A 99681-nucleotide genomic window follows, 5' to 3' on the forward strand; every position below is an offset into this window, starting at 1 on the left:
GAATCTCTGTGTCGACCTTGTCGGTGGAGACCTCGAGGAGAGGCTCGTCGACCTCGACGGTGTCGCCGACGGACTTCAGCCAGCGGGTAACGGTGCCTTCGGTGACAGATTCACCGAGAGCGGGAAGTGTGACGTCCTGGCCTCCGGACGCTGCGGGTGCAGAAGCAGGTGCAGGGGCGGACTCCTGCGCTGGCGCCGATGCCTCAGCAGGGGCAGGCGCAGAAGCTGCGGCTGACTGCGGTGCTGGGGCTGATTCCTGTGCCGGGGTCGCGGGTGCGGATGCTGGCTCGGGAGCGGACTCCTGGGCGGGCTCTGCGCCTGCGTCGCCGATGCGGGCCAGAACTGCGCCGACCTCGACGGTGTCGTCTTCCTCAGCGAGGATCTCGGTGAGGGTTCCGGCGACTGGCGATGGAATCTCTGTGTCGACCTTGTCGGTGGAGACCTCGAGGAGAGGCTCGTCGGCCTCGACGGTGTCGCCGACGGACTTCAGCCAGCGGGTAACGGTGCCTTCGGTGACAGATTCACCGAGAGCGGGAAGTGTGACGTCGTTGCTCATAGTGGGCATTGTCTCCGAAATTAGTCGTGAGCGTGTAGTGGCTTACCGGCGAGGGCAAGATGCGCTTCGCCGATGGCCTCATTTTGAGTGGGGTGCGCGTGGATCAGGGGCGCAACATCTTCGGGGTGTGCATCCCAGTTCACGATGAGCTGTGCTTCACCGATCTGCTCGCCAACCCGTGCGCCGAGCATGTGCACGCCGACAACGGGGCCGTCCTTGACACGCACGAGCTTGACGAAGCCCTGAGTGCCGAGAATCTGACTCTTGCCGTTGCCTCCGAGGTTGTACTCGAGCGTCTCGACGGCATCGGCGCCATGCTTTTCCTTCGCGATGGCTTCGGTGAGACCGACGGAAGCGACTTCGGGCTCGCAATAGGTCACGCGTGGGATGTTGGCTTCCTCAATCGCCTGCGGGTTGAGACCAGCGATGGTTTCCGCCACGAAGATTCCCTGAGCGAATCCACGGTGAGCAAGCTGGAGACCGGGAACAATGTCTCCGGCCGCGTAGATGTTGGCAACGCCGGTGTGGAGCTTCTCGTCGGTGAGGACGAACCCGCGATCCATCCGGATGCCCTGTTCTTCATAGCCAAGGCCGGTGGTGCGAGGGCCACGGCCCACTGCGACCAGCAGAATCTCTGCTTCGAGCACGGTGCCGTCTTCGAGGGATACCTTGACGCCGGAGTCGGTCTGCTCGACGCCCTGGAACTTCACGCCGACCTTGAAGTTGATCTTGCGCTTACGGAATGCGCGCTCAAGGCCCTTGGACAGTGCCTCATCCTCATTAGGTGCGAGGTGGGGGAGGCCCTCAATCACCGTGACGTCAGAGCCAAACGACTTCCATACGGAAGCGAATTCCACGCCGATGACTCCGCCGCCAAGGACGATCGCGGACTGCGGAACAACATCGAGGCCGAGGGCCTGGTCCGAGGTCATGACGCGGCCGCCGATTTCAAGGCCGGGAAGCGAGCGGGCGTAGGAGCCGGTCGCGAGCAAGATGCTCTTGCCTGTGTAGCGCTCACCGCGAACTTCGACGGCGTCAGGGCCAACAAGTGTGCCGTGGCCTTCGATCACCACGACCTTGCGGGACTTAATGAGTCCCTGCAGTCCCTTGTAGAGCCGGTCGATCACGCCCTCCTTGTAGGAGTTCACGACGGACATGTCGATGCTCTCGAGGGTGGTGTTGATGCCGTACTTGGAGCCTTCGCGGGCGTTGTCGGCCAGTTCCGCTGCGTGCAGCAGCGCCTTTGTCGGGATGCAGCCGTTGTGAAGGCATGTGCCTCCAACCTTGGACTCTTCGACAAGTCCGACGGTCAATCCCAGTTGGGCGGCGCGCAACGCAGCGGCATAACCGCCGGAGCCTCCGCCAAGAATAAGTAGGTCAAACGAGCGTGGGGTGGACTCGGTCACTATGCAGAACTCCTTGTGAGGAAGTGGGTCACTAACCATCTTGCCACTGGTGAGCCTAGGCGTTCACCGCCACGCGTGACTACCCTGGGGCCATGAGTATTTTTTCCCGCTTGTTTGGGACCAAGAAAGAAGAGCCTCAGGCAGGTACCGGCTCCAAGCGTGCCCGGGATGAGACGGTTGCACACCTGAAGGAGTTTGTGCGCACGCGACCAGATTGTGAGGCGTTCATTGAGCCTCCCACCCGCGTGACGCAGACAACCATGGTGGTTGTCGCGGGAAGTGGCGAGTGGACACGTCGTCGCGTCCCCGACCAAGCGACCGCCAAAAAAGTGGCGTCGCAGCTTGGCATCGTTGCATTCGATGTGAATCTCTCGGGGTATCCGTCGCGGATGCGCGAATGGAATGAGAGCCAACGCAAACCCCGTTGATCGCTATTGGCGAACAGTATCGGGGGCATCAGTCGGCACCCAGGGGAGCCCGCCACGATGCCAGCGCATCACGAGGCGCGCATACACGAAGGGCCCGACACACCATGTGTGTCGGGCCCTTCGTTGTCGTGGCGTTTAGACGCCTGCGCGCGCTTCGAGGAAGCGCAGCATGGTGCGGACCGATGCGCCCGTCGCGCCCGACGGGTTGTGTCCCCATGCGCTGCCCTCGTTGAACGCAGGGCGAGCAATGTCGAGGTGGGCCCATGGCGTCTCACCCACGAACTCCTTGAGGAACAACCCTGCGGAGAGCATCCCGCCGGCTGGTTCCCCGATGTTCTTGAGATCAGCGACCTTGGAGTCGAGGCTTTCGCGCAAGTGCGCGGGAAGTGGCATGGGCCAGAACAGCTCGTCTGCCTGTCCGGCGGCGTCAACTACTTCGTTGCGGACCGACTCGCAACCCATGACTGCCGAGGTGCGGGTACCGAGTGCGACGCCCTGTGCTCCGGTCAAGGTCGCGATGTCCAAGACCACGTCAGGGTTGTCTTCGATAGCACGGGCCAAGCCGTCTGCCATGACCAACCGGCCCTCAGCGTCGGTGTTGAGCACCTCGACAGTGCGTCCGCCGTAGATGCGGATCACATCGGAAGGGCGCTGCGCGGTACCGGACGGCATGTTCTCAGCGAGGCATAGCCAACCTGTGACCTTGACCGGCAACTTTGCCTGCGCCGCTGCCATGATGATGTGCAACACAGCCGCGGCTCCCGACATGTCGGACTTCATCGTCTCCATGCCCTTCGGCGGCTTCAGCGAGATGCCGCCGGTGTCGAACGTGATGCCCTTGCCGACTAGCGCGACGTGTGCATTGGCGTCGTCAGGCGCCCACTCCAACTTCACCATGCGCGGCAGGCGTGACGAACCCATACCCACGGCGAGGATGCCGCCAAAGCCTTCGTCGGCAAGACGCTGGGGGTCGTACACCTCGACATCAACACCGAGCTGTTCGCCGTAGTTGACGGCAACGTCAGCAACGGCTGCGGGGAACATGTCGAGCGGGGGAGTGTTCACGAGGTCGCGGGTTCCTGCAACGGCGGCCGCAATGATGCGCGCGCGGTCGATGCTGGCCTCCGACGCTCCGGCAACCTGCCATGAAGCCCCTTCGTAGCCAGCGACGGCATCGTCCGACTTGTACTCGTTGAACGTGTACGAACCGAGGATCACGCCCTCACCCACCGCAGAGTGGGCCGCATCGTCAGAGGCGGGAAGCGCCACGACAACGGCCTCAGGCTGCTTGCCCACGGCACGAGCTGCTGCACCGGCGGCTTCGCGGAGGTCTCCTTCGGAGCCGTCTCCGATGCCGACGAGGACGATGCGAGTGGCGGCAACGTCCGTTCCCGGAAGAACCTTGACCGAGCCGACCTTGCCGCTCGGTTCGAGTGTGGCTGCCGCGGTGGCGATGGAAGTTCGGACGTCCTCCGGCAGGAGGTCGTGTGAGGTGACATCACCGTCGTACCCAAGGATCAGGGCATCGGCAGCGATCGTGGAAACAATGTCGCTTGTGGCGTTCAATGAGGTCATGTCTTGACCCTATCTCGCGATAGGTTGTCGGCGTGTATCGGGCCTTCTATGACCATGTTCTCAGCCGAGTCGACGCGGAACGCGCGCATCGATTTGGTGTGTTGTCGTTCCGTTATGGCGGGTGGGTGTTTCGCCTTGCAAGAAAGGCGCGCCGAGGCTCATCGCCCGCGCCTGCCGTTCAGGCTATGGGGATTGAGTTCCCTGGTGTCGTAGGCCTCGCGGCGGGAATGGACAAGAATGCGGAGGCCGTGGTCGGTCTGGCCGATGCCGGCTTCGGTTTCATCGAGATCGGGACGGTGACGGCACTTGGGCAACCGGGAAACGACAAGCCCAGGTCCTGGCGCGAGACAGATGTTCGCGGGTTGCGTAACCGTATGGGGTTCAACAATGACGGAGCCGACGACGTCGCTGCCCGCTTGGCTGAGACTCGTGCCACGCCGCGTGGGCGCGCCGTGGTGCTGGGTATCAACATCGGGAAGACGAAGGTGACACCGGCGGACGAGGCTGCTTCGGACTACGCCTACTCCGCCACCAAATTGGCACCCTACGCCGACTATCTTGTGGTGAACGTCTCGTCACCCAACACCCCTGGTTTGCGCGATCTGCAATCAGCGGAGTCATTGCGCCCAATCCTTACGGCAGTGCGTGAAGCCGCCAACGCCGCAGTCACTGATCGACAGGTGCCACTACTGGTGAAAATTGCGCCCGACTTGGCAGACGAGGACGTCGACGCAGTGGCGGATCTTGCCGTGGAACTCGGACTCGATGGCATTACCGCGACCAACACCACCATCAACCACGCTCGTGGGCCGGGAGGGCTTTCCGGACCGCCCGTCAAGGAACGTGCCGTCGAAGTAGTGTCACGCCTGCGCGAACGTGTCGGACCAGAAATGGTGATTATCGGCGTGGGTGGCATCGAGACCACAGCAGACGCTCAGAGACTTCTCGATGCTGGAGCCACGTTGCTGCAGACCTATACCGGATTTGTGTACAACGGTCCAGGCTGGGTCGCACGGATGAACGCCGAGCTCGCTGCCGACTGACGGGTGCACGTTGACGAGTCGCTGGGGCACTGAGTCAGTGCGTCAGTACTCCCGCTGAGGGATACGCCGGGACATGGGGGACGTCACTTGCGCGCTGTACTGCGCGACGACGGAGTAGCGCACGTGCCGTGCCCCAAGCAGCTACTGTCCAGCCAGCCAGAAGTAGTACGAAGAGGACTGCAGCGAGCCAGGCAAAGATGGCTGCGCCGGTCACTGCAGCAAGACCTGCCGCGCCCGTCACGCATGTGCCAACAGGGAACGTAAACGACCACCAGGTCATGGCATACGGCAGCTTTCCGCGGGCGATGCGTAACCCCACCGCGAGACTTGTCGCGAGCCAGAGCAACGCGAAGCCCATGACCGGGACCCCGTAGACGATGGCCGCCGCAGAAAGTGCGGCCGTGCTCATCCCTAGGGCTGTTGACGCGTGGATGGCGAGCATGGCTATAGCGGTGGTCGATTGGCCGAGTGGCCCCAGCACGATCCACAACGGGGCTATCTGAGCAGGATCGTTGAGCGGGTGGTGCGCCATCTTCCACCACAACGTTCCTGTCATCAGTAGTGCTGCCAGACCTGATGCGCCAAAGAGCGCCAACGACGTGAAGGCCATGGCCTGGGCCGCACCCGGACTATCAATCCTGTCGACCAGCATCGCACCTGTCGTGGCCGAGACCATGGGTGCGACGACCGGAAGGAGCCAGGCAGGACTTGCCGCATCGAGAGCAATTCGCTCGGACGTGAACTGCATGGCGGGAACCACGATCGCGGCGCCCACCGCAAGGATGGTGCCAATGACCCACAGCGCCTCATCCATGGTGACTGCGAGCTCATCGCCGAGGAAGCGAGGACCGACGGCAAGTGTGGCACCTCCGACAGCCAATGGGGCCATCGCGAGCGCCCCAAAGAACGGTGCAGCTTTGGGGTCGCGCAACTCGCGCATGAAGAGGCCACGGTCGCGCCAGTACTGACTCACCATGTACCCGGTCGCAAGAACGAGGAGGAGGACGGATGCAATCCAGAACATATCGCCAATGAGGTGAAGAAAGGGTGCATCGAAGGGGAGTGCGCCTGTAGCGGTGGCGATGATGGCCGTTCCCATGACGGCAGTGAACCACTGGGGAGTGTAGGCAAGGGACTTCATACTTCGATGATCGGTGTCAGAAGTCAGCGGCGGTAGAGTGACTTGACGAGGGATCCACAAGCGAATGTTGTGGGAGGTGTGATGCCGGAACCATCGATTGAAGAGCTACGGATGCTCCTTGCTGTGAAGTCGCGCGGGTCACTGACTGCTGCTGCCGAGGACTTGGGTGTCAGCCAGCAAGCCGTGTCTCAGCGCATGCGCACGCTCGAGCGCAAGCTTGGACTCTCCCTGTTCGCTCGCACCGCTCGTGGCACCACGCTCACGTCGAACGGTCTGCTGGTAGCCGACTGGGCCGCTACGGTTGCCGGGCGCATGGATGCTCTTGTCACTGCTGCGGAAGCGCTGAGGGTGGGATCCGCAGCGCAATTGCGAGTGTCTGCATCGATGACTATCGCTGAACACCTGGTCCCTGGATGGCTGGTTGCCTTGAACGCGACGGATCATGCTCCGCGCGTCGAGCTCACTGCCGCGAACTCAGCGGCCATCATTGAGCGCGTCGCCGCAGGGGAGGATGACCTTGGACTCATCGAGACCCCGGCCGTTCCGCAGCGCCTCAAACACCTACGGATCGCCACAGATGAGGTAGTGCTCGTTGTTGCGCCGGGGCACCCATGGGCACGTCATCGCAGCATCGACGTGCAGACTCTCGCGTCGACGGCATTGATCACGCGTGAGGCTGGCTCCGGCACACGGGTCACATTGGAGCGATCCTTGGCGAAGGAAGGTCTCTCGTTGACGCGCCCACTCGCCGAACTCTCGACGACCGCTTCAATCCGTGCTCTCGTGCTCGCCGGCGGTGGGGCAGCGGCCATGAGCGAGCTTTCTGTGCGCGACGACGTCGAGTCGGGCACACTTGTGCGCGTCGCGATCGACGCGGAGCCCCTGCTGAGACCGTTTACGGCGGTGTGGGACGCAAGCAAGCCGCTGGCGCCGGCGGCACGGGAGTTCCTTGACATTGCGCGCTCAACTGGGTGAACGCCGCCTCGTGGCGACGGTGCAGAGCATCGGGCACGACAAAGATGTGAAAGCCGGGAACGGTCTGAGGATGTGGGGCGTTTCCTAGATGCGACCCCGTGTGGGAAGCAATATTGTTTTCTCCTTTGATGCACGTTGGCCCGGGTCCATTAGGACCCGGGCCAACGTGTTTCTTACAGTAAAGGCGCGCCCTTAGCTGCCGTAGATCCGGCCCTGGGGGTTCGTCTCAAGAGTCTTGGCCGGGTCGCGCTCGACGACTCCTCCGAGCACCTCATCGATGCGTTCCAGGAGCGGTTGAGGGATCACGACACCGGAAGCTTGAACGTTCTCGCGTACCTGTTCGGGGCGGGAAGCACCGATGATTGCAGCAGAGACGTTGTCGTGGTGCAGCACCCACGCAAGAGCCAACTGAGCCATCGACAGGTCCAACTCGTCGGCAATGGGCTTGAGACGCTGCACCCGTTCCAAGACGTCGTCATTGAGGAAGCGCTTGATCATGTTGGCGCCGCCCTTCTCGTCGGTGGCGCGCGAGCCCTCGGGCAGTGGTGCGCCGGGCGCATACTTACCGGTGAGCACTCCCTGTGCGACAGGCGACCACACGATTTGGCTGACGCCTACTTCCTCTGAAGCCGGCATCACCTCGTCCTCGATGACGCGCCACAGCATTGAGTACTGAGGCTGGTTGGAGATCAGCTGGAAGCCGAGGTCCTTGGCCAGCGCGGCGCCCTGACGGATTTGGTCAGCTGACCACTCTGAGACACCGATGTAGTGAGCCTTGCCCTGGCGTACGACGTCCGCGAACGCCTGCATCGTCTCTTCAAGCGGCGTTTCGTAGTCAAAACGGTGAGCCTGGTAGAGGTCGACATAGTCTGTTTGGAGTCGCTTGAGAGATCCATTGATGGATTCCATGATGTGCTTGCGTGACAGACCTTCGTCATTGGCTCCACCGGGACCTGTGGGCCAGTAGACCTTTGTGAAGATTTCAAGCGACTCACGGCGCTCGCCAACAAGAATGTCGCCGAGCACCGTCTCCGCTGCCGTGTTGGCATACACATCGGCCGTATCGAACGACGTGATGCCGACATCCAGCGCTGCCTTCACGCATGCGGCAGCTTGGTCGTTCTCAACCTGGGAGCCGTGGGTCAACCAGTTTCCATAGGTGAGTTCTGAGACCTTGAGTCCAGAGTTTCCGAGATAGCGATGTTTGATCATCAGTTCAGACTAAGCGTCGCTCGGTCGCCACGGCTGGCAGACCCAGAGTGTTTCGCACCGAGCGGACATACCGCGGGACTAGATTCAGGCGACGCAGCAGCTCTCCAACGGTGTGCTCGAAGCGCGTTATACCGGGTATTCGCCGCGCTTGACCTTGGGCTTGGGCATCCGGAAGCGGCGCATATTGAGAGCGCGTGAGATGACATAAAAGGTCCAGCCGCGGGGGAGGTGTCCCTCGCCGAACTTCTTGATGAATTGCTTCTTGATGCGGCGTACCGAGATGAACGTCTCGACCGCAGCAATCAGCACAATGGCGTAAAAGACTAGGACGAGAAGGCCGCCTACTGGCCCCATCTGCGCTGTAAAGAGCGACGCGAACACGAACAACAACGCCAGGGGGAGGAGGAACTCGCCGATGCTGTAGCGCGCATCCACCCAGTCGCGGAGGAAACGACGTTCTGGCCCACGGTGTTCGAGTGGCATGTTGCTCTCGTCGCCTGCCTTCAGCGCGCGATACTCCGCGTCGCGTTGGGCGCGGGCCTTCTCCTTGCGAGCTTTGGCTTCTGCCTTGCCATCGTCCATCAACGTGCGCCGACGCGCAGCTTCCTGGTCTTTGCGCTTGGGGGTCGGACGGCCCTTCTTGTCGCTCGACACCTCGGTAGCGTCGCTCTCTGGCGTCTGCGCTTCCGTGGCGTCGGCGGGCTTATCGGCAGGGGACTTGTCAGTCATCAATTCCTCGGGTGGTGCTTACAGAACAAACAGCTATTTCGCGGTGGCACTGATGCCGGGCAGGGCCAGCATACGGTCAAGCGCAATCTTCGCTTCCGCCTGAGTTTGGGGGTCGACCACGATTTGATTGGGAACCTCGCCTGCGACAAGAGTTTCCAACGCCCACACCAGGTGTGGGAGGTCAATGCGGTTCATGGTTGAGCAGAAGCACACCGTGTCCTCAAGGAACATGATCTTTTTATCTTGGTGGGCGTTTGCTAACCGGCGCACGAGATTGAGTTCGGTGCCAATCACCCATGATGAGCCGGGTTCGGCCTCGTCGAGTTTCTTGATGATGTACTCCGTCGAGCCCACATAGTCAGCGGCCGAGACAACCTCGTGCGTGCACTCGGGGTGGACCAGCACATTGATATCCGGTACTTGCTCGCGCGCTGCATCGACATTCTCCTTGCGGAAACGTCCGTGCACGGAGCAGTGACCCTTCCACAGGATGATGCGAGCAGCCTGAAGTTCCTCGAGAGTGTTCCCCCCAAGCGGCTTGCGGGGATCGAAGACGACGCAGTCGTCGAGCGAGTAGCCGAGCTTCAGCACGGCCGTGTTGCGGCCGAGGTGTTGGTCGGGAAGGAACAGCACCTTTCCGTCTCCTTCGAGGCCACCTACCTGGTCGTAGGCCCAGCGGAGCGCCACCTCTGCATTCGATGACGTGCAGACGACACCGTTGTTGCGACCACAGAATGCCTTGATCGCGGCGGTGGAGTTCATGTAAGTGACGGGCACCGTCTGATCGGCGATGCCGGCCTCAGCAAGTTGCTCCCAGGCGTCAGAAACCTGATTGATGTTGGCCATGTCAGCCATCGAGCAACCTGCGGCCATATCGGGGAGAACGACCTGCTGGTCTTCACCGGTGAGGATGTCTGCGCTTTCCGCCATAAAGTGCACGCCACAGAAAACAATGAACTCCGCCTCTGGACGCGCGGCCGCGTCCTTGGCAAGTTTAAAGGAATCACCCGTGACATCAGCGAACTGAATAACCTCGTCCCGCTGGTAGTGGTGTCCTAAGACGAATACCCGGTCGCCCAGCGCATCCTTAGCGGCACGGGCGCGCTCAACGAGGTTGGGGTCGGAGGCATCGGGCAATCCACCCGGACAATCCACACCTCGCTCGGAAAGCGGATCACGCTTGCTTCCTAGGAGAAGCAGTGCTGGCGACTGGCCTGGCTCGGAGAACGTCGTGCTCATTCGGTCATTGTCTCACGTAAGGGAAGGCACACTAGAGACCATGCATGCACTGCTCCTCACAGACGGTTGGCCGCACGAACAAGGCCTTGCCGGTGCCGACGCAGTTGCAGCCGTAGCGAGCAGTTGCTGGAGCGCGACGCGGCCTCTCGACACCGTGGCGTCGATTGCCTTGGGCGATGGCGGGCCCCGAAGTGCCGATGTCTTGAGTGACCTGGAACAGATAGCGCCAGGCGTCGATGGAGCGAGGGTCGGCTCCACACTTGTGCTTGCACCGGCTGACTCCAGCTCGCGTTGGGATCCGCGCGCGCTCGGAGAGGCGCTCGTTGCGCTTGCGAGGCAAAGTACGCGCACCGAGACCAGCATCGTGATTCCAGTGGGGGACACCGACCCTGCAGGAGATGCAACACAACTCTGGGCGCAGACTTCAGCCGCCGAACTTCGCAACGCCTGCATGACGCTTCCCATCGAGGTACTCGTGACGAGCGACAAGCCGCTCCTCGGACTCAAGGGCATGAGTTCGGTTCTCAGAGATGGGAGGGAAGCCGATGCCGCGATTGCCTTGGCAGCACAGCATCAGGAACGGAGATGGAGCGACATCGCGCGTGAGGTCGACGCGCTAGCCCCCGCCAACCTTTTGGGCCCTGCCCGGTTGTCCGATGCCCCGGGAACTGGGTGTGCCACAGGCCTCGCTTACTGTTTGGCGGGCGTAGGTGCCAAGGTGAACCGCGCATCGGCCCGTCTTGCCGAGATCTCCGGCGCCAGCCACGAGGCAGCGGATTTTGTCCTGGCCATCACTCCAGAGGTGACACCCGCGCAGCTGGATCATGGCATCGCTGCTGCGGCAAGTTCACTTGCCGCCCGGCGAGGGGTGCCGTGCGCGATCTTGAGTCCTCAAGTCTGGGTTGGCCGGCGTGACCTCATGGCAGCGGGAGTGGTGGCCGCCCACGAAGGAACCCCCGGAATGGACCATCTTGCTGACCATGTGGTGCGCGTATGCCATACCTGGTCGCCCGCATCCAACGCGTAGTGGGAAAAACGTTCAAATCCGCGTACATTAGTTGCTGTACGTACTAGAGAAAGGAGGCGCCCGATGACGGATACCGCGACCGAGGTACCGACCCACGGAGTCGTGATTACCGATGCCGCCGCAGACAAGGTCAAGAGTCTGCTTGAGCAGGAAGGCCGTACGGACCTTCGGCTGCGCCTTGCAGTGCAGCCGGGCGGATGCTCCGGCCTCATCTATCAGCTCTACTTCGACGAGCGCTCGCTCGACGGAGACGCGTTGCGCGAATTTAACGGCGTAGGCGTCATTGTCGACAAGATGTCCGTGCCATACCTCGATGGAGCGACGATTGATTTCGCCGACACCATTGAGAAGCAGGGATTCACGATTGACAACCCCAACGCCGCGAGTTCGTGTGCATGCGGAGACTCCTTCTCCTAAGCACTCGGTCCTCGTTGCACATCAGGGTGGTGAAGTTCGCTTCACCACCCTGATGCATGTCTAGCCCGGTGCATGTCGAGAGACTCACGGTGGCGAGCGGACGGTGCTATTCGTCCGAAGCCATTGATCCTCGGACTCCTTCGATCACGCGCGGCATGGTCGCAATGAACCGCTCGACGTCGTCGTCGGACACACCAGGATGCAGGCCAATGCGCACGTTTCCATGGGTCAGAGCACCCATCGCTGCGAGTACTTGACTCGGCTGAAATTGAGATTTGCCGCAGGCGGAGCCTGACCCCACGGAGAACCCCTCTCTGTCGAGTCGGGAGACGAGGGGTTCGCCGTCGAGGTAGAGGAATGCGGCCGTCACGAGGTGGGGCAGCCGTTCCACGGCATCACCAACGATGTGAACCCCCTCCATCCGCGACATATCGTTGCGAATCCGAGACACCAGGTCGAACTGGCGCTGGCCTTCTGAGGTGAGCGATTCCATGCGTTCCTGGAGGGCAACGGCCGATGCGAGGGCTAGAGGAACGCTGACACCGCCTGGCGCCCACGGGTCATCGCCGTCTGGCCACGCTTCGAGCCATCGCGTCTGTGGACGTATCGCCACAACCGCGAGCCCGGCGGGTGCGCCCCAATCGGCCGGGTCAGCAACCAACGCATCCCAGTGGCTCGGTGGCTCGACGTGACCGAGGCTCGCAGTGGCGTCTACGACCAACGGCACACCGGCGGCGGACGTGATCGCGTGAACGTCATCGAGTCGCTGAATAGTGCCGATTTCGTGATTGGCATGCTGTACCGCGGCTATCGCGGTAGCAGGGTGGCCCACATAATCGGCTAGCGCCGCAAGGTCGATGTGGCCCTGGGGATCGACTTGCACTCGGTCGACCGCTCCATTCGCGATGAAATCTGCGACGTCGATCACTGCCTCACGCTCAATGGCGGACACCACGATGCGGTCGCGCCCACGCCGTGCCGCGTAGGTAGCGCGGAGAAGGCGTTCAAACGCCATGGGAACTGAGTGGGCGAAGTGCACGTTCTCAACAGAGACACCGAGGACATCGGCAATTGCACCTCGCGCGCCATCGAGGAGAGCGCGTGACTGCCGAGCTTCGGACGTTAATCGGGTGGGGTCAGCCCAGCCGTCCGCGATTCCGGCATTGAGGGCTTGGACTGTGCGGGCGCTGACGGGTGAGCGACCGCCGGCATCGAGAAACGTACGGCGCGCTGGCATAGTCACACGTTATCGCGCGCTAGACTGGCCGCGTGTCCTCAACTGATCGATTCCGCATGCCCCGAAAGGCCGCCATCGGAGCCGGTGCCGTAGGTGTCGCGCTCGCGCTAGCAGGCTGCTCCCAAGGCATTGAAAATGGTGCGCTCCCGTCGACGCCGGAGATTACTAATCAGACCGGCACCGTCATTGAACTTTGGAATGGCGCGTGGATTGCAGCGCTCGTCGTCGGCGTCATTACCTGGGGTCTCATCCTCTGGTGCGTCGCGGTGTATCGCAAGCGCAAGGGCGACAACAAGTTGCCGGTGCAGACGCGGGTCCACCTGCCACTCGAATTGATGTACACCTTGGTGCCGATCATGGCTATTGGTGTGCTCTTCAAGTACACGGCCGAGGACATTGCTGAGATCACTGCGATTCCTGAACAGTCTGATATTGAGATTCAGGTGGTCGGCAAGCAGTGGAGCTGGGACTTCAATTACCTCAGTGATGACGTGTTCGACCCGGGCGTCCAGGCGCAACTCACGGGAGAAGATGGCGTGGAGGCTACATTGCCTACTCTCTACCTTCCGGTCAATGAGAGTGTGCACTTCTACCTCGACTCACGCGACGTCATTCACTCCTTCTGGATTCCCGCCTTCCTCTACAAGGAAGACACCGTGCCAGGCCGGACCAACGAGTGGGCAGTGACGCCTACCCAGACCGGCACGTACCAGGGCAAGTGCGCAGAACTCTGCGGTGAGTTCCACGCCTCCATGCTGTTCAACGTCAAGGTTGTTGAACGTGACGAATACGACGCGTACATGCAGGAACTCCGCGACAAGGGTTACGAAGGCGCACTCGGACTCGAGTACAGCCGCGACCAGGTCGTCGAATTTGCTACTGAACACGGAGAGACCGAGTAATGGCCACCGTTGACCCCAGCTCCAACCACGACCTGGCGCCTCAAGTAGCACCAGCCTCATCTCACCGTTCAGGGTCGCTTGTGGTGAAGTGGATCACCTCCACCGACCACAAGACGATCGGGTACATGTACCTGATCACCTCCTTCTTCTTCTTCATCATCGGTGGTGTGCTTGCGCTACTGATCCGTGCTGAGCTCTTTGCGCCTGGTATCCAGGTCGTTCAGTCCGCGGAACAGTACAACCAGTTGTTCACCATGCACGGCACCATCATGCTGCTGCTGTTTGCTACCCCGTTGTTCGCCGGATTTGCGAACGTCATTGGACCGCTTCAGATTGGCGCACCAGACGTGGCGTTCCCTCGTCTGAACATGTTTGCCTACTGGCTCTACCTCTTTGGCGGCCTGATCGCTGTCGGTGGGTTCTTTACACCTCAGGGTGCAGCCTCGTTCGGTTGGTTCGCGTATGCGCCACTGTCGAACGCGGTCTACTCACCCGGCGTGGGTGGAAACCTCTGGGTGTTCGGCCTTGCACTGGGTGGCTTCGGAACGATCCTTGGTGCGGTGAACTTCATCACGACCATCGTGACGATGCGTGCCCCCGGTATGACCATGTTCCGCATGCCAATCTTCACCTGGAACGTCCTCGTGACGTCGATGCTGGTGCTTGTGGCGTTCCCGCCGCTCGCCTCGGCACTCTTCGCGCTCGGCTCTGACCGTGTCCTGGGGTCACAGGTCTTCAACCCGGACAATGGCGGTGCCATCTTGTGGCAACACCTGTTCTGGTTCTTTGGCCACCCCGAGGTGTACATCATTGCGTTGCCGTTCTTCGGTATCGTGTCCGAAATCTTCCCGGTGTTCTCTCGCAAGCCACTGTTCGGCTACCACGGCCTGGTCTACGCGACCATCGCTATTGCGGCGCTGTCAGTGACCGTGTGGGCTCACCACATGTATGTCACGGGTGCAGTGCTGCTGCCGTTCTTCGCGTTTATGACCATGCTGATCGCGGTGCCCACAGGCGTGAAGTTCTTCAACTGGATAGGCACGATGTGGCGAGGGAAGCTCACATTCGAGACTCCGATGCTGTGGTCCGTCGGGTTCCTCATCACCTTCCTCTTTGGTGGACTCACTGGTGTCATCCTGTCCGCGCCGCCGCTGGACTTCCCGATCTCCGACTCCTACTTCGTGGTAGCGCACTTCCACTACGTCGTGTTTGGAACCGTGGTGTTCGCCATGTTCGCTGGCTTCTACTTCTGGTGGCCCAAGTTCACTGGCAAGATGCTCGACGAGACGTGGGGCAAGATCCACTTCTGGTTGCTGTTCATCGGCTTCCACACCACGTTCCTTATCCAGCACTGGCTGGGCGCAGAGGGCATGGCTCGACGTTACGTTGACTACCTCGTTGAGGACGGCTTCACCTTCATGAATCAGGTGTCCACCGTCGGCGCCGTTATCTTGGCACTCTCGACGTTGCCGTTCTTCTGGAACGTTTACATCACGTCCAAGCGTGCCCCGCAGGTGACTGTCGACGACCCGTGGGGTTACGGCAACTCGCTCGAGTGGGCGACAAGCTGCCCGCCACCACGCCACAACTTCACGTCGATTCCGCGCATTCGTTCTGAGCGTCCCGCGTTCGACCTCCACCACCCAGAAGCAGCAGCACGTGACCACGCGAGCGCCCAGCACGCGACCGTGGACGCTGCACCCGTGAGCAAGGGGGAGTGACCCATGCGTCTTGAAGCGAACATCTTTACTCTGCCATCGATTTTCTTCATCGGTGCGGCACTCGTCTACGGCTTCTTGTCGGACTGGTCCGAATGGGTTGGCATCACGTGCATCATGCTGACCTTTGGCATGTTCATCATGGTGGGCATCTACTTCAAGATGCTTGAGAAGCGTCACGGAATTCGCCCTGAGGACCGTGAAGACGGCGAGATCGCTGAACTCTCCGGAGAACAGGGCTTCTACGCTCCGTGGAGCTGGTGGCCGCTGGTGCTCGCAGCTGGCGCGGCGCTGGCCTTCCTGGCCCTCGCTGTGGGCTGGTGGATTCTTGCCCCCGCCGTGATCGTCGGTGTTATCGGTCTGGCTGGGTGGGTCATGGAGTTCTCGCTGGGACGCCACGCTCACTAGAAGGACTAGATTTGTCAGTCCTTGAGACTGAACGACCTCAATGCCCGGACCGCTCAGTGGTCCGGGCATTGTTGTGTCATCATTGTGCGGTGATCAATCCCACCTCCGCCGCTTGTGACGTGGCTCCGCTGAGCGCGTCCGATGGCTCAATCATCGCGGAGTTTGTGGTGCTGTCCATGAACTGGCGGGGGACTGAGGGCTGGACAATTGAGTCTGTGGCGGCTGACGCGCACCTTCGCAAGTACAGCAATGCCTGGGGCCTGAGCTCCTACGACCGGGGCGTGGTGGCTCGAAGTCGTCAAGGTACTGCCCTCGGAGCCTGCTGGTCACGCTTGTTCCATCCCGATGACCCGGGTTATGGGTTCGTGGACAGCACTACGCCTGAACTCGGTCTTGCTGTAGTACGAGGCGCCCGGGCACGGGGGATTGGCGGCATGTTGCTTGACGCACATCTGTCGCAACTCGCGCAGCTAGCGTGTGCTCAGGTGAGCCTCAGTGTCGAGGATGGCAACGAGTCGGCACGCGCTTTATACACTAGCCGCGGCTTCGCCGTTGTCGGCCGTCATGGCAACTCGGACACGATGGTTCGTGCCCTCGGCAGTGATGACGCCGTGTGCCTTTAGGCATCTCGCTCAGGGCGGCGAGCAATGCCGACGAGGCGAGCGATCACGACCGCGACAAAGAGAGTGCCCATGACGGCTTCGAGCGAACCCAACGAACGCGCCCACGGCGCAACGGGGACCACGTCTCCATAACCCAAGGTCGAGAGCGTGACGTAGCTGTAGTAGAAGAGGCCATGCCACTCGATCACACCGTCGACGGCCTGGGTATCGAGGTAACTTCCAGGGCTCGTGTACTCGAGCAGGCTGGCAATGGAGCCAAAGACACCGCCGAGTAGTAGGTACGCCGACACCGCTACGAGGATGAGGTCGACGGAGCGGACCTTCGGTGGCGGCGAAAGCAGGACTGCGCCAAGCGCAATCAGGAGCGTCAGCTGGAGCAGCCCGATAGTCGCGATGAATGTTGCCTCAGCTGTCGAGTCTTCTTGCTGGATTGCGAACCACACGCCGGCCGCAGTCAGCAGCAGAGATGCGATCATCACGGCCCAATAGCGCCCAGGATCATCGGCGGAGATACGCACCCCGAAGTACAGGACTCCGGTATAGGTCAAGAGATACACAATGGTCCATATCGGACCTTCGAGTGTGATGGGGTAGCCAAACTGGAGGAGTACCAGTGAGGCCAGGAGGATTCCTAGCACCCAACGGTTTCTAATGGGAGCGTCACGATGCCGGCGTGGCATTGCCACGGAAAAACGGCGGTGGTGACGGTTTGACATCGTTTCTCCTCCAAGGCGAGTACGCCTCACAATGTACCGACAGTTGGGGCGCACGGGCAGAAGGCACGGCCACAATGCAACGAGGGCGGGACCCCTCGACGGGGTCCCGCCCTCGCGGAATCTAAATACCGGTGGTGTTAGGCGATGATGCCCTCGACCGATACGGCCTTGGCAAACCGTGACTGGACGTTGGCCCAATCAACGACGTTCCACCACGCCTTAACGTAGTCGCCCTTGACGTTGCGGTACTGAAGGTAGAAGGCGTGCTCCCACATGTCCAGCATCAGCAGCGGAATCAAACCGATAGGCACATTGCCCTGCTGGTCGTACAACTGCACGATGACCAACTTCTTGCCGAGGGTGTCCCATGCGAGGATCGACCATCCGGAGCCCAGAATCGTCATAGCGTTCTGAGTGAAGTGTGCTTGGAACTTCTCGAACGAGCCGAAGTTATCGTCAATGGCAGCGGCGAGTTCGCCAACGGGCTTGTCGCCACCATCGGGGGACATGTTGGTCCAGAAGATGGAGTGGTTAGTGTGACCACCCATGTGGAAGGCGAGCGCCTTCTCAAGGCCACCCACGGCCCCGAAATTGTCGGTGTCGCGTGCTTCTGCAAGCTTCTCGAGGGTGGTGTTCGCGCCTGCGACATAGGCCGCGTGGTGCTTGCTGTGGTGGAGTTCCATAATCTCACCAGCGATGTGGGGATCCAACGCGCCATAGTCGTACGAGAGATCCGGCAGTGCGTAGTCAGCCATACTTCCTCCTGCTTCATGCGTGGCCACGACAGATAGCCACATGTGGGTTTCCGGGTACGGGACGAGCCTATCGCCAAGCAGGGCGTTCGAGGCGCCTCTGCCTAGGTATGTCAACACCTTGGGTCGCCGGAGCATTCCGCAGGAAGACCCGCCTGTGCAGCACGGGGCACAGTACGCAATGAAAAGGCGGCCCCACCCATGAAGGGTGAAGCCGCCTTTCCTGTGAGACGAGCGTGGTCTACTTCTCCGAGGCCTGCTCGTCTTCTACCTTTTCCCACTCTTCGGTAAGCCGCGCATCGGCTTCGTCAGCCTCTGCGCCCTCGGCTTTTCCCTCAGCTGAGGGTCCGTGGTCGTGGTGGTGGAGTGCCTCTTGGTACTCTTCCCAGCTCACTGGCTCAACGCGCTCCTCGTAGAAGAAGCGAGACAGCTTCTGCTTGCGACGATCCCACTTGTAGCCGGGGCGACGCACACCAAGTTCATTGAACTCGGGTTCGATCTCCAATGGCTTGCGGTTGTCATAGTTGACGCGCAACCAGACTTCCTGCTCGTCGAGCGGAGTGTGAACCTCGATGTACTCACCGTTTTCGTGGCGGACGATCGTGCCGGATTCGTGCCCGTGGAGCACCAGTTCGCGGTCCTTGCGCTGGAGGCCGAGGCAGATACGTTTGGTAATCCAGAACGCGATGGGCGGCAAGATGAAGATGGCCCATTGGAAGAAGATCGTAAGGTCGTTGAGCGATAGATGGAACATGTTCGCGACGATGTCGTTGGAACCCTCGAGTACGAGGATCACGTAGAACACGATGGTCGCGACACCGATCCCGGTCCGTACGGGAACGTTTCGAGGACGGTCGAGTACGTGCTTCTCGCCCTTGTCGCCGGTGGCCCAGGCTTCGATCCACGGGTACAGCGCGATGAATCCAAAGAACAGCCCTGGAACGATAACTGCAGGGATCAAAATGTTCCACGACAGCGTGTAACCCCACAGCTCCCACTCCATTGGCAGGCCAAAGAGCCAGCCTGGCATCAAGCGCAAGGCGCCATCAACAAACAGGATGTACCAGTCAGGCTGCGTTCCCGCGGAGACAGGAGAGGGGTCGTATGGCCCGTAGTTCCACACTGGGTTGATGGTGAACACTGCCGCCATGAGGGCGACAATGCCGAAGACAACGAAGAAGAACCCGCCGGCCTTCGCGGTGTACACGGGGAACAAAGGCAGGCCGACAACGTTCTTGTGAGTCTTGCCGCCGCCTGGGTACTGAGTGTGCTTGTGCAAGAACACGAGGAACAGGTGCAAGCCCACGAGCGCAAGAATCAAGGCGGGAACCAAGAGCACGTGTGCTGTGAACACGCGTGGAATCAGCGCTGTTCCCGGGAACTCTCCACCGAACATCCAGTACGAGGTGTAAGAGCCGATCAGGGGAATCGACTTGATCACACCGTCAACGATGCGAAGACCGTTTCCGGAGAGCACGTCGTCGGGGAGCGAGTATCCGGTGAAGCCGGCTGCGAGTCCCAGGATCATGAGCGTGAAGCCCACGAGCCAGTTGAGTTCACGCGGCTTGCGGAACGCGCCGGTGAAGAACACGCGGCACATGTGGGTCATGATCGCAGCGAGGAAGAGCAACGCGGACCAGTGGTGAATCTGACGAATCAGCAGACCGCCAGGTACCTCAAACGACGTGTACAGCGTTGATTCAAATGCCTTGGTCATCTCAACGCCGTGCATCGTGGCGAAGGCGCCGTCATAGTGAACGGTCTCCATGGATGGCACGAAGAACGCCGTGAGGAAGACACCAGAGATCAACAGAATGATGAACGAGTACAGCGCGATCTCGCCCAACATGAAGGACCAGTGGTCGGGGAAGAGCTTGCGTGCGAAGAACTTGACGAAGCCACCAATAGAGGTGCGCTCGTCCACGTAGTTCGCGGTACCCGCTGCGGCGGAATTCACTTTGGTCCCCATTAGTGGCTCTCCTCCTCGGCCTCAGCACCGGAGCTATCGCCCTTGAGGCGCTCCCAGTACGACGGGCCTACAGGCTCATCAAAGTCGTTCTTCGCCACGATGTAGCCTTCGTCGTCAATCGCGATCGGCAACTGCGGCAACGGTCGCTTGGCAGGACCGAACACAACCTTGGCGCCGTCAGAGACATCGAATGTCGACTGGTGACAGGGGCACAGCAGGTGGTGTGTCTGCTGTTCGTAAAGGGCCACCGGGCAGCCCACGTGCGTGCAGATCTTGGAGTAAGCGACGATGCCGTCGAACGACCAGTCCTCGCGGCCTGGGACGATCTTGAGGTCGCTGGGGTCAAGGCGGACGAGGAGCACCACTGCCTTGGCCTTGGCGTCCATCTTGTGGTGGTGGTCGAGGTCGTTGAGTCCCTCGGGGATCACGTGATAGGCCGAACCGACTGTGACGTCCGCAGCCTTGATGAGAGCACCATCAGGGTCGCGTGCGAGGCGTACTCCCGGGCCCCACATGGTGTGGCGGAACTTGGAAACGTTCCAATCACCACCCATGTTGCCGATCTGGGGAACCAATATTGCCAGCGGCGCGATCGCCATTGCTGTGATGAGCGAGCCTTTGAGTACGCTGCGGCGCTTGGCACCTTCGCCTTCACCACCGGCGAGACCTGAGTCTTCTGCACCGTCTTTCAAGTTCTGAATTGCGGCAGCACGATTCTCGTCAGAGCTTCGCATTTCATGGCGCTCTTCAACCATCTCGTGGTCGCGCATGAGGGTCTTTGCCCAGTGGATGGCGCCAAAGCCGATGCCTGACATCGCGAGGAAGACGCCGATACCAATCCACATGTTGACCGACTGAATCGTCGCGACGTCTCCGCCGTCACCGGTGTCCTTGGTGAAGTAGGCCCAGAGGGCGATGACGGTTCCTACGGCGGACAAGCCGAAAAGGGCAGCGACCTGGCGCTCGGCACGCTTGTCGGCCTTGGGGTCTACATCCGCCCGGCGCGGGCGGTGATGTGCCAGACCTGGATCGACAAAGCCTTCCTGAGGCGCGTCGTCGGGGGTGTTTTCAGGGGTACTCATGAAGAACGTGCTCCTACCCAGACAGTGCTCGCAATGATCAGGCCGAGCAGGACCAGCCATGCCCACATGCCTTCAGAAACGGGGCCAATAGCGCCAAGGGACAGACCGCCGGGCGAACCGTCCTGCTGTGCAGCGAGGTAGGCGATGACGTCGCGCTTGTGCTCTGGCGTGATGTTGGCGTCGTTGAAGACTGGCATCGACTGCGGTCCGGTCAGCATGGCCTCGTAGATGTGGGTGGGGGTGGTGTCGAGCACCGACGGGGCGAACTTGCCCTGCGTCAGTGCGCCACCGCCACCGATCGAACCGTGGCACATCGCACAGTTAGTGCGGAAGACTTCCATACCGTTCGCGGCGTCACCCAGGCTGGGATCAACCTGTTCAGCAGTAGGGATCGCGGGGCCGGCACCGAGCGATGCTACCCATGCGGCGAGCTGGTTGATTTCTTCCTGCTCGAACTGGACTGGCTTTGCCGGAGCTTGTGGGCCGGAGGCTTGCATGGGCATACGGCCCGTTCCGACCTGGAAGTCGACGGCTGCAGCACCGACACCCACTAGCGAGGGAGCCACTCCGTCTTGGCCTTCAGCGTCGAGGCCGTGGCACGAAGCGCAGTTCGCGGCGAAAAGTCGTTCACCAGCGGCAACGTCATCAGCAGATGCCTCAGCGGTTGCGGTGGCTGAGGGAGCGGCGATTGCGGCTCCCATAGTAATGAGAGCGAGGAGCGCCAGGACAAGGAACAGCGGTGCTGCCTTGTGATGGCGCTTCTTGGCAAGAGCGTTCATCAAATTTTCCCTACTGAACCAGGTAGATCACGGCAAACAGCACGATCCACACCACATCGACAAAGTGCCAGTAGTACGACACCACGATGGTGGTAGTCGCCTCGTGGGTGCCGAACTTCTTCGCGGCAAAGGAACGGGCAAGTACGAACAGCATGGCGATCAATCCGCCGAGCACGTGTAAGCCGTGGAAGCCGGTGGTGAGATAGAACACCGATCCGTAGGGGCTCGACGAGATCGTGAGGCCGTGCTGGACGAGCTCTGCATATTCAAAGACCTGACCGGCGATGAACACGGAGCCCATGATGAACGTGAGGACGAACCACTCGTGCATTCCCCACTGTCGCAAGTTCCAGATGGAGCCTGTGCGGCGGCGCTGATAGCGCTCGGCGGCAAAGACTCCGAACTGCGCGGTGAAGGAGGACAACACTAGGACAGTGGTGTTGGCAAGAGCGAATGGCACATTCAGCAACTGAGTTTCCTCAGCCCAGACCTCGGGGACCTGAGCGCGGAGCGTGAAGTACATCGCGAAGAGGCCCGCGAAGAACATCAACTCAGAACTGAGCCAGACGATCGTGCCTACTGCTACCTGGTTGGGTCGCGTGGCATGGATAGGTGACGGCATAGTCGTCGCTTGGGACATAGGTCCCATTATTGCGTACGTAAAAGGTTCTGGGCGCCACGACGCGGCGGTCATCCTTAGACCGGTTCTGATGCCTTAACGATTTGGGTGGCGATAACGTGCCAGAATGGTTCGTATGAGTGACGTGGCCATCCCCGAAGAGCAATCACTAGCGGCTTCTCCCGCCCGAATTCTGCTGTACAGCGATGATCGCAACGTACGCGAGAAGGTGCGGTTCGCCGTAGGTTCCACCACACACGGCCGGCCGATCGAGTGGCTTGAGGTCGCTACTCACGACGCTGTGATCGATGCTGCAGACAGCCAGAAGTGGGATCTCTTGGTCCTGGACGGTGAGGCTGCAAAGTCTGGTGGCATGGGCGTGTGCCGCCAACTCAAACACGAACTATACGTTTGCCCTCCCATTCTCTTGCTCGTCGGTCGACCAGGAGATGCCTGGCTTGCGACGTGGTCCGAGGCCGATGCTGCTGTGGCACACCCGCTGGATCCCTTCGTGACTCGCGAGAGCGTCGATGCATTTTTCGCCCCAGCCGCAGCTACGACAACGACGCCGTCGGCCTGACTGACTGACGACACCCGTGGCGGCTCAGGAATGGGCCCACCGAACAGCGCACAGATCACAAACCCAGGGGAGCACCGTGGCTACTTTGCAAGAGTTGCTTGGCAAGCTGGTTGAACATCAGGACCTGACTGCGGAGGAAACTGCCTCCGTCATGGATGACGTGCTCACCGACGCGGCCTCGCCGGTTGCGATGGGCGCCTTCCTCGCGGCACTGCGCGTGAAGCGCGAGACCCCGGAAGAGGTCGCTGGCCTTGCCTCCGCAATGCTCGATCACGCTGTCCGGTTCGAAGTCCCTGGGCGCTCAGTGGACATTGTCGGAACCGGTGGAGACCGTTTTTCTACGGTGAACATTTCGACTATGGCTTCGCTCGTGATCGCCGGCACCGGAACCACGGTGGTGAAGCACGGCAATCGCGCGGCAACGTCTAAGTCCGGAAGTGCGGATGTGCTGGGTGCTTTGGGCGTCAACCTCGATCTTCCGCCAGAGCGAGTTGCCGAGCTCGCCAATGACGTAGGAATCACGTTCTGTTTCGCGCAGGTGTTTCATCCGGCTATGAAGTTTGCGATGCCGATCCGCAAGGAGATTGGCGTACCCACGACCTTGAACATCTTGGGTCCACTGACGAATCCCGCGCAGCCGCAGGCGAGTGCAATTGGTTCCTCAAGCATGCGAGTATCGCCAGTCCTTGCGGATGTCATCGCATCCCAGGGGCGGGAAGCTCTCGTCTTCCACGGGGACGACGGGCTTGACGAGCTGGCTGCCACCTCGCCGTCGACCGTGTGGGAAGTGCGTGGCCAGGAAGTAGTCCAGCATCGTCTCGATGCTGTGGCGGACTTGGGCCTCACACCGATCACGATCGACGACCTCCGAGGGGGCACTGCAACCGAGAACGCCGACGTGGCACGTCGGGTCTTGGACGGCGAGTCAGGGGCCGTGCGTGAGACCGTGATCTTGAATGCAGCTGCTGGCTTAGTGGCCGATGGGTCACTGGAAGGTACTGCGTCAGGCACGCTCGTCGAGCGGTTCTCTAGCGCCATCGCGCTATGTGAGGAGTCGATCGACTCGGGTTCTGCGGCCGGGGTATTGAACCGTTGGGTGGCTGCTACCCGCTCTTAGGGGCGGGGCGCTACTCGTTGTTCCACAACATCCGGTGCGTTCTGTCCTGGCGGCGAGCTTCTACCCACGCGAGGTGCTGACCGGCACCCGTCGCAGGGCTAGACCAAGTGCCGTCGACGTAGAGCAACCGAGTGCCGGGTTTCTCTAACCACGAGAGCACGATCTCCTGTTCCTCAATAAGTGCGGCATCGGCGTCTTCGGGATCAGTGTGCACCGCCTCGTCCCTTGCTTCGCGAAGGGCATCTGCAGCAGCCCATACGCCTGTCTTCACTCGCGCGGCGCCCGTGAGTCGGCCGTGCGCAACTGAGGCCAGTTCCCAGCCGTCTTCATCTGGCCGGACTGCGATGATGCTGCAGCTTTGCAGAGACAAAAGCCGGTCCGCACGGTGAGCCGCATCAACCACAATGCTGAGCTTGTCACGCGACTCGATTGCGCGCTCATAGTCCTCGGCCTGTGAATACCGCGCGACAGTTGATGCAATCGGCGCAACCACCCTGGCGATGTTCTGGTCGAGCGCAGCGCGGGTGAGACTTACGGCGCTGTCGTAACCAGTCTCATTGCCCGCAACACACGGCGCTGAACACGCGCCCATGTCTTTGAGTACACATGCACGCGCTTGTGGAGATGGTGTCAGCGGAAGTCGGGTAGTGCAGGTTCGCGTTCCTAGAGCCTCGTGCAGAGCCTCAATCGCAATGCGTGCCTCTGCGGTGCTACGAAAGGGACCTAGTGACCCTTGCCGGCGCGTCGTCCCGTAGTTGACGACGAGTCGCGGATGGGGTTCATCGGAAAGGCGAATCCATGGCGTCCGTTCACGGTGCTTCGAGCGCACGTTGAACTGCGGTTGCCACTGATGGATGAGGCGAACCTCATGGACGGCTGCCTCGAGGGCACTTTCGCACACGATGGTGTCGACCGTTGTTGCAAGTTCAACCATTGCCTTGACGCGTGTGCGTGTTTCAGCACGCGTGAAGTACTGCTTGACCCGTGACCTCAGATCTCTGGACGTGCCCACGTAAAGTGGATCGCCCTGCGGCCCGCGGAAGATATAGACGCCGGGTTGCGTCGGAACGGTGTCAGCGATCCTCGCTTTGCTTCTGATGCGCGCGGGCACTGTGGACTTGAGGGATGCCAGGTCCTCACGATGTGTGACCCCGAACGCAGCAAGCCGTTCGAGCATGCGGAACATGATCTCGCTCGTGGCTCGTGCGTCCGAAAGGGCTCGGTGGTCGGGCGTCACCGTAGTGCCGAAAATACGAGCCAAAGTGGAGAGTTTGCGATTGGGGGCTTCCTCTTTAGTTACCGTCCGTTGCGCGAGCAGCAACGTGTCAACGACTTCGTTGTGCGGCGCCGCGTACCCATGTTTGCTACATGCGGCACGGAGGAAGGACACATCGAAACGCGCGTTGTGTGCCACGAGCACGCTGTCACCAAGGAACTCGAGAAACGACGGGAGGACTTCACCGATCGAGGGCGCGTTGACGACCATTGCATCGGTAATCCCGGTGAGTCGCACCACGATGGGCGAAATCGCGGAGCCCGGATTCACGAGGGTTTGGAACTCACCAAGAACTTCTCCGCCCCGGACCTTCACGGCGCCGATTTCCGTGATTCCACACTCATGCGGGGAGGTGCCGGTCGTCTCCAGGTCAAACACCACGAACGTTGTTGCTGACAAGGGCTCACCGATCTCGATGAGGGACCGTTCCTGCGTGAAAGTCATGAGGCTGAGGATACGTCCGCTGTCTGACATGGTGGCTTGACGCGGAGCACGGGCCCACTGGCCCAGCCATGTCAGACCCCACTTTTACAGTCAGAACATGATTATTGAATGCAAGGAATGTGAGAAGCGTGGACGCGACTGCGGCGATTGCCTCGTAGGGTTTCTGACGTCGAGGCCTCAGCGACATCGGTTCGGGGACGCTCAGTCGCCCCCGGTCGATGAGTTGCCACAGATGGACGCTGACCAGCGACGGGCAGTGGGATACCTGATTGACGGAGGCTTGGTAGCGCCGTGGAGGCGAGAATCCCACGCTATACGTGCGAGCTGACCACAAACCTGGGACCTGTGCGAGCAATGAAGGCGGCGGGGCGCGATAGTCTCTCTAGGTACATTCCCCTTCACCTCGCAAGGAGCTCACTGGCATGTATGCAGTTGGCGTCGACATCGGTGGCACCAAGATCGCAGTAGGAGTTGTTGACGACGACGGTCGCATCCTGGAGCAGGTGCGTCGTCCGACGCAGCCGGAGGCGCCAGAGAGCATCGACGCGGCAATCGCCGATGCAGTGACAGAACTCGCCACTCGGTACGAGTTCGAAGCTGTGGGACTCGCCGCGGCCGGTTTTGTTTCATCGGATCGTGAGCGCGTGCTGTTTGCGCCGAATATTGCGTGGCGTGACTATCCGCTAGCTCAGCGCGTGGCATCGAAGCTTTATCGGACGGATCTCCACATCGTCGTGGAGAACGATGCGAATGCTGCGGGATGGGCTGAGTTTGCCTACGGTCCCGCGCGTGACGTATCCAGCATGATCATGCTGACAATCGGCACTGGCCTAGGTGGCGCCATCATCACGGACGGGCAACTTGTGCGTGGATCCGCTGGCTTTGCAGCTGAACTTGGCCACGTGCGCGTTGTCCCAGACGGGCACCCGTGTGGCTGTGGCCACCGTGGTTGCTGGGAGCAGTACGCGTCTGGCTCGGCGCTCGTGCGGGAAGCCAAACGTGCCGCGAGCGAGCGCTCGGTCCGAGCCGCAGATCTCCTTCGCCGGGCAGACGGTCATGCCTCAGCTATTAAGGGTCCTCACGTCACCGCCGCGGCCGACGCCGGGGATGAACTAGGCATTGAACTTCTCCACGAACTTGGCCACTGGATCGGGGCCGGCGCTGCGTCGATGTCGGCCGTCCTTGACCCCGAGATGTACGTCATCGGCGGGGGAGTGGTGGCAGCGGGAGACCTGTTGCTGAAGCCGGCACGTGAGTCATACAGCGCCGCGCTACCGGCTCTGGGACACCGACCCATCGCGGACATCGTCCCCGCATCGATGGGCAACGACGCCGGAATCGTGGGTGCGGCCGCGCTTGCCCGTGACTCCGCCGGAGTCAGCGGCAGTAGCCGCACGGGAGGCATTCTTTGACTATGTACTACCGCCTTTTCAAGAACGCGCTCATCGGCCCTCCCGCGAAGGCGTACTACCGCCCATGGCTCGAGGGCGGTGAGCACGTTCCCGAAGCAGGTGGTGCCATCTTGGCAAGCAACCACCTATCGTTCTCAGATTCAATCTTCTTGCCATTGGTACTCAAACGAAAAGTTGTCTTTCTTGGGAAGGCTGAGTACTTCACAGGTAAAGGACCAAAGGGGTGGGCTACTCGTGCGTTCATGGAGGGCGTAGGTGTGATCCCCGTACACCGCGGTGGCGGTCGAGCGTCCGAGGCGGCGCTACGTACGGGGCTTGAAGCCCTCCACGCTGGAGAGTTGCTGGGGATCTACCCCGAGGGCACCCGGAGCCCGGATGGTCGCCTGTACCGCGGAAAGACCGGCATGGCACGTATGGCCATTGAAGCTGGAGTGCCCATTCTTCCTGTCGCAATGATCGACACCCATATTGCGCAGCCGATCGGGCAAAAGGTCCCTTCGCGCCACCCGATTGGTGTCCGGATCGGCGAACCGATCAGGATTGATGCCTATGCAGGCTTACAGGAAGATCGGGAAGCGCTTCGCGAGCTCACCGACATCGTTATGCAAGACATCGCAGCGCTCTCTGGCCAGGAGTACGTCGATCGGGATTCGGCGCAGTACAAGCGCCAGTTGGAACGCGAAGAGCGCGATTCGGCCGAGACTCTCCCGGACGAGTAGCAGGCAGGCACACAAATCCCCCTAGAATGGCGGAGGAAAATAACCCTGCCACGAAAGGTCTGACATGTCGGTCCGCCGCGTCGCCCTGCTCACTGCGGGCGGTTTCGCCCCGTGCCTATCCTCCGCTGTCGGAGGTCTGATTGGTCGTTACACCGAAATCGACCCCGAGGTCGAGATCATCGCCTATCAGCACGGCTATTGGGGACTGTTGCGCGGCGAGTATGTGACTGTCACGCCCACCGTGCGCGAGAACGCAGGAATTCTTCACGAGTTCGGTGGTTCGCCGATCGGAAACTCCCGAGTCAAGCTCACCAACTACGACGACTGCTTCCGCCGCGGACTCGTCAAGGAAGGTCAGGACCCCCTCGCCGCTGCCGCTGAACAGCTGAAGGCCGATGGCGTCGATGTGCTGCACACCATCGGCGGCGACGACACGAACACGACTGCTGCTGATCTTGCTGCTTACCTGCACGAAAACGAGTACGAGCTCACCGTCGTGGGTCTGCCCAAGACCATCGATAACGACGTCGTGCCGATCAAGCAGTCACTGGGTGCCTGGTCCGCAGCCGAACAGGCTTCTGTCTTTGCGCAGAACGTGATCGGCGAGCATCGTTCAGGCCCGCGCATGCTTATCATCCATGAGGTGATGGGCCGTGCCTGTGGCTGGCTTACGGCCGCGGCGGGCATGAAGTACCGCGAGTGGCTTGATGCACAGCGCTGGGTGCCTGAGATTGGCCTCATGCGTGAACGCTGGGACATCCACGCCCTTTATGTGCCAGAAATGCCTATCGATCTGGACGCTGAAGCGGAGCGACTCAAGTCGGTCATGGATGAGAACGGCAACGTGAATATCTTCATCTCCGAAGGCGCTGGAGTGCCGGAAATTATCCGTGAAATTGAGGCCGCTGGTGGTGAGGTTGAGACCGACCCATTTGGTCACGTCAAGCTCGACACCATCAACCCCGGACAGTGGTTCGCGAAGCAGTTCGCTGACCGCCTCGGCGCAGAGAAGGTCATGGTGCAGAAGTCGGGATACTTCTCACGTTCGGCCCGTGCAAACGCGCAGGACCTCCGCCTGATCAAGTCGATGACGGACTACGCGGTTGAGGCTGCATTCCGCCGCGAACCCGGCGTTGTGGGTCACGACGAAGAGGACGGCGGGCGTCTCAAGGCAATCGAGTTCTCGCGCATCGCGGGTCACAAGCCTTTCGACACCAACACTCCTTGGTACCGCGACATGCTCGCGGACATCGGTCAGGGGTAATGCATGAGTGAGGCAGCTCTTGAGGCCGCCGGAGTTGATTCGTACCTGAAGTGTGACGCTAAGCAGCAGCCCAAGTGGCCTGACGCTGATGCGGTGCGTGAAGTGACGTCTCGACTGCGCCAGGTCCCCCCGCTCGTCTTCGCTGGCGAAGCTGATGTCTTGCGTGAGCAACTCGCTGCTGCGGGACGCGGCGAGGCGTTCGTTCTCCAGGGTGGCGATTGTGCGGAAATGTTCGCGGAAGCGACCGCGGATCACATCCAGAACAAAATCAAAACCATCCTGCAGATGGCCGTCATTCTGACGTACGGGTCTTCTACTCCCATCGTCAAGATGGGCCGCATGGCGGGGCAGTACGCGAAGCCGCGCTCAGCCGATACTGAAACTCGTGATGGCGTCACGTTGCCCGCTTACCGCGGTGACATCGTTAACTCGCATGCGTTCACGGAAGAGTCACGCGTGCCGAATCCTGAACGGTTGATGGACGCATATCACGTCTCCTCGTCGACTCTGAATCTCATGCGTGCTTTCACGCAGGGTGGATTCGCGGATCTGCGCCGAGTTCATGCCTGGAACAAGGGCTTCGCAGCTAACCCTGCGTATGCCAAGTACGAGCAACTCGCGGCTCAGATTGACCGAGCTGTGCGCTTCATGGGCGCGGCGGGCGGTGATTTCGATGCCTTGAAGTCAGTGGACTTGTTCTCAAGCCACGAGGCGCTCTTGCTGGACTACGAACGTGCCTTGACTCGTATTGATTCGCGTACGGGCAACGCCTACGACTGCTCAGCGCACTTCCTGTGGATCGGTGAACGTACGCGTGAACTTGACGGGGCTCACGTTGAGTTCATGTCCAAGATTCACAACCCCATTGGTGTGAAGTTGGGCCCGACAGCAACGGGGGAGGACGCACTGGCCTTGGCCGAGCGCCTCAATCCAGAGAATGTTCCAGGGCGATTGACTTTCGTCGCACGGATGGGTGCCCCGCGCGTGCGGGAGTCTCTCCCCCCGATTGTTGAACGTGTGCGTGACGCAGGCATTAATGTGACCTGGCTGACCGATCCGATGCACGGCAACACCTTTACGTCGGACTCTGGCTACAAAACACGTCGTTTCGACACCATCCTTGACGAGGTCCAGGGCTTCTTTGAGGTCCATCGTGAGGCTGGAACTGTGGCGGGTGGGCTGCACGTGGAGCTCACCGGTGACGATGTGACCGAGGTGATGGGCGGGGTCGAAGAGATCGACGATGCCGGTCTCGCTCAGCGTTACGAAACGAAGGTTGACCCGCGACTGAACCACCAGCAGTCGCTTGAGATGGCGTTCCAGGTGTCTGAGTTGCTGAGCCAGCGCTAGACCATCCAAAAGCCAAGAGAGGGGCCCACCGCGAATCCGCGGTGGGCCCCTCTCTATGTCAGGATTTTCAGCGTTAGTACTCGAGATAGACCCCGGAGCCTTGTTCCACATCGGTTCCGGCGGCCGGCTCAATATTGAAGACGACTGTGGAGAAGTTCCATGGATTGTCATCGCCGGTGACGGTGAGCCCGTCCGCTTCAAGGGCGGCCTTGGCGTCCGCATACTTCATACCGCGCACATCCTGGATGGTGACGAGGGGAAGGCCTTCAGAAACGGTGATCGTCATTGCCTGGGTGCGTGTGCCCGCTGTGCCAGCTTCTGGGGTTTGTGCGTAGACCTCGCCCGTAGCAACGCTCTCTGTGCGTCCGTAGTTCACCTCTGCGTCAATGCCAAAGGTTTGGAGTAGCGCGAGGGCGTCGGCTTCCGTCATGCCCACTAGATCCGGAGTCTCGATTGGTTCGGGGCCTTCGGAGACAGTGAGCTCAACGGGGGTGTCGTGGTCGACCGATTGATCTGCTTCAGGTGAGACAGCAATCACGAGGTCAGCCTCGACGGTATCGGAGTGCTCGAGGACGGGGTCCGCAACGGTGAAGCCCACGTCCGTGAGCGTTTCCTCGGCCTCGGCACTTGTCATGCCGGTGACATCAGGGACGGTGAGTTGCAGTTTGCCGAGGGAGACGAAGATGGTGACTTCTGCGCCGTTGAGTGCCCGCTGTTGAGCGGCAGGGTCGGTGTTGACGACGTTTCCGGCGGCAATGGCATCGTCGTGGGTTTCCTCGGTGGTGACATCGAAGCCCAAATCTGTGAGCACTCGAGTTGCTTCTTCTGCGGTTTGAGCGGTCACGTCGGGGACGGTGGTGTAGGCGCCGGGGCCGACGGCTTGGTACCACCAGATGCCCAGAGCGCCCATGACGAGGAGCGCTGCTGCGATCGCTCCGATCCACCAGCCTGCCCTGTGACGCTGTTGCTCGGGTTCGATGGCCTCGGGGTCATCGTCAGTCAGTTGAGTGTCGTATGTGACGAGCACAGCGTCAGAGCCTTCGAGACCGATGGGTAGTGCGACCGTTGACCCTGACGGGGGTTCATGGAGCACTGCAGTTGCCGCGGCATCGGACGACGTGGTCGCGACTGCCCCGGAGGGGGGAGTCGCTCTGCGTGCAAGGGTGGGGTCATCGAGCGAGCCGTGAAGGTCTCGGACGAGAGCGAGTGCTGCACGGGCGTCTTGCGGACGTGCATCGGCAGCTCGGGACGTCAGTGTCGCTACTGCCTCGTCGATCTCGACGGGTAGCCACGCGACCTGCGAGGACGGCGGTGGCACGTCTTCGTGGACATTGCGCGATGCGAGAGCGAGGGCGGTGTCGGCCGAGAACGGCTGTGTGCCTGTGAGAAGTTCGTAGAGCAGAATGCCGGCGGCATAGACATCGGTGCGGGTGTCTGCTGTGCCGTGTGTCACGAGTTCTGGTGCTAGATACGCCACGGTGCCGAGCAGTGTGCCAGTGGTGGTGCTGGTCACTTCGGTGACGGCGCGGGCAAGACCGAAGTCCGTGAGTTTGGGTTCGCCCTCGGAGTCAATGAGGACATTCTCCGGCTTGAGGTCGCGGTGCACGAGGCCTTGTGCGTGAGCGACTGAAAGAGCGGCGAGAACCTTATCTGTGATGTCCAGTGCATCGCCGACGCTGAGTGTGCCTTCGCGGTTGAGCAGTTGGCGAAGGTTTTCGCCGCGAACGTACTCCATCGTGAGGTAAGAGATATTGCCGTCGACACCTTGGTCGTAGACCCTCACCATTCCGGAGTGGGTCAGTCGAGCGGCAGCTTTTGCCTCGCGTTGAAACCGCGCGACGAAATCTGCTCCCGTGGCATCCGCTGCAAGGTGGGGATGCATGACCTTCAATGCAATCTCGCGTTCGAGGTTGTTGTCGAAGGCGACGTAGACAGTCGCCATTCCACCGGCTGCGATGCGTTCGCGCACCTCGTAGCGGCCGTCGATGAGACGGCCAAGGAGGGGGTCGGTCAAGGTCTCGGACACGGCAACATTCTAAGGGTGGCTTGCAGAGTTCTTGGTGTGCGGGTCACGGTGCGGCGCGTTGCGCCTCAGTATTGCTCCATGAGGGCGAGGACGGACGCGACATAGCGCTTGGTGTCGTCGTACATGCCGTACTTGCGGACACCGGCCTCACCTTGGTAGTAGCCAGCAATGGCGATACTCAGGTCTTGGCCGTCGCGTGTGAGGTGGCTAAGGATGGAGATTCCTGCCTCAACGTTGTCCACAGGAGTGAGGAGATCCAGGTCGCGGCCCACCATGTCCGATGCCCACTCACCAGAGCTGGGGATCACCTGCATCGCTCCAACTGCGTTGGCAGGGGATACCGCACGCATGTTGAAGCCTGACTCTTGATACGCGATGGCTTGTGCGAGTGCTGGGTCGACCCCGTAGCGATGGGCAGCGGCAACAATCATTGCCTGCATCTGATCGCGGGAGGGCACTTCGCTGGCGTTGAGTGCTGCCTTGTTCCGGTTCGCAGCCTCCACGGTAGGGGCATCGTATGTGCGGCCCGCGAAGGTATCCCCGACAAGTCCGGTGGGCGTGCCGCCGGAGATCGAGAGTTCCTGACCCACTGTGATGAGCGACGGGTTCTTGATGTCGTTGGTGGCCACGATGTTCGCCAACGGGACACCTTGGTTTGCAGCGATTGAGGCCAGCGTGTCGCCTGCTGCGACGGTATACGTCACCGGTGCGTCGCTACTGGTCTCGTTCACGCTGGTGCTGGTGGCGAGCGGCGTGTTGGATGTGGCAGACGTGCTTCCGGCAGCGGTGCCGCCCGGGATTGAGAGTTCTTGCCCCGGGCGAATGAGGGTGCTTCCGGCGAGGTTATTGGCAGAGTTGATCGCGGAGACTGAGGTGCCGTATTGCCGAGCGAGGTCCCAGACCGTGTCGCCCTCCGCGACAGTGTGAGTCGGTGTGCCCGCCGTGTTCGCAGTGGTGGTCGCTGAGGAGCCGGGAATGGTGATGGTCTGACCAAGTCGGATGACGGCTGTGGGTCCGAGGTCGTTGGCGGCGGCAATTGCCGACACCGTGGTGCCGTAGGCGCGGGCTAGTCCCCATACGGTGTCGCCGTCACTGACAGTGTGCGTCTGCGCTTGCGCCGAGGCGGCGCCTTGGGCGGAACTGGGGATGGTGAGGGTTTGGCCGATGACGATCAGGCCGTGGCTGTTGAGCCCGTTGCTCTCGATGATGCTTGAAACGCTCGCACCGTAGCGCGCAGCGAGTTGACTCACGGTCTCGCCGGGGGAGACGCGATGCTGCTCATCAGCGAAGGCTGGGGATGCACCTAAGGCGCTAAGTGCGATCGCGGCAGTGGCGCACGAGACTGTGGTGCGCAGTGTGCGTTGGGAGAAAGTGATGCGGCCCACGGCATACTCCTTGCTGGAACAGTTGTGTCTGATGTGACAGATGTTACAAAAGTGACTGTAGTCATCTCAAGTGACGTACGCAAGGGTTGCGCAGCATTTGTACGCTGTACGTGTGAGTGAATCCTTAAATTGGCTGTCCGTGCCCGAGTTTGCCGACGCGCTATCCGTGGAGCCGGCGCAGGTGCGCGACATGCTGCGCCAGCGCGACATCGTTGCCGTGCGGCGGGGGGAGAACAACGCGCTACACATTCCCGCCGAGTTCTTGATCTATACGGAGGGATCGCGCACACGCGTGATTCCGACTTTGCCGGGCACCCTGACGCAATTGAGCGATGCGCGATTGACGGATGACGAGATGATCGAGTGGCTTTCGACAGACCTCGACGAGCTCGGTACAACACCTCTTGACGCACTTCGCGAGGGCAAGCGTGCCCCTGTGCGTCGTGCTGCCCAGTCACTGGGATAGCTCTCGCTGGGGCAGGAGACGCCCCTTGTCTAGTGCAGTCGGTGCACAGCCGCGTGCGCGATTGTGCTCAGGACACGCGCTCCTTCGGGCTCGAGGTCGACCGCGAAGAGCTCCGAGTTGGCGCTGGAATACAAGGCGCTGATCTCTTGCTCCGCTCGGTCAAGGGCGCCGGTGTCCATGACCGCGGACACCGCATCGCTGACTTGTTCCTGGGTCGCAGCGCGATCCCCGAGGCACTGCTCAATCGCAGCGCGGGTGCCGGAGTCGCCGTGGGTCCATGCGTCCCAGATCAGCAAGGTGCGCTTGCCTTCGCGAATGTCGTCGCCGGAAGGTTTACCGGTGAGCTCGGGGCTTCCCACAAGACCTAGAACGTCGTCTCGCAACTGGAATGCCAAACCCAGGGAGACTCCCGCCTTATGGAGCTGTGCCACACGCTCTTTCGACGCGCCGGCGGCAACCGCCCCCATGGCCAGGGGGTACTCGGACGAGTAGGAGGCTGTCTTACAGCGCATCACTGTCAGGATCTCGTCGCGCTGGTCGCCGAGGGACGCGAGAGGCTGGACAGCGGCTCGCATGTCGGCGTACTGCCCCAACGTGACGAGCTCTGCCATCTGGGCGAACATTTGTGAGAGCGCGTAGCCGGTGTCTGCGGCACTGTGATGAGCATCGGAAACTAGCCGGTGAGAGGCCATCAGCGCCACGTCGCCGGCAAGGATTCCTCCAGCCTTCCCATAGTCTTCGCCTGATCCTTCCCAACGTTGATCACCGTGGAAGGTTTCGATACGTCGATGGGTTGCTGGCATCCCGCGGCGCGTGTCTGATCCATCGAGCACATCGTCGTGGAGCAGCGCAGCGGTCTGGAACAACTCGAGCCCTGCCGCCAGCGATGTCACGGCAGCTTCGTTGGATCCTGTGTGTGCTCGATGCGATGCAAGCATGAGGAGAGCCCGTAGTCGCTTTCCTCCCGATGCGGCATCCCGCAATGGCGCAATGATCTCCTTCGAGGCATCCCCAACGGAGGCGACCGAGGCCTCCACTGCATCGAGACCTCTAAAGATGGCATCGTCGGTGGCGTTCTTCCAGAGCGCGGCGAGATCAGTCACGTCCTCAGCGTAAGCCCCCGTCCCCAGAGCGATGAAACACGGTGCGCGCTCCACAGATGTCTGCGAAGACCTCGGAGGCAGAGGTGTGTTCGCCAGTGTGGTCGCTATGACTAGTGAGAGTATTCGTGGCCCTGGCGAGTTGATCGCCGTCATCCCGCTGTTGATTGGATTCGTGCCCCACGAATCCGTTGTCGTGACCGGACTCGACGATGGCGGAGAAGTGGCAGTGATCATGCGCGTGGAAAGGGGTGATCTAGGAGTTCCTGACCTGGTGGAGCCGATGATGGCCGATGTCACCGCCACCTTGCGGAGAGAAGGGGCGACCAAGGTCATTCTCGTGTCGTGGACAACGGACGACGTGAGCCTTGGTTGTGAGGCGCTAGACGTCCTTACGCCGCGTCTCGAGCACGACGTCAAGGTGCTCGATTCGTGGGCTACCGACGGTCGGACCTATGGCGGTCCCGGCTGTGCCGATCAGCGCTGTTGCCCACCGGGAGGAAGGCCGATTCCGCAGTGCACGGCTATTCCGATGGCCCGTGTCTCGCGGCGGATCGGCCATCGCCCCCTTCCGCCGTCATCCGATCAGCGGCAGCAGGTGCGCAACATCGCGCGCGTAGCCCAGCGATGGGAGAAGAAACTGGAGCTCGGGCGTGACGAATGGTGTGAGCGGAGCTGGAAGGAGATCCGGTCACACATGGAGGCTCCAGCAGGCGCTCCTGCTTGGGGCAAAGTCCTTGGGGGACTTCAAGATGTGCGCGTGCGTGATGCGCTGATCGTTTCTTGGCTGGGTGCAAGCGACGAGGTGATTAGTGATGTGCTTCATGGAAGGGATACCGAGGGCGTCGATGACGTGATGTCTGGTGCGTTGCGACCAGGAACGGCAACCATCCCCGAACCTTCTGACCTGGTATCTGCTCGAGAGTGGGTCGAGACCCTTGTCACGGTCGCGACCCAGCGACGCCGTGCCGTGGCGCATAGTCTTCTGGCAGTCTTGCACTGGTGGAATGCTGACTTGGCCGGCTGTGAGGCTGAAACGAGGCGAGCCCTCGCCTGTGATCCGGGCTACTCTTTGGCGAGCCTCCTAGCTGACATGTGTGCGTATGGACTCAGGCCGGGATGGGCGCAGACGCGGGGTTGAGCGGGGAATCACTGACGGGCGGATCCGCGCGAGGTCGCCTTCCAGGTGGAACCTGACAGTTGACATAGTCGTTATACTTAAATGGATTTGCGTGATGCGCTTCGGAGCCGCCTCTCACCATCTCCCCACCAGACACACAGCACGCGTGCTTTGTGCCCTGCGGAAGCCGGGAAGGGGATGGCATGGGTGGGCGGCGCCGAGGTCCCTCACGTGTCGTGGAACGTTTTGCGTTCCATATTTGTTGACGTTTCGTAACGCGCCATCCGCGCGCTCCAACGAGAAGGAGAAGGCCACGACTACCGCAGCCTCGTCCACAGCCCGCAAGTCCGCTTCCACCAAGGCAGGATCTTCATCGGCTGAAGCGTCCAGTGAGGAGACCGTGGAGTCGACCAGCGCCTCGGAAGCCCCAAAGAAGCCTGCCGCCAAAAAGGCTCCGGCAAAGAAGGCAGCGCCCAAGCGCAAGCCTGCAGCGAAGAAGGCTCCCGCCAAGAAGGCTGCTCCCAAGAAGGAGACCATCAAGGCCTCGGATGTGCCCGAGGAGCGTGAGCTCGAAGAGCCGGACGAAGAGCCAAAGAAGCCGTCCAACACCGATGACGAGAAGTCTGGCTACGTTCTCCGTACCGGCGATGACGATGCTCCAGTTCAGCAGGTCACGACGGCTGGTGCGACTGCCGACCCGGTCAAGGACTATCTCAAGCAGATCGGTAAGGTCGCACTGCTGAACGCAGAGCAGGAAGTTGACCTGGCCAAGCGCATCGAAGCGGGATTGTTCGCAGAGGAGAAGCTCGCGTCGGGTGAGAAGATCGCTCCAAAGATGCGTACTGAGTTGCAGTGGATTGCCAATGACGGGCGCCACGCGAAGAATCACCTCCTTGAAGCGAACCTGCGCCTCGTGGTGTCTTTGGCTAAGCGCTACACCGGCCGTGGAATGCTCTTCCTGGACCTGATCCAGGAAGGAAACCTGGGTCTTATCCGTGCTGTAGAGAAGTTCGACTACACCAAGGGATACAAGTTCTCCACCTACGCAACCTGGTGGATCCGGCAGGCCATCACACGAGCCATGGCAGACCAGGCACGCACCATTCGTATTCCAGTGCACATGGTCGAGGTCATCAACAAACTGGCAAGGGTTCAGCGTCAGATGCTGCAAGACCTTGGTCGCGAGCCCACCCCTGAGGAACTCGCAGAGGAACTCGACATGACGCCTGAGAAGGTGGTCGAGGTACAGAAGTACGGTCGCGAGCCAATCTCGCTTCACACCCCGCTGGGTGAAGACGGTGACAGTGAGTTTGGAGACCTCATTGAGGACTCAGAGGCTGTCGTTCCCGCCGATGCGGTGGGCTTCACTTTGCTTCAGGAAGAGCTCACTAAGGTGATGGACACATTGTCAGAGCGTGAAGCGGGCGTCGTTGGAATGCGGTTCGGCCTGACGGACGGGCAGCCCAAGACCCTCGATGAGATTGGCCGAGTCTTTGGTGTGACGCGCGAGCGTATTCGCCAAATTGAGTCCAAGACGATGTCGAAGTTGCGTCACCCATCGCGCTCGCAAGTATTGCGCGACTACCTCGACTGATTCTCCGACGCCCTCGGGGGAGGGATGGAGACAATCCAACATCAGCCGCCGGAGCGCTTGTCGCGCTCCGGCGGCTTTTGCGTTTCCGAGGTCCGACCGCGGGTTGTTAGTCGACTGGCTGGCCCGGGTTCGCTTGAGGGGCACGTCCCGTGACTGATTGCTCGTCCTCCCATACCGCGATCCCGTTGATGCCGGGCAGAGTCGCACGTGTAAACACGGGATCGCGCCCGGCCTTCGCTTGCGCCGAATAGTCGCGAAGCATGACGACAACGAGCGGTGTGAGGACGGCTAGCACGGGCATGTTGATCAACGCGAGAATTCCGAGCGCCCCGTCTGAGAGGGTCCACACCACACCCGCAGAAGCCAGGCATCCAAAGAACACGCACATTACGACACCAGTGCGGTAGAGCGACATGACACGTGGCTTCGACGTGATGTATGCGACGTTCGACTCTCCGTAGTAGTAACTACCAAGGATCGTCGAGAACGCCAGCAGGAACACGATCAGCGACAACACATGGCCTGCCCACGGCCCTAGCGTCGTTTCTACCGCGTTCTCCGTCAGTGTGATGCCTTCCGGAGCATTCGTCAGGTCAGGTTGGGACACGAGAATGATGAAGGCCGTGATGGAGCAGACGATCAGCGTGTCGAAGTAGACCCCCAATGACTGCACCAATCCTTGCTTGACGGGATGCGTGGTTGCCGCTGCCGCTGCAGCGTTTGGTGCGGTGCCAAGCCCGGCCTCGTTCGAGAACATTCCGCGTTGAATGCCGACGACAATCACGGAGCCCACCGCGCCACCTGCCACCGACGAACCCGTGAACGCGTCTTCGAAGATGAGCTGGAACACGACTCCAATCTGATCGGCGTTGCTGGCCACCACGAGGATCCCCAGGAGCAAGTACAACAATGCCATGCTTGGTACGAGCGAGGTGGTGAACCGGGCAATGCGACGGACGCCACCAAACACCACAAGAGCAGTGGCGGTTGCGAGAACGATGGCGACCAGGGGAGGCACCACTGCGCTGCTCAGGAATCCAGAACTCGACGTCACCGTTTCAGTGATGGTGTAGGCCTGAAGGGAGTTCACGATAAACGGGATCGCGACAATGAGCACGATGGCGTAAACGATGCCAAGAGTGCGGGAACCGATGCCCTTCTCCATGTAGTACGCCGGGCCTCCACGGAATCCGTCAGCCTCACGTCGCTTGAACAACTGGGCAAGGGTCGCTTCCACGAAACTCGTGGCACCGTTCACCAGAGCGAGAGTCCACATCCAAAACACTGCCCCGGGACCACCGACGGCAATAGCTGTGCCCACGCCTGCGATGTTGCCAATACCAACCCGTGAAGCAGCGGACAGCATAAAAGCTTGAAAGGCTGACAACGACTGTGGGTTGCCGTCTTTGTCGAGTGGCGTAGCGTCCGTGAGTGTGGAAAACATGCGGGGCAACATGCGAATCTGGACCGCGCCAGTGCGGACCGTGAAGTAGAGGCCCAGCACGAGAATGATGGGCGCGGAGATCCACGTCCACAAGCTGTCAACCGCAGCCGCTACCCACTGGTCGATAGTGTCCATTGTGTTGCCAGATTAGTGGTGGGGCAGTACCACCGCTCCCTGGAATCTGGTGACGGCCAAGTGCGCTGTCTCAGCGGCGCATCCCCATCGGCTATCCACGTGGGTTCGGCGAGGCGTTATTATCGTGGTGCTACGGCATCAATCAGGGAGTTCTCTCATGGACATCGTGCGCTACGCACTGCTCATCGCCCACTTCGTCGGCCTTGCAGCCATTCTGGGGCCCTTCCTTGATCAATGGCGTCACGACGTCAAGCGCATCACACGCACCATGGTCTGGGGTGCCCGGGCTCAACTGTTGACAGGGCTCTTGCTGGTCGGCGTTGCTGAGATGCAGGACTACGACGTTGATCACGTCAAGATTGCGGTCAAACTTCTCGTGGCTGTTGCCATTGCTGGCCTAGCTGAGGTGGGATCCAAGCGCACCAAGGCGCTCACCGCCGACAGCGTAGGCGGCGGCGTAGTGACGTTCTGGTGGCTCATCGGCGCACTCACGCTGGTTAACATCATCGTCGCGGTGACCTGGTAATCACGTGTCGACGGTTCGCTTAGCGACGTCAGCCGATGCCGCGGAGATCGTGCACCTTGGTGCGCTGATGTATAAGGCGGTCGGTTCTAAGCCCACACCGACGTGGGCAGTCGATGCGACCCAGCTGGTGCGCGACCGCATCGGCCGTGATCTCATCGGCATGGTGATCGACGCGCCCGAGGGCGGCCTCGCATGCTGCGCTCTCCTGAACATCGCACCTCGCCTCCCAAAGCCCGGTGCCATGGCGCACCACATGGGCTACATCCAATGGGTTTCGACGGCGCCCCAGCATCAGCGCAAAGGTTATGCGCGCGCAGTGATGGACGCGTTGCTTGTGGAGACAGATAATCGGGGCATTGAGGTGGTCGAGTTGCACGCGACGCCCGTGGCACGCCCGATCTACGAAGACCTTGGCTTCTACGTCAAGCGCGACAATATTGCGATGTTGAGCGTACGAGGGCGGCCAGATATGCCGATTCCCGACGGAGAAGGCCTCTAAATCTTCGCGCCCACTACATACCGCACTAAGTGACACACCCCACTAGGGCTAGCACCGTCTCGTCTCAGTCAACACGCATGCTCATGCCTCAGTCGCCGTCGGTCCTGAGGTCAACAGACTCGAGACGGCGGTCACTGCGGAAGTCGAGCGCTGCGAACGGTGCAGCGAACGCTACGGTTGCGGCGAGGCCTGCCGCCCACATGACCGCGATGTCGTGCGGCTCACCCGAGCCGCGACCCACCGCGATCCAGGCAAGGCCCCATGCCATCGCCAGACCTGTGGACACTGCGAGCGTCGGACGCCACTTCAACGCGATGCTCATGATGGCTGCGAGTGCGGCGACCAGGGCCAGAACTACCACTGCCCACACCGTGCCGTCGCCCGCGTCGGCTTTCACTGCGTCGCGTCCAGCGGCGGTCACGTTCGCCACGGTTGCGACGGCGGACCAGCCCAGGTAGAGCCCCACTGTCACTTCGGTGACAGCGCGGTCGAGCACGTTCGATGCAGGAGTAGCGACGAGGCGGGCGGCAATCACGCCGAGCACAGCGACCAGCGCTGCCAGAACCAGCACTGATACCCAGAGCCACCCAGCCTGGACTACACCAATCCAGACGGCGTTCAACACCATGGACACGAGTACCCACCAGGACACTGCACGCATACGAGGATCCGCTGCGCGGGAGGGGAGTGCTTGCACAATGGCAAAGAGCACAAGTCCTACGTAGATGACGCTCCAGATTGCGAATGCTGGACTGTCGGGCGCGAGCAGTGTGGCATCGGCCGCTAAGGCGCCACCCGCGGCGTCAGCGATGTTGGTGCCGCCAAAGGCACCTGATCCCCATGCCGCGCCCATGACAGCAACCACGGCACCCACAGCAACGACGGCTTGATGGATACGATCTCCTGCGGCGGACATGTGGTCTCCCTTTCGTCGGTTCATCAGGGGAAACGATGATGGGGGTGCCTCCTATTCCGAAGGCCACCGGACACAGCGCGAGTGTGCGGCGCATGATCACTCGGTGCGCCTGAACGTCACGGTGGGGGCGGGCGCATATCCTTGTCGCCGTGGCTGCCTCTGATTACTCCGCACGACACCTGTCCGTTCTCGAAGGCCTCGAGGCGGTACGTAAGCGACCTGGCATGTACATCGGGACCACGGATTCCCGTGGCCTCATGCATTGTCTCTGGGAAGTGATCGACAACTCCGTTGACGAAGCGCTGGGGGGCTATGGCGAAGAGATCGTGGTCATCTTGCACCCCGATGACTCAGTTGAGGTGCGTGACAGCGGTCGTGGAATCCCGGTGGACGTCGAACCCAAGACGGGGCTGACGGGCGTCGAGGTCGTCATGACTAAACTCCACGCAGGAGGCAAGTTCGGCGGGTCCTCATATGCGGCATCGGGGGGCCTGCACGGCGTCGGAGCATCGGTGGTAAATGCGCTCAGCGAGCGACTCGATGTGTGGGTTGACCGTGGAGGCAAAACCCACCACATGGCGTTCCGCCGCGGCGAACCTGGCAACTGGGACGACCCGGCTTCGGGGCCCAGCACTGACTCAACCTTTGCGCCATTCACCACAGGCTCCGAGCTCGCTGTCGTCGGTAAGGTCGCCAAGGGGCGTAGCGGGACACGCATCCGCTACTGGGCTGACCGTCAGATCTTCAACAAGAAGGCTCACTTCACCTTCGAGGACCTCATTACCCGAGCTCGCCAGACCGCGTTCCTTGTACCGGGACTGACGTTGACCGTGCGGGACGAGCGCAATCCCGACGAGATGAGCGAGGAGTCGTTCCGATACGACGGCGGCCCGCGTGACTTCGTTGAATTCATCGCTACCGATGCTGGTGTGACGGATACGTGGGAACTCAAGGGGGAGGGGCACTACTCGGAGACAGTTCCCGTGCTCAAGGCCGACGGCACGCTGGTGTCGGAAGAGGTCGAGCGGACATGCCAAGTTGACGTCGCATTGCGGTGGGGCGTGGGGTATGAAAGCGAAGTGCGGTCGTTCGTCAACATCATCGCCACCCCCAAGGGAGGTACGCACCAAGCCGGGTTCGAGGCTGGGCTGACCAAGGTGCTGCGCAAGGTCATCGAAACCAATGCACGACGGCTGAAGCTGACCGGCAAGGATGGCGCCGAGCGCATCGAGAAGGACGACATCATGGCTGGCATGACCGCAGTCGTGACGGTGCGGATCTCGGAGCCACAGTTCGAGGGTCAGACAAAGGAAGTGCTGGGCACGACTCCCGTCCGTGGAATTGTGGCCAAGGTCGTTGAGAAGGAACTGACCGCACTGATGACGTCTGCCAAGCGGGATGACAAGGCACAGGCCAACACCGTGATGGAGAAGATTGTCGCGGAAATGAGGGCGCGTGTGGCGGCGCGGAAGCAAAAAGAGATCTCCCGACGCAAGAATGCCCTCGAGACGTCCTCGCTTCCGGCGAAACTCGCGGACTGCCGTAGCAATGACGTCGAGACGTCGGAACTTTTCATTGTCGAAGGTGACAGCGCACTTGGTACGGCCAAGCTCGCGCGTCAGTCCGACTTCCAGGCGCTCCTGCCGATCCGAGGCAAGATCCTCAACGTGCAGAAAGCTTCCGTGACAGACATGCTGCACAACGTGGAGTGCGCTTCGATTATTCAGGTTCTGGGTGCCGGATCGGGACGTACGTTCGATATTGAGCAGGCTCGGTACGGCAAGATCATTCTCATGACCGATGCGGACGTTGATGGAGCGCACATTCGCACATTGCTGCTCACGTTGTTCTTCCGCTATATGCGCCCGATGATCGATGCTGGCCGCGTGTACGCGGCTGTTCCGCCCTTGCATCGGGTGGAGGTGAAGGGCTCGCCTCGGCGTGAGAAGGAGTACATCTACACCTACTCTGAGAAGGAGCTCTCCGACACGCTCCGCGATCTGAAGCGTGCTGGACGAAAGTACAACGAGGACATCCAGCGGTACAAGGGCCTCGGTGAGATGGACGCGGATCAATTGGCGGAGACGACGATGGACCCCACGCACCGCACCTTGCGCCGGATCACCGCTGAGGACGCTGAAGCCAGCGAACGGGTATTCGACCTGCTGATGGGTAACGAGGTCGCTCCACGCAGAGACTTTATTATTGCTGGTGCACAGAAACTTGATCTCGCGCAGATCGATGCCTAGATAGACCGATACGACAAGGGTGCACAGCGAGCAATGGACGTGGTGAGTGGCCAGGACGACGAATGGGACGACACCCAAGTCCGGGCAACCCACGAACTCGAAGAATCCCTTGAACCCGTTGCACTCATCGAGCAATCCCGTGTCGTGATGCGTACGGGCCGGCTCATGCTGGCTGCGGGTACAGCAAGCTATCGAGTCAAGCAGGCGATGCGGGAGGTCGCGCTTGCACTGGGCGTCGACGGCCACACCAACCAAGTAGCTCTGACGGACATCGCGACGACCTCGCATCGTGGACGGATCTTCCGCACCGAGGTCGCAGAGAATCACGTCTTTTCAGTGAATACAGACCGCTTGCTGCGGTTTGATCGGCTTCGGCGCACGTTGCCCGCTCACACCACGCCTCGCGAGGTTCATCGTGCACTCGATCAGATTGAGGCCCGCGGTCCGCTGTACCCCGGCTGGGTCAATTCGGCTGTAGCGGGCTTGGCCTGTGCAGCCTTTGCTGTGTTGAACGGCGCTCTTGCTTGGGAAGTGGTGACGGTGCTCGTCGCTGCGGCCTGCGGCCAATGGACGCGTCGCGCCTTGGGCCACAAAGGATTTAATCCTTTCGGCGTCACCCTTGCTGCGGCCCTGGTCAGTACGGGCATCTACTCCGGCGTGGTGGGGATCATCAGCACCACCGGAGCCGACGTCGATACGCACGCGGCTGGAATGATCTCATCCGTCCTCTTCCTGCTACCTGGGTTCGTGCTGATCACGGGTGTGTTGGACATGGCGAAGATGGATCTCCAGGCAGGTATTCAGCGGATCACGTACGGCACCATGATTACGATGGCCGCCGGTGTTGCGGTATGGGTGGTTTCGTTGGTGACCGCCTTCGATACCCGTCCACGTCCAGACCACGACTGGGGCGTCTACGGTGACATTGGCGTGTGGGCAATTCCCTCGGCGTGTGGTGTCCTCGGTTTCTCGCTGATGTTCAACAGCCCCTGGCGAATGGCACTCACGGCCGCGTTGATTGGCTGTATTGCCAACACTGGGAGGCTCGCTGCCATGGACGCAGGGATGGAAACCCAGATTGCCACTGCCTTGGCGTGCATTCTGGTGGGTTGCTTGGCGGCGTTTGCAGCCAGGGGTGGGCGCTTTCCCGTCATCACGCTCTCGGTGCCTGCGGTGCTCGTGATGATTCCCGGTGTCGCCGCCCACGAAGCCCTGGTGGCACTCAACGACTCGGACTACCTCACCGCGATGGGTGGATTGCTTGAGGTGACATTGGTGATGTTGTCGATCATGGTTGGGCTTGTCGTCGCAAAACTCCTGACAGATAAACATTGGGCGTTCGCTGACTGACCCTTTGCCCAAGCATGGGAATTCACTCACGGGCACATTGCCGCTACCCTCATGTTCGTGACTAACGAAGAGAACCTCAGCTCCCCGGCCGAGCGATCCCTCGCACGACACGATGTCCCGGACCTTCTTCGGGACGATGTCCGCCACCTTGGCGGCCTTCTGGGTCGTGTCCTCGAGGAGTCCGGCGGTCCCGAACTCTTGGCTGATGTCGAGCGTGTCCGCGAGCTTACGATTCGCGCACACGATCTCGCCGGCGCCGAGGGTACTCGTGCTCTTCAAGAAGCAGAGGCCGTTGTCGAAGGCCTCACTCTTGAACGTGCGGAAGAGATCGCCCGTGCCTTCACCTGCTACTTCCACCTCGCGAATCTCGCGGAGGAACACCACCGTGTGCGCGTCCTGCGGGACCGCCAGGCTTCGGCGATGACAGAGGATGACTCCCTGTCTGAGGCCTTCGCCCAACTCGAGTCCGAACTGGGACGCGAAGAGGCCCTCCGTCGCGTCCAGGCGCTAGAGTTCCGGCCGGTGCTGACCGCGCACCCCACGGAGGCCCGCCGCCGTGCCGTGTCTGGAACCATCCGGCGGATCTCGGACCTGCTCGAACAGCGAGACAACGATCACACCGGTGGAACGACCGGCGCGGAGAATGACCGCGCCCTGCTGGCAGAGATCGACACTCTGTGGCGGACATCGCTGATTCGCGCCCACAAGCCCACGGTCCTGGACGAAGTCCAATCCGCGCTGGCTGTCGTCGAATCAACCATGTTCGAGACCTTCCCCCGGGTGTATCGCCGACTCGACGACTTCCTGTTGGGAGACGACGCTGGTCGTGTTGAGCCACTGGCGCGCCCGTTCGTGTCCTTGGGCTCGTGGATCGGCGGAGACCGGGACGGAAACCCGAACGTCACGGCAGATGTCACCCGTGCAGCGGCGGCTCTCGCTGCCGAGCATGCGTTGACCCAGTTGGGTCGAGCTGCCACTGTGGCGGCCAAAACTCTCACGTTGCACGAGCAGTCGACCCCTGCGTCGGCTGCTCTGCTGCAGCTGCGTCAGCGTCAAGGGCAGCTTGACGCTGACCTGAGCAACGAGGCCGAGACCGAATCGCCAGGCGAGCCGCACCGCGCAGCGCTGCTCTTCGTTGCGGCGCGTGTCGGAGCGACTCAGGCCCGCAACGCAGACTTGCAATATGCGGAGCCTGAAGAGCTCGAAGCGGACCTCAAGGTCATCCAGGAGTCTTTGGTCGACTCAGGTGCCTCGAGGGCTGCATACGGCGCCTTGCAGCAGTTGCTGTGGCAGGTCCGTACCTTTGGCTTCCACCTTGCGGAGTTGGAAGTGCGTCAGCACTCCCAGGTGCACGCGGCGGCCTTGGCTGACATCGAAGCGCACGGCATCCACGGCGAACTCGAGGACAGTACGCGCGAGGTGCTGGACACGTATCGGGCTATCGGCGCGATTCAGCAGCGCTACGGCGTCCGCGCGGCCCGCCGCTACATCGTCTCGTTCACCCAGGCCCCAGAGCACCTCGCAGCGGTGTACACGCTCGCCGAGTACGCCTTCGGCGACGGAGACGCACCTATCATCGACGCGGTACCGCTCTTCGAAACCTTCGATGACCTTGAGAACTCCGTCGACATTCTCGAGGCCATGATGACCAACCCGGTCGTGCAGCGCCGCCTCGAAGAAAACGGTCGCCGTATTGAGGTCATGCTGGGGTACTCGGACTCGTCCAAGGACGTCGGTCCCGTGGCTGCCACGTTGGCGTTGCACTCCGCTCAGGCGCGTATCGCCCAGTGGGCTGAGCGCCATGGCATCGCCCTGACGCTCTTCCACGGCCGTGGAGGCGCTCTGGGCCGTGGTGGCGGTCCTGCTAACCGCGCGGTGCTTGCACAGCCTGCAGGGTCCGTTGACGGGCGTTTCAAGCTCACTGAGCAGGGCGAGGTCATCCTTGCTCGCTATGGCGAGCCCACAATCGCTGAGCGACACATTGAGGAAGTCGCAGCGGCCACGCTGCTGCAGTCTGCTCCGTCGGTGGAGAAGCACAACACGGAGGCCACCGAACGGTTCGCGTCCTTGGCAGCACGACTGGATGCCACATCGCGTGCACGGTTCCACGAACTTGTGCAGGCGGAAGGCTTCCCCCAGTGGTTTGCCCAGGTGACACCGCTGGAAGAGCTTGGTCTACTGCCGATCGGTTCACGCCCCGCGAAGCGCGGTCTCTCGGTCAACTCGCTTGATGACCTGCGTGCCATCCCGTGGGTGTTCTCGTGGAGCCAGGCTCGCATCAACCTTGCTGGTTGGTACGGGCTTGGAACGGCTCTCGCTGAATGCGGCGATGTCGAACTACTGCGCCAGGCGTACGCCGAGTGGCCGCTGTTCTCCACCCTGCTGGACAACATCGAGATGTCGCTGGCAAAGACGGATGAACTCCTCGCCAGCCGCTATCTTGCCCTCGGTGACCGTGATGACCTCGCGGAATTGGTCCTTGAAGAGATGCGCCTGACTCGCGAGTGGGTCTTGAAGGTCACCGGGAGTGAGTACCCGTTGGCACAGCGTCGGGTGTTGGGCCGAGCCGTGCAGTTGCGTGCCCCGTACGTTGACGCCCTGTCCCTGATTCAGGTGCGCGTGCTCTCGGTCCTTCGCCGTGAGGGGCAGGACATCGACCCCGAGGAGCAGGCCGCGCTGCGCAAGGTGTTGCTTCTGACCGTCAACGGGGTGTCGGCCGGACTGCAGAACACCGGTTGATCGACGTGTGACCCTGTGAGACCCGTTGAGGTCCTTCGCGAGGGGCTGGCTGCTCGAGTGCTGAGTGGTTAGCCCCTCGCGGCGTCTCTAGCCGAGTGGTGTGCCAGGTGGAAGTTCCCACGCGCGGGTATTGCGTTCGTACCCTATCCGGGGGTAATACTCGGACGCGGCGGGTGCTGCCGATAGCTTGAGCTTGCAACGAGGCCCGAGGTGCCCGACAAGTTCTTTCTGCAGGCGCAGGCCAAGACCTTGGCGCTGCAGCGATGCGTCAACCGCCAAGTCCGCGAGATAGCAATGCAGATGGAAATCGGTGATGGCGCGAGCTGCTCCGACGAGTACGCCGTGAGGTGTGCGGCCGGTGATGATCAGTGACGAGTGGTCGAGAGCGGCCTCAATGAGCGCGGGGTCGTCGACGGGGCGCCTGCGCGCGAGTGTCGAGCGCTCGAGCAGGTCGATGTACTCGTCCACCGGGACAGCGGCAGCACGCGCGACGACGACCTCGGTCATTCTTCTAGCCGATGCCCATCACCGGGGTCGACAGTGCGCTACCTGACCCGTCGCGTCGGCCGAACTCTTCCGGCAACGCGACTTCTTGGCCCGCGCCGGAAACTGCACGGGGTGGTGCGACCCCCACCCACGCCATCGATAGTGCATCTTCACCGCGCAAGAAGCGATGCGCCCGGACCCCGCCCGTTGCCCGGCCCTTTGAGGGGTACTCGCTGAACGGTGTGACCTTGGCTGAGCCCGGCACAGTGCCGGGGAGGGCCGATGACGAGCCTGCAATGGTCACGACGAGCGAGTTCTCTGGATCGTCGACGACACCGAAATACACGGCGGACACGCCGTCGGGCATCTTGATGCCCGCGACGCCGCCGCCGGTTCGGCCCTGTGGCCGTGCGGACTTCTCATTGGCCTCGAAGTGCAGGAGCGCGGCTTGATCGGTGATGAAGACGAGCTCCGTCCCGTCGGGCGCGGGCGCGGCTCCAATGACGGCATCGCCGTCTTTGAGTGAGATGACTTCCCACGAGTCTTTGTTGGGTGCTGGCTCTGGCTTCACGCGCTTGACGACGCCTTGTGCCGTCCCGAGAGCGAGCGGGGTCTGTGAATCGAGTGGGACGATGCCAAGAGGGTGTTCGTCGCGCTCAAGGGTGACCAACTCCGCGAGCGGTGAACCTCCTCCGAGAGAAGGGGGTTCGCTCGTGGACGCGAGGGTCGGGATATCGAGGACGGACAAGCGGACGATGCGTCCCGCTGATGTCACGACGCCGATGTCTGCGCGCGCAGATGTGCTGATCGCCGAGCGGAGCGCATCGTGGGAACTGCGCCGGCCCTCCCGTACAGGAGGTTCGCTGTCGGCTGTACGTGCGACGAGCCCCGTCGTGGACAGCATCGCGTAGCAGGGGGAGTCCTCAATCTCCAAAGGTGCAGCCGTAGATTTGCCTTTGGAACCGGGGATGGTCGCGGCGGACGTCACGGCACCGGCATCGGCGAGCAGAATCGTGCGCCGAGGAGTGCCATACTCTGCCGCGACCGCATCCATTTCAGAAGCGACGACGGCGTGTAGTGCGGCGGCAGAACCGAGGATCTCCTCCAACTCAGCGATCTCTGCCAGCAACTTGGCCTTTTCGGTCTCAAGCTCGACGCGAGAGAACTTCGTCAGGCGTCGCAGTCGTAGTTCGAGAATGTACTCGGCTTGAATCTCGGACAGGTCAAAGGCAGTGCGGAGCCGGTCGCGTGCCTCCGTCGAGTCCTCGGAGGAGCGAATGATGTGAATGACATCGTCAATATCCAGGATCGCGATGAGGAGTCCATCAACCAGGTGCAGGCGGTCCTTGCGCGCGGTGAGGCGGTACTGGCTCCGGCGGCGAGTCACATCGACGCGGTGGTCGACCCACACGCGCAACATCTCTTTCAAACCTAGAGTGAGTGGCTGCCCATTGACGAGCGCCACATTGTTCATGGAGAAGTTTTCTTCGAGGGGAGTGACCTTGTAGAGGCGTTCTAGTACTGCCTCGGCGTTGAACCCATTCTTGACCTCGATGACGAGCCGCAAACCGTGGTGGCGGTCAGTCAGATCGGTGACCGCAGTCACACCTTGAAGTTTCTTCGCGGAGACTGCGTCTTTTATCTTCTCGATGACGCGTTCGGGGCCAACCAAGTAGGGGAGTTCGGTCACGACGATGCCTTGGCGGCGCGGGGTGACTTTTTCGATGCGCGTCGTGGCACGGGTGACGAACTTGCCACGCCCTGTGGCGTACGCCTCGCGGACACCGTCGAGTCCAACGATCTTGCCGCCACCGGGGAGGTCTGGGCCGGGAACGAAGCGCATCAACTCTTCTAGTTCGGCTTCAGGGTTGTCGAGGAGGTGGCGTGCAGCGGAGATGACCTCGATGAGGTTGTGGGGAGCCATGTTGGTAGCCATGCCCACAGCAATGCCTGAGGCGCCGTTGACAAGGAGATTCGGGAATGCGGCAGGCAACACCTCGGGCTGGCGAAGCTTGTTGTCGTAGTTGGGCACAGTGTCGACCACGTCTTCGGACAAATCCGCGACCATGGCCATCGATGCCGTTGCCAATCGTGCCTCGGTGTAACGCGAAGCAGCTGGCCCGTCATCGAGGGAACCAAAGTTTCCGTGGCCATCAACGAGCGGCAGACGCAGCGAGAACGACTGGGCCATACGCACCAACGCGTCATAGATCGCCGAGTCTCCGTGCGGATGGTACTTACCCATCACTTCACCGACAACGCGTGATGACTTCACATGCGCGCGCTCAGGACGCAGCCCCATGTCCGTCATCGAATAGACGATGCGGCGCTGGACTGGCTTAAGTCCGTCCCGGGCGTCGGGCAGAGCGCGGGAGTAGATCACGGAGTACGCGTACTCCAGGAACGACGTCTCCATTTCGGAGGCGACGTCGATATCGATGATCTGTCCGTCGGGCGCGTCGGCCATGTGACTCCTCAGCAAGGTCTGTAGACAAGATGACTGTGGGTATTCTGCCTTGTTCACGGCCCGCGGCACCTCATGCCACGCGGCGTAGGTGGAGACGGTCGCCGTGAAGTGGAACAATACCCGCATGTCAGACACGCTCGATCAGGCCGTAGCCGTCGCAGGATACTACCCGGCGCTAGCCAACAGTGTCGTGCGCCGCGCGTTGGCGGACGAACCAGTGGTGGCGCACTTTGTGCACGCCGAAACCACTTTCGATGAGCGCGAGGTTCGTCGTCACATGACGGTCTTGGTCCTCACGGAGACCAGGTTGCTGCGCATGCACATCGACGACGGCGCAGGTCACGCAGCGGGCGGTACCCATGAGGCATCAGCGACTGTCGAGACCGCCTTGCTGAAGTCCGTGACCAACATCGCCATGACCCATGTCGTGCATCACCCCGAGAACTTCGCTGAGGGTGATGCTCCCCACGAACTCGCACTTGCTGTGGGGTGGGGGATTCACTCTCGGATCGAACTGGAGCCAGCGACGTGCGGCGATCCCAACTGTGAAGGCGACCACGGCTATTCGGGAGGCATTACAGGCGACGACACCCTGGTACGCGTGAGCGCGATTGCTGACGGGGCAGACACAGTCCGTGCACTCGAGGACTTCGCGGCACAGGTGCAGCGCGCTGTCGGCCGCTGGTCGTGACGTTCACCGAGCGGCTCGCCGCGGCCGGTCTTGTCCTTCCTGACTATGGAGGGCGAGAGCTTGGTGCGGTGCTTCCTGCAGCGCTGTCTGCCGTGGGCGCAAGCGAAGCCGTGACATCGCGGGACGCAACTGCGGATCAGCGCCGTCTAGGGGTTCCGGACGCCTCCCATGTGGTCGTGGTGTTGCTCGATGGACTGGGGCATCATCTCCTCAAGTCTCGGCGCGGCCACGCCCCATTTCTGAGGTCCATCGACCAAGGCTTCATTTCCACGGGCTACCCGTCGACTACCGCATCGGCTCTTGCGCTCTTGGGGACGGGCCAGCCATCGGGACGCACCGGGATGCTCGGGTATACGGTTCGGAACCCACGCACCGGAACGCTCGCAAATCTTGTGTCGTGGGAGGGCGCCTTTGAGCCAAGGCAATGGCAGCCGATGCCGGGGTTGCTTCACGAAGCAGCTTCAGCCGGGGTCTCCGTCACCACATTGGGCAAACGGCGCTTTGCTGGCTCAGGTCTCACCCAAGCCGCATTGAGTGGTGGCACATTTGTGGGCGGCGAGACGCTCTCCGAGCGGATCGACGGAGCCCTAGTCGCAGCGCGACGTCCGGGGGTCTCCTACTGCTATTGGGGCGAGATCGATGCGGCTGGCCACAAGCATGGTTGGCAAAGCAATGAGTGGGTCGCTGCGCTGGAGGACGCAGATCGCGAACTCGCGATGCTCGCGAGGGGCCTTCCGCGCAAGGCCACCATGGTGGTGACTGCAGATCACGGCATGGTAGACGTGACCGGTGCTCCGCGCTGGGACGCTGGAACGGACCCCGTCCTGCTTGAGGATGTGGAACTCACTGCGGGGGAGCCACGCGCTTTGCACCTTCATGTCAGCCGCGACGCCGACCCCACGGCTGTCGCCGCCCGGTGGCAGGAACATCTTGGTGGCCATGCAGCAGTGGCGACGCGTGAGGAAGCTGCGAGTGCCGGCCTCTTTGGCCACATCGATGAGGCCATCGCAGACCGCGTGGGGGATGTGGTGGTGGCAATGGCTGAACGGTCTACTGTCGTTGACTCGCGCACACAGTCACCCGCATCGATGGCCCTTGTGGGAGTGCACGGGTCCCTCACACGGATGGAGCGCGACGTGCCCTTGCTGATCGCTAGTGGGTCCTAGCGCTCGGGTTCTTACTCGTTCTTGGCTCCAAAAACGATCTCGTCCCAACTGGGCACGGAACTGCGGCCCCGCCGAGGCTTCTTGGGCTCTGGCTCTGAGGGCTCCGGTGATGCTTGGGTGGCCTCGGCCTCAGGAGCGCTGGGAGCAGAGGCTCCGCGGTGGGAGCCTGCAGGGTGGCGAGGGTTGGGTGAAGGTGCCGTGAATCCGACATCGGCCTGGCGCTGACGCTTGACCGCCGGGCCAAAGCCCTCGAAACCGCCGTCTTCGTCGTCTTCCTCGACAACATCCTCAGGTTCAACCACATCGCGAGTCCCGCGTCGTGTCTGTAGGTCGTCTAACAGCAACTCCGTTTGAGTGGGCTCGGCAACACGGGGTACCGCACCTGTTGCAGGAGTCGCAGGGCGTACCGCTTCGAGTGGCGCCTCGGCAACCTGACGTTCCTTGACAGCGCTGAGGTGGCGCTTGGGGATTGGTACATCAAGCAGTTCCGTCTCGGTCAGCCAACGCGACTCGTCATCCTGAGCGGACAGCGTGTGTGCGTGGTGATCGTACGTCCACTCGGCGCGCACCGTTCGCCCATCGACGGTGAAGTCGACGGCAACGGTCCAGGGCGATTCAGGCTGGCGCCAGGCATCCCACCTGACCGATTCTGGCGCGACTCCACGGCCTGCGAGGCGGTCCATGACGAGGTCGCCAAGGATGGGGGAATCAGCGTCACGGCCGATCTTTGTGGACTGAGCCTGCTGGCCAATGTAGAACCGCTCGGCAAGGACAGGCGCTTCATAGCGGGTGAAGAGGTCGATGGACTGGCCGGTGAGCTCCGCTAGCTCCGCCGCGTTAAGGCCACCACGGATCCGCTGCTGGATCTCGCGAGGCGTGAGGGTAGCGTCCGCGGGCTCATCTGAATCTGAGGGACGGCGTGGGCGCACGGTTGCCGCTGCACGCCGAAGATCGTCGGTGAGTTCGAGTTCAAACTCGGTACCGGACTCATCGGCGACGATCAGGTGCTCGCCATCGTCAGCCGGCCGCACAAGGGATAGTCGCTTCATGGCTTCAGGTTGCCACGCCAATAGCAGATATGTGGGCACGCCACGCGGCCGTGTCGTACTGGGCTCGGGCAGTATGGACTCATGTCTACTCCTGACGACCTGTTGCCGATCGCTCAGACCGTGGCGCGAGAGGCAGGGGAGTTCATCATCAGCATGCGCGACAAGGCCGAAGTCACCGCGACCAAGTCCTCCGAGGTGGACATCGTCACTCAGGTGGATGTCGCCTCGGAGCGCTTGATCCGACAGCGATTGAGTGAGTTGCGTCCTGATGACGGCGTCGTGGGAGAGGAAGGTGAGTCCTCGTCGGGCACGTCAGGCATCACGTGGATCATCGACCCGATTGACGGCACTGTGAACTATCTCTACGGCATCGATCAGTTTGCCGTGTCCGTTGCGGCCGTCAGCGGTGTTCCTGCTTCCTCGTCATGGCAATTGGAGGCGGGCGCAGTGTACGACGGATCGTCGACGTTGTGGTCCGCAGCGCGTGGTCGGGGAGCGCGAAGGAACGATGCCGTTCTCAAGGTAGGAGTTCGGCCTGCGCTCTCTGGGGCTCTGGTCGCCACGGGATTCCAATACGAATCTCATCGCCGCGCAGTGCAGGGCGCGATCGTCGCTGAACTCTTACCGCAGGTTCGTGACATCAGGCGTTTTGGGTCAGCGGCAGTCGATCTGTGTTTCTCGGCAGCGGGCGTGATTGATGCGTACTACGAGCAGGGACTGCACGCCTGGGACTTCGCCGCTGGAGCCCTGATCGCGCAGGAAGCAGGCATGATGGTGGCCGGATACGACGGAGAGCGCGCCGATGAGAGGCTTGTGATCGCTGCCCATCCGGAGCGATGGGACGAGCTTCACACGGCTTTGCGACGTGCCGGAATGGCACCCACCTGGGAACTCGCCACGCCGTAGAGTCGCGCCGCGCAGATTTTTGGGGCAGAATGCGTGCGCTCGAGGGAACAAAAATGGCTTCCCCGACATTGTGTAGACGCAGGGTAGACGCGTGAAGGGAACAACCGCCTGATGGCAACTGATTACGACGCACCTCGAAAGACCGACGATGAGATCTCAGCTGACTCCATTGAGGAGCTGAAGGCACGCCGCAATGACAAGACCTCGGGCGTGGTCGACGAGGACGAGACTGAAGCTGCTGAGGGCTTCGAGTTGCCTGGAGCTGACCTCTCGGGCGAGGAACTCTCGGTGCGTGTGCTGCCTGCTCAGCAGGACGAGTTCACATGCATGTCTTGCTTCCTCGTGCACCACCGCAGCCAGCTCGCAGAGTTCAAGGGCGATCAGCCCATTTGCTCTGAGTGCGCTTCTTAAGCCCCAGTAGTTCATGAGCGGCGTCGAGATCCTTGTTGAAACGACGAGTCCTGACGTCCCCATGCCCGCATATGCCCATCCAGGTGATGCGGGCGCAGATCTGACGACCCGCGTGGACGTGGAACTTGCTCCGGGCCAGCGCTCGACCGTACCGACGGGTGTCAAGATCGCGTTGCCCGACGGCTACGTCGCTTTGGTCCACCCACGCTCTGGACTTGCGGCGAAGCACGGTGTGACTGTCGTGAATGCTCCAGGAACGGTCGATGCGGGCTACCGTGGAGAGATTCGCGTGACGCTGCTGAACACCGATGCGACTGAGACGGTTCGGCTGAGTGTGGGAGACCGCATCGCACAATTGGTGATCCAGCAAGTCGAACGGGCAGCATTCGTGAGCGTTGAGAGCCTTCCGGACTCTGTCCGCGGTGATGGTGGATTTGGGTCGACAGGATTGGGAGCATGAGCGACGAGGCACAGAACTCGGCCGCGCAGAACGCGGACGGACTCGATACTTTGGGTGTCGCTGACGGCCCATGGGACTGGCCATCAGTTCCGGGCGACCGCGATTTTGTCTCGTATGGCGCACTGCGGCTTCCCGCCGTGGCGAACATGCGCGTCACCGGTGAGATCGACCCTAAAACCAAGCAGTGCGGAGCGGTCAGCATTCGTGTCGCGGATTGCCAGGTTCAACTCCAGGTGATCGCCGCCCCACGAGGAACTAGCCAGTGGACGGAAGTGCGTCAGGCGATCTCGAAGCGACTTCGCACTGCCGGTGCGATCGAGGCGCAAGAGGGGCACTTTGGCCCGGAACTCTCGGCTCGCATGAGGAGCCGCACAAAGAGCGGCGAGTCTATCGAGATCCCCATGCGGTTTTTGGGTGTTGACGGGCCGCGTTGGCTCCTCAAGGCCGTCGTGATGGGACCGTCCGTTGACTCGTCCGAGACCCGTGCCCGCGTAGCTGCCCTCTTGAGCAACTGTGCCGTCGATCGAGGCGAAGAACCGATGATCGGCGGAACGGTGCTTGTGCTTGATGCGCCCGGATTCACTCCCGGCGATGACGAGATCGATCAGGGCGCCTAAGTGCCAGTTCCCGCAGACGTGACACGTGTTGAGGCATTGAAGCCTCGTACGGAAGCAACGGTGCGTGGGCGCATCGTTGCCCTGCGGGTGGAGCCGCGAGATGCAGCGCCGCAACTCACTGCTCGTGTCGACGACGGCACTGGGCGTGCGGACATGATCTTCATGGGCCGCAGAGACATTCCTGGAATCGAACCCGGTGCCGTGGTGACCTTTGCCGGACGCGTGAGTGCGGCGGAAGACATGCCGCGCATCTACAACCCCAAGTTCACGCTATGAGCGACGAGCGTGACGTGCGGCCTGAGCCCCCTGAGGACGATGTGAGCGCGCCGGACGCCGGCGACGCTGAGCAGCATGAAGCTCCTCTCGAGGCTGCAGCCGATGCGGCGCGAGAGGGACGTTGGGGCAAACTCGCGGACGCTGAGGAGTTCTCCTTCACCGAGGCCGTGGGAGGGTGGCGCGGCTTTGTGGAGTCCGTCGCGCCCGGGTTTGTCTTTGTCCTGGTGTTCTTGACGGTGGGCGGCATGCAAGTGCCGGTGATCGCCGCAGTGGCCACGATGGTGATCCTGGTGGTGATTCGGCTTGCGCAACGCTCGTCGATTCAGCAGGCACTGTCAGGCTCCATCGGGGTGGCAATTGGAGCAATCTGGGCGTGGCGCACCGGCGAGGCTCGTGACTTCTATGTCTTCGGGCTGTGGATCAACATTGTCTACGGACTCGGCACTCTGCTCTCTATGGCGGTCCGCTGGCCACTTGTCGGCATCGTCATGGGTCTGTTCCAGGGCGACTGGAAAGGCTGGCGGACCGACCCGGTACGTGTGCGGATCTATCAGCGCGCCACCGCCATTCTCGTCGTGATGTACGCGTTGCGCCTCGTGGTGCAAGTCCCGCTGTACCTGGCTGATCAGACCGCGGCTTTGGGGACAGCCCGACTTGCGATGGGTGTGCCCTTGTTTGCGCTTACTCTGTGGGTGGTGTGGCTGATGGTGCGGAACGCAGGACCGCGTCAAGCGCCTGAGGATCAGCCTCAGCAGACACAATAAACAGCAGCTCGTCGTGCGCTTCTAGGGTGTCGGCAGGGCTTGGCGCAATGGTCCTATCGGAGCGCACAATGCACGACAGGACCGTCTCAGCAGGCCACGGAATCTGCCGCACAGTAGACCCAACGACGGGGGAGTCTGGCGGCAATGTCACCTCGATGATGGACGCACCTGACTGGTGGAAGGTGAACACCGTGACCAAATCGCCGACGGCCACGGCCTCTTCCACCATCGCGGTCATGATGCGAGGGGTCGAGACTGCGACGTCCACACCCCACTGCGCGTCGTACATCCACTCATTGCGCGGGTTATTGACGCGCGCGACAGTACGGGGAACGCCATATTCGGTCTTGGCCAGGAACGAGACGACGAGGTTGGCCTTGTCGTCACCTGTGGCAGCAACAACCACATCCATTGTCTGGGTCTCGGCGTCTTGCAGCGCGCTCATCTCGCAGGCATCGGCCAGCATCCAATCCGCTTCCGCGACTTGGGCCACGCGCATCGCGGCAGGATTGTTGTCCATGAGTAGCACTTCGTGACCATGGGACAACAAGTCGCGCGCGATTGAGCGACCCACCGAACCTGCACCTGCGATGAGGACCTTCATTTTTCCACTCCTGGAGCCTTGGAGACCACACGTTCGGCAGTATTAGCAGATTCCTCGGGCACCACAAAGTGTGCCTCGTCGTCTGACTGAATGACGGTGCTGGGGTCTGGCAGGAGTGCTTTGCCGAAGCGGACAAGGTAAGCGATGCGCGTGCCCGACGCGGCTTCGATCTCCGTCACCTTCCGACCCACCCAGGCGCGACTCAGGGCGAGTCGGCGTACTGAGACGCCCGCATTGGAATCGGCGAATGTCTCTTCCTTGCCTCCAGGCAGGAGTCTCGACACAATTTGGGCGCTGGTCCACGGAACCGGTGCAACAGTGGGAATTCCCAGCCTGCGGTAGACCTCGGCGCGCCCAGAGTCGGAGATACGTGCAATGACGTTCTCAACGCCGTAGGTCTCGCGGACAACCCGCGCGGCGAGGATGTTGGAGTTGTCTCCGGACGAGACGGCAGCGAACCCATACGCATCTTCCACACCAGCAGAGATCAGCGTGTCGCGGTCGAATCCGATGCCAGTGATCTTCTGGCCTTGAAACTCGGAGGGCAGGCGCCGGAAGGCATCTCCGGCCCTGTCAATGATGGCAACGGAGTGCCCTCTGGACTCAAATTCGCTGGCGAGAGCGGCTCCAGTACGGCCGCAACCCATGATGACAATGTGCACGATCCCCCACGTTATACCCCTGGCGCTTAGGATGGTGCGACGTGCGAGGACTTCTGCAGCGACTCAGGCGGTTGGTATTTGGCCAACCCATTGCGACCGACGCCGTCGTGCCCGTGACTTTGCGTACTCGACTGGCACTGCCAGTCTTTGGCGCCGGCATTCTTTCGGCGGTGCTGTACGCCCCCGATGCGGTGGTTGACGCGCTGCGTCGGGGCAGTCAGCAAGGTGCGATTCCCTTTATGGCAGTGGGTGTGGTGCTCATCATGCTGTTGCTGGGATTCGCATATCGCTCCAATGTGCATGCGCGCCCGGACAGTCTGGGTGACTACGGGTTGGTGCGGGATGTGCTCGGTCGCAAGTCCGGGGTCGTGACGGGTGCGTCAGTCCTCGTCGACTATTTGTTTACCGTCGCGGTGTCCGTGGCAGCACTCACACAGCTCGTCGCGTTCCTCATCCCGCAACTTCAGGTATGGGACGTACCGCTGTCCGTGGGCATCGTCGGCATTGTCACTGTCGTCGCACTCCGAGTGATTCGTGAACGCGCACGGATCATCCTTGGTGTCTGGTTTGGCTTCCTCCTGGTGGTCGCGATCATGTTTGTCGTGGGTGTCACCAGCCACGGCGCCGACACCACATCACCCATTGCCGCGAATGCGCCTCAAACGTGGTCGATCTGGTTCTCGTATGCCGGAGCGATCGCTTCGGGTGCTGTGATGGTGACAGGAATTGAGCACCTTGCGGCCTCGGCTCCGAATCACGCTAAGCCACGTGGTATCCGGGCCGGACGCACCCTCATCATCGCGGTGACCGCCTCAGCAATGGCTTTCTTCCTTGTCGCGATCCTGGCGTGGATGTACCGCATTACGGGGTGGTCGAAGGGGCCGATCCTGCTGCAGGTGGCACAGGACGTGTTTAACAACGCCTTGGTCGTGTGGATCATTGCCGGAATTGCCGCCGCACTGCTGTATGCCGCCGTTGCCGCGGTGTTCCGCCGCTTCTCCAACCTCACAGCATTCTTGGCGCGTGATGCCTACCTCCCGCGTCAATTGACGATGCGCAACGACCGTGCAGTGCTCCGTGGCGGGGTGCTGCTCGTCGCCACGGCATCGGCCATTGTGGTGGCGCTGGCGGGTGCCGAAGTCGCGACGTTGATTCACCTCTACGTGATCGGCGTGTTCACGTCGATCGTGCTGAGTCAGATCGCGATGGTGCGGTGGGTCAACGGCAAGCTCCAACTCGCAACCGAGCGCAAGGCGCGACTGGGTCTCCATGGTCGTCGAGTGCTCCACGTTGCTGCGGCCGTCGTGGCAGCAGCTGTGTGGATCGTCGTCCTCGTCTTTAACTTCCTTAACGGTGCCTGGATCGCGGTGGCGTTGATTGCCTCGTGGTGCTCATGCACGCCGTCAACCGGCACTATGCCGCGGTACGGGCCGACGTGCGGCTTCACAAGCACGACATGGAAGTCGCGCTGCCGAGCTCGACGCGCGGCGTGGTGCTGATTGCACAGCTGCACCGCCCAGCGCTGCGTGCACTCGCGTATGCCAAGGCAGCAAGGCACTCGACCCTCGAAGCTGTGGGTGTGCAGATCGAACGCGAACCTGCTGCGAAGCTCCAGCAAGACTGGGGACGGATCGACTCTGGTGTTCCGTTGGTTCTTCTGGATTCGCCGTACCGTGATCTTGTGGGCCCTGTCATGGAGTACGTGACGACAATCCATCGATCGAATCCACGCGAAGTCGTGGTGGTCTACGTTCCCGAATACATTGTCGGCCGTTGGTGGGAGCGTTTCCTGCATAACCGGTCAACGACCAAACTGCGTCAGCAACTCCTGGGGCTCAAGGGTGTGGTCGTGGCAGCAGTGCCGTGGCACCTGGAATCCGCGCGCGAAGATGCCGTAACCGAAGAAGTACCTGAACCCCATGAGGAGCTCCCATGAGTGAAGACCTAATCGAAGTCACCGTCGGAGCACCCGCACACGGTGGCCACTGCGTTGCGCGCGTGGACGGACGGGTCATCTTCGTTCGTCACGCCCTCCCCGGTGAGGTCGTCAAGATCCGCCTCACTGAGTCCGAGCCTGACGCACGTCTGTGGAGGGCCGATGCTGTAGAGGTCATTGAGGCATCGTCAGACCGTGTGGATTCGACTTGGCCAGAAGCCGGGCCTGGCGGGGTTGGCGGCGGTGAGTTGGCGCATGTGTCGTTGTCCGGTCAGCGCGCCTGGAAGCGAGCCGTGCTTCAGGAGTCGTTCGAGCGCTTTGCAGGCCAGGATTTCCCCGGTGAGGTCCATGCTGCGCCTGGTGACGATGAACGTGGGGGACTGCGGTATCGCACTCGCGTCAGCGCGACCGCGAACGCTTCCGGCAATGCCGCGATGCGCGGGCATCGGTCCAAAGAGGCAATTGCTCTCAGCTCGATGCCGCTTGCCACCGAACAGATCGAGGAAGAACTCCTGACTCATCGCTGGCCAGCGGGTAGCCGCATCACCATCGCCCAGGGTTCGGACGGCACTGTACGCACGACAGTCGGCGACGTCCCTTGGTCGAACGGCAAGCCTGACCGTCGCAAGAACGCCGCCACGACGGTGCGACAGCACGTGGAGTGGAACGGCCACACGTTTGACTATCGAGTGAACGCCGGTGGGTTCTGGCAAGTACACCGGGAAGCGCCGAACGTGCTGGTGAGCGAAGTGATGAGCCGCATTCGTGACGCCGAGACGGTGGCGGACCTCTACGGCGGGGCAGGGCTGTTTGCTCTGCCTCTCGGCGCCGCAGGCAAAAACGTGACGTCAATCGAATCGGACGGTGCCTCGAGCCGTGCCGCGCGCCGTAACTGCCACGAATACCCCAGCGTGACAGTGCTGCCAGGTGACGTGCGCCGTCACCTCACCCAAGGCATCGGCTCTCGCGACGCGATCGTCCTCGACCCGCCGCGTAGCGGTGCAGGGGCAAAGACTCTTCAGGCGATGGCGGAGCATTCACCGGCCACCGTCGTCTACGTCGCTTGCGACCCCGTGGCACTGGCTCGCGACAGCAAGACTATGGCTGAAATGGGCTACGCGCTCACGGACGCCACTGCATACGACCTGTTTCCCATGACGCATCACGTGGAAACAGTCGCGACCTTTGTGCGACGGTAAAGCCGTCTCAAGAACACGTCAAGGCCGGTAGACTGTACGCCGGTCAACACCAACGGAGGATGTGCATGAGCGAGAACACCCTGGGAGCCAAGGCCACACTGGATGTGGACGGCAAGGCTTACGAGATCTACCGCCTCGGTGCGGTACCCGGCTTGGAAAAGCTGCCTTACTCGTTGAAGGTGCTTGCTGAAGCACTGTTGCGTACCGAAGACGGCGCAAACATTACTGCCGACCACGTGCAGGCACTTGCCTCGTGGGACCCCAAGGCGGATCCCAACACGGAGATCCAGTTCACCCCAGCCCGCGTTGTCATGCAGGACTTCACGGGCGTGCCCTGTGTCGTCGACCTCGCCACCATGCGTGAAGCAGTGGTGGACCTCGGCGGCGACCCCGCTGTGATCAACCCGCTGGCACCTGCGGAAATGGTCATCGACCACTCGGTGGTCATCGACGTGTTCGGCCGCAAGGATGCGCTCGAACTCAACACTGACCTTGAGTACCAGCGCAACCGTGAGCGCTACCAGTTCCTGCGTTGGGGCCAGACGGCATTCGACAACTTCAAGGTTGTCCCTCCGGGCACCGGAATCGTTCACCAGGTCAACCTCGAATACCTGGCTCGTGGCGTGATGACGCGTGACGTTGACGGCGTCGAGCAGGCATACCCCGACTCCTGTGTGGGTACCGACTCGCACACCACCATGATCAACGGTCTGGGCGTCCTGGGCTGGGGCGTGGGCGGCATCGAGGCAGAGGCAGCGATGTTGGGCCAGCCGGTATCCATGCTGATCCCCAAGGTCGTCGGTTTCAAGCTCACTGGCGCGATTCCGTCCGGTGCCACCGCAACTGACGTCGTGCTCACGATCACGCAGATGCTGCGTCAGCACGGTGTCGTCGGAAAGTTCGTCGAGTTTTACGGCGACGGAGTGGGCGCTGTGCCGCTCGCCAACCGTGCCACGATCGGCAACATGTCGCCCGAGTTCGGTTCGACTGCCGCGATGTTCCCGATTGACGACGTCACCATCGACTACCTGAAGCTCACCGGTCGCAGTCCAGAGCAGGTCGCACTCGTCGAGGCGTACTGCAAGGAACAGGGCATGTGGCACGACCCCTCCGCAGAGGGCTACGTGGAGCCAGCATTCTCGGAGTACATCGAACTCGACCTATCGACTGTGGTGCCGTCCATCGCTGGACCCAAGCGTCCCCAGGACCGTATCGAGCTCACCGCGTCCAAGAACCAGTTCGCGAAGGACGTCAAGAACTACAAGGGTTCCAAGGACGGCGCAGGGTCCTACGTCGATGAGGCCGGCCAGGAGGTGCCACTGAAGGACGGCGACGTGGTGATTGCCTCGATCACCTCGTGTACCAACACCTCGAACCCGTCGGTCATGCTGGCAGCCGCGCTCTTGGCGCGTAACGCCAATGCCCGTGGCCTCCAGGTGAAGCCCTGGGTCAAGACCTCGATGGCGCCTGGCTCCAAGGTCGTCACCGACTACTACGAGAAGGCTGACCTCTGGGGAGACCTGGAAGCATTGGGCTACCACCTGGTCGGCTACGGCTGCACCACGTGCATCGGTAACTCTGGCCCGCTACCCGAGGCCGTGTCGGGTGCCGTCAACGAGCACGACCTCGCTGTGGTGTCCGTGCTCTCGGGTAACCGTAACTTTGAGGGTCGCATCAACCCCGACGTCAAGATGAACTACTTGGCGTCGCCACCGCTCGTCATTGCATATGCCCTTGCCGGCACGATGCACCACGACTTCGAGTCCGACCCGCTGGGTCAGGATTCTGAAGGCAACGACGTTTATCTGCGCGACATCTGGCCAGACCCCACCGAGGTCGAGGAGATTGTCCAGTCGTCCATCACGGAAGAAATGTTCGCCAAGGACTACGCGGATGTTTTCGCAGGCGACGAGCGCTGGCGCGGACTGCCCACTCCGGACGGTAAGACGTTCGACTGGGACGGCGAATCCACCTATGTGCGCAAGCCTCCGTACTTCGAGGGCATGGGTGCCACGCCCGAGCCCGTCAAGGACATCACCGGCGCGCGCGTGCTGGCTCTCCTGGGCGACTCAGTCACGACTGACCACATTTCGCCTGCAGGTGCTATCAAGGCTGACTCGCCGGCCGGCAAGTACCTCGAGGAGCACGGCATCGCACGCCGTGACTACAACTCGTATGGCTCGCGTCGTGGAAACCACGAGGTCATGATTCGCGGCACGTTCGCGAACATTCGCCTCAAGAACCTCCTTCTTGATGGAGTTGAGGGTGGATTCACCTACAACTTCATCAAGGACGCCCAGGACACCATCTACGACGCCGCACAGGACTATGCAGCCGCTGACACGCCGCTCGTGGTGCTCGCCGGTAAGGAATACGGCTCCGGCTCCTCGCGCGACTGGGCGGCGAAGGGCACCAGCCTGCTGGGTGTGCGCGCGGTCATCACGGAGAGCTTCGAGCGTATTCACCGCTCCAACCTCATCGGTATGGGTGTGTTGCCGCTGCAGTTCCCCGAGGGCCAGTCGGCTGCGTCGCTTGGTCTGGACGGCACGGAGTCCTTCGACATCGTCGGGGTCGCGGCCTTCAGCGACGGTGACCACCCGCAGACCCTGCCGGTGAAGGCAACCAAGGCGGACGGTGCAGTCGTGGAGTTCGACGCGGTCGTACGCATCGACACGCCAGGCGAAGCAGATTACTTCCGCAACGGCGGCATCCTGCAGTATGTGTTGCGTTCTTTGGTGGCCTAACCCACACACTGACACACGGCTGGGGCGTCGCGACAACACATGTCGGGGCGCCCCTTGCCGCATCCGTTGCGTTACGCCCCGTAAAGTGGGGGACTACATCAGTCACAGGAGGACCGAGTGCTCGAGCGTATTGATTCGCCTAAGGATCTCAACGACCTGAGCGTTGACGAACTTGCGGAACTTGCCGGAGAGATTCGAGAGTTCCTTGTCGAGTCGGTATCCGCAACGGGCGGACACCTCGGACCTAACCTCGGAGTTGTCGAGTTAACGCTGGGCCTCCACCGCGTCTTCGATTCCCCGCGCGACACCCTCGTGTTCGACACAGGCCACCAGTCGTACGTACACAAACTTCTGACGGGCCGCAAAGACTTCTCGAACTTGCGCACCCGGGACGGCCTCGCGGGCTACCCGCAGCGCGGCGAGTCCGAACATGATGTCGTGGAGAACTCGCATGCATCGACGTCGCTGTCATGGGCCGCGGGCATCGCACAGGGGTACCGACTTCAGGGCGAACATGACAGGTCTGCTGTCGCTGTCATTGGTGACGGAGCCCTCACCGGGGGCATGGCGTGGGAGGCGTTGAACTCCATCTCAGCGTCGCAAGACCGTGTGGTGATCGTCGTGAACGACAACGGACGCTCCTACGCGCCCACCATTGGCGGTCTTGCCAGGCGCCTGGACGGTATCCGTACGGACCCTCGCTACGAACAGTTTCTCGGGTGGGGCAAGCGCACTTTCAAGAACCGTGGTCCGGTGCGCGGATTCGCATACAAGACGGTGATGCACGGCAAGCGTGCAGTCAAGGGACTGATCGCTGAGCCAGGAATGTTTGATGATCTTGGAATCAAGTACGTCGGTCCCGTTGATGGGCACGATCTCCAACAGGTCGAGGACGCACTGACCCACGCTCGCGACTTCAAAGCTCCTGTCATCGTCCACGTCCTGACGGAAAAGGGCCGCGGCTATACACCTGCTGAGGAAGATGTCGCGGACCGATTCCATGCCGTTGGCAAGATTCATCCGGAGACTGGCCTACCCGTCCAAGCGAGCAGGTTTGGCTGGACCAAGGTCTTTGCAGAGGAGATGGTGAAGGCCGGGCGGGAGCGCGACGACCTGGTGGGTATTACGGCAGCCATGCTGGCGCCAGTGGGTCTTCAGCCGTTTGCTGATGAGTTCCCGGATCGTGTCATCGATGTCGGTATCGCAGAACAACACGCGGTGACGTCTGCAGCGGGGCTCGCCTTCACTGGGATACACCCGGTGTTCGCGGTGTATGCGACGTTCCTCAACAGAGCATTCGACCAGGTCTTGCTTGATGCGGCGTTGCATCGCGCTGGTGTCACTTTCATGCTCGACCGTGCGGGCATTACCGGGGACGACGGTCCTAGCCACAACGGCATGTGGGACATGGCACTCTTGCGTCACGTTCCAGGCCTGCAGATCGCTGCGCCTCGCGATGCCAGCACCATGCGTGCGGCCTTCCGTGAGGCCATTGCCGTGGAAGATGGGCCCACGGTAGTGCGTTACCCGAAGGGTCCTGTGGGCGACGACCTCCCTGCCGTGCGGAGCGTCGGGGCGATGGACGTTCTCGCGGAACACGGAGATGTGGCGCGTGTGGCGGTGTTGGGCCTCGGCCCGATGGCGGCCACTGCGGTGGATGCCGCAGAGAAGATCGCCGCTGATGGGCTCGGCGTCATTGCGGCCACAGCAACGTGGGTGAACCCCACACCCGACGGTCTCACTGAACTTGTGGCCGATTGCGACTGGGTTGTGACCATCGAAGATGGGCTCACCGATGCAGGCCTGGGTCAACAGTGGGCCGATGCCGCCCGGACGTCAGGGGTGAAGGCGCAGTGGATTCATCGAGGGGTGCCGCGTGAGTTCCTTGCACATGCTTCACGTGCCCAGATTGTCGAGGCTTCAGGCCTTGACGCCACTGCAATCGCAGACGCAGCGCTTGGGGCAATCAACGAGGAAGCGGCTTAGGCGTTCTCTGCATTTCCCTCAGCCGCGGGCGTGGCGGAAGGATCGGTCTCCGCGTGAGCGTCGGCCTTTTCCGCGTCACGGAATGCTTCCGCGAGCTCTGGCGCGGTGAGATTGATCTGCCATGTCCGGGCGGAACGGCTCGCAAGCAGGTCGCGGATCTCTGCCTCGCCTCCGCCGCGGTACTCCCAGCAGCATCGGCGCATCGCGTCCGGTTGAAGGATGTTCTCGGCGGGGATGTCATGACGTTCCACGAGTGCAGCCATGCGTTCCTTGGCAAGGGTGAGACGCGCGTGCGCTTCTGGTCGCTTGTCTTTCCACATGCGGGGCTGAGGAGGCCCGTCACCGCGCGGTCCTCGTTTGGATGGCAACTTCCGTTCGGGCTGAGCCAGCGAGCGTTCAATCACGGGGTACCACCGCGGTGCAGCCTTCTTAGTGCCTCGTGAACGCCACTCAGGGATCGCCATGAGCGCATCGAGCGATGTCGGCTTTGCTTTGGCTGCGGCAACGATGGCTGCATCGCGCAGAACCCGCCCAGGGGAGATATCGCGTCGCTGAGCTTCCTTGTCCCGTGCTTCCCAAAGATCGCGGACGATCCCTAGTCCCCGCTCGTCACGAATGTGATGCGAACCTGAGGTGCGGCGCCAGGGATCAACACGTGGCGCGGCAGGTGGCGCGGTGCGGACCGCTTCGAACTCTTCAAGCGCCCACTCAAGCTTGCCGGCTTCCTCAAGGTGGCCTCGGATCGCGTCGTGGAGCTCGATGAGAATCTCAACGTCGAGCGCGGCGTAGACCAGCCAGTCGTGGGGGAGTGGTCGAGTCGACCAGTCCTGTGCTGAGTGTTCCTTGGCGAGCGCGAGCCCTAACTCACGCTCGACAACGGCAGCGAGTCCAACCTTGGGCCATCCCAGGAGTCGTGCCGCAAGTTCGGTATCGAAGACTGCGGGTGGCGTCAGACCCAAGTCGTACATTCCGGGGAGGTCCTGGCTTGCGGCATGGAAGATCCACGTCGCGTCACCGAAGGCGTCATTGAGCATCGAGAGATCCGGCAGGGCGTCCGTATCGACCAGGGCGATACCTGCGCCTTCACGTTTGAACTGAGCGAGGTAGGTGGCTTGCCCGTAGCGGAACCCGGAGGCCCGTTCAGCATCTGCGGCAATCGGCCCCGTGCCTCGTGCAAACGCGGCTGCCATTTCTTCGAGCGCCTCAACGGTCTCGATGACAGGCGGGACTCCCTCTGCGGGTGTCGTGAGAGCGACGACGGTCTGGTCAACCTCGTCGCTCATGGGCGGCTCCCTGGCAGCATTGTTACTCCTTCTGGTAGCGGCGGGACACCTGCGCACGCCGCCATCAACTCTGTCCATGCTTGGACATGAGGTTCCATATCGGTGTCGAGTGGCGTCCAGGACACGCGGAGTTCCACGACGACGTCTTGTGGACGCTCTGCCAGTTCTCCGTATGACCGATTCAGAACCTTGCTGACAGTACCGCCTAAAGCGCGGTACGCAACTCCGGTCAGAGACTCCTCAAGCCATGACCAGGCGACATCGGACCAGATGTCGTCGCCGCCAACTTCAGCAGAGACGCGCGCCTTGACGAGCGCAACGATGCGGAACTCGCCCTCCCAGGCATCGTGCCCCGAGGGATCATGCAGCAGGACAAAACGGCCCGAGCCTTCGGCATCGGAGGCCGTGACTTCACCGCTGATCGCGACGGCGTAGGGCGCAATTCGGGCCGGTGCTTGAGCCTCTGCGAGAGCAACATCTTGCCTGGTGCGGGCGGTGGAGAGGGAAGCGAGGGCATCACTAAATGCAGGTGGTGCCCCATCGAAGTCCCTGGCCATAATCATGAGGGTATGCCTCGCGGTCAGGAACAGCCGGTACGCCACGCGGCGTAGGCCTACTAGGGTAGGGGGGCGAAAGCTATCCCCGACTCCCATGCGAAGGACTTACCATGGCGCTTGCCCAGATTGGTGTCACAGGACTGGCGGTGATGGGCCGAAACCTCGCCCGTAACTTTGCCCGCAACGGATTCACTGTTGCCGTCCACAACCGCTCGCCGCAGAAGATGCACTCCCTGATTGAGGACCACGGTTCTGAAGGAGAGTTCGTTGGTTGCGAGAGCCTCCAGGACTTCGTGGATGCGCTGGCTACTCCGCGCACCATCGTGGTCATGGTTCAGGCCGGTGGTCCCACCGATGCCGTGATTGACGCTCTGGTGCCGTTGCTCGACAAGGGCGACATCATCGTGGATGCGGGTAACGCCCACTTCCCCGATACCCGCCGCCGTGAAGCTGCGCTTCGCGAGCAGGGAATCCACTTCGTCGGCGCAGGTGTGTCCGGTGGTGAAGAGGGTGCGTTGCTCGGCCCCTCCATCATGCCGGGTGGTCCCGCTGAGTCGTACGAGACTCTGGGACCGATCCTGGAAAAGATTGCCGCGAAGGCTGAAGACGGCACACCGTGCTGCTCGCACGTGGGCCCTGATGGCGCTGGTCACTTCGTCAAGATGGTGCACAACGGTATCGAGTACGCCGACATGCAGCTCATTGGCGAGGCATATGACCTGCTGCGTTCAGGGTTGAACCTGACACCGGCTGAAATCGGTGAGATCTTCGCCGAGTGGAACACGGGCGACTTGGACTCGTTCCTGATCGACGTGACTGCAGAGGTGCTGAAGCAGACCGATGAGAAGACCGGCAAGCCCTTGGTCGATGTGATCGTCGATGAGGCTGGTCAAAAGGGCACCGGTCGCTGGACTGTTCAGTCTGCCCTCGACCTCGGTGCGCCGGTGACTGGCATCGCCGAGGCAACCTTCGCTCGCGCCATCTCTTCCCAGCGCGCCCAGCGCGCTGCTGCACGTGAGGTGCTGGCAAGCAACGCTTCGGAGTTCCACATCAAGGACCGCGCCGGCTTCATCGAGGACGTGCGCCTCGCGCTGTACGCATCCAAGGTTGTGGCCTACGCGCAGGGATTCGATCAGATTCAGGCGGCGTCGGAAGAATACGGTTGGGACATCAACCGCGGCGACATGGCCAAGCTGTGGCGTGAGGGCTGCATCATTCGTGCACGCTTCCTGGACCGCATCACGGAGGCATACGAGCGGGACGCAAGTCTGGCTTCGCTGCTTGTCGACCCGTACTTTGCAGACGCGGTAGGTGGCGGCCTCTCAGCGTGGCGCCGCGTGGTGTCGCAAGCCGCTCTGACTGGTGTGCCTGCTCCGGCATTCAGCTCGTCGCTGTCGTACTACGACGCATTGCGAGCAGAGCGCCTTCCGGCTGCTGTCATTCAGGGCCAACGTGACTTCTTCGGTGCGCACACGTACAAGCGTGTCGACGCTGAGGGCACGTTCCACACGCTGTGGTCAGGAGACCGTTCAGAGGTCGAGGCGTAACACCACTTTTTAGAGCCGATGCTCCGGTCGCCCTGGTGGTGACCGGAGCATCGTGCGTTTGGGGAGCGTGGAAGTCACTAGGGTGGTTGCCATGACCGCCCGCATTGTCGGACGGAGGCCTCATGTCGAGCCCGACGCTCTGATCGCCGCCCTCGTCCCGCCACCCCACTTCGCTTCCGCATCTTTTGAGTCCTACCGGCCGGATCCGGACTTCCCAAGTCAGGCACAGGCCGTAGAGGCCGTGTCGACCTTCGCGGCAGGTGTCACCCGAACGGGCTTGGCTCGCTTTCGCAAGTCAAGTGCCGGTCGCGGCATTTACCTCGATGGCGGGTTCGGGGTGGGGAAGACTCACCTGCTTGCCGCATTGGCCCACCATGTGGGTGCGAAGGCCGCTTTTGGGACGTTTGTTGAGTACACGCAGCTTGTGGGGGCGCTGGGGTTCCAGGGGACACGAAGCGCGCTCCAAGAGTTCGCCGTCGTCTGCATCGACGAGTTTGAGCTTGACGATCCTGGCGACACTGTCATGATGGCACGCCTGATGAGGGAACTTGCCGATGCCGGCGTGGCCCTGGTTGCCACCTCCAATACTTTGCCGGGGTCGCTTGGTGAAGGACGTTTTGCTGCGGGGGACTTCCAACGCGAGATCCAGGCCGTCGCGAGCGTTTTCGACGTTATTACCATTGACGGCCCGGACTACCGTGGTCGTGGCAATGACCCATTCCCGGAGCCAGCGCGCGTCGAGGACGTCATTGCCGCAGGCGAGGTTGATGGCGGTGTGTGCGAGGACTGGTCAGCGCTCATGGAGGATTTGACTCATGTGCACCCGAGCCGCTTTGGGGCCTATGTCGACGGGGTTGCTGTCCTTGGCCTTCGCGCCGTGAAGCCGCTGTCGGACCAAGCGCAGGCGTTGCGACTCGTGAGCCTTGTGGACCGTCTCTACGATCGTGACGTCCGGATTGTGGCCTCCGGGCATTCGTTGAGCACGGTGTTCTCCAAGGAGATGCTGCGGGGCGGCTATCGCAAGAAGTATGCGAGAGCCTTGTCACGGCTTCACTCGATGGTGACGGGGGAGCCGAGCTAACGCGAGCCCGCCAAGGTGCGCTTAGTGGCGTACCAGCGCCACGGCATCGGCCTGGAGCACTACTTCGCCGTCGGACACGTCAACTGCGCCGTAAGTTGCTACGACCTTCCCGTCGTCACTCACTGCTGCGCTGGAGTCAGTGAGATTGGCGTGCACCGTCACCGGCCCGTGAAGAGTCAACACCCGGGGGGAAGTCTCCTCCGCACCGGCGGGGTGTGACGTCCATTCATCGCGGTCACTGACAAGGCGCCGTAGCGCCATCAGATCGGCTACCCAGGTGCGCAGTGAGTCGTGAGGTTCCCCTTCAGAGCCGATGCCGGACCCAAGTTTGGAGCGCAAAAAGGTGGTGCGATCTTGAGGGTCCGGGACCTGTACTGATCTCCCGTACAAGTCATCCCAGCCGTGGCCTGCAAATTCACTCATACGCCCTTCCGAGACAGCGGTGGCAAGCGGCTCGGAATGGTCGGTGAAGAACATGAAAGGACGGCGTTCTCCGTACTCCTCGCCCATAAACAGCATGGGGGTGAAGGGGGACAGCAGTATCGCCGCCAGCGATGTGGCTTGAGCGCCTGGACTGAGGCGGGTCGACGGGCGGTCTCCGATGGCGCGGTTGCCCACTTGGTCGTGGTTAGAAGCACACACGACGAACCGACGCCGGTCCATGTCGTGCGGTACCGGCGCACCCCAGTTTTTTCCACGGAACGGCGAGTACGTGCCGTTGTGCCAGAACACTTCGCGGTACACCTTGTCGAGAGCCTCGATGGAACCGAAGTCTACGTAGTACCCATGGCGTTCGCCGGTGAGATACGCGTGCAAGGCGTGGTGCACATCGTCATTCCACTGCGCTGTCATGCCCAGCCCGCCTTCAGCGGTCGGGGTGACCATGCGCGCATCGTTGAGATCAGACTCTGCCACGAGGCCCAGTGGTCTGCCCAAGCGCTCGCTCAATGCTGCGGTGTCGTCAGACATCTCAGCCAGGATGTGCGTGGCGGATTCGTCCTGCAGTTCGTGGACGGCGTCGAGCCGCAGGCAGTCGATGTGAAAGTCCTCAAACCAACGCCGCGCGTTGTCGCGGATGAACTGGCGCATCCCGTGAGCGTCGGCCTGATCGAGATTGACGGCCCACCCCCACGGGGTATGGTGCGCGTCAGTGAAGTATGGGCCAAACTTCGACAGATAGTTGCCGTCGGGACCCAAGTGGTTGTAGACCACATCAAGACATACACCCAGTCCTGCCCGGTGCGCGGCGTCAACGAAGCGTTGGAGTGCAGCAGGGCCGCCGTACGCTTCATGCACTGCATAGAGCGCTACGCCGTCGTAGCCCCAGCCGTGGCGCCCCGGGAATGCCGCTACAGGCATGAGGGAGACGATGTCCACGCCACTGGCCTTGAGGTCCTTCAGTTGGACGATCGCGCTGTCGAGCGTGCCCTGAGGGGTGAAGACCCCCACATGCATTTCGTAGAACACCGCACCGAGCGGGTCCACGCCTGTCCAGTCCTGGTCGCGCCACTGGTGTATCGCGGTGTCGAACGCTCGTGACGGTCCGTGCACGCCATGGGGCTGCCACGCGGAGCGTGGGTCGGGCCATGGGCCGTCGCCGTCAACCTCGTATGCGTAGTCGGTACAGTGTGTGAGCTGAGGTCCGTTCCACCAGCCCTCGTCGTCGAGTGTGAACTCGACGCGCTCCTGTTGTTCCGCGTCAGGTGAGCCCACAACGGCCACCACTGACTGCGCGTGGGGTGCCCACACCCGCGTCGTCATGACTGAACCTCCAACAACGCCACCGGCAGCGTGCCGAGTAGTTCGCTCAACTCAACGGTGCCGCCAGCGTAGGTACGGCCAGAGAGTACATCGAGCCATGTGCCCTCGGGCAGAGTGACGGTGTGCTCTCGCCATCCGCCCAACTGGTCCAAATCCAACCCAAGCCGCGTTGCTGCCGTGATGACGCGTGGTTCATCATCGACAGTACGGGCGAACACGACAGCGTGCCCCGACGACGAGGGCAACGGCACATAGCCAGCGCCTTCACCAATGAAGACCTCTGCATGGTTGCGCCGCGCCCGCAACGCGCGTGACGTCACCAGTAGCTTCTCTTCGTTCAACGTGCGTGGCTTTGCACCACTGTCGAGACGCTCGAGCTCGCCTGCCAACGCACTGAAGTCCACCGGTCGGCGATTGTCGGGGTCAACCAACGACGGCGCAAGGGCCTCCGTACCTTGATAAACGTCAGGAACTCCCGGCATGGTCAATTGAATGAGTTTCATTGCCAGGACGTGGGCACGCACGCCCGCCGAGACATCTTCGTGCCACTGGTGAATCAGGGATCGCACAGCGCGATCTCCGTGAGTCGTTTGCGCGAACCACAGGACAGCGGACTCATAGTCCTCGTTGACCGATGTCCAGGTCGTGTGTGTCTTTGCCTCACGCATCGCCTTGATGAGGTACCCCTCAAGGCGGTCCCACTCCATCGTCGAATTCTGGTCCGACGTTCCCACAAGCGTTTGCCACCACAAGTTCTCAGTGCGCCCATCCAACTGCGCCGGCCGGGACTGTGCCGTGGCCTCCTGCAAGCGCGTGATGAGGTGGTCCCAATCCTCGGCAGCCTCAGACAGCACTGACAGGCGCGCGCGCACATCCTCGGAGCGCTTCGTGTCGTGCGTGGTGAGCGACATCATCCCATGGGGGTACTGCAACTGCTGTTCATCGGCCCATGCGTGGAAGTTCGCAGGCGGAAGCCCGAACTTGGAGGCGGGGGAGCCGACTTCACAGAGGGGAAGCAAGTGCGTCCAGCGGTAGTAGGCCGTATCTTCAATGCCCTTGGCCATGACGGCACCGCAGGCTTGCTGGAAGCGTGTGATGAGTTCCCGGCGGTTGGTGTCATTGGTGCGTCCCGCGGAACCCACCTCAGCACCCTTGAGAAGATCGACCACCACGTCAAGAGTCTCATGGCGTTCTGAGTCGAGCTGGGCGCGTGCCCGTGTGGCTGCCTGATCGATCGCGTCCAGCGAAGGTGGCTTGGGCTGTGAGCCCGCAACGACATACGCGCGGTAGCGGTCAAAGGTAATCAAGAGAGTGCGCAGGCAGTCATACAGGGACCGCCACGTGTGATCCCGCAGTCGCACGTCTGTAGTGCAGATCGTGTGCGCGATGGTGGCCAAGCGGTGCACCTCGCTAGAAAGCGACTCCTTCACAATCTCGCGCTTGGCCTCGTTGATCATTGCCGGAAGAGTGCCCATGGCGTCTCCTGTGACGCGATGCAGTGTCGCGGCCAGCGGGGAAGAGCCCGCAGGGTCACGCAAGAGCGCTCCAACGCGCCAGGCACCGTCGTAACCCGTGGTGCCCGCAGTGCGCCAACTAGTGGGTAGCCGTTCCTCATCCTCGAGGATCTTCTCCACCACAATCCACGCGCCATCCGTGGCATCCGACAGACGCTGGATGTAGCCCGCAGGGTCCGCGAGACCGTCCGGGTGGTCAATGCGGAGACCATCGAGGGTCTTGTCCTTGATCAGATCCACAATCACACGGTGAGTGGCCTCAAAAACGTCGGGGTCTTCCACACGGACCGCCACCAAGGAGCCGACATCGAAGAAACGCCGGTAGTTCAGTTCCTCATTGGCGACGCGCCAATACGCCAGGCGATAGTGCTGTTGATCCACGAGTGAATCCAGCGGAAGGTTCTCGGTGCCTGGACGGATGGGAAACACGTGGTCGTAGTAGCGCAGCACATGGACTTCGCCCTCATCCTCAAAACCCGGGATCTCCATCGTGTCGATCGAGAGCTCACCGTTCGCCAACACCGTACCGATGCGTTCCCCGAGCACCGGCATGAGCACGGGGTCGCCACTGGACCAGTCCACATCAAACCAATGCGCGTGATCGGAGTCTTCTCCGTCACGCAACAGTGACCAGAGGGCCTTGTTGTGGAACGCCGGGGTCGGGACGGCCATGTGGTTCGGCACCACATCGGCAATCAGGCCGATGCCGCGCTCGCGGGCTTGAGTAGCCAGATCCCGGAGCGCATCCACACCACCGAGGGCGCTCGCGATCTGGGAGTGGTCCACCACGTCATAGAAGTGGGTCGACCCTGGAGCGGCTTCCAAGATGGGGGACAGGTACAGGTGGCCGACGCCTAGCGCCTCGAAGTAGTCCAACTGTGACGCTGCATCCGCGAACGTGAAGTCAGCGTTGAGTTGGAGGCGGTAGGTCGATGTAGGCACCGGCGCATCTGCACGGTGGCCCAGTCGGCGTGTGCGTTCGTGATGGATCTCAGACATCTAGCGGAGTACCCCTTCGTTGCGTACCGCCCCATCATCCCAGATGAGAGTGACGGACCGGTGTCCTCCCGCGCCCGACACTTTGAACCAAAGGTGAGCCTGGCGCGCCGGCTGTTGCGAGCATCGGCTCTGCTCCAGCGGCGTGTCGGGGGCCACTCCGGTTCGTACTGTCAGGAAACCGTCGCTGGCCTTGCACGCTTGCCAGCGACGAACCACATCACCGGGCCCACCACCGGCACCACGAGGATCAGCAAGCACCACAGTGCAACGGCGCTCGACGACATCAACGATGCACGACGCGCAACCGAGACGAGGGCGACAACGGCGAATGCGAGCGTGGCGACAGCGACCACCGTCCACGCCACGTCGTAGGTGGTGGGAAGCAGCGGCGAGACCTCGGAGATCATGGCTCGAGACTAGCGATCCAGAGACGCGCGTGATAGCCAGGAAAGCAAAAAAGCCACCCCGAAGAGTGGCTTTCATGTGGTGGGCGATACTGGGATCGAACCAGTGACCTCTTCCGTGTGAAGGAAGCGCGCTACCCCTGCGCCAATCGCCCTGTAAGCGTGAACAATACTAGCGCGACTTTGGCCATGCGACGACCACGCGTCAGTGTCGGCCTACCGCTGCCGGGGGAGCGGCGGGTCGGGCTGCCGCTCGGCCTGTAACTCGAAGTGCGCAGAGAGGTCGCGTAGTAGCGGGCCCGCTGAGATGTCTTGACCTTCCAGGGACGACACGTGTTGGACACCACGGACTGCGCTCGTGACTGCCAGGTGCGCTGTTCCATCGAGAACCTCGTCCAGTACCCCGAGAGGCAACTCGCCGGGGGCGGACACCCGCACCGGAATTCCGGCCAATGCGCCCCACTCGAGTGCTAGTCCGCGGACGATGCCGGGCAGGCATCCCGAGGCAAGTGGGGGCGTGAGGACTTCACCGTTGCGTTCGAGGAACACATTGGTGCTGGTGCCCTCGCACAGGTTTCCGTACGTGTTGGCGAGGATCGCTTCGTCGGCTCCCTTATCGCGAGCGAAGTTGGCGATGACCGCGTTCTCGGCAGCTGATGTGGTCTTAATGCCGGCTACGGCGGAGCGCTCATTCCGTTTCCATGGCGCCCGCACTACGGCACACGTCCGCGGCTTTTCTCCGTGGGTAGCCGCCACGGTGACGGTGAGTGCATCGTCACCACGTGTGTAGCCTGCGGGTCCCACTCCAGAGGTGACGGTGACGCGGACTCGGCTAGCGAGCGCATCGGCTCGGAGTACGGCGTCGATGCCCGAGCGGACGTAGTCGAGGTCAATGTCTTGCAACCCCATCCGTTCGGCACCATACGCCAGGCGTGTCAGGTGTCGGGTGACCGCGAAAGCGTGGCCGTCACGAACGCCGATGGTCTCAAACACGCCGTCGCCCACCGTAAAGCCGTGGTCATTGGCGGAGACGACCGGCTCGTCGGGTTTCCAGAGACGTCCGCGCGCCCACACCATCCCACTCATGGGGTCATTGTCCCGGCAGATGCCAGGGCAATCAACCGGGAGGCCTTCAATTCAGTCTCCTCCCACTCGGCTTGTGCATCCGACCCCCAGGTGATTCCGGCGCCCGTACCAAAGCGCAGCGTGCCCCCATGATCTGGTTCCCACCAGAATGTGCGAATCCCGACCGCGAGCTCAGCGCGGCGTCGGTCTGCATCGATCCAGCCAATGGCGCCGCAATAGGGGCCGCGGTCTTCACGTTCTTCGCGTTGGATGATCCGTAGTGCCGAGGACTTCGGGGCACCTGACACAGACCCGGGTGGGAATGTGCCGTCGAAGAGCGCCTGCCACATGCGCGGCGCCCAGCTCAGTTCGTCCGTAAGCTCCACGCTGACAGTGGATTGCAGATGTTGAAGCCCTGGCAAATGATGGAGACCAAGAAACTCAGTGACGGCCACGGAACCGGGCTTGGCGACATGCGAGAGGTCGTTACGCACAAGATCCGTGATCATGACGTTCTCTGCCTCATCTTTGGGCAGCATGTCCGCCCCGGGCGCCGCTGTTCCCTTGATGGGTGACGAGTTCACTGTGGCGCCGTCCACACTTAGATAGAGCTCCGGTGAAGCTGACACCACCCACGCGCAGGCCCGCTCCGGCGAGCCTGAGGCAGAGATGTCGATGCTCGCGGCGTATCGGGAGGGGTTTCCCTCTTGCAGGTAACGGCGGAGGGCCGATGCTGCGCCTGGCTTGGGAGCGTGAAACGGGGCATGAAGGATGCGGCACAAATTGACTTGGTAGACGTCGCCTTCACGGATGTGGGCGCGGACATTGTTCACTCCGGCGATGTATTGCGCCTCGTCGAGCGACGTTGCCCAGGAATCGGGGTGGGGTCCGTGCCATGCGGCTCCGTCACCTAATGAACCGTGTGTCTCATCGCGGTACTCGACCGTGTCCATCCGCCATGCGTCAAAGCCGCCCTCGAACCGAGCCACCACCACCCAGAACCCTTCGTTCGCGAGTGTTGCGGCATCGTCCAGGCTGTCGATGTGGGCGACGGGACGTGTGGCGCGCACGGTACGAAAGATCGCCTCGCCGTGCCACGAATCCGGGGTGGTGTTCACAGGGTTAACGGTAGTAGGGATCGGTGTGCGAAGGCGTCAATGGTGAGCATCAGGTGGCACAGCAGTGACTCCGCAGGGCATCGCGTCACGGATTTGGCGCGCATGCCACAATGGGCTAGTCTCTACTTCGCGTTGAGGATGTTTCCTCACAGCGCGGACGTAGCTCAGCTGGTAGAGCATCACCTTGCCAAGGTGAGGGTCGCGGGTTCGAATCCCGTCGTCCGCTCGTAGGTACGTAGCCGGCCTCACGTCGGCGATCGCGGTGGGTTGGCCGAGAGGCGAGGCAGCGGCCTGCAAAGCCGTATACACGGGTTCGAATCCCGTACCCACCTCGGGCGATTGGCGCAGCGGTAGCGCGCTTCCCTGACACGGAAGAGGTCACTGGTTCGATCCCAGTATCGCCCACCACATGAAGGCCACCCTTCGGGGTGGCTTTTTTGCTGTCCGGTTCCGTGGTGCACTCCGTTTCCCCTGGGACACCGCTAAATCCCACCCCGCGACACTACGAACCGAAACGCCAGCGACACGCCGGCGAGAACGGGCCGATGCGTCGATTGTCCTGCGTGTCGAGCTCACCTTTGGTTCGCACTGGTGGCGGATGTGGTGGTGGATGTGGTGGGCGCCGGTGGCGGAGATGGTCGTGAGTAGGGGTGGGGATCGGCTAGAGTATTCCTCGGTTCGGAAAAGTAGCACCGGGCCAGCGCGGACGTGGCTCAGTGGTAGAGCATCACCTTGCCAAGGTGAGGGTCGCGGGTTCGAATCCCGTCGTCCGCTCGTAGTACAAAGCTGATCGTGGTGTCGGCATATACGGTGGGTTGGCCGAGAGGCGAGGCAGCGGCCTGCAAAGCCGTATACACGGGTTCGAATCCCGTACCCACCTCGGGCGATTGGCGCAGCGGTAGCGCGCTTCCCTGACACGGAAGAGGTCACTGGTTCGATCCCAGTATCGCCCACCACATGAAAGCCACCCTTCGGGGTGGCTTTCTGCATTTCTGGCCTGCGACCGGGGGTGGGACTGGGGTGTACCTGTGCCGTCGAGTGCCGTACGCCGTTAGCGTGGCCTCAGCCCGAGCAAGGCGATGTCGAGGGCCTTTTGGGCGGCATCGGGATTGTTCATGCCAGCGGGGCTATTGAGCACTCCGTAGACCATGCCTACCACCATGAGCAGGTCGTCGACGGTGAGGTCGTTGCGAAGAACCCCCGCTTGCTGGCTGATCTTGAGTGGTTTGCCGAAGAGGATGATCGAGCGCCGCCAGAGTGGTTCGAGTTCGCCGCTGTCCGAGTCGGTGTTGAAGATCAGATTGAACAATCCGGGTATGCGGTTTTGTTGCTCTGCCACTGCGGTAAGGAGCGTGAGCGCGACATGTGGGTCGTTGCCCTCGTTGGCGACGAGTGTTTCTAGGCCGGTGAGGCGTTCCCTGTAGATCGCAGCGGCAAGCGCTTGACGGTGAGGGAAGTGGCGGTAGAGCGTTCCGCGACCCACACCGGCGCGCTCTGCGACGAGTTGAAGGGGCGCGTTGACGCTGCCTTCGGCAAAGACGGCTTCTGCTGCAGTGAGGAGTGCTTGGTAGTTGGAGCGCGCATCGCGTCTCTGATTCATATGGCACTCGTTTCTGTCTTAGGGCCTTTGGTCCCATGTGCAGGTTACCGGCCACTGGCATCATCTCTAGTAACGGACACTGATGTCCGTTTAGGAAATGGGTAGCCAAAGGTGGCTCTCCGAAGAAGGGACACGATCATGGACCTCCCGTGGTGGTCATACGCAATATCAATGCCGCTGTACTTTGTTTTCTTGCTCTGGGTGGTGGATTACTTCCGCAAGCATCCCAAGGCCTCCGCGTACTTCTGGATTGCCATCCTGCTCACCTTTCCCCTCTGGATCATCACCGGGGGAGTCGATGGCTGGTTCCGCTGGTTCAAAATCTTGTCCGTCATACTTCCCACGATCGTGGTGGGTCTTTCGCGCCTCAGCGTTCATGAGAATCGCACCGGAAAGTTCTGGGATGTAGTCCGCAAGCCGGGATTCCTCTGGTTCTTCTACGGCATCCTCTTCCTCAACATTGCAGAAGCAACTGTCAAGGACATTGAGCTCGGAAACTACCCGAACGCCGTGGTAGGACTCATCCTCTGCGCGACCATTCCCTTCGTACCCAAATACTGGAAGATCGGCGCTAGCGGGGGCGCCGACCTCATTGCCTATACGACCGTTGGCTGGAACCTGTTGTACACGTCGTGGAATGCCGCATTCGTGTATGCCGAGGCACCCAAGTACTTCGCATCGAGCGTGGTCATCCTGCTTGCTGCGGAAATCTACCCGCTCATCAAGAAGCGCCCAGAGCTCTACGTCATGGCTCGTGTCTACACCCTGGCAACCCACCTCATTTTGCGGGCGACTGCCGACTTTTTCCCGGCCGTCATGGATGCCTCAAGTTGGTACAACGATGAAGTCTTGAAGTGGTGGGGCATTGTCAACCTCGTCGCCGCAATTCCGTTCTTGTTCTGGCACATGTGGCAATTGGATTCCGGCAAGGCGGAACGCAGCTTCCGTCACGGTCGAGACCCCAAGACCGATGAGCCGGCAGCAGCAGAATTACCTGTGACGTCACAGTAGCGTGCCCGGAATGCCGCCCGCCGTGCCATAGGTGAGCACCGTCCGGACCTTGACACTGCGAACCGTCATCACATGCGACACGCCGAGGGAGTTGGGCCGATGCCTGACTCGCCCGGTGTGGCGGCTGCACCTTTGGTTTGCAGTGTCTTTGGTTCGCAGCGTCGAGGGGTTGAAGTGAGAACGAGCCGACAATGTCCGGTACGACGGAGGTGGGCGTGCGGAAACGGAGTACTGGACGTAACGTTGAATGTGAGCACTACACATTCGAGGAGGCGTCGTGGGCATCGGTGACATGGTGAATAAAGCCAAGGACAAGGCAATGAATATGTCCGACGAGGACATCGACAAAGCGGCAGACACCGCCAAGGACAAGTCACCGGACAAGTTCGACGACAAGATCGACAGTGCGGCGGACTGGGCAAAGGACAACAACAACCAGCAGTAACGCGTTTTCGTGGGCCGCGTCAGTTCCGGAAAAACCGCACATTTCGTGGTTCGATGGCACTATGACGAGTCAGTCTGCGGCCGACGTCCTTACCGGCCAGGGGGCAGAGCAAGTATTAGCGACCGCTTTGGCGACCACTCAACTAGAGCTTGAATCATGGTCAATGGATGCTGTACACGCCCGCCCGGGCGCGGAAACATCGGTGTGTTACGACGTAGAAGCGTCCGGCGAACGCATTTACCTTGTGGCGTCCACGGTGGAGTTGTCGGACCGTCAACGCTCTGCTTCGAAGGCTATCCGTCTGGAATCAGACAAGGGCGTGGTGCATGTGTGGCGCCACCCTGCGGATCCATATCTGACGGGATTAGCCGATGCCTGTGTGCCTGAGGCTCTGCAGTCGCGCCTGACGCGCGCAGGTGCCGACACGCCCCATGTGGATCACTTGGAGATGTTGGTCCTGCGCCCCATGCGCCGTGCCGTCCTCAAGGCTCACGTGTCCGAGGCAGGGAAGCAGGACACGTGGTTCGTGAAGGTTGTTCGGCCTGAGCGTGCTTACGACCTCCTTCACCGCCACCGCTTGAGTTCGCTCGCGCCGCGCGCCCTCGATGCCGGCGATGGGATCATCCTGGTGGCACAGGCGGCGGGAGTCGCCATGACCGAAGCATTGCATCGTCCCGGCGGGGGACAGCCGGCGCAGATCGATCCCACCATCTTGACGCGCGCACTCGACACCTTGCCACCAGCGATTTGCGAGTTGCCATTGCGCCCGGCAGTTCCTGACCGCCTCAGCCTTTACATTGACCTCGCCACGGACCGTGGCCATGATGCAGCGGTGTTGTCGCGTATCGCGGGGGAGATTGGCCCCAGGCTCGATGCGCCGGAAGACGTGCCACTGGTGCCTACCCATGGGGACTTTCACGCCGCGAACGTGCGGCTCAATGACGCGCAGACGCCGGAGAGTGTGGTCGGGCTGATCGATATTGACACTCTTGGCCCCGGTCGCCGGGCCGACGACCTGGCGTGCATGGTCGCCCACGTCTCAGTACTTCCCACGTTGGACGCCGACGGCTACGCTCACGTGGCGCCCGAGGCTCACCGTCTCTACCAATCATTCGCCCAGGAGGTGAATGAGCCCGACCTGCGCCGTCGAGTTGCTGCAAACCTCGTGGCCCTCGCGTCCGGGCTCGATGAACATGAGCGCGCACGCACGTGGATCGCGATGGCGGAAGACGTGGCGTTCCGCCGCATGTTCGGCTAGTTCTCATCCCGCCAACACTCGCGTGCCTGCTGGCGTGGAATACCCACCAAGGCCGCATGGTCGGTAGCATCGTGGGGTGGTGCGCCTACAGGGGTGGCACTACTACTTACTGTCACGAATCAAGGAGACCCCACGGTGCCCAGCTTGACTGCAACCATTGACGGCGACAAGCGCGAGCTCGAAGCCGCAACGACGGGCACTGATCTGTACTCCGAGCGCCGAGATGTCCTGGTAATGAGGGTCAACGGCGAGTTGTGGGACCTCTCCCGTGAGATCCCCGCAGATGCTGAAGTCGAAGCCGTGACCATTCACGACCCAGACGGCCTGATGGTGCTACGTCACTCGACCGCACACGTGCTCGCCCAGGCAGTGCAGCAACTCAATCCAGACGCGAAGCTGGGTGTAGGACCTCCGATCGAGAATGGCTTCTACTACGACTTCGATGTGGAGGAGCCCTTCACCCCGGAGGACCTCAAGAAGCTTGAGAAGACCATGCAACGCATCGTCAAGGAAGGTCAGTCCTTCCAGCGTCGAGAGGTCACCCGTGAAGAGGCACTCGAGGAACTCGCAGGCGAGAAGTACAAATGTGAGCTGCTGACACACGATGCCGAAGGTGCCGAAGGTGCCTCCGTCGAGATTGGTGAGGGCGATATCACCATCTACGACAATGTGCGCCGCAATGGCGACGTGGCATGGAAGGACCTGTGCCGGGGACCACACGTGCCGAGCACCAAACTTCTTGCCAACGGATGGGCGCTCATGCGATCCGCTGCCGCGTACTGGAAGGGTTCGGAGAAGAACCCTCAGCTGCAGCGCGTCTATGGCACTGCCTGGCCCACCAAGGAAGAGCTCGTTGCGTACAAGGAACGGCTCGCTGAGGCTGAGCGTCGTGACCACCGCCGCCTTGGCTCCGAGATGGATTTGTTCTCCTTCCCGGAGGCCATCGGATCCGGCTTGCCCGTGTTTCACCCCAAGGGCGCCATGATCCGCATGGAGATGGAGGACTACTCACGCCGTCGTCACGTCGAAGAGGGCTATGAGTTTGTGTATACGCCGCACGCGACCAAGGGACAGCTCTTTGAGCAGTCGGGTCACTTGGACTGGTATCGCGACGGCATGTACCCGCCTATGCACCTCGACGAGGAGCGCGACAGCAAGGGCAACGTCACCCGGCAGGGCCAGGACTATTACCTGAAGCCGATGAACTGCCCCATGCACAATCTGATTTTCGATTCGCGTGGCCGTTCCTACCGTGAGTTGCCGTTGCGAATGTTTGAGTTCGGCACCGTGTATCGCTATGAGAAGTCCGGTGTGGTGCATGGCATGACTCGTGCTCGTGGATTCACACAGGATGATGCGCACATCTACTGCACACGCGACCAGATGAAGGCGGAACTGACCCGTACGTTGGACTTTGTGTTGGGGCTGCTCAAGGATTATGGACTTGAGGACTTCTACCTCGAGCTGTCCACCAAAAACCCGGAGAAGTTCGTGGGTGCGGACGACATTTGGGAAGAAGCCACTGACACGTTGCGTGAGGTCGCTGAGGGATCGGGTCTCGAGCTGATTCCCGACCCGGGCGGCGCTGCGTTCTACGGACCCAAAATTTCTGTCCAAACCCGTGACGCCATCGGCCGTTCTTGGCAGATGTCGACTATTCAGCTCGACTTCAACCTGCCCGAGCGTTTTGACCTTGAGTACACCGCTCCCGACAACACTCGCCAGCGCCCAGTCATGATTCACCGCGCTTTGTTTGGGTCTATCGAGCGGTTCTTCGCGATCCTCACGGAGCACTACGCGGGTGCATTCCCCGTATGGCTGGCCCCGGTGCAAGTCCGTGCGATTCCTGTGGCAGATGCGTTCAACGACTACGTGGGTGATGTGGTCGCACAGTTGCGCTCTCAAGGGATTCGTGTGGAGCTTGACGATTCGGACGAGCGGTTCCCCAAAAAAATCCGCACCGCGTCCAAGGACAAGATCCCGTTCACGCTGATCGCCGGTGGCGACGACGCCGATGCCGGTGCCGTGTCCTTCCGATTCCGCGATGGAAGCCAGGACAACCAAGTGCCAGTCGCCGATGCGGTGGCCAGAATCGTCGAGGCGGTTCGTACCAAGGCCCAGGTGTAGCGCATGGCTGAGGTTGTTGACGGCGCTCAGATGGGTGGAGAACCCGACGGGTTTGACCGATTGTGGACGCCACACCGGATGGCTTACATCGAGAACGGAAAGTCACGGGCAACGTATGAGGGCGCCTCAGACTGCCCGCTGTGCGCCAAGATCGATGTGGCCGACCGGGACGCCCTCGTGGTGCACCGCGGTGAGCATTGCTACGTGGTGCTCAACCTCTACCCCTATAACCCCGGCCATCTCATGGTGTGCCCGTATCGCCATATCGGCTGGTACACCGACACCACGGATGCTGAGCGCGATGAAATGGGTGTGTTGACGCAGACCGCGATGCGTGTGCTTCAGCGTGTCTCGGGCACGCAAGGATTCAATATCGGCATGAACCAAGGTGCCATTGGTGGCGCGGGGATCTCCGAGCACCTGCACCAGCACGTGGTCCCTCGGTGGATGGGCGATGCGAATTTCTTGCCGATCATCGGTCAGACCAAGGCCCTCCCTGAATTGCTAGATGACACGTGGCAGAAAGTGTCGACCGCATGGTCGGAGGAGAACGCCTGATGCTTGGTTGGTTGCGCCCATTCGCGGGCAAGGTTTGGGCCGCGCCCGCACGGGGTCTGCTGCGTCTAGGGGTACATCCCAACGCGGTCACCATCGTCGGTACCATCGGCGTGGTCTTCGGGGCTTGCTTCTTTTTCCCCAAGGGTGGCATCTGGCTCTTCTGGGGAGTGTTGTTCATCGCGTTCTTCGTGATGACGGACATGCTCGACGGCACCATGGCCCGGCTGTCCGGGAAGTCGTCGCGCCTTGGTGCCTTCCTTGACTCCACGCTCGACCGAGTGGCTGATGCCGCCGTGTTCGGAGCCTTGGTGTGGACCTTCCGCGTGGACGAGCCCGCAACGTCGCTGGCTGCGTTGCTGTGTCTCGCTCTCGGATCGTTCGTCCCGTATGCGCGAGCGCGTGCGGAAGGCCTGGGTATTGACGCCTCCGTGGGTATCGCGGAGCGCTCAGACCGCTTGCTCTTGGCCTTGCTTGCTACGGCCGCGGTTGGCCTCGGTGCGCCGGTATGGGTCCTGACCGCAACGCTCTACGTTCTCGCGGTGGCATCGGCGTTCACCGTCGGCCAACGCACGATGGCAGTGGTGCGTGCCGAGCGCGCTGCGGTGGAGAGTAACTAAATCGTGAATGCCTTCATGATGGCGTGGCGGGTGTCGCGGTGGCTACCGCAACGTGCAGTGCAGGGGCTGGCGACCACCGGTTCTCGCATCGTCTGGCGTCGAGGCGGCCGCGTAGTCGAGCGCTACGAGGACAACCTTGCGAAGGTCACGGGCCTGTCTGGTGATGCGTTGCGTGCCAAGAGCCGTGCTGGCCTCGAGTCTGTCGCGCGTTACTACGCCGAGGCCCTGACTCTCGGACGAATGTCGGCCACAGTGATCGACGCGCGCGTACGGCTTGAAGGTTACGAGCAGGTCGAGTCCATCCTCCGAGCGACCGATAAGGATAAAGGCGTTGTTGCGGCCTTGTCGCACTCCGGCAACTGGGATCTTGTGGGGGCGTATGCCTCGCGCAATATCATCCCGGTGACGGCAGTGGCAGAGATCCTGAAGCCGCAGGAGGTCTTCGACGAATTTGTCGCCTTGCGTGAGGGTATTGGCATTGAGGTTCTGGGTCACGAGGGGTCAACCACGTTTCGCAAACTCATCTCCATTGCCCAGTCCAGGCGCACATTGATTTGTCTTCTCGCTGACCGCGACCTTTCGGGGTCAGGCGTTGAAGTCGAGATGTGGGGTCGCAAGGTGAAGGTGGCTCCCGGGCCAGCTGCTCTTTCATCCGTGGCGAAGATTCCTTTGGTGCCAGTGATGGTTCATTACGAACAGCTCACCGGTGAGCGCCGCAAGCGTGCAGGCTCAAAGTGGGGCGTGGTGTTGTCCTTTGGAACTCCGCTGCACCCGGGAGACTATCCACGCGAGCATCGTGTGGCCCTCATGTCACAAGCTTGGGCTAGCGCACTCGCGGATCGGATCGCGGAGCATCCGGAGGACTGGCACATGCTGCAGAGATTTGGGTGGGTTGAATGAAGATCGGCATCGTTTGTCCCTACAGCCTGGACCGCCCTGGTGGTGTGCAACTCCACGTGATGGACCTTGCTGAGGCTCTGCAAGAGCGCGGTCACACCGTCTCTGTGCTTGCCCCAGCGGCACCGGAGACTGAGGTCCCTGACTATGTGACCACAGCCGGTCGTTCGATCCCCGTTCGCTACAACGGATCTGTTGCTCGCATCAAATTTGGGATGTTTGCGGCTGCACGCGTGCGTCGCTGGTTGAAACGTGGCGATTTTGACGTTGTTCACCTTCACGAGCCGGGCACGTTGTCATTGTCGGTCATAGCGATGTGGGCACGACTAGGACCTACTGTGGCGACGTTCCACACCTCAAATGAGCATTCCCGGATCATGCGCAACGCAAAGCCCTTCATTAAGCCTGGCTACGAGGAACTCGATGCGCGCATTGCGGTATCGCCTTCGGCGGATCGCACTATCAAGCGGCACCTGCGTGTCGCGGCTACCCACATCATCCCCAATGGTGTCGACACCGACGAGTATGTCCAGGCCAAGCCCAAGCGGGAGTGGCAGGGGACTGCAGAGGCTCCGACCATCGGCATTCTTGGCCGTATGGACGAGACGCGTAAGGGCCTGGACGAATACCTCGCGGCGATTCCGTTTGTGCGCAAGTCTCATCCCAACGCCCGCTTTCTCGTTGCCGGACGGTTTTCTGACCGCATTGCCGCGAAGGCAGCCCGCGCAGGAGCGGAAGTTGTGGGTGAACTTGATGAGGGCATGAAGGCCCGCTACATGAGCTCCGTCGATGTTTACTGCGCGCCCAATCTTGGGGGCGAGTCCTTCGGCATCGTGTTGGTGGAGGCGATGGCGGCCGGCGCGGCCGTGGTCGCTTCCGACCTTGTGGCTTTCCGGGATGTGGCAACGGATTCGGATGGAGAAGTGGGTGCGGCGCTCCATACCGTTGGTGATTCAGTCGAACTAGCGGCCCGTGTCAACGTTCTCCTGAATGACCCGAAGGCACGCGCAGAGCTCGCCGCACGTGGACAACGTCGTGCAGTGACGTTTGACTGGAAGCAAGTAGCGCCTCGAGTCGAAGAGACATATCGAGACGCGATTAGAATGGAAGCAGAGTTCCATCCCCATGACACAAAGGATTCGTGATTTATGAGCGACAACGACACCGCCACCACCCCCCAGGTCGGAACTGACCTGGTGAAGCGCGGCATGGCCGAGATGCTCAAGGGTGGCGTCATCATGGACGTCGTTACTCCGGAGCAGGCAAAGATTGCCGAGGACGCGGGTGCTGTTGCAGTGATGGCGCTTGAGCGCGTGCCTGCTGACATCCGTTCCCAGGGTGGCGTGGCTCGTATGTCGGACCCAGATCTGGTCTCGGGCATCATTGACGCCGTGTCGATCCCCGTGATGGCTAAGGCGCGCATCGGTCACTTTGTTGAGGCGCAGATCCTTCAGAGTCTGGGCGTGGATTACATCGACGAGTCCGAGGTACTGACGCCTGCGGACTACGCCCACCACATCGACAAGTGGCAATTCACTGTGCCCTTCGTCTGCGGTGCTACCAACCTTGGTGAGGCTCTGCGCCGTATCTCTGAGGGTGCAGCGATGATCCGTTCGAAGGGCGAGGCCGGAACCGGCGACGTGTCGAATGCGACCACCCATATGCGAACTCTGCGCACTGAGATTGCGCGCCTGACTTCGCTCCCTAAGGACGAGCTTTACGTTGCTGCGAAGGAGCTGCAGGCTCCGCTGCCACTGGTGCAGGAAGTCGCTGAGACCGGCAAGCTGCCTGTCGTGACCTTCACCGCCGGTGGCATTGCTACCCCTGCAGACGCCGCAATGATGATGCAGCTGGGTGCCGAGGGTGTGTTCGTTGGATCGGGCATCTTCAAGTCTGGAGACCCGGCTTCGCGTGCCAAGGCCATCGTTAAGGCAACGACCTTCTACGACGACCCCTCAGTCCTGGCTGAAGTCTCCCGTGGCTTGGGTGAAGCGATGGTGGGCATTAACGTCGACGAGGTGCCTGAGCCTCACCGCCTCGCAGAGCGTGGCTGGTAAAGCACCAGTAGTGTGAGCGCGATCGCGCCGTGACGTTCTCTGATCCCCCTCCCGATACTGGCGAGAGGATTGAACGTTACGGCGCGCGCGTGCTTCTGCTCGATGGTGAGCGGCTGTTGATGTTGCGTGGACACGATCCGCATCAGCCCAGTCGGTCCTGGTGGTTCACTCCCGGAGGTGGAATCGAGCCGGGGGAGAGCGAACGTTCGGCAGCGGTGCGTGAGTTGGCTGAGGAGACGGGCTACGTTCTGGAAGAACATGAGTTGGCCGGCCCTGTCTGGCGGCGGACTGCGCTGTTTGATTTCTACTCTCGTCAGTATGTCCAGCATGAGGTGTTTTTTGTTGCGCAGAGGGCCGATGCTGAACGGCACGCTCCCGTGGCGCAGGCGTGGACTGTCGATGAGCAGGACGTGATTGATGCAAGCGCGTGGGTCACTATGGGTGATCTGGTGGAGGCGGACGATGAGGTGTTTCCTCCGCGCCTCGCAAGCAGCTGGTCTGATTTTGTGCCGTGGGACGGCGTGACACGAGATTTGGGAGTGGAACCGGAATGACTCAGGTGGGTGTTTTGGCTCTTCAGGGTGATGTGCGCGAGCACGCGCTCATGCTTGAGCAACTGGGTTGTGACGTGACTCCCGTGCGTAGAGTCGCGGAGTTGGGCGCTATCGACGCCTTAGTGATTCCGGGTGGGGAGTCAAGTACGCAAGACAAACTCTTGCGCGCTTTTGATCTGCGGGAGCCGCTCCTTGAACGCCTGGGCTCAGGGCTGCCTGTTCTCGGCTCGTGTGCAGGCATGATTATGCTGGCTCGCGATCTCGTGGACGGCATCACCGGTCAACAAACGCTCGGTGCGATCCCTATGACGGTGCGACGCAATGCTTTTGGTCGCCAAGTTGACTCGTCTGAGGTGGCTCTGGTGTGGGAGCCCGATGGTTCTTCGATGCACGGAACGTTTATCCGGGCGCCGTGGGTGGAGAGTCACGATGATGGGGTTGAGGTGCTTGCGACTGCTACTGGACCAGACGGTGACCGTCATCCCGTGGCGGTGCGCTTTGCTAGCGCGATTGCCACGGCTTTTCACCCTGAGATTTCTGCGGATATACGGGTTCATCAGGCTTTGCTGGATTTGATCTAGCGGCTCTCAGTCAAGCCTGAGTGCTTGATATGACTGGATCAAGGTTGAGGCCTTGATTGATCCCTATCAAGCCTCTATCCTTGTTCTATGTATGTGGTGACAGCTGACCAGCGTGGAAGCAAGCGTCGCGGAGATCGAGTTGAAGAACTCCTCGAGTGGTCCGTGGCGTGGTCCAAGCGGTGGTCCGATGCCGTCGCGCTTCCGTTGGAGCGCACTGTGGGCGATGAGGTCCAAGCAGTGCTGACCGATCCAGAGGCGGCCCTCGATCTCGCCTTGGCGTTAATGCGCCGCGAAGTGTGGTCCGTGGGGCTTGGCCTCGGCAACGTTGATCTCCCCTTGGCCGCCACGTCTCGCGCGAGTACCGGCCCTGCTTTTGTTTTCGCTCGCCGCGCCGTCGAGCGCGCCCGTGGACGGGCGGAGACCGTGCCCTTAGTTGTGGCGTGCGAGGACATGGAGCGGGAGGAGCATGCGACTGCTCTCCTTCAACTCCTTGGTGCGATCGTGAGGAAACGTTCCTCGGCAGGGTGGGAAGTGGCGGATCTTGATGTACAGGAACTCACACAGAAGGAGATCGCCCATGCCCTGGGCATCAGCGCTCAGGCGGTAAGCCAGCGCAAAGCTGCGGCGCTCGTGGATGAAGAACGCCGTGCACGCCCGCTTGCGGTTGCGCTGATCTCCACAGATTCTGCGAGCCCGGTAGACGTGTCCGCCCGCGAGCGCCAGGATGGTGCGCTATGACGATGGAGACAGCAGTACTGATCTTTCTGCTCGCTGTTGTGACCTCCGCGGGTCTTGGCGCGTGGGTCATTCCGCCTTTTCTCAATCTGCTCTCGTCGTCGCGCCGGGAGCCCACAAGCGAGGGGACACCGGACGACCACGCAAGTGGAGGAAACACCGGACTGTTGCTTGGCGGACTGTGGGTGGGGGTGCTTGAGCGCATCATCGTGACGGTCGCGGTCGCGCTCGACGAGCCGACTGCGGTAGCGATTGTGGTGGCCGTGAAGGGGCTCGGTCGCTACCCGGAATTGAGGGATACCTCGTCGCCAAACCGTGCCGAAGCGTCCGAGCGGTTCATCGTAGGAACGCTCGCAAGCTTGGCGCTGGCTGCTTCCTTGGGGTACGTGGCTCGCATCGCGCTGGCGTCTGCCGGGCAGTAGGCGCGGCAGGACTGGCTGGCTCAAGCGCCTGAGTACACTGGTGGGCAGTCTTGCACCCTGCATCGTGAGGAGCACACGTGTCCGGTCACTCCAAGTGGGCCACCACCAAGCACAAAAAGGCAGTCATTGACGCCAAGCGCGGCAAGCTTTTTGCCAAGCTGATCAAGAACATCGAAGTTGCTGCCCGCACTGGCGGCGGCGACCTGGCCGGAAACCCCACGCTGTATGACGCCGTCCAGAAGGCCAAGAAGTCTTCGGTGCCGAACGACAACATTGACCGCGCGGTCAAGCGTGGTTCTGGGCTCGAGGCTGGCGCGGCTGACTACGAGACGATCATGTATGAGGGCTATGGCCCCAACGGCGTTGCCATGCTCATTGAGTGCCTGACGGACAACCGCAACCGCGCTGCCATGGAAGTGCGCACAGCGCTGACCCGTAATAACGGCACGCTTGCTGACCCGGGTTCAGTCTCCTATCTGTTCTCTCGCAAGGGCCAGGTCGTCGTGTCCAAGGACGGAAACGTGACCGAGGATGCGTTGATGGAGGCGACTCTCGACGCCGGTGCTGAAGAGATCGAAGATTCTGGTGATGTCTTCCTCATCACGTCGGAAGCCACTGATGTCGTTGCTGTGCGTACCGCGTTGCAGGAATCAGGCATCGACTATGACTCCGCGGAAGCGGCGTGGGTTCCTTCGGTCAAGGTGGAACTTGATGTGGATGGAGCCAAGAAGATGCTGCGGCTGATCGACGCGCTTGAAGACTCTGACGATGTGCAGAACGTGTTTGCGAACATGGACGCATCGGATGAGGTGTTCGAGGCGGCGCAGGAAGACTAGGCAGCTCACGCCGGTCGGCAATCATGCGCATCCTGGGTATTGACCCCGGCCTCACTCGGTGCGGTCTCGGCGTGATCGATGCTGCGGGAGCTCGGCGTGTGTCTCTTGTGCACGTGAGTGCCGCCACATCTCCCACCACGGCCGACACTCCCGTACGCATCGCCACACTGGCCGATGCCATCGAGGCCGTTCTCGACGAGCATCGGCCCGATGCCGTGGCTCTTGAGCGTGTGTTCGCTCAAGCGAACGTGTCCACTGTGATGGGTACAGCCCAGATTTCGGGTGTGGTGATGTTGTTGGCTCAGCGTCGTGGCCTGCCGGTGACGCTTTACACGCCCTCTGAAGTGAAGGCCGCGGTGTCAGGCAACGGCCGAGCTGAGAAAGCCCAGGTGGGCTACATGGTGTCGCGTGTGTTGGGGCTGGCGTCTCCGCCCAAGCCGGCCGATGCCGCGGATGCTCTGGCGATTGCCATCGCCCACGCCTGGCGTGGGGCTGCAGCGCCTGTGGGTACACAGGGGACGACGGCAGCACAGCGCCTGTGGGCGCAGGCTGAACGAGACGCGCGCCGACGCGGTTAACGGGGTTGACGAGTGCGGGCGAGTCTGCGCGTCGACGAGCCTGCTCTCCCGTAGCGTATTCGTACATACGTTCGAAGAGTGAAGGAGCAGGTGTGATCGCAACGCTCAGCGGTGAAGTTCTCTCTGTCGCGGCGACGAGTGCCGTAGTAGAGACCGGGGGAGTCGGCATGCGGGTGCTGTCGACACCAACCACGCTTGCGGAACTGCGCCACGGCCACACGACACGCCTGCACACGCATCTGGTGGTGCGTGAAGATTCACTGACGCTGTTTGGTTTCGGCACCGAGCATGAGCGGGACACGTTTGAAGTCCTGCAATCTGTTCAGGGCGTGGGCCCCAAATTGGCTCTCGCAATGCTGGCCGTCCACAATCCTGATGCGTTGGCGTCCGCCGTTGCTGCTGGTGACCGCAAGGCGCTTGAGCAGGTGCCTGGCGTCGGAGCCAAGGTGGCAGCGCGCCTCCTCTTGGAATTGGGTGGCAAGCTGTCGCTTCCGGAAGCTGACGGGGCGTCGCCTCATCGCGTCCAGGGCGCCGATGCGCGTGACCAGGTCGAAGAGGCTCTCGTGGGCCTTGGCTGGAACGCTAAGGTTGCCGCGCAGGCTGTCGACGGCGTAGTCGACGGACCCGTCAAGGTCGACGATGTCCCCGAAGTGCTGCGGCAGGCGCTGAAGACTATGGGAGCGCAACGTGGTTGATGACGCAGACCTCGACCCGCGGCTCGTTTCCGCGGACGCTGACGCCATCGAGCGTTCCAGTGAAGCTGCCCTCCGTCCGGGCAACCTCGACGAATTTGTGGGGCAACAAACGCTCCGTGATCAACTGTCGCTCGTCCTTCGTGCAGCAACCGCTCGAGGAGCGACCGCCGATCACGTCCTGCTCTCTGGCCCTCCAGGCCTCGGCAAAACCACATTGGCGATGATCATCGCTTCTGAGATGGGGGCGCCGCTACGCCTCACATCTGGCCCGGCTATCCAACACGCCGGGGACTTGGCCGCGATCCTCTCGTCGCTTGACGAGGGGGATGTCCTTTTCATTGACGAGATTCACCGCCTGGCACGCCCTGCCGAGGAGATGCTCTATCTTGCGATGGAGGACTTCAGAGTGGACGTGGTGGTGGGCAAGGGCGCCGGTGCCACGTCGATTCCGTTGAGTCTGCCGCGGTTCACGGTGGTCGGTGCCACGACCCGGGCGGGACTGTTGCCGGCCCCCTTGCGCGATCGTTTTGGGTTCACCGGCCACTTGGAGTTCTATGAGCCGGGGGAGTTGCAGCGCATCTTGGGTCGCTCGGCGCGCCTCCTGAAATTCGAGGTCGATGTCTCTGCTGCAGCGGAGATTGCACGACGTTCGCGAGGAACGCCACGTATCGCCAACCGACTTCTCCGACGGGTGCGTGACTGGGCCGAGGTGCATGGCTCCGGCCGTGGCGACATGGCCGCTGCACAAGAAGCGCTCCGGGTGTACGAGGTTGACGACCTTGGGCTCGACCGGCTCGACCGCGCAGTCCTACGGGCATTGTGCACGCGGTTCGGGGGCGGCCCAGTGGGGCTGTCAACTCTCGCGGTGTCGGTGGGAGAGGAGCCAGAGACCGTTGAGACTGTGGCCGAGCCGTTCCTCGTGCGCGAGGGCCTGATGAGTCGGTCTCCGCGCGGCCGAATTGCCACTACCGAAGCGTGGGAGCACCTCGGACTCCCCGTGCCGGACACCGCTCAAGGTGGGCATATCGGCGGCAGACTCTTCGACTAGGGAACGATTTGGGCACAAAACGTTGTGAACAACGGTGCCTTATTCGACGCGAGGGCTTGTGACGCTCTAGACTCGCCACGGCTCTCCGGAGCGCAGTCGACTGCCGAGTGAAGGAATCCTGTGTCAAAAGCGACAAAGGGCGCGCGCAAAGCGCTCATCGTACTAGGGGCGATCTTTGTCGCCATGTATGGCCTCCTCGCCGCAGGAGTGATCTGGGGTACTGCCTCATGGGCTCCGGGCCTTGCGCTCGACCTCGCGGGTGGACGTCAGATCATCTTGACGCCCGTCCTCGACGAGGGTGCTAGCCAGGAGATCGACCAGTCAGATCTTGATCAGGCTGTGGAGATCATCCGTAACCGTGTTGACGCCTCGGGCGTCGCCGAGGCCGAGATCACCACCCAGGGCAACAACATCGTTGTGGCGTTGCCTGGTAACCCAGACCAGTCGACAGTTGACTTGGTCGCTCAGTCTGCTCAGCTTCAGTTCCGGCCGGTGTTGCTGACGGGCGCACCAGGGGCCACAACCGTAGACGAGGCCCAGGCCGAAGCGACCACGTCGCCGGCTCCGTCGGAAGAGGCTTCGATCGAACCTGAGGTGGACCTTTCGTCGACGCCGCAGCCCAGCGCTTCGACGATGTCGAATGTCGTCACCGAAACGGACGCTGCTGAAACTGCGTCGGCGACCGACGCATCGGCTGATCCCAGCCCGTCACCTAGCCCGTCGGCCGTCACGACCGATAGCGAACTCGTGACGCCAGAGACTACTTCCGCCGTAGAACCGGTCTTCGGCGAGACTGACCCCTCGTCGTTCGAGTGGCTCACCGCTGACGTCCAGAGCGACTATGCCGCGCTCGATTGCACCGACGGCACCAACTACGCGGGTCGCAGCATGGGCGACCCCGAAACGGGCTACGTCGCTTGTGCTACCGACTTCCAGAAGGTTGCCATGGGTCCCGTCGAACTCGACGGAAACGACATTGAGACTGCAACCTCTGGGCCCCGCATGACGCAGCAGGGCACGCTCACCGGTGACTACGAAGTCCGCATCCAGTTCACGAGCGAGGGCGGAGCGAAGTTTGACGAGATCTCTCAGCGCCTGATGACGCTCGAGAGCCCCCGCAACCAATTCTCCGTGGTGCTGGACGGAGTGGTGATTTCGCACCCTCAGGTCACCGAACGCATCCCGGGCGGCGAAGCATCGATCTCAGGCAACTTCACCCAGGAGTCAGCGGAACAGCTCGCGAACCAGCTCAAGTTCGGTGCGCTCCCCATCAGCCTTGAGGTGCAGTCGAACCAGCAGATTTCCGCGACGTTGGGTGCCGACCAACTGCAGAAAGGCCTCATCGCCGGACTCATCGGTCTGGGACTCGTGGTGATCTACTCGGTCATCCAGTACCGCGCGCTCGGTCTCGTCACCGTGGGATCGCTGCTCATCGCCGGCGCAGCAACGTACGGAATGATTGCGTTGCTGTCCTGGGGCATCGACTACCGACTGTCGCTGGCAGGTGTTGCCGGATTGATTGTCGCGATCGGTATTACGGCCGACTCGTTCATCGTCTACTTCGAACGCATCCGCGACGAACTCCGTGAGGGGCGCTCTCTGACGAGTGCCGTTGATCACGCATGGAGGCGCGCACGCCGCACCATCCTGGCATCGGACGCCGTGAGCCTCCTTGCCGCAGGAACGCTGTACTTCCTTGCAGTCGGAGGCGTGCGTGGCTTTGCCTTCACGTTGGGTCTCACCACCCTGATTGACGTTCTCGTCGTCTTCCTGTTCACCCACCCAGTGATGATCCTGCTGGCCAAGACCAAGTTCTTTGGCAACGGTCACAAGTGGTCTGGCCTCGACCCACGTTCGCTGGGCCGCGAGTCCTTGTACAAGGGCCGTGGACGTGTGAAGTCGCAGTCCACTGGCACCGGGGCCGCAGATGGTTCGGGCGCAGGTTCTGCGACAAGCGACGGTCTCACTCTTGCGGAACGCAAGGCAGCCAAGCGCAAGGCCGCTACGGCGACCGTAGCGACCGCCGAGCTTGCTCAGGACGCGGCGGAAACCCACGACTCCACGTCGGCTGAATCTGATGGCGCTGATGCCGACGGACCCGACGCTGACGCATCGACGGAGGAGAAGAAGTAGCCATGGCCTCAAATCTTGCTACCTGGGGCAACAAGCTCCACAACGGTGAAAAGACCTACCCCATCGTGGCCCAGCGCAAGCGCTGGTTCATTATCTCCGCCGTGCTGATGCTCGCAGCGATTGGAATCCTGCTCGGTAAGGGCCTCAACCTCGGTATCGACTTCACCGGTGGTGCGCAGTACATCATCCCTGGCATCGAGAACCCCGAGGCTGGTCCCGCTGAGGAAGCTGTCGGTAATGTCGTACCGAACCAAGAACCTCGTGTGTCGGTGCTTGGCGATGACTCCGTTCGCATTCAGCTGGGCGAGATCTCCGCAGACCAGCAAATGGAACTGACAGAGGAACTTGCAGCGGGCTACGACGTACCTGTCGACACCATCAGCTTTGACCAGATCGGCCCCACTTGGGGTGCTGCGGTGGGCCAGCAGGCTCTCCAGGGCCTCGTGATCTTCCTGTTGCTCGTCTTCGTGGTCATTACGCTTTATTTCCGGGCCTGGCGTATGGCAATTGCTGCGATCCTCGCCTTGATCCACGACTTGCTCTTCACGGTCGGTATCTACGCCCTGATCGGGTTCGAGGTGACACCCGCGTCGGTGATCGGATTCCTGACAATTCTGGGCTACTCGTTGTATGACACCGTGGTGGTTTTCGACAAGGTCAAGGAAAACACGCAGCACTTCGAGTCTCAGAACCGCTACACCTATGCGGAACTTGCCAACCTTGCCGTGAACCAGACCCTCGTGCGTTCTATCAACACCTCGGTAGTCGCGTTGCTCCCTGTGGCATCGATCTTGTTCATTGGCTCGTTCGTCCTGGGCGCCGGAACTCTGAAGGACATTTCGCTCGCGCTCTTCATTGGTATGGCTGTAGGAACCTATTCGTCGATCTTCGTCGCCACACCGCTCGAGGTGACATTGCGGCGCAAGGAGCCGAAGATTCAGAAGCACACCGAGAAGGTGCTCGCCCTGCGTGAAGGTGGCGAATCCGACGTGGTCGTGAACGATGACGGAGAGGTCCGAGTGGGCGCCCTCAAGGCGGGCGAACACTTAGGACAGGCCGCTCAACCAAAGCGCAAGGGCCGCAAGTAGTCACCAGTAGAATGGGGTTTCGCTCACTGAGTAGGGAGGCTTCATGACGGACGCACGGCCCTCAACGGCCTCGTTGGGCCCACTGGCCTTCTTCAGGCGTGGAACTCCGCGCCCCCCACAGCCGCTTGACCCGGTGCTCGATGAGTACCGCAAGATGTACCCCAAGGGCAAGACGGGGCTCATTGAACGCGCCTATATCGTTGCTGAACGTGCCCACCGAGGCCAGTCACGCAAGAGCGGCGAGCCGTACATCACGCACCCGTTGGCGGTCGCGGAGATCATCGCGCAGATGGGCCTTCCCGACACCGTCATTGCTGCGGCGCTGCTTCACGATGTGGTGGAGGACACCGAGTTCCCGCTCGACACGTTACGGGCAGACTTTGGCGATGAGGTTGCCGCCTTCGTTGATGGCGTGACGAAGCTCGACAAGGTGACGTATGGCGACGACGCCCAGGCTGAGACTGTCCGCAAGATGGTCGTCGCGATGGCCAAGGACATTCGTGTCTTGCTGTTGAAGCTTGCTGACCGGCTCCACAACGCCCGCACGTGGAAGTACGTCCCTGTGGAGTCTGCGCGGCGCAAGGCGCAAGAGACACTCGAAATCTATGCGCCGCTCGCGCATCGCATGGGCCTCAACGCGATCAAGTGGGAACTGGAGGATCTGTCGTTCAAGACGCTCTATCCCAAGATCTATCAAGAGATCGTTGATGTGGTCGCCGAGCGCGCACCTGAGCGCGAAAAGCACCTTGCCGAGATCCGCAAGGAGATCGAAGTCGAGCTCCGTCAGATGAAGATCAAGGGCGAGATCACTGGTCGGCCCAAGCACTATTACTCGGTGTATCAGAAGATGATCGTCCGAGGTCGCGACCTTGCCGAGATCTATGACTTGGTCGGCGTGCGCATCCTCGTCTCCAGTGTCCGTGACTGCTACGCCGTCCTCGGTGCGATGCACGCGAAGTACCAGCCTGTTCCTGGCCGCTTCAAGGACTACATCGCGATGCCCAAGTTCAACCTGTATCAGTCGCTCCACACCACAGTGATTGGGCCCTCAGGAAAGCCCGTCGAGCTCCAGATCCGCACTCGCGAGATGCACCGCCGTGCAGAATATGGTCTCGCATCACACTGGCGCTACAAGGAGAACTCCCGCAGCACTGAGGCCTCGGACATGGGCTGGCTGCGCCAGATCGCTGACTGGCAGCAGGAGACCGCGGATCCCACTGACTTCCTCGACTCGCTCCGTGGAGAGATCTCTCGCGCCGAGGTGTACGTCTTCACCCCTCGTGGGCGCTTGCTGGCTCTCCCACAGGGTGCGACTCCCGTGGACTTTGCCTACGCGGTTCACACGGAAGTGGGTCACAAGACCATCGGAGCGAAGGTCAACGGTCGCCTCGTGCCGCTGGATTCAACTCTTGATAACGGTGACACTGTCGAGGTTCTGACGACCTCCGATGAGAATGCGCATCCAAAGCGTGACTGGCTCGATTTTGTGCAGTCGACGCGCGCGCGAAACAAGATTCGTCAGTGGTTCCTGCGCGAACGCCGTGAGGAGTCCATTGAGACTGGGCGCGACATGCTTGCGCGCGCGATCCGGCGTCAGCATCTGCCTATGCAGCGTCTCATGAGCAAGTCCACGTTGCTTGCGCTCGCCAAGGAGATGCATTACGACGACGTGGACGCGTTGTATGCGGCGATTGGCGAGCACAAAGAGCAAGCCAGCGACGTTGTCTCCAGGATGGTCGAGGCCGTTGGTGGCGACGAGGGTGCTGACGAGGACGTTACGGAGATTACCCGGCCGGGGACGTCTGCCATTCGCACTCGCCGTGGTGATCCTGGGATTTCGGTCCACGGCTTGTCCGACGTCGTGGTGAAGCTCGCGAAGTGTTGCACGCCGGTTCCGGGTGACCCGGTGCAGGGTTTTGTGACTCGGGGGAGCGGCGTCAGTGTGCACCGTGCCGACTGCCTCAACCTCGCGGCGCTGAGCGATCAACAAGAGCGCTACATCGATGTGCAATGGACGGGTTCTTCCGATGCTGCGTTCCTGGTGCAGATAGAGGTCGAGGCTCTTGATCGCAACCGTTTGCTCAGCGACGTCGTCAAAGCTCTCGCCGACTACCACGTCAATATTTTGGGCGCGAATGTCTCGACAAACCGCGACCGCGTTGCGTTGAACACGTTCACGTTTGAGATGGCGGATCCATCGCACCTTGGCGCAGTTCTGGCGGCTATCCGCAAGATTGATGGCGTCTACGACGCCCGCCGTGTCACGGGAACAAAACGCTCGTCCTAGCGACCGTTCCTTACTTCGCCCTTCATTCGCACGGGCAACGGCGGGAGCTGGGTTGTGTTTGCGCCAAGGGATCGTGCTACCCGTCTAAGTCATTGGTCTGAGCATATGTCATTGGCCTGAGCGATCCAAGAGGTAGG

At 61.6% G+C, this 99681-nt stretch carries 91 protein-coding genes and 7 tRNA genes; 64 read left to right on the plus strand and 34 right to left on the minus strand.

Translation table 11 applies throughout. The features are described from left to right. A partial coding sequence (locus AOP79_RS12010) for a biotin/lipoyl-containing protein (RefSeq protein WP_304512075.1) occupies positions 1–556 on the minus strand: 556 nt, incomplete at its 3' end. A gap of 20 nt (positions 557–576) precedes the next feature. Continuing rightward, a complete protein-coding gene (lpdA, locus tag AOP79_RS10765; RefSeq protein ID WP_439644688.1) occupies positions 577–1962 on the minus strand; it encodes a dihydrolipoyl dehydrogenase in 1386 nt (461 codons plus the stop codon). 92 nt (positions 1963–2054) lie between these two features. Between lpdA and AOP79_RS10770 the strand changes: the two genes are divergently transcribed. Next, positions 2055–2390, plus strand: a complete 336-nt coding sequence (locus AOP79_RS10770) for a hypothetical protein (RefSeq protein WP_062073468.1) — start codon at positions 2055–2057, stop codon at positions 2388–2390. Positions 2391–2525: 135 nt separating this feature from the next. Here AOP79_RS10770 and AOP79_RS10775 read toward each other — a convergent pair whose 3' ends face one another. Next, positions 2526–3965 (minus strand): leucyl aminopeptidase, encoded by a 1440-nt coding sequence (locus tag AOP79_RS10775; protein WP_062073470.1) that lies wholly within the window; start codon positions 3963–3965, stop codon positions 2526–2528. 32 nt (positions 3966–3997) lie between these two features. On the opposite strand from AOP79_RS10775, the gene AOP79_RS10780 reads away from it, so the two are divergent. After that, positions 3998–5008 (plus strand): quinone-dependent dihydroorotate dehydrogenase, encoded by a 1011-nt coding sequence (locus AOP79_RS10780; RefSeq protein WP_062073472.1) that lies wholly within the window; start codon positions 3998–4000, stop codon positions 5006–5008. A gap of 34 nt (positions 5009–5042) precedes the next feature. Here AOP79_RS10780 and AOP79_RS10785 read toward each other — a convergent pair whose 3' ends face one another. Next, positions 5043–6149, minus strand: coding sequence for an SLAC1 family transporter (locus AOP79_RS10785; RefSeq protein WP_062073474.1), 1107 nt, complete (start codon positions 6147–6149; stop codon positions 5043–5045). An 81-nt stretch (positions 6150–6230) separates the two neighbouring features. On the opposite strand from AOP79_RS10785, the gene AOP79_RS10790 reads away from it, so the two are divergent. Further along, positions 6231–7124 (plus strand): LysR family transcriptional regulator, encoded by an 894-nt coding sequence (locus AOP79_RS10790; protein ID WP_062073477.1) that lies wholly within the window; start codon positions 6231–6233, stop codon positions 7122–7124. Positions 7125–7316: 192 nt separating this feature from the next. Here the strand turns inward: AOP79_RS10790 and AOP79_RS10795 are convergent, their stop codons facing one another. The 3 genes from AOP79_RS10795 to nadA all read right to left on the minus strand — a co-directional run bounded on the left by AOP79_RS10795 (position 7317) and on the right by nadA (position 10304). Then, positions 7317–8336, minus strand: a complete 1020-nt coding sequence (locus tag AOP79_RS10795) for an aldo/keto reductase family protein (protein WP_062073479.1) — start codon at positions 8334–8336, stop codon at positions 7317–7319. Between the two features lie 126 nt (positions 8337–8462). Further along, positions 8463–9065, minus strand: coding sequence for a DUF3043 domain-containing protein (locus AOP79_RS10800; RefSeq protein WP_062073481.1), 603 nt, complete (start codon positions 9063–9065; stop codon positions 8463–8465). Positions 9066–9098: 33 nt separating this feature from the next. Then, entirely contained in the window at positions 9099–10304 is a 1206-nt protein-coding gene (gene nadA / locus AOP79_RS10805) for a quinolinate synthase NadA (RefSeq protein WP_062073483.1), read from the minus strand. 40 nt (positions 10305–10344) lie between these two features. Between nadA and AOP79_RS10810 the strand changes: the two genes are divergently transcribed. Then, complete coding sequence (locus tag AOP79_RS10810; protein WP_062073485.1) at positions 10345–11331, plus strand: glycerate kinase; 987 nt, start codon at positions 10345–10347, stop codon at positions 11329–11331. 63 nt (positions 11332–11394) lie between these two features. Further along, the gene (erpA, locus tag AOP79_RS10815) at positions 11395–11748 is read left to right on the plus strand and encodes an iron-sulfur cluster insertion protein ErpA (protein WP_062073487.1); all 354 of its coding nucleotides are present in this window, start codon (positions 11395–11397) and stop codon (positions 11746–11748) included. Positions 11749–11854: 106 nt separating this feature from the next. Here erpA and AOP79_RS10820 read toward each other — a convergent pair whose 3' ends face one another. Beyond that, positions 11855–12985 (minus strand): cysteine desulfurase family protein, encoded by a 1131-nt coding sequence (locus tag AOP79_RS10820; protein WP_062073489.1) that lies wholly within the window; start codon positions 12983–12985, stop codon positions 11855–11857. 32 nt (positions 12986–13017) lie between these two features. Between AOP79_RS10820 and ctaC the strand changes: the two genes are divergently transcribed. The 4 genes from ctaC to AOP79_RS10840 all read left to right on the plus strand — a co-directional run bounded on the left by ctaC (position 13018) and on the right by AOP79_RS10840 (position 16636). Further along, positions 13018–13887 (plus strand): aa3-type cytochrome oxidase subunit II, encoded by an 870-nt coding sequence (gene ctaC / locus AOP79_RS10825; RefSeq protein ID WP_082093580.1) that lies wholly within the window; start codon positions 13018–13020, stop codon positions 13885–13887. Continuing rightward, positions 13887–15608, plus strand: coding sequence for an aa3-type cytochrome oxidase subunit I (gene ctaD / locus AOP79_RS10830; RefSeq protein WP_062073493.1), 1722 nt, complete (start codon positions 13887–13889; stop codon positions 15606–15608). Before ctaC ends, ctaD begins: the two co-directional genes overlap by 1 nt. 3 nt (positions 15609–15611) lie before the next feature. After that, complete coding sequence (locus AOP79_RS10835) at positions 15612–16013, plus strand: cytochrome c oxidase subunit 4 (protein WP_062073495.1); 402 nt, start codon at positions 15612–15614, stop codon at positions 16011–16013. Positions 16014–16102: 89 nt separating this feature from the next. Further along, a complete protein-coding gene (locus AOP79_RS10840; protein ID WP_062073497.1) occupies positions 16103–16636 on the plus strand; it encodes a GNAT family N-acetyltransferase in 534 nt (177 codons plus the stop codon). Here AOP79_RS10840 and AOP79_RS10845 read toward each other — a convergent pair. The 6 genes from AOP79_RS10845 to ctaE form a co-directional block, all read right to left on the minus strand. Further along, complete coding sequence (locus AOP79_RS10845) at positions 16633–17352, minus strand: potassium channel family protein (RefSeq protein ID WP_201774463.1); 720 nt, start codon at positions 17350–17352, stop codon at positions 16633–16635. The genes AOP79_RS10840 and AOP79_RS10845 overlap by 4 nt on opposite strands. 137 nt (positions 17353–17489) lie before the next feature. Next, a complete protein-coding gene (locus AOP79_RS10850; RefSeq protein WP_062073501.1) occupies positions 17490–18107 on the minus strand; it encodes a superoxide dismutase in 618 nt (205 codons plus the stop codon). 238 nt (positions 18108–18345) lie between these two features. After that, the gene (gene qcrB, locus AOP79_RS10855; RefSeq protein ID WP_082093581.1) at positions 18346–20073 is read right to left on the minus strand and encodes a cytochrome bc1 complex cytochrome b subunit; all 1728 of its coding nucleotides are present in this window, start codon (positions 20071–20073) and stop codon (positions 18346–18348) included. Next, a complete protein-coding gene (gene qcrA, locus AOP79_RS10860) occupies positions 20073–21155 on the minus strand; it encodes a cytochrome bc1 complex Rieske iron-sulfur subunit (RefSeq protein WP_062073503.1) in 1083 nt (360 codons plus the stop codon). Before qcrA ends, qcrB begins: the two co-directional genes overlap by 1 nt. Beyond that, positions 21152–21934 (minus strand): cytochrome bc1 complex diheme cytochrome c subunit, encoded by a 783-nt coding sequence (qcrC, locus tag AOP79_RS10865; RefSeq protein ID WP_062073505.1) that lies wholly within the window; start codon positions 21932–21934, stop codon positions 21152–21154. The genes qcrA and qcrC overlap by 4 nt, the downstream gene beginning before the upstream one ends. A gap of 10 nt (positions 21935–21944) precedes the next feature. Then, on the minus strand, positions 21945–22574 hold the full coding sequence (ctaE, locus tag AOP79_RS10870; protein WP_062073507.1) for an aa3-type cytochrome oxidase subunit III: 630 nt from the start codon (positions 22572–22574) through the stop codon (positions 21945–21947). A gap of 115 nt (positions 22575–22689) precedes the next feature. Here ctaE and AOP79_RS10875 point away from each other — a divergent pair, with 115 nt between their 5' ends. Continuing rightward, positions 22690–23133 carry a response regulator transcription factor gene (locus tag AOP79_RS10875; protein ID WP_062073509.1) on the plus strand — a complete coding sequence of 148 codons (444 nt, stop codon included), beginning with the start codon at positions 22690–22692 and terminating at the stop codon, positions 23131–23133. Positions 23134–23209: 76 nt separating this feature from the next. Continuing rightward, positions 23210–24250, plus strand: coding sequence for an anthranilate phosphoribosyltransferase (gene trpD, locus AOP79_RS10880; protein ID WP_062073511.1), 1041 nt, complete (start codon positions 23210–23212; stop codon positions 24248–24250). 10 nt (positions 24251–24260) lie between these two features. Here trpD and AOP79_RS10885 read toward each other — a convergent pair whose 3' ends face one another. Then, a complete protein-coding gene (locus AOP79_RS10885) occupies positions 24261–25970 on the minus strand; it encodes a DEDD exonuclease domain-containing protein (RefSeq protein WP_161794265.1) in 1710 nt (569 codons plus the stop codon). Positions 25971–26392: 422 nt separating this feature from the next. Here AOP79_RS10885 and AOP79_RS10890 point away from each other — a divergent pair, with 422 nt between their 5' ends. The 4 genes from AOP79_RS10890 to AOP79_RS10905 all read left to right on the plus strand — a co-directional run bounded on the left by AOP79_RS10890 (position 26393) and on the right by AOP79_RS10905 (position 30715). Continuing rightward, positions 26393–27382 (plus strand): ROK family glucokinase, encoded by a 990-nt coding sequence (locus AOP79_RS10890; RefSeq protein ID WP_062073515.1) that lies wholly within the window; start codon positions 26393–26395, stop codon positions 27380–27382. A 2-nt stretch (positions 27383–27384) separates the two neighbouring features. Beyond that, on the plus strand, positions 27385–28101 hold the full coding sequence (locus AOP79_RS10895; protein ID WP_062073517.1) for a lysophospholipid acyltransferase family protein: 717 nt from the start codon (positions 27385–27387) through the stop codon (positions 28099–28101). 64 nt (positions 28102–28165) lie between these two features. Further along, on the plus strand, positions 28166–29365 hold the full coding sequence (locus AOP79_RS10900) for a pyrophosphate--fructose-6-phosphate 1-phosphotransferase (RefSeq protein ID WP_062073519.1): 1200 nt from the start codon (positions 28166–28168) through the stop codon (positions 29363–29365). A 3-nt stretch (positions 29366–29368) separates the two neighbouring features. Continuing rightward, positions 29369–30715, plus strand: coding sequence for a class II 3-deoxy-7-phosphoheptulonate synthase (locus AOP79_RS10905; RefSeq protein ID WP_062073520.1), 1347 nt, complete (start codon positions 29369–29371; stop codon positions 30713–30715). Positions 30716–30788: 73 nt separating this feature from the next. Here the strand turns inward: AOP79_RS10905 and pknB are convergent, their stop codons facing one another. Together pknB and AOP79_RS10915 are read right to left on the minus strand one after the other, a co-directional pair. Beyond that, on the minus strand, positions 30789–32741 hold the full coding sequence (gene pknB, locus AOP79_RS10910) for a Stk1 family PASTA domain-containing Ser/Thr kinase (RefSeq protein ID WP_062073522.1): 1953 nt from the start codon (positions 32739–32741) through the stop codon (positions 30789–30791). Between the two features lie 65 nt (positions 32742–32806). Continuing rightward, complete coding sequence (locus AOP79_RS10915) at positions 32807–34126, minus strand: LysM peptidoglycan-binding domain-containing protein (RefSeq protein WP_062073524.1); 1320 nt, start codon at positions 34124–34126, stop codon at positions 32807–32809. Between the two features lie 112 nt (positions 34127–34238). Here AOP79_RS10915 and AOP79_RS10920 point away from each other — a divergent pair, with 112 nt between their 5' ends. Continuing rightward, positions 34239–34592, plus strand: coding sequence for an Rv2175c family DNA-binding protein (locus AOP79_RS10920; protein ID WP_236683407.1), 354 nt, complete (start codon positions 34239–34241; stop codon positions 34590–34592). Positions 34593–34621: 29 nt separating this feature from the next. Here AOP79_RS10920 and AOP79_RS10925 read toward each other — a convergent pair whose 3' ends face one another. Beyond that, positions 34622–35695 carry a polyprenyl synthetase family protein gene (locus AOP79_RS10925; protein ID WP_161794266.1) on the minus strand — a complete coding sequence of 358 codons (1074 nt, stop codon included), beginning with the start codon at positions 35693–35695 and terminating at the stop codon, positions 34622–34624. Between the two features lie 106 nt (positions 35696–35801). Between AOP79_RS10925 and AOP79_RS10930 the strand changes: the two genes are divergently transcribed. Together AOP79_RS10930 and AOP79_RS10935 are read left to right on the plus strand one after the other, a co-directional pair. Further along, positions 35802–36833 (plus strand): DUF4192 domain-containing protein, encoded by a 1032-nt coding sequence (locus AOP79_RS10930; RefSeq protein ID WP_161794267.1) that lies wholly within the window; start codon positions 35802–35804, stop codon positions 36831–36833. Between the two features lie 241 nt (positions 36834–37074). Then, positions 37075–38406, plus strand: coding sequence for an RNA polymerase sigma factor (locus tag AOP79_RS10935; RefSeq protein WP_236683410.1), 1332 nt, complete (start codon positions 37075–37077; stop codon positions 38404–38406). A 106-nt stretch (positions 38407–38512) separates the two neighbouring features. Here the strand turns inward: AOP79_RS10935 and AOP79_RS10940 are convergent, their stop codons facing one another. Next, positions 38513–39985, minus strand: coding sequence for an alanine/glycine:cation symporter family protein (locus AOP79_RS10940; protein WP_062073530.1), 1473 nt, complete (start codon positions 39983–39985; stop codon positions 38513–38515). Between the two features lie 157 nt (positions 39986–40142). On the opposite strand from AOP79_RS10940, the gene AOP79_RS10945 reads away from it, so the two are divergent. Next, positions 40143–40511: a hypothetical protein gene (locus AOP79_RS10945; protein ID WP_062073532.1), complete on the plus strand. Its 369-nt coding sequence runs from the start codon at positions 40143–40145 to the stop codon at positions 40509–40511. Positions 40512–40515: 4 nt separating this feature from the next. Continuing rightward, on the plus strand, positions 40516–41010 hold the full coding sequence (locus AOP79_RS10950) for a GNAT family N-acetyltransferase (RefSeq protein WP_062073534.1): 495 nt from the start codon (positions 40516–40518) through the stop codon (positions 41008–41010). A gap of 88 nt (positions 41011–41098) precedes the next feature. Here the strand turns inward: AOP79_RS10950 and AOP79_RS10955 are convergent, their stop codons facing one another. Next, the gene (locus AOP79_RS10955) at positions 41099–41926 is read right to left on the minus strand and encodes a TspO-related membrane protein (RefSeq protein WP_174435662.1); all 828 of its coding nucleotides are present in this window, start codon (positions 41924–41926) and stop codon (positions 41099–41101) included. Positions 41927–42075: 149 nt separating this feature from the next. On the opposite strand from AOP79_RS10955, the gene AOP79_RS10960 reads away from it, so the two are divergent. The 3 genes from AOP79_RS10960 to AOP79_RS10970 are packed head-to-tail and all read left to right on the plus strand — an operon-like array spanning position 42076 to position 48264. Next, the gene (locus AOP79_RS10960) at positions 42076–44175 is read left to right on the plus strand and encodes a DNA gyrase/topoisomerase IV subunit B (protein WP_062073536.1); all 2100 of its coding nucleotides are present in this window, start codon (positions 42076–42078) and stop codon (positions 44173–44175) included. Between the two features lie 33 nt (positions 44176–44208). Continuing rightward, positions 44209–45525: a threonine/serine exporter family protein gene (locus tag AOP79_RS10965; protein WP_062073538.1), complete on the plus strand. Its 1317-nt coding sequence runs from the start codon at positions 44209–44211 to the stop codon at positions 45523–45525. A 57-nt stretch (positions 45526–45582) separates the two neighbouring features. After that, entirely contained in the window at positions 45583–48264 is a 2682-nt protein-coding gene (locus AOP79_RS10970; protein WP_236683412.1) for a phosphoenolpyruvate carboxylase, read from the plus strand. An 87-nt stretch (positions 48265–48351) separates the two neighbouring features. On the opposite strand, the gene AOP79_RS10975 is transcribed toward AOP79_RS10970, so the two are convergent. Together AOP79_RS10975 and AOP79_RS10980 are read right to left on the minus strand one after the other, a co-directional pair. Next, entirely contained in the window at positions 48352–48771 is a 420-nt protein-coding gene (locus tag AOP79_RS10975; RefSeq protein ID WP_062073542.1) for a GNAT family N-acetyltransferase, read from the minus strand. Between the two features lie 4 nt (positions 48772–48775). Continuing rightward, positions 48776–51217 carry a DNA gyrase/topoisomerase IV subunit A gene (locus AOP79_RS10980; protein ID WP_062073544.1) on the minus strand — a complete coding sequence of 814 codons (2442 nt, stop codon included), beginning with the start codon at positions 51215–51217 and terminating at the stop codon, positions 48776–48778. Between the two features lie 124 nt (positions 51218–51341). Here AOP79_RS10980 and AOP79_RS10985 point away from each other — a divergent pair, with 124 nt between their 5' ends. Both AOP79_RS10985 and AOP79_RS10990 read left to right on the plus strand, forming a co-directional pair. After that, positions 51342–51908 (plus strand): DUF5998 family protein, encoded by a 567-nt coding sequence (locus AOP79_RS10985; RefSeq protein WP_062073545.1) that lies wholly within the window; start codon positions 51342–51344, stop codon positions 51906–51908. Then, positions 51905–53074 carry an alkaline phosphatase family protein gene (locus AOP79_RS10990; protein ID WP_236683414.1) on the plus strand — a complete coding sequence of 390 codons (1170 nt, stop codon included), beginning with the start codon at positions 51905–51907 and terminating at the stop codon, positions 53072–53074. The genes AOP79_RS10985 and AOP79_RS10990 overlap by 4 nt, the downstream gene beginning before the upstream one ends. Positions 53075–53085: 11 nt before the next feature. Here the strand turns inward: AOP79_RS10990 and sepH are convergent, their stop codons facing one another. Next, entirely contained in the window at positions 53086–54123 is a 1038-nt protein-coding gene (sepH, locus tag AOP79_RS10995) for a septation protein SepH (protein WP_062073549.1), read from the minus strand. Between the two features lie 81 nt (positions 54124–54204). On the opposite strand from sepH, the gene AOP79_RS11000 reads away from it, so the two are divergent. The 6 genes from AOP79_RS11000 (at position 54205) to AOP79_RS11025 (ending at position 57557) form a co-directional block, all read left to right on the plus strand. Continuing rightward, the gene (locus AOP79_RS11000; RefSeq protein ID WP_062073550.1) at positions 54205–55029 is read left to right on the plus strand and encodes an inositol monophosphatase family protein; all 825 of its coding nucleotides are present in this window, start codon (positions 54205–54207) and stop codon (positions 55027–55029) included. A gap of 111 nt (positions 55030–55140) precedes the next feature. Further along, the gene (locus AOP79_RS11005) at positions 55141–55440 is read left to right on the plus strand and encodes a DUF4193 domain-containing protein (RefSeq protein WP_062073552.1); all 300 of its coding nucleotides are present in this window, start codon (positions 55141–55143) and stop codon (positions 55438–55440) included. A gap of 13 nt (positions 55441–55453) precedes the next feature. Beyond that, positions 55454–55900: a dUTP diphosphatase gene (gene dut, locus AOP79_RS11010; RefSeq protein WP_062073554.1), complete on the plus strand. Its 447-nt coding sequence runs from the start codon at positions 55454–55456 to the stop codon at positions 55898–55900. Beyond that, the gene (locus AOP79_RS11015) at positions 55897–56517 is read left to right on the plus strand and encodes a DUF3710 domain-containing protein (protein WP_062073556.1); all 621 of its coding nucleotides are present in this window, start codon (positions 55897–55899) and stop codon (positions 56515–56517) included. The genes dut and AOP79_RS11015 overlap by 4 nt, the downstream gene beginning before the upstream one ends. Then, entirely contained in the window at positions 56518–56793 is a 276-nt protein-coding gene (locus tag AOP79_RS11020) for an OB-fold nucleic acid binding domain-containing protein (protein ID WP_062073558.1), read from the plus strand. Further along, positions 56790–57557 (plus strand): DUF3159 domain-containing protein, encoded by a 768-nt coding sequence (locus tag AOP79_RS11025; RefSeq protein WP_062073560.1) that lies wholly within the window; start codon positions 56790–56792, stop codon positions 57555–57557. The genes AOP79_RS11020 and AOP79_RS11025 overlap by 4 nt, the downstream gene beginning before the upstream one ends. On the opposite strand, the gene AOP79_RS11030 is transcribed toward AOP79_RS11025, so the two are convergent. Together AOP79_RS11030 and AOP79_RS11035 are read right to left on the minus strand one after the other, a co-directional pair. Further along, the gene (locus tag AOP79_RS11030) at positions 57475–58161 is read right to left on the minus strand and encodes a potassium channel family protein (protein ID WP_062073561.1); all 687 of its coding nucleotides are present in this window, start codon (positions 58159–58161) and stop codon (positions 57475–57477) included. The two genes, AOP79_RS11025 and AOP79_RS11030, sit on opposite strands and share 83 nt — an antisense overlap. Beyond that, positions 58158–58823: a potassium channel family protein gene (locus AOP79_RS11035; protein WP_062073563.1), complete on the minus strand. Its 666-nt coding sequence runs from the start codon at positions 58821–58823 to the stop codon at positions 58158–58160. Before AOP79_RS11035 ends, AOP79_RS11030 begins: the two co-directional genes overlap by 4 nt. Positions 58824–58936: 113 nt before the next feature. Between AOP79_RS11035 and AOP79_RS11040 the strand changes: the two genes are divergently transcribed. From AOP79_RS11040 to dxs, 5 genes are all read left to right on the plus strand, one after another. Continuing rightward, positions 58937–60322, plus strand: a complete 1386-nt coding sequence (locus tag AOP79_RS11040; protein ID WP_152648105.1) for an APC family permease — start codon at positions 58937–58939, stop codon at positions 60320–60322. Then, positions 60280–60759: a hypothetical protein gene (locus AOP79_RS11045; protein ID WP_152648106.1), complete on the plus strand. Its 480-nt coding sequence runs from the start codon at positions 60280–60282 to the stop codon at positions 60757–60759. The genes AOP79_RS11040 and AOP79_RS11045 overlap by 43 nt, the downstream gene beginning before the upstream one ends. Continuing rightward, positions 60756–61958 carry a class I SAM-dependent RNA methyltransferase gene (locus AOP79_RS11050; RefSeq protein ID WP_062073569.1) on the plus strand — a complete coding sequence of 401 codons (1203 nt, stop codon included), beginning with the start codon at positions 60756–60758 and terminating at the stop codon, positions 61956–61958. Before AOP79_RS11045 ends, AOP79_RS11050 begins: the two co-directional genes overlap by 4 nt. A 65-nt stretch (positions 61959–62023) precedes the next feature. Further along, complete coding sequence (gene acnA / locus AOP79_RS11055) at positions 62024–64702, plus strand: aconitate hydratase AcnA (RefSeq protein WP_062073571.1); 2679 nt, start codon at positions 62024–62026, stop codon at positions 64700–64702. 117 nt (positions 64703–64819) lie between these two features. Then, on the plus strand, positions 64820–66688 hold the full coding sequence (dxs, locus tag AOP79_RS11060; protein ID WP_062073573.1) for a 1-deoxy-D-xylulose-5-phosphate synthase: 1869 nt from the start codon (positions 64820–64822) through the stop codon (positions 66686–66688). Here dxs and AOP79_RS11065 read toward each other — a convergent pair. Beyond that, a complete protein-coding gene (locus tag AOP79_RS11065) occupies positions 66685–67971 on the minus strand; it encodes an HRDC domain-containing protein (RefSeq protein WP_082093584.1) in 1287 nt (428 codons plus the stop codon). The genes dxs and AOP79_RS11065 overlap by 4 nt on opposite strands. Further along, positions 67968–68528 carry a DUF3000 domain-containing protein gene (locus tag AOP79_RS11070; protein ID WP_082093591.1) on the minus strand — a complete coding sequence of 187 codons (561 nt, stop codon included), beginning with the start codon at positions 68526–68528 and terminating at the stop codon, positions 67968–67970. The genes AOP79_RS11065 and AOP79_RS11070 overlap by 4 nt, the downstream gene beginning before the upstream one ends. A 110-nt stretch (positions 68529–68638) precedes the next feature. On the opposite strand from AOP79_RS11070, the gene gnd reads away from it, so the two are divergent. Together gnd and zapE are read left to right on the plus strand one after the other, a co-directional pair. Next, entirely contained in the window at positions 68639–70075 is a 1437-nt protein-coding gene (gnd, locus tag AOP79_RS11075) for an NADP-dependent phosphogluconate dehydrogenase (RefSeq protein ID WP_062073578.1), read from the plus strand. 91 nt (positions 70076–70166) lie between these two features. Then, on the plus strand, positions 70167–71156 hold the full coding sequence (gene zapE, locus AOP79_RS11080; protein ID WP_062073624.1) for a cell division protein ZapE: 990 nt from the start codon (positions 70167–70169) through the stop codon (positions 71154–71156). A 21-nt stretch (positions 71157–71177) separates the two neighbouring features. Here zapE and treZ read toward each other — a convergent pair whose 3' ends face one another. The 6 genes from treZ to AOP79_RS11110 form a co-directional block, all read right to left on the minus strand. Next, positions 71178–72917: a malto-oligosyltrehalose trehalohydrolase gene (gene treZ, locus AOP79_RS11085; RefSeq protein ID WP_062073580.1), complete on the minus strand. Its 1740-nt coding sequence runs from the start codon at positions 72915–72917 to the stop codon at positions 71178–71180. Then, positions 72914–75430, minus strand: a complete 2517-nt coding sequence (gene treY, locus AOP79_RS11090) for a malto-oligosyltrehalose synthase (RefSeq protein WP_062073582.1) — start codon at positions 75428–75430, stop codon at positions 72914–72916. Before treY ends, treZ begins: the two co-directional genes overlap by 4 nt. Positions 75431–75600: 170 nt before the next feature. After that, positions 75601–75837 (minus strand): PLD nuclease N-terminal domain-containing protein, encoded by a 237-nt coding sequence (locus AOP79_RS11095; protein ID WP_062073584.1) that lies wholly within the window; start codon positions 75835–75837, stop codon positions 75601–75603. A gap of 77 nt (positions 75838–75914) precedes the next feature. Continuing rightward, positions 75915–75989 (minus strand) — tRNA-Val (locus AOP79_RS11100). A gap of 61 nt (positions 75990–76050) precedes the next feature. Continuing rightward, positions 76051–76920: an aminotransferase class IV gene (locus tag AOP79_RS11105; protein WP_062073586.1), complete on the minus strand. Its 870-nt coding sequence runs from the start codon at positions 76918–76920 to the stop codon at positions 76051–76053. Beyond that, positions 76917–78017, minus strand: a complete 1101-nt coding sequence (locus AOP79_RS11110; RefSeq protein WP_062073588.1) for a chorismate-binding protein — start codon at positions 78015–78017, stop codon at positions 76917–76919. The genes AOP79_RS11105 and AOP79_RS11110 overlap by 4 nt, the downstream gene beginning before the upstream one ends. Before the next feature lie 153 nt (positions 78018–78170). On the opposite strand from AOP79_RS11110, the gene AOP79_RS11115 reads away from it, so the two are divergent. From AOP79_RS11115 to AOP79_RS11140, 6 genes are all read left to right on the plus strand, one after another. Continuing rightward, positions 78171–78243, plus strand: a tRNA-Gly gene (locus AOP79_RS11115). 35 nt (positions 78244–78278) lie between these two features. Further along, a tRNA-Cys gene (locus AOP79_RS11120) sits at positions 78279–78349 on the plus strand. Position 78350: 1 nt separating this feature from the next. Next, positions 78351–78425, plus strand: a tRNA-Val gene (locus AOP79_RS11125). Positions 78426–78719: 294 nt separating this feature from the next. Continuing rightward, positions 78720–78791: transfer RNA gene (locus tag AOP79_RS11130), tRNA-Gly, on the plus strand. Between the two features lie 35 nt (positions 78792–78826). Next, positions 78827–78897: transfer RNA gene (locus tag AOP79_RS11135), tRNA-Cys, on the plus strand. Between the two features lies 1 nt (position 78898). Further along, positions 78899–78973, plus strand: a tRNA-Val gene (locus tag AOP79_RS11140). Positions 78974–79068: 95 nt separating this feature from the next. On the opposite strand, the gene AOP79_RS11145 is transcribed toward AOP79_RS11140, so the two are convergent. After that, a complete protein-coding gene (locus AOP79_RS11145; RefSeq protein WP_062073590.1) occupies positions 79069–79617 on the minus strand; it encodes a TetR/AcrR family transcriptional regulator in 549 nt (182 codons plus the stop codon). Between the two features lie 138 nt (positions 79618–79755). On the opposite strand from AOP79_RS11145, the gene AOP79_RS11150 reads away from it, so the two are divergent. The 20 genes from AOP79_RS11150 (at position 79756) to AOP79_RS11240 (ending at position 99544) form a co-directional block, all read left to right on the plus strand. Then, positions 79756–80628 carry a hypothetical protein gene (locus AOP79_RS11150; protein WP_174435663.1) on the plus strand — a complete coding sequence of 291 codons (873 nt, stop codon included), beginning with the start codon at positions 79756–79758 and terminating at the stop codon, positions 80626–80628. A 292-nt stretch (positions 80629–80920) separates the two neighbouring features. Beyond that, complete coding sequence (locus AOP79_RS11735; protein ID WP_152648112.1) at positions 80921–81073, plus strand: Rv0909 family putative TA system antitoxin; 153 nt, start codon at positions 80921–80923, stop codon at positions 81071–81073. Between the two features lie 163 nt (positions 81074–81236). After that, on the plus strand, positions 81237–82331 hold the full coding sequence (locus tag AOP79_RS11155) for a phosphotransferase family protein (RefSeq protein WP_161794268.1): 1095 nt from the start codon (positions 81237–81239) through the stop codon (positions 82329–82331). Positions 82332–82466: 135 nt separating this feature from the next. Next, the gene (thrS, locus tag AOP79_RS11160) at positions 82467–84458 is read left to right on the plus strand and encodes a threonine--tRNA ligase (RefSeq protein WP_062073594.1); all 1992 of its coding nucleotides are present in this window, start codon (positions 82467–82469) and stop codon (positions 84456–84458) included. A 3-nt stretch (positions 84459–84461) separates the two neighbouring features. Then, positions 84462–85016, plus strand: a complete 555-nt coding sequence (locus tag AOP79_RS11165; RefSeq protein ID WP_062073596.1) for an HIT family protein — start codon at positions 84462–84464, stop codon at positions 85014–85016. Next, positions 85016–85633 carry a phosphatidylinositol phosphate synthase gene (pgsA, locus tag AOP79_RS11170; protein ID WP_062073598.1) on the plus strand — a complete coding sequence of 206 codons (618 nt, stop codon included), beginning with the start codon at positions 85016–85018 and terminating at the stop codon, positions 85631–85633. Before AOP79_RS11165 ends, pgsA begins: the two co-directional genes overlap by 1 nt. Before the next feature lie 3 nt (positions 85634–85636). Next, the gene (locus tag AOP79_RS11175) at positions 85637–86533 is read left to right on the plus strand and encodes a phosphatidylinositol mannoside acyltransferase (protein WP_062073600.1); all 897 of its coding nucleotides are present in this window, start codon (positions 85637–85639) and stop codon (positions 86531–86533) included. Continuing rightward, complete coding sequence (locus tag AOP79_RS11180) at positions 86530–87675, plus strand: glycosyltransferase family 4 protein (protein ID WP_082093585.1); 1146 nt, start codon at positions 86530–86532, stop codon at positions 87673–87675. Before AOP79_RS11175 ends, AOP79_RS11180 begins: the two co-directional genes overlap by 4 nt. A gap of 3 nt (positions 87676–87678) precedes the next feature. Further along, positions 87679–88587 carry a pyridoxal 5'-phosphate synthase lyase subunit PdxS gene (pdxS, locus tag AOP79_RS11185; protein ID WP_062073602.1) on the plus strand — a complete coding sequence of 303 codons (909 nt, stop codon included), beginning with the start codon at positions 87679–87681 and terminating at the stop codon, positions 88585–88587. Between the two features lie 89 nt (positions 88588–88676). Next, positions 88677–89141, plus strand: coding sequence for an NUDIX hydrolase (locus AOP79_RS11190; protein WP_152648107.1), 465 nt, complete (start codon positions 88677–88679; stop codon positions 89139–89141). Further along, the gene (pdxT, locus tag AOP79_RS11195; protein ID WP_062073605.1) at positions 89138–89722 is read left to right on the plus strand and encodes a pyridoxal 5'-phosphate synthase glutaminase subunit PdxT; all 585 of its coding nucleotides are present in this window, start codon (positions 89138–89140) and stop codon (positions 89720–89722) included. The genes AOP79_RS11190 and pdxT overlap by 4 nt, the downstream gene beginning before the upstream one ends. A gap of 87 nt (positions 89723–89809) precedes the next feature. Continuing rightward, positions 89810–90460: a sigma factor-like helix-turn-helix DNA-binding protein gene (locus AOP79_RS11200; RefSeq protein ID WP_062073607.1), complete on the plus strand. Its 651-nt coding sequence runs from the start codon at positions 89810–89812 to the stop codon at positions 90458–90460. Then, complete coding sequence (locus tag AOP79_RS11205; RefSeq protein ID WP_152648108.1) at positions 90457–90879, plus strand: hypothetical protein; 423 nt, start codon at positions 90457–90459, stop codon at positions 90877–90879. Before AOP79_RS11200 ends, AOP79_RS11205 begins: the two co-directional genes overlap by 4 nt. Positions 90880–90956: 77 nt before the next feature. Beyond that, on the plus strand, positions 90957–91715 hold the full coding sequence (locus AOP79_RS11210) for a YebC/PmpR family DNA-binding transcriptional regulator (protein WP_062073611.1): 759 nt from the start codon (positions 90957–90959) through the stop codon (positions 91713–91715). A gap of 23 nt (positions 91716–91738) precedes the next feature. Next, on the plus strand, positions 91739–92293 hold the full coding sequence (gene ruvC, locus AOP79_RS11215) for a crossover junction endodeoxyribonuclease RuvC (RefSeq protein WP_062073613.1): 555 nt from the start codon (positions 91739–91741) through the stop codon (positions 92291–92293). A 92-nt stretch (positions 92294–92385) separates the two neighbouring features. Further along, on the plus strand, positions 92386–92988 hold the full coding sequence (gene ruvA, locus AOP79_RS11220; RefSeq protein WP_062073615.1) for a Holliday junction branch migration protein RuvA: 603 nt from the start codon (positions 92386–92388) through the stop codon (positions 92986–92988). After that, positions 92981–94036 carry a Holliday junction branch migration DNA helicase RuvB gene (ruvB, locus tag AOP79_RS11225; protein ID WP_062073617.1) on the plus strand — a complete coding sequence of 352 codons (1056 nt, stop codon included), beginning with the start codon at positions 92981–92983 and terminating at the stop codon, positions 94034–94036. Before ruvA ends, ruvB begins: the two co-directional genes overlap by 8 nt. 120 nt (positions 94037–94156) lie before the next feature. Further along, positions 94157–96169, plus strand: a complete 2013-nt coding sequence (secD, locus tag AOP79_RS11230; RefSeq protein WP_152648109.1) for a protein translocase subunit SecD — start codon at positions 94157–94159, stop codon at positions 96167–96169. A gap of 2 nt (positions 96170–96171) precedes the next feature. Beyond that, complete coding sequence (gene secF, locus AOP79_RS11235; protein WP_062073618.1) at positions 96172–97257, plus strand: protein translocase subunit SecF; 1086 nt, start codon at positions 96172–96174, stop codon at positions 97255–97257. A 43-nt stretch (positions 97258–97300) separates the two neighbouring features. Next, positions 97301–99544, plus strand: a complete 2244-nt coding sequence (locus tag AOP79_RS11240) for a RelA/SpoT family protein (protein WP_082093586.1) — start codon at positions 97301–97303, stop codon at positions 99542–99544. The last annotated feature ends 137 nt before the right edge of the window (positions 99545–99681 follow it).

It is taken from the genome of Demequina sediminicola, from assembly GCF_000975055.1.
GTDB lineage: Bacteria > Actinomycetota > Actinomycetes > Actinomycetales > Demequinaceae > Demequina > Demequina sediminicola.

Excerpts from the sequence above, each read along its gene's own strand:
- AOP79_RS10770 (WP_062073468.1), top strand. The coding sequence starts at position 2,055 with ATGAGTATTTTTTCCCGCTTGTTTGGGACCAAGAAAGAAGAGCCTCAG.
- AOP79_RS10775 (WP_062073470.1), bottom strand. The coding sequence starts at position 3,965 with ATGACCTCATTGAACGCCACAAGCGACATTGTTTCCACGATCGCTGCC.
- AOP79_RS10785 (WP_062073474.1), bottom strand. The coding sequence starts at position 6,149 with ATGAAGTCCCTTGCCTACACTCCCCAGTGGTTCACTGCCGTCATGGGA.
- AOP79_RS10790 (WP_062073477.1), top strand. The coding sequence starts at position 6,231 with ATGCCGGAACCATCGATTGAAGAGCTACGGATGCTCCTTGCTGTGAAG.
- AOP79_RS10795 (WP_062073479.1), bottom strand. The coding sequence starts at position 8,336 with ATGATCAAACATCGCTATCTCGGAAACTCTGGACTCAAGGTCTCAGAA.
- AOP79_RS10800 (WP_062073481.1), bottom strand. The coding sequence starts at position 9,065 with ATGACTGACAAGTCCCCTGCCGATAAGCCCGCCGACGCCACGGAAGCG.
- nadA (WP_062073483.1), bottom strand. The coding sequence starts at position 10,304 with ATGAGCACGACGTTCTCCGAGCCAGGCCAGTCGCCAGCACTGCTTCTC.
- AOP79_RS10810 (WP_062073485.1), top strand. The coding sequence starts at position 10,345 with ATGCATGCACTGCTCCTCACAGACGGTTGGCCGCACGAACAAGGCCTT.
- erpA (WP_062073487.1), top strand. The coding sequence starts at position 11,395 with ATGACGGATACCGCGACCGAGGTACCGACCCACGGAGTCGTGATTACC.
- AOP79_RS10820 (WP_062073489.1), bottom strand. The coding sequence starts at position 12,985 with ATGCCAGCGCGCCGTACGTTTCTCGATGCCGGCGGTCGCTCACCCGTC.
- ctaD (WP_062073493.1), top strand. The coding sequence starts at position 13,887 with ATGGCCACCGTTGACCCCAGCTCCAACCACGACCTGGCGCCTCAAGTA.
- AOP79_RS10835 (WP_062073495.1), top strand. The coding sequence starts at position 15,612 with ATGCGTCTTGAAGCGAACATCTTTACTCTGCCATCGATTTTCTTCATC.
- AOP79_RS10845 (WP_201774463.1), bottom strand. The coding sequence starts at position 17,352 with ATGTCAAACCGTCACCACCGCCGTTTTTCCGTGGCAATGCCACGCCGG.
- AOP79_RS10850 (WP_062073501.1), bottom strand. The coding sequence starts at position 18,107 with ATGGCTGACTACGCACTGCCGGATCTCTCGTACGACTATGGCGCGTTG.
- qcrB (WP_082093581.1), bottom strand. The coding sequence starts at position 20,073 with ATGGGGACCAAAGTGAATTCCGCCGCAGCGGGTACCGCGAACTACGTG.
- qcrA (WP_062073503.1), bottom strand. The coding sequence starts at position 21,155 with ATGAGTACCCCTGAAAACACCCCCGACGACGCGCCTCAGGAAGGCTTT.
- qcrC (WP_062073505.1), bottom strand. The coding sequence starts at position 21,934 with ATGAACGCTCTTGCCAAGAAGCGCCATCACAAGGCAGCACCGCTGTTC.
- ctaE (WP_062073507.1), bottom strand. The coding sequence starts at position 22,574 with ATGTCCCAAGCGACGACTATGCCGTCACCTATCCATGCCACGCGACCC.
- AOP79_RS10875 (WP_062073509.1), top strand. The coding sequence starts at position 22,690 with ATGAGTGACGTGGCCATCCCCGAAGAGCAATCACTAGCGGCTTCTCCC.
- AOP79_RS10885 (WP_161794265.1), bottom strand. The coding sequence starts at position 25,970 with ATGACTTTCACGCAGGAACGGTCCCTCATCGAGATCGGTGAGCCCTTG.
- AOP79_RS10890 (WP_062073515.1), top strand. The coding sequence starts at position 26,393 with ATGTATGCAGTTGGCGTCGACATCGGTGGCACCAAGATCGCAGTAGGA.
- AOP79_RS10895 (WP_062073517.1), top strand. The coding sequence starts at position 27,385 with ATGTACTACCGCCTTTTCAAGAACGCGCTCATCGGCCCTCCCGCGAAG.
- AOP79_RS10900 (WP_062073519.1), top strand. The coding sequence starts at position 28,166 with ATGTCGGTCCGCCGCGTCGCCCTGCTCACTGCGGGCGGTTTCGCCCCG.
- AOP79_RS10905 (WP_062073520.1), top strand. The coding sequence starts at position 29,369 with ATGAGTGAGGCAGCTCTTGAGGCCGCCGGAGTTGATTCGTACCTGAAG.
- AOP79_RS10930 (WP_161794267.1), top strand. The coding sequence starts at position 35,802 with ATGACTAGTGAGAGTATTCGTGGCCCTGGCGAGTTGATCGCCGTCATC.
- AOP79_RS10940 (WP_062073530.1), bottom strand. The coding sequence starts at position 39,985 with ATGGACACTATCGACCAGTGGGTAGCGGCTGCGGTTGACAGCTTGTGG.
- AOP79_RS10945 (WP_062073532.1), top strand. The coding sequence starts at position 40,143 with ATGGACATCGTGCGCTACGCACTGCTCATCGCCCACTTCGTCGGCCTT.
- AOP79_RS10955 (WP_174435662.1), bottom strand. The coding sequence starts at position 41,926 with ATGTCCGCCGCAGGAGATCGTATCCATCAAGCCGTCGTTGCTGTGGGT.
- AOP79_RS10965 (WP_062073538.1), top strand. The coding sequence starts at position 44,209 with ATGGACGTGGTGAGTGGCCAGGACGACGAATGGGACGACACCCAAGTC.
- AOP79_RS10975 (WP_062073542.1), bottom strand. The coding sequence starts at position 48,771 with ATGACCGAGGTCGTCGTCGCGCGTGCTGCCGCTGTCCCGGTGGACGAG.
- AOP79_RS10980 (WP_062073544.1), bottom strand. The coding sequence starts at position 51,217 with ATGGCCGACGCGCCCGACGGACAGATCATCGATATCGACGTCGCCTCC.
- AOP79_RS10985 (WP_062073545.1), top strand. The coding sequence starts at position 51,342 with ATGTCAGACACGCTCGATCAGGCCGTAGCCGTCGCAGGATACTACCCG.
- sepH (WP_062073549.1), bottom strand. The coding sequence starts at position 54,123 with ATGAAGCGACTATCCCTTGTGCGGCCGGCTGACGATGGCGAGCACCTG.
- AOP79_RS11000 (WP_062073550.1), top strand. The coding sequence starts at position 54,205 with ATGTCTACTCCTGACGACCTGTTGCCGATCGCTCAGACCGTGGCGCGA.
- AOP79_RS11005 (WP_062073552.1), top strand. The coding sequence starts at position 55,141 with ATGGCAACTGATTACGACGCACCTCGAAAGACCGACGATGAGATCTCA.
- dut (WP_062073554.1), top strand. The coding sequence starts at position 55,454 with ATGAGCGGCGTCGAGATCCTTGTTGAAACGACGAGTCCTGACGTCCCC.
- AOP79_RS11015 (WP_062073556.1), top strand. The coding sequence starts at position 55,897 with ATGAGCGACGAGGCACAGAACTCGGCCGCGCAGAACGCGGACGGACTC.
- AOP79_RS11025 (WP_062073560.1), top strand. The coding sequence starts at position 56,790 with ATGAGCGACGAGCGTGACGTGCGGCCTGAGCCCCCTGAGGACGATGTG.
- AOP79_RS11030 (WP_062073561.1), bottom strand. The coding sequence starts at position 58,161 with ATGAAGGTCCTCATCGCAGGTGCAGGTTCGGTGGGTCGCTCAATCGCG.
- AOP79_RS11045 (WP_152648106.1), top strand. The coding sequence starts at position 60,280 with ATGGAAGTCGCGCTGCCGAGCTCGACGCGCGGCGTGGTGCTGATTGCA.
- AOP79_RS11050 (WP_062073569.1), top strand. The coding sequence starts at position 60,756 with ATGAGTGAAGACCTAATCGAAGTCACCGTCGGAGCACCCGCACACGGT.
- acnA (WP_062073571.1), top strand. The coding sequence starts at position 62,024 with ATGAGCGAGAACACCCTGGGAGCCAAGGCCACACTGGATGTGGACGGC.
- AOP79_RS11065 (WP_082093584.1), bottom strand. The coding sequence starts at position 67,971 with ATGAGCGACGAGGTTGACCAGACCGTCGTCGCTCTCACGACACCCGCA.
- AOP79_RS11070 (WP_082093591.1), bottom strand. The coding sequence starts at position 68,528 with ATGGCCAGGGACTTCGATGGGGCACCACCTGCATTTAGTGATGCCCTC.
- gnd (WP_062073578.1), top strand. The coding sequence starts at position 68,639 with ATGGCGCTTGCCCAGATTGGTGTCACAGGACTGGCGGTGATGGGCCGA.
- zapE (WP_062073624.1), top strand. The coding sequence starts at position 70,167 with ATGACCGCCCGCATTGTCGGACGGAGGCCTCATGTCGAGCCCGACGCT.
- treZ (WP_062073580.1), bottom strand. The coding sequence starts at position 72,917 with ATGACGACGCGGGTGTGGGCACCCCACGCGCAGTCAGTGGTGGCCGTT.
- treY (WP_062073582.1), bottom strand. The coding sequence starts at position 75,430 with ATGTCTGAGATCCATCACGAACGCACACGCCGACTGGGCCACCGTGCA.
- AOP79_RS11095 (WP_062073584.1), bottom strand. The coding sequence starts at position 75,837 with ATGATCTCCGAGGTCTCGCCGCTGCTTCCCACCACCTACGACGTGGCG.
- AOP79_RS11105 (WP_062073586.1), bottom strand. The coding sequence starts at position 76,920 with ATGAGTGGGATGGTGTGGGCGCGCGGACGTCTCTGGAAACCCGACGAG.
- AOP79_RS11145 (WP_062073590.1), bottom strand. The coding sequence starts at position 79,617 with ATGAATCAGAGACGCGATGCGCGCTCCAACTACCAAGCACTCCTCACT.
- AOP79_RS11150 (WP_174435663.1), top strand. The coding sequence starts at position 79,756 with ATGGACCTCCCGTGGTGGTCATACGCAATATCAATGCCGCTGTACTTT.
- AOP79_RS11735 (WP_152648112.1), top strand. The coding sequence starts at position 80,921 with ATGGTGAATAAAGCCAAGGACAAGGCAATGAATATGTCCGACGAGGAC.
- AOP79_RS11155 (WP_161794268.1), top strand. The coding sequence starts at position 81,237 with ATGGATGCTGTACACGCCCGCCCGGGCGCGGAAACATCGGTGTGTTAC.
- AOP79_RS11165 (WP_062073596.1), top strand. The coding sequence starts at position 84,462 with ATGGCTGAGGTTGTTGACGGCGCTCAGATGGGTGGAGAACCCGACGGG.
- pgsA (WP_062073598.1), top strand. The coding sequence starts at position 85,016 with ATGCTTGGTTGGTTGCGCCCATTCGCGGGCAAGGTTTGGGCCGCGCCC.
- AOP79_RS11180 (WP_082093585.1), top strand. The coding sequence starts at position 86,530 with ATGAAGATCGGCATCGTTTGTCCCTACAGCCTGGACCGCCCTGGTGGT.
- pdxS (WP_062073602.1), top strand. The coding sequence starts at position 87,679 with ATGAGCGACAACGACACCGCCACCACCCCCCAGGTCGGAACTGACCTG.
- pdxT (WP_062073605.1), top strand. The coding sequence starts at position 89,138 with ATGACTCAGGTGGGTGTTTTGGCTCTTCAGGGTGATGTGCGCGAGCAC.
- AOP79_RS11200 (WP_062073607.1), top strand. The coding sequence starts at position 89,810 with ATGTATGTGGTGACAGCTGACCAGCGTGGAAGCAAGCGTCGCGGAGAT.
- AOP79_RS11205 (WP_152648108.1), top strand. The coding sequence starts at position 90,457 with ATGACGATGGAGACAGCAGTACTGATCTTTCTGCTCGCTGTTGTGACC.
- ruvC (WP_062073613.1), top strand. The coding sequence starts at position 91,739 with ATGCGCATCCTGGGTATTGACCCCGGCCTCACTCGGTGCGGTCTCGGC.
- secF (WP_062073618.1), top strand. The coding sequence starts at position 96,172 with ATGGCCTCAAATCTTGCTACCTGGGGCAACAAGCTCCACAACGGTGAA.
- AOP79_RS11240 (WP_082093586.1), top strand. The coding sequence starts at position 97,301 with ATGACGGACGCACGGCCCTCAACGGCCTCGTTGGGCCCACTGGCCTTC.